This window comes from Campylobacter sp. JMF_11 EL3 (assembly GCF_027736965.1).
In the GTDB taxonomy this organism is placed as follows: Bacteria; Campylobacterota; Campylobacteria; order Campylobacterales; family Campylobacteraceae; genus Campylobacter_B.
The window spans coordinates 1-88,652 of the sequence record NZ_JAOVTJ010000006.1; the positions used below are offsets into that span (position 1 = coordinate 1).

An 88,652-nucleotide genomic window follows, 5' to 3' on the forward strand; every position below is an offset into this window, starting at 1 on the left:
CTTGTAAAACATTGAAATTTAGATTTTCAAAATTTGAAATTTGTCCTGCTTTTCGTGTGCCCCAAGTGCTAGTGCTGTTGCCTAGGATTAGGGTATTTTCTGTTTTTTCTTTATTTCCACCTACGACAGCTCCTCCAACATTGCCGTTTAGGAAATACACGGCGTTGCCTGTCGTGGTTCCCAGAGATGTATCAAATATATATCCGCCATATACATTTTCTGTAACTTTTCCATCGCCAGATAAATCTAAAATGACTAAATTTTTATTTGCGCCTTTTGATATATTAGTTACTCTATCATCTGCCTTAAAGCCTACTGCACCACCATAGATATTTGCGATTTTACTCTCACCCACTGCGACAGCTATATTGCCCTCTGCACCACCTGATTTTGGTCTCCAAGTATCACCACCTACGACATTGGTGGCTATTGCACTATCATCTGCATCTTTATTTAAATCTCTTACATATATGCGGTTATTATTTGCTTCGCCCTGTCTTGCTACACCAGCATGTAAGTATTTAGAAGTAGTTTTTTTAGTTGTACCAGTGTATGTCGTGACTCCATCATAGATAAGTTGATTGTAACTCGCAGTGCCTACTAAGTCAGCTTTATTTTCCGATGTTGGAACATCTTGTGCAAACCCACCTGTTATTTCAAAAGAGTCACCAGAGCCAAACATTGTGCTATTTTTTACATATAGCGTATTATAATCTACTGTGCTTTTAGCTGGATATAATATAGCGCCTCTTAGTTGGGTGTGAGTAATTGTGCTATCTTCGATTATGGTTGTGTTGTAATTAATACTTGCTGGACTGCCATCATTGACCCTAGCCGCCCACATACTGCTATTAATAGTTGAACCACCTGTTATATATATTGAGTTATTATTTGCTAGTCTTGGACCAGTTGTAGTAGTTGATGTTCCTGTGCTAGCAGCAGCTTGTAATGACCTATTATTATGTTTCCATTCTGCTTTATCTCTTATAATTATCTTGTTATTTAAAACATTTTCACCATTTTCTGCGTAACCACCATACACATTGCGATTTGTAAGAGGACTGCCAGTGGCATCATCGGCGCCTGAAATGATAACAGTTCCCTCGCTAGGTTGTGTAGTCGCTTGCCAACGATTTGGGTTTGTTTTTTCTTCTGCTCCATCGATTTTGGTAACTGCGTTTGCAATACTGACTGAGCTCACAGCAAAGAGCATAGCAGCTAAGACGATACTTCCTCTGCTTTTGTTTAATGCTTTCATCTCAAACTCCTTTGAAATTTTATAAATAGCTGAAATTATAACTTAAATTACAGAAAAAAGCGGTAAAATTTAAAGAATTTATGGGAATATTTGCATTTTTTTAAAAATTTGACAAATTAGGCGTTTTTGGGCGCGGATTAAGTGCAAATTCTCGCAATGACAAATTAAACAAATTTTCCTCGCTATTGTCATTGCAAGGAAGTGAAGCACTGAGAACGCAAAATCAAATTTTCTGATTTAAATCCACGCTTTCAATTGCTAAATTTCTAAATTTAGCCAAATTTTCCACTTCGCGCGCAGTATCCTTGGTGCAAGGCAAAACTATATGAAATCCACGCTCAAAGCCCAAAAAATAGTTTTCGCCACTCTTAGCTATGCGGTTTAAATCGCTAGTAGCGAACTTCTCGCTCGCACTCGCTTCACCATTAGCGAAGCTAATCTCACTCTCACTCCACAAAAAATTCATCACCACGCTCGAAGGCTCGATATTTTCGGCGTTTGCGATATGTTTGCGAAGCATTTTGCGATAAAATTTAGGGAAAAACACCAGCCACAACGCGCCCATGATTAGCGAGGCGACGCTTGCAATCGGGGCTGTTTTGAAAAGTCCGTCGATGATGATACCAAAGATCAAAAACTCAAAGGCGATCGCATAGGTGCTGACGATTTTTTGTTTTTTTGCTTTTTTGCTGTGAAGAAGCATAAATTTGTTAAGTGCGCTCACATCGCGCTCAGTGATAGTTACTTGCATAATTTTCCTTGATAAAATTTGGCGCATTTTATCAAATTCGGCTTAAATTTTCTATGTTAAATTTAAAAGGCTAAAATTCGCGCAAATTCAAGGAAAAAATATGAAAAATTTACTCAAAATCAGCGGATTTTTGCCCTTTATGATAATAATGTTTATCAACGCTAGCGTAGATCTCGCGCACAAAATCACTATCCAAAATGTCCTAGTCAAGAGCTTTTCGGGCGACACGCTCATTGCCCTGACCGCGCTAGTAAATATGCTAATCTTGCTTCCATATATTTTTTTATTTAGCACTTCTGGCTTTTTAAATGACAAATTCTCGCGCACGAAAATCACTCGCGCTTGCGCCCTGCTTGGCGTGGCTTTGTGCGCGCTAATCACGCTTGGATACATTTGCGGGTGGTTTTATTTCGCATTTTTTATGACAATTCTTTTAGCTGCGCAAAGCGCGATATACTCGCCCGCGAAGTATGGATTAATCAAAAAAATCGTCGGAGCGAAAAATTTAGGCGCGGCAAACGGCGCAGTGCAGGCTCTAACCATAATCGCGATTTTGCTCTCATCGCTTGTGTTTTCTGTGATTTTCGAAAGTTTCGCAAAGCAAGGCGCAGGTGCTGGCGAGCTTTTGCGCTCGGTGTGGTTTATAGGGCTTTTGCTCGTGGCTGGCTCTATGGTGGAGGCGTATTTTGCCTATAAAATTCCATATTTTGACGCGGCTGAGCCTGAGGCGAAATTTGAGTTTGCAAAATTCGCAAAATTCGAGTATCTAAGGCAAAATTTAAAATTTGTAACCTCGGATAAAAATATCTTGCTCTGCACGCTTGGGCTTTCGATGTTTTGGGCTGTTTCACAGCTCGTGATTGCGACATTTCCGGCGCATTTCAAGGCCATTAGCGGAAATGATAATGTGATGATTATCCAAGTTATCCTAGCTCTAAGTGCGATTGGAATTGCGCTGGGAGCGGTGTTTGCAGGAAGCTACTGCAAAAAACATATCGAGCTAGGAATCGTGCCATTTGGCGCGTTTGGGCTAGGACTTGCGCTGATGATTTTGGCAAACGCAAATTCGGCTTTTACACTATCTTTGGCGTCGCTATTTTTCGGATTTAGCGGTGGAATTTTCATCGTGCCACTTAATGCGAATATTCAGTTTTTTACCCGCGATGAGCGCATGGGGCGCGTGCTAGCGGGGTCAAATTTTATCCAAAATATCTTTATGGTGCTGTTTTTGATAATCGCCATAATTCTAGTAAATTTTGCCGTGTATAGTGGCGAAATCTTTGTAATGTGCGCGCTGTGCGTGCTAATCTGTGGAATTTTTAGCGCCAGATACCTGCCGCACCTTTTCATGCGAATTTTGCTTTTGCCGTTTTTGAAATTTGGATATAAAGTCCGCGTCGATGGGCTAGAAAATATCCCGCAAAGTGGCGGAGTTTTGCTTTTAGGCAATCACATTAGCTGGATTGATTGGGCGGTCGTGCAGCTTGCCTGCCCGCGCGCTGTGCGCTTTGTAATGCACAGAAGCTATTATGAGCTGTGGTATTTGAAGTGGTTTTTGAAAATTTTTGGCGTAATTCCAATCGGCGCAGGGGTCAGCAAAAGTGCGCTTGGCGCGATAAAAGAAGCCCTAAACGCTGGCGAAGTGGTGGGGCTTTTCCCAGAAGGGCACATCAGCTACAACGGCAGAATTGATGAGTTTCAAGCGGGATTTGAGCACGCTGCAAAGGGCGCAAATGCCGTGATAGTGCCGTTTTATATCCGTGGGCTTTGGGGTTCGACATTTTCAAGGGCTAGCGAACATTATAAAAAAACAATCTCCAAGCTTGGCACGCACGCTTTAAGGGTAAGCTTTGGTGCGCCACTAGATATAAATGCCAAAGCGCACGAGGTCAAAAAGGCCGTGCGCGAACTATCGTTTTTTAGCTGGGAAAAATACCTTAGCTCGCTCGATCCACTCGCGTATAACTGGCTAAATCAGGCGAAAATTTCGCCATTTAAAACTATCGCGGTCGATAGCACAGGGGTGAAATTTACAAATTTAGCGATGATGAGCGCGCTAATAATGTTTCAAAAGCGCCTATCACCGCGCATAGGAAATGAAAAAAACATAGGCATAATCCTGCCTAGCTCTGTGATTGCAAGTGCGATAAATTTGACGATTTTAGCCATGGGAAAAATCAGCGTAAATCTCAACTACACTCTAAGCGAAGAAAATCTCGTGTATTGCGCCACAAAGGCGAATCTGCGCACCATAATCAGCTCGAAAAAATTTGTCGAAAAGCTAAAATCGCGCGGATTTGAGCTAGAAAGTAGCCTTGGCGAGAGATTAGTGTATTTAGAGGATATCGGCGCAGATATCACACGCAAAGAGCGCATAAGCACGGCGATAAAGGCTCTTTTGATGCCGAAATTTTTATTTGAGGTTTTGTATATCGCGCCACACGCAATCGACGATGAGGCTACGATTTTATTTAGCAGTGGAAGCGAGGGGCGCCCAAAAGGCGTGGTGCTCACGCACAAAAACATAATGGCAAATGTGCGCCAAATCTCCGAACTCGTAAATGCCACGGGCGAAGACGCGCTTTTGGCGTCCTTGCCGATTTTTCACTGCTTTGGGCTAACCGTTACGACGCTATTTCCGCTAAATGACGGGCTTTTGAGCATACATGTCCCAGACCCGACAGACGCGTTTTGTGTGGGCAAAATGAGCGCGAAATATGGCGCGTCGATTATGTTTGGAACCTCGACATTTTTTAGACTTTATGCCAAAAACAAACGCCTAAATCCGCTAATGTTACGAAATTTGCGCCTTGCAATCGCAGGTGCTGAAAAGCTAAGCGAGAGCGTGAAAAAGGACTTTAAGGTCAAATTTGGCGTGGATATCTACGAGGGATACGGCACCACTGAGACTGCCCCTGTGGTGAGCGTAAATACGCCAAATATTTTAGAGCCAGATTTTTTCAAGGAACTTGCCTTCAACCGCGAAAAAAGCGTGGGTTTGCCACTAGCTGGCACGATAATAAAAATCGTCGATCCTGCGAATTTCGCCGAGCTTGGAAACGGCGAAGCAGGGCTAATCCTAATCGGCGGGGCGCAGGTGATGAAATGCTACTACGATGAGCCAGAGCGCACGGCGCGCGCGATTATCGAAATCGATGGCGTGAGGTATTATAACAGCGGCGATATCGGATACTGCGACGATGACGGGTTTTTGTTTATCACAGACCGCCTTTCGCGCTTCGCAAAAATCGGTGGCGAGATGATAAGTCTGGGCGCAGTAGAGGGGGCGATAGGCGAAATTTTGGGCTCTGCGGTTAGCTTTTCGTGCGTAAATTTGGCTGATGAGAAAAAGGGCGAGAAAATCGCGCTACTATATAGCGCCGAATTTGGCGAAGATGAAATTTCGCAGATTATAAAGGGTGCAAATTTAGCTCCGATAATGCAGCCAAGCGTGGTAAAAAAAGTGGGTGAAATACCGATTTTAGGCAGCGGCAAGGTGGATTTTAAAGCTGTGAAAAAAATGGCAGAGGATATGGGAATTTAAAAAATTTGTTAGGCAAATACCCGCAATGACAGATTAAGCAAATTTACTGCCATTGCGAGTGAAATTTACTTCACCAAAGATAAATCAAGTTTGATTTCGTCGTTTTTGATGACGCAAATACCCTTGTTTAGCACATTTTGTGCGATTTGCTTGGCGCCTTGCAAAGAGTGCATTTCACAGGTGCCACACTGAAATTTATTCAGCTCTGGTATGTCGCTTTGGCATTTTACCGCTAGCACATCGTGCATAGAGCTCTTCCATGCGTGAATTATCTCCTCTTCGCGCGGTTCGCCGATTAAACTCATATAAAATCCAGTCCTGCACCCCATTGGCGAAATGTCGATGATTTCGACATCGGCGCTGTTTAAATGCGCTCTCATAAAGCCCGCAAAAAGGTGTTCGAGCGTGTGTGTGGCGCGCTCGCTCATAATCTCTAAATTTGGCCTGCAAAATCGCAAATCAAAAACGCAAATCCTATCGCCGCCCTTTGTGGTCATTTTTTTGGCGAGTCGCACGCCAGGGGCTTTCATTTTGGTATGATCTACTAAAAAACTATCAAGTAGTGGCATTTTTTCTCCTTTAAAGCCGTTTGATTTCTTTTTTTTTCAAATAAAATTTCGCTAGGGCTTTTCTCGTCAGAGAAAAAGACATTATAAACAAACATCGAAAACACCGCGGTCGTGACGATAGCCATAAAAATCAAAACCGCGAAAATTATCTTGCGAATTATTAGCATGCGCAAAAAGCCCTTAAAACGCCATTAAACGCGCGCCCGCAAGATTATAAATCATCGCAGAGCCCTGCGTGGCGAGTTTATTTAGCATTTTTTCATACGGGCTTGGTTCTAGCCAGATTGGATTTGATACGCCACTTAGCTTTTCGCACGCTGTTTTGGCGCTTTGCAGTGAGCCTACCTCGTCGATTAGGCCTAGTTTTTTGGCCTGCGCGCTTAAAAACACCCTAGCGTTCGCCCAAATTTCGCGCTCGTCGAATTTAAGCTTTCTCGCACTTGCTACTTCGCGCGCAAACAGCTCGTAGCTTTGATTTACTAGGCTTTGCAGACTTTCCCTCTCAGCCTCGCTCCACGGCCTCATCATGGTTCCTGCTTCTTTAAATTCCCCAGCCTTAACGACCTGCTCGCTAATGCCGATTTTTTCGGTTAAATTCGAAACATCAAGCCCTTGCATAATCACGCCGATTGAGCCGATAAACGAGCCCGGGTTTGCGTAAATTTTACTAGCCCACACGCCACTAAGATAGCTTCCGCTCGCCATTGTGCCCTTGGCGTATGCTACGACTGGCTTTTTGGCGTTTAGGGATTTTATCGCTTGCGAGATTTCTACGCTTGGGCTTAGAGCTCCGCCTGGGCTATCAATGATGAGCAAAACGCCCTTGATTGCGCCGTTGTTTTCGATTTCTTTGATTTTTTCTAAAATTTGGCTATCGTCCATAATCGCGCCGGTCAAATTTATCGTGGCTAAATTTGCATTTGGACTTTGCGCACTCTTATCCCCGCTAAAAATCAAAAACACAATGAGTAAAAATATCATTGATTTAAAATATTTATTTATAAAGCCAAGCACCGCTAAAATGGGTGTAAAAAGGTTTTTTAGAAATTGCATTTTTTGCCTTTGATATATAGTGATTTTGCGTTTTTACTCTGTAAAATCAGCTGTAACGCTAGCTGGCTCTCATCGCACTCAAATCCCTCAAATACGGCGATATCTGCGATTTTGCCACTACTTAGCTCGCCTAAATTCAAATCCAGCGATTTTGCCGCGCGGTTTGTCGCACCTAGCAAAAGTTCGCGCGCAAGCTTGCTAAGCTCCAATCCGTCATGCACAAAGAGATTTGCCCTAAGCTCGTCGAGGAAATTTAGGCTGATATTCGAGCTTAGCCCGTCTGTGCCGATAGAAAATAAATAGCCGTTTTTGATAACGCTAGTTAGCTTTAATCTATCCCTGCCTAAAAGGCGGTTTGAGACCGCGCAGTGCGTGATAGAGTGGAGTTTTTTATCAAAAAGTTTGAGATCTGCAAAGACGCAGTGCGTAAAGAGCGTGCGCACGCCCTTGAAATACTCGATATAGCTTTTTGGCGAATAAAATGGTTTTGGGTTTGGCAAAAACGCCCCAAGCCACTCTTTAAACGCGCCCTTACCGTGTTTGAGCCAGTCGCGCTCGTGGTTGCTTTCCATGAAATGCGAACTCATCAAAAGCTCGTTATCGCGGGCAAAATCAGTGGCAAATTTCGTGATTTCTGGGTGCGTGGAGTATGGCGCATGCACGGAGACTGCCGGGATAAACAGATCGCTTACAAGCTCAGCAGACCTTGTGAAGCGCTCGCTAAATTTATCTATATTTGCGTCGATTGTGTTTTTATCTGCGCCTAAAATTTCGTTGAAAAACACGAAGCGCGCAGGTGATTTGGCGCAAATTTGAGCCTCTGTGCCAAAGCTAGAAATTTCGCCAATTGTAGCCACGCCTGATTTCATCATGGTTAAAATTTCTTTTTCGATTATCGTTTCTAAGGCCTGTTTGGAGAGTTCTTCTCTGGCATTTACGATAGAGGCGACCCATTTTACGAAATCGCCGTAGATTAGGTGCGTGCGGTTCGCGCTAAATTCTAAATGCGTGTGTGTGTTGATAAACGCTGGCATTGCGATATCGCTTCCGCAATCGATAAATTCAGCCTCGGGGTATTTTTCCCTAGCTTCATTTGGTTTTAAAATTTCTTCTATTTTTTCGTCGAAAACTACGGCTTTATCGCGGTGAATTTTAAATTTTTCATCGCAGGTTAAAATCCACTTCGCCTTTAAAATTTTCATAATTAATCCTTGTGATTTGTGATGAAATATTTTACAATAAATTAGTAAAAATTTAAGATAGTCAAAAATAAGCAATATTTGGCTATAATGGGCGATTAAATTTTTTTAAAAAGGACAAAAAATGAAAATTATGGTAATCCAAGGACCAAATATCAACCTTCTAGGACTACGCGAGCCAGGAATTTACGGCCGTATGAAAATGGAAGATATCCACAGACAAATGCAAGTCGTAGCAGAGCAAAGTGGCGTAGAAATCGAGTTTTTCCAAAGCAATTTCGAAGGCGAGCTAGTCGATAAAATCCAAGAGTGCTACGGCACATGCGATGGAATCATCATCAACCCAGCCGCTTACACTCACTCATCAATCGCTATGAGAGACGCGCTTATGGCTGTGGCGTTGCCTACGATCGAGGTGCATATCTCAAATATCAACCGCAGAGAGGAATTCCGCGAAAAATCAATGATAGCCCCTGTTACAGCTGGTCAAATCATCGGCTTTGGCCCTGTGGGATACCATTTAGCGATGATTGGTATGCTTCAAATTTTCGAGCAAATCAAGGCTGCAAAAGAGGCGAAAAAAGAGGCGTAATCAAAGCAGATGAACTATATTTTAAGGGATACTAACGCCGTATTTTGGGAGTGTGGATATGCGTGCGATAACTGCATATTTCTAGCCCTTAATGGCGCGCGGTTTTTTATCACAGACGCTAGATACAGCCTCGAAGCTAGCGAGTTAGCCAAAAATGTGCAAATCGTGCAAAGCTCGGATTTAACCCTTTCTGCGCGTAAAATTTTGCGCTCTTACAAGGTGAGGGCTGTGATTTTTGATCCTAATGATTTTAGTTTTGGCGCATTTAACGCACTAAGTAAAAATTTAAAAACGCACTTTATCCCAAAGCCAAATTTTAGCCAAATTCGTCGCACGATAAAAAGCGAAAATGAGCTTGAAATACTGCGCACTGCGGCTAAAATCGGCGCGCAGAAATTTGATGAATTCGCTAAATTTGTGAGCGAAAATGGGCTTGGCATGAGCGAAAAAGAGCTATTTTATAACGCGACTTTGATTTTCAAAGATAGCGGAAATTTAGCCCTTAGCTTCGAGCCGATTGTAGCGATTAACCAAAACGCCGCCAAGGCTCACGCTCTGCCTAGCGATGAGAGGTTAAAAGACGGCGATTTGCTTTTGCTTGATGCTGGGGTGAGGTATAAAAACTACTGCTCGGATCGCACAAGAACGGCGAAATTTAGCGCACAAGCGGGAATAAATTTTAGCAAAAATCAAAATTTTGGCGATACGAAAAAAGATAAAATTTACGCCATTGTCAAAGAAGCCCAAAAACGCGCCATAAACGCCGTAAAACCCGGTGTCGCTGCGCGCGAAATAGATAAAATCGCGCGAGATTATATCGTAAGCGAGGGCTTTGGGGCGCAGTTTTTGCACTCTACGGGGCACGGTGTGGGCGTGGATATCCACGAATTGCCGATTATTAGCCCACGCTCGAAGGCCATTTTAGAGGAAGGCATGATTTTTAGCATAGAGCCTGGGATTTATTTGCAAGGCGAGTTTGGCGTGAGGATCGAAGATACCGTAATCGTGACAAAAAATGGTTGCGAGGTCATGAGCGAATAATGCAAATTCTAGCGCAAAAAAACGGATTTTTAAGGCTAAATGAGGCTGTGAGAGTGATAAAAAGTCGGAATTTCCCGCGCAAATTCCCAAAAAAAGAGAATTTTAAATTTTGCTATATTTTAGGGCTTGGCGGAAACATCGGCGACAGCAGGGCGCGCTTTGAGCGTGTGTATCACCTGCTAAACAAAAATCCGAATTTTTTCGTTTGTGCTTCGTCGCAAATTTTAGAAAACAAGCCGTTTGGGTTTTTAGAGCAGAGCAATTTTTTAAACGCTACGCTGTGCGTGCAAAGCTCGCTCGCACCGAATTTAATGCTAAAAACTATGCAAAAAATCGAGCTTAAATTTGGGCGCAAACGAAGCTTCAAAAACGCCCCGCGCACGCTGGACATTGACATTTTATATTCTAGCGCGAAAATTAGGCGAAACGAGCGCTTAATCGTGCCGCACAGGGGCGTAGCAGAGCGCATAAGCGTGATTTATCCACTTGGAAGTATGATTGAAAAAGGTTTGGTATGAAAAATAAAATTCTAACATTTCTAAGCGCAAAAGGGGGAGTTGGCAAGAGCCAGATTGTGGCGAATTTCGCTCAAATTTTAGCTAACGCAGGATACTCTGTGGCCGTGCTAGAAGTGCCAAATTTCAATAACCAAGAGATAATCTTAAACGCTAAAATCGACAAAAACCAAATTTTTGTTTTCGCAAACTCTCAGGCTAAGGGGCTTAAAATTTTGCCAAATTTGACGCTAATTGCGCCAAATGACGGCGTGTTTTTGAGCGAAGATGGCGCGATAGAGAGCTTTTTGGGTGCAACGCTTGGCGCGGATATGTTTGATTTCATCTTAATCGACGCTTCACTGGATTATGCGAAAAAATTAGTAGAATTTGATACCGAGCCGATTGTGGTGTGCGCGAACGAACCCTGCGCTATCAGCAACACTTACGCGTTTTTGAAATCACTAAATTTGCCACAAAAAGAGATTTTGTTTTTGATGAATTTCGCCTCTTGCGAGGACGAGGCTGTGGGGATATTCGAAAATCTAAAATCCGTGGCGCAAAAGAATTTGGGCGAGGTGAAATTTGGGCTAGTTGGCTTCATGCCTTATGATAAATATGTCTTTATAAACGCCCAAAACAGGGAGCTTTTCAGCATTTCGCGCCCATTTTGCAAGGCTAGTATCGCGCTTCGTGATAGCGTAAGCAGGACGCTGGTGGCACTTGGGCTAGAAGCTTTGCCAAAGCGCGGCGCTTTCGGTGGCTTTCTAGGAAAGCTTAGTAATTTAATCTAAATTTTAATCACACAATGCAAATACGAGAAATTTTACAAGATATCAGAACGGCGAAAAACAGCCTAAATTTCATAGAACCAGGCGTTACGATTTTTGGCTCAGCGAGGCTAAATGCGGGTAATCAATATGTCAAAGACGCAGAAAAACTCTGCGCGGCACTCGCTGATATGGGATATGCGGTCATCACAGGCGGAGGAGGCGGGATAATGCGCGGGGCAAACAAAGGCGCATTTGCTCGCGCAAAAGCCCCAAGCGTGGGCTTTAATATCAAACTTCCTTTCGAGCAAAAAAGTAATGCGTTTTTGACTCACGATGTGCATTTTAAAACCTTTGCCCCTAGAAAAGGCGCGCTCATCGCAAATAGCGAAATTTTCGTCATTTTCCCGGGTGGGTTTGGGACGATGGACGAGCTGTTTGAGGTATTAACCCTCAAACAAACAGGCTTTAAATCAGCCCAAATTTATCTATACGACGCCAAATTTTACGCCCCTTTGGTGGAGTTTTTCAAAACCTCAATGTTGGCTTTGGGGACGATTGATGAGGGTGATTTGGCGGGATTTAGGCTCTGTTCTAGCGTAGAAGAGATAATAGAGCATATCAAAAAGGAGAAAATTTGAAAATCATGGTCGCCCTAAGCGGGGGCGTGGATAGCTCGATGAGCGCGAAGCTTTTAAAGGACGCTGGGCACGAGATCGAGGGCTGCTATATGAAGCTACACGAAAAGCCAGGCTATCACGAGAAAAATATCGAAAAAGTGCGCAAAGTAGGGGAGTTTTTGGGGATAAAAACGCATATTTTGGATTTGCAAGATGAGTTTAGGCGCGAGGTTTATGAGCCCTTCGTGCGCACATACCAAAACGGCCTTACGCCCAATCCCTGCGCGCTGTGTAACCGCACAATCAAACTTGGCAAGCTTTTGGAATTTGCCCATCAAAACGGCTGCGAACGCCTAGCCACTGGGCATTATGTGCGCGTGGAAAATGGACTTTTAAAAAAGGCGCGCGATGAGAGCAAAGATCAAAGCTATTTTTTGGCAAATGTTAATCCAAATGCCTTAAAATCTATGATTTTCCCGCTTGGCGAAATGCTTAAAAGCGAGGTCAAAGCCAAGGCTAGCGCGTATCCAGAGCTCATCGAAATTGCCGCACAAAGCGAGAGTAGCGAGATTTGCTTCGTGGATAAAACATATATCGAAATTTTACAGCGCCACACAAACACCAAAACCCCGGGCGTGGTAAAAAACGCAAATGGCGAAATCATCGGCACTCACGAGGGCTATATGCACTACACAATCGGCAAAAGGCGTGGGTTTCGCATAGACGGTGCGCATGAGCCACATTTCGTGCTCAAAATCGACGCGCAAAATAATGAAATCATCGTCGGCGGGCGTGACGAGCTCGATACTTACGAATTTTCGACGCGAAATTTAAACGCATTTGTGAGCGTAGGTGAAATTTTAAATGCGCCAAATTTGGGCGTGAAACTTAGATATCGAAGCACGAAAATCCATGTAAAAATCGCGCTAAATGAGCGTGGCGGGGTTAATGGCACGCTCTCTCAGCCAGCAAATGGCGTAGCTGGGGGACAGCTGGCGGTTTTTTATGACGAAGAGGACCGCGTGCTAGCCAGCGGGTTTATTGAGTAAAATTTTAAATTTACAACGCTAGCTATTGTCATTGCGAGCAAGCCTTGCTTGCGTGGCAATCTACGATTTAAAAATTCATACCGCCAAATTTGCTGTCATTGCGAGAAAACGAAGTTTTCGAAGCAATCCAGGAAAATTTAAATTCAAATTTCAACCTAAATTTTGCATTGAACGATTTTTGAATTTAACCTGCGCCGTGTTTTTCTCGTAAGGGGGAAGGGGGCTTGAATTACTCTGCTTCGCTTCGCTCGCAAGAAATGCCGGCTCTCGCCGTCGCTACGCTCATTTTGCGAGGTCGCGCCCCCTCCCCCTTACCAATCCCCGCCCCTGTAAAACCTTAGAAGTGGCTAAATTTAGAAAAACTTCGTTTTTCTAAATTTAGCTGGTTTTATTTTACGGAAATGCTTCGCATTTCTTTGCAATTGCAAAGTAAAATTCCGGGGCAGTGTTTGTGGAAATTAAAATTTCAAATTTTATCTATATCAAAGCAAAATAAGGCTAAAATGCTCAGATTAATTTGAAATTTAAAGGAAGCAATAAATGCACTGTCCCATGGCGACTTGATATTGTCAGTGTTTTTCTAGGGCTAATCATTTATTCACGCATATTCATGCCGCGCTAGCGGCGCAAAATTCAGACTTTTTCTCAACACAATTTATAAAATTTTAAAACAAAAAGGATAAGAATGAAAAGTTATATCACAGGTTTTCCGCGCATTGGCGAGCAACGAGAATTAAAAAAAGCATTAGAGAGTTTTTGGGCAGGAAAGTGCGAACTGGGCGCACTAGAAAAGGTAGCAGACGAGCTAAAAGATCGCCACATAAAATACCAGTTAGACGCATGGACTGGCTTAATTAGCGTAAATGATTTCTCGTTTTATGATTTAATGCTCGATAATAGCGTGCTTTTTGGCGCAGTGCCTGAGAGATTTGCATCTTTGAGTGGCGTGGAGCAGTATTTTGCGATGGCGCGTGGAAACAAAGACGCCGTGGCAATGGAAATGACAAAATGGTTTAACACAAACTACCATTACATCGTGCCTGAAATCAGCAAAAACACAAAATTTAGCCTAAATGCAGACAAAATTCTAAACGAATACAAAGCAGCTAAAAACAACGATTTTAAGGATAGTTGCGCGTTAAAGATAAATTTAATCGGACCGATAACCTATCTAGCACTTTCAAAAAGCACGGACGGGAGCGAACCACTAGCCAAACTCGATGAGCTAGTAGAAAAATACGCCGAGCTTCTAGGCAAGATTTCAGCCCTTGATAGTGAAGTCGTCGTTCAAATCGACGAGCCGATTTTTGTAACCGATAGGGGCGTGGAGCTAACGGGAAAAATCGCACCCGTTTATAACAAGCTAAATTCGGTCGCTTCAAACATTAAAATCGTATTTATGACATATTTCGAACACGCCACAGAAGCTTTGAAAGAAGTCGTTAAAACGGACATTTGGGCTGTGGGGTTAGACTTTGTCTATGCGAGTAAAGAAAATATCAAAGCCGAGCTTGAAATCTTAAAAGATGCGAAAACTACGCTATTTGCAGGGGTTATTGATGGACGAAATATTTGGAAAAGCGACATTGATAAAAAGTTAGAATTTTTGGAATTCATCTCCCAGTATGTCAGCAAAGATCGCCTTTATGTGGGAACTTCATGCTCACTTTTGCATGTGCCATTTACCCTAAAATATGAAGAAAAACTAAACCCTGAGATTAAATCTTGGCTAAGTTTTGCGTGTGAAAAACTAGAAGAAGTCTGCATTTTAACCCACCTTTTCTTTAAAATTCCAATCTGCGATAGCGGTATCAAAAAATATGAAGAAAATCAAAAATCTGCCAAAACACGCCTAAATTCGCCGTTAATCCACGATATAGCGGTGCAAAATCGCGTGAAAAATTTAACCAAATTTGAGCGAAGTGATAAATTTGAAGACCGCATTAAAATTCAGCGCGAAGCCCTTGCTTACGGCGATTTGCCGACCACGACGATAGGCTCTTTTCCACAAACAACCGAACTTCGCCAAGTTCGCAACGCCTATAAAAAGGGTTTAATTAGCAAGGAAGCCTACGAAAAAGATATAAAAGCCTATATCGATGAGTGTGTGGCGTTTCAAGAAGAGATTGGGCTTGATATTTTAGTTCATGGCGAGCCTGAGCGAAACGACATGGTTGAGTATTTTGGCGAACAGCTCAAAGGCTACGCATTTAGCGCAAACGGCTGGGTGCAAAGCTACGGCAGTCGCTGCGTAAAACCGCCACTTTTATTTGGCGATGTTAGCCGTCCAAAGGCGATGACCGTAGAGTGGATAAAATACGCGCAAGGCAAAACAAGCAAGATTATGAAGGGTATGCTAACTGGACCAGTTACGATTATGAACTGGTCGTTTGTGCGTGATGATAAGCCTAGAAGCGAGGTTGTCAAGCAACTAGCTTTGGCAATTAGTGATGAAATTTCTGATTTACAAGTTGCAGGGATTAAGATAATCCAAGTCGATGAAGCAGCCTTTAAAGAGGGCTATCCGCTTCGTAAGGAAAATATCAGCCAATACGAAAATTTCTCGGTGGGCGCGTTTAAACTCGCAGTTTCAAGTGCAGATGCTAAGACGCAAATTCACACTCACATGTGCTATTCTGAATTTAACGATATTATCAAAACGATTGAAGCAATGGACGCTGATGTTATCAGCATAGAAACGGCGCGTTCTGGCAACGAGTTACTTAAAATTTTTAAATCGGTCGGCTACAAACAAGAAGTAGGACCTGGCGTGTATGATATACACAGCCCTCGTGTGCCAAGCGTAGAGGAAATGGTAGCGCAAATTAACGCACTTTTAGAAGTTTTGCCAAAATCTCAGCTTTGGATAAATCCTGATTGTGGGCTTAAAACTCGCAAATGGGAAGAGGTAAAACCAAGCCTAAAAAATATGGTAGAAGCTGTGAAAATCGTAAGAGGATAGGAGTAATGCGGCGCGAGCAGGGTGGTGCAAAGCCTTGCGCGCTTCATAATCAATCAAAATGACATTTTTTTCGCCCGAGTTTATTTTGCTTTTTACGCTGTTTTTTGCCCTGTATTGGTCGCAAAAAGACAGCGTCTTTATCCAAAAAATCCTAATTTTGGCTGCAAGTTACGGCTTCGTCTGCTCTGTAAGCCCAAAATTTGGCGCGATTTTGTTTGCTTACTCGTGTTTTGTCTATTTTGCTGGGAAATTTTTGAGGCGAAATTCCAGCAATTCCGCCATTTTATCGGCAGTTTTTGGCTCTATTTGTTTTTTGTGTTTTTTCAAATATTTTAGCCATATTAGAGAATTTTTCGCCATTGTTACAAATTTTTTTGGACTTTCCCCAATCGAGTCAATCGCCCTGCCGCTGGGCATTTCATACTATACTTTTATGTCGATAACCTATCTCGTGGCCGTGAGCAAAAAGCAGTGCGAGGGGGCGGATTTTTTGAGTTTGCTTTGCTATCTGGCGTTTTTCCCAAGCGTGGTAATGGGCCCCATAGGCAGGGCAGCCGCGCATAAAAACTCCAAAGGATACATTAAAATTTATCCAGTTTTGCCACAATTTAACCAAAAAAAGAGCTTTAAAAACGGCGATAAAATTCTCGCGCTTTTTATCATCGGCGCTTTTAAAGTTCTTGTCATTTGCGGTCATCTTACGCCGTTTGTGGGTGAGATTTTTAGCAATATTTACGATTTTAGCGAGGTTAGCGCGCTAAAAATTGTGTTGGCGATTTTGCTTTATTCTTTTGTGATTTATACTAATTTTAGCGGATTTATCGACATTGCGCGCGCCCTAGCACTCGCACTTGGATTTGCTTTGCCACGCAACTTTCACATGCCATATACTGCGCGAAATATCGATCAGTTTTGGGATAGGTGGCATATCAGCCTTTCTACCTTTATCCGCGATTACATCTATATCCCGCTTGGCGGGAATTGTGGCTGGGGCAAAAAACTGCCAGTAAAGCTCAAAATCGGCGCAAAGAAAAAGAAAAAGAAAAAAGCTAAAAAAGAGATAATCGAATTTGTCGAAGTGCGCGGTATGTGGAAGTTTTGGCGTATGAATTTGAATATAATGTTAGCATTTTTGCTCTCTGGAATTTGGCATGGAGTGGGGCTAAATTTCGCCATTTGGGGGGCGTTACATGGCTTAGCGTGCGTGTGGTTAAAATGCCTACGCGCCTGCAAAGTAAAGCCATTAAATTTGCACTTTTCTAGGTTAATTACATTTATCTATGTCAGTTTTGCGTGGGTGTTTTTCGCAAACACTGATTTTAGCGAGATTGGCGCGATTTTCTCGGCTCTTATTTCATCTCCACTTTATCAGAGCAAATTTGAAATTTTGCTAGTTTTGGCTGTTTTGATTTTTGTTTTGATTTATCCTAAATTTTTGGTTACAAACCGCCTAATTGAGGGCTTTTTAAAGAGATTGCCATTTTGGTTAAAAGGGGTAGTTTTGGGCGCGGTTTTTTGCGCGATTTATCTTTTGATGCCAAGTGGAATTCCAAATTTTATTTATGCGAGTTTTTAGATGATTAAATTTTTGTTTTCGTTGGTTGTGGCATTTTTGATTTTGGCTTTTTTTGCGCAAAATTCCTTGATTTATTACGCGAATTCGCGCTTTGGCTCGAATTTCGGTTTGGAAGAGTATTTGGCGAATTCGCCTTTGAGATTTGGGGGCGAATTGCAATCAAACATTAGCCAAAAAATCCAAAATTTCACGCCAAATTTAAAGGCGAAAATAGAGAGCCTCTCCCCGCAAACAGCCACTTACACACTCGCTAGTAACACTGCGCCTATTATCGCTCCAAGCGATAAAGACGCAATCATCGAGCGTGAGCTTAAAAAAATCGAAGCAGTCAAGCTAACCGATACAACTCTGCCTAAAATTGATAACAACAAAAGCGCGAATTTAACCGCGCCAAAGCCTAGCGAGGCGAACGAAACAGCTCCTGCTCTCGCGCCAAAAATTGCAAAAAAATCTAATGAAAAAATCGCGCTTAAAGCCGGTCAAACCGTGCTATTTATCGGCGATAGCCTAATGCAGTATGTGGGTATGAGTGCTAAGAAATTTTTCCCAAAATCAGGGCTAAAAGTGCTTGATCTTAGCAAGCAATCAACCGGCCTAGTCGATAAAAAGGGGCACAACTGGCAGCAGGTTTTATCCGAAAATCTAGCAAATAACGAAAATATCGGGCTAGTGGTGGTGTTTTTGGGTGCGAACGATACTCACCCGCGCAAGATTAATGGAGCTGTGCGAAGCGTAGGAAGCGAGGTTTGGAGCGAATTTTACGCTAGCAGGGTCAGGGAGATTTACGATACTGCTGAAAAATACGGCGCAAAGGTGCTGTGGCTGGGGCTTCCGTGCATGAACGAAGCGAAATTTGAGCAAAAAACCGAGGCGATTAACAAAGTTTATAAAAGTGTGAATAAAGAATTCGGCGAAATTTACATGCCTACAAGCCCATTTGTGTGTGAAAACGGCGCATACAAGGTCTATCTCAAAAACGGCAAACACCAAATTCGCGTTCGCCAAGACGACGGAATCCACATCAGCAAAAAAGGCTGTGAAATCATAACCCAAAAAATTTTAGCAAGGATTAGCGTTGAATAGCATTGCTCGCGCGCTTTTCGCAGTTTTGCTCTGCATTAGTGGCGCGCTAGCGCAGGGCTTTGGGGTGAAGTTTTTGGGCGATTCGCACCTTGGAAGCGACGCGCTAATACAGGCATTTAGAGATGAATTTTTTGGTGGAAGCGACGATAGTGTGGGCTTTATCGCCCCGCTAATGCCTAAATTTCACGCTAGCGAGGCGGTGAGATTTAAAAATGAGGGCTTTGAGATTATCTCGTCGCGCAGGGATACAGACCCGGATTTCCCACTATGCGGGGTCATTGCAAGGGCGAGAAATGGGGCTGGTTTGCAAATAGAGCTTAAAAAGCTAAGTGGCGAATTTGAGGTCGAAGTGCTTCACAGAGTGGGCGGAAATGGCGAAATTTTCGAGATTATCGACGCTAATGGGCGGAAATTTCGCATAAATCATCTTTTGCGAAATTCTTGGGAATACACGCGCTTTACGCTCGCTTTTCCGGTGCAAATCCGCTCTTTGCGCGAGGGCGCGGAGCTTGGTGGGTATAAAATTTACCGCAAAAATGGCAGTTTCGCCGATAGTTGCGCTAGCAATGGCGCGTATTCGAGCGTGTATCAAAAATGGGGTAAAAACGCCTTTATTAGGGATTTGGCGCGACTTGATTACGAGCTTTTTATCATCGCTTATGGCACAAACGACGCCCTTGATAGCAATTTTGACGAGGCGAAATTTTACGCGACTCTGCGGGGGCTGGTGCGCTCGCTTCGCAAAGGCTCGCGCAGAGCAAAAATCCTGCTCATCGCCCCGCCTCGCAGTCCCAAAGTGCCAAACGCCCCTCGCGCAGCAGCCGTGATAAGGCACCTAGCCAGCGATATGGGGCTTATGTTTTATGATTTTGACATGGTGATGAGCGAGGATGGAGGCTGGGAGGGCTGGCGCAAAATGGGGCTAATCCGTCCCGATGAAATCCACTTAGAAGCTGGGGGTTACGAGAGGCTTGGGCGAAATCTAGCCAGGCTTTTGAAACGAAATTTGATAGAATTTTAAATTTAGCATAACCCGCTAGCGCAACCTTTTAAACACTGCCCCGAAATTTGTAAATTTTGTATAATCTGTCATTGCGAGCAAAAGCAAAGCGTCAAGACGCTTTGCCGAAGCAATCCAGTAAAATTTTCAGCACACTTCAAATTAAATTTTACTTTCAATTTGTCATTGCGAGCAAAGCGAAGCAATCTACGACTTTAAATTTAGAGCATGTAAATTCCGTGTCATTGCGAGGAGCAAAGCGACGAAGCAATCCAGTAAATTTAGGGAGTGTTAGAAATTTGAATTGAAATTTATCTGAATTTCCCTGGATTGCTTCGCTACGCTCGCAATGACAGCAAATTTACACGCCTTAAATTTTATGCTCGTTGATTGCTTCGGCGATAAATCGCCTCGCAATGACAATAGCGAGCAAAATTTGGTGCCAATCTATGAATTTAAAATTTCGGGCAGTGTTTTGGGGAAATTTTAAAATTTCATATAAATTATAAAAATCATCAAATGCCCCTTGCAATGGGAAATTAGATAAAAAATTAAGCCTAAATTTGTTACAATTAAATCTATAAATTTACAAGTTAGGGAACGCAAAATGCCATTTGAAACAACAACGATAATAACATACGATGAATATAAGAAATTTAATTATGCTGTCTTACATGAGACCTTAGGATTTAAAATAAAAATTTTATATATCGCTAGTGTTGTGTTAATCATAATTAATGTTATTCTTATTTTTTTACAAGGTTTTGTCGATAGTGATAATATTGCTATGTTTGTATTTGTAATTGTTTGGCTATTTTTATGGCGTTTTATTACATATAGGCAAATTAAAAATTTCTACAACACTACAAAAGCTATACAAGATAAAACCGCCGTTATAACATTTTTTGATGATTATTTTATAGATAAAACAGAAACTTTTACAACTCAACTAAAATACGATGAGTTGTATAAAATCATAGAAACAAATACGCATTTTTATCTTTTACTAAGCAAATACGGTGGCGGTTCTATCATCGTCAAAGAAAACTGCTCTGCTGAGCTGATAGAATTTTTGCAAAAAATCAAAAGAGAATTTGAAAAATAATAGAAATTTGCGAATTTGAGTTACAAGTGGAGATTATTTGAAATTTTTTTGAATTGCCATGTTGGGCTCGCAATGACAGCAAATTTAATGCAAGGAATTTTAAAGTCGTAGATTGCTTCGCTTTCTACGAAAGCTCGCAATGACAAATTGGGCAAAATTCGTGTCAATCTATGAATTTAAAATTTCGGGGCAGTATTTTGCAGAAATTTAAAATTTAAAATTTCACTGCTGTATCAAGCCTGGTGCAGTTCTCTCATGCCTTTTATGCAGATTTCTACGATCTCTTTGATATCCATGCCAAGCATTTCACAACCCTTTAAAATCACGCTTCTATCGCATTTGGCGGCAAATTTTTTATCTTTAAATTTTTTCATTACACTGCTGGCGCCTAAATCCGCAAAGCCGTTTGGGCGCATTTTGGCGCAGGCATCGATTATGCCTGTTAGCTCATCGACGCAAAATAGGCTTTTTTCTAAATTTGAAATCGGCTCGACATCAGTGCAAATGCCGTATCCGTGGCTGAGTATCGCCCGCACGCTAGCTTCATCTACGCCAGCGTCCAAAAGTGGCCCAGCTGTGTGCGCTAGGTGCTCGTCTGGGAATTTTTCGTAGTCGAAATCGTGCAGATAGCCGATTGCTTGCCAGTATTCTTTATCCTCGCCGAAATGCTCCGCCATAGCCCCCATTGCAGCCATTACATTTTCGCAATGCGCGATTAAATTTGGCTGTGAAATTGCGCCTGAGATTAAATCTTTTGCCATTTTCAAATTTAGCACTATTTTTTCTCGCTTTCGTTTCGTGCTTTCATTTTTTCAAATTCGATTGCAATCTCGTTTAAATTCGGCTCATCTGCCATTTTATCTAGCACAGAGTTGTATTTATTGACTAGCATTATGGCAATCATCGAAAATGTAAATCCAGGCAAAAGCGAATAAATATAGCCCGATAAATCGGCAATTATCCAGATTATGACAGTTACGCCACCAACTATCATGCCGCATAGCGCAGATAGCGCACTCATGTGTTTTGAATACAGGCTAAATAAAAGCACCGCGCCAAAACTCGCGCCAAAGCCCGCCCAAGCGTGTCCGACGACATTTAAAACACTATCGTCCCACAAAAACGCCGCAATCGTAGCTAGCACCGCGATGAAAACGACAGCGAGCCGGGAGACTAGGGTTTGCGTGGCTGATGAGACTTCTTTTTTATAAAATGCGAAAATGAAGTCTTTCGTAACCGAGCTAGCACTGACCAAAAGCTGGCTAGAAATCGTGCTCATAATCGCAGCTAGCACGGCTGAGATAATCACGCCAAGGATAAATGGGTGGAAGAAAATTTTGCCAAGTTCTAGGAAAATTTTCTCTGGATCGCTGATAGATAGGGAGTTTTGGTGAAAATACACTAGACCGATTAGTCCGCTAGCCATCGCCCCAAGCAGTCCAAAAACCATCCACGAAATCCCAATTCTGCGCGCAGAACTCATCTCGGCTGAATTTCTAATCGCCATAAATCGCACGATGATATGAGGCTGTCCAAAATAGCCAAACCCCCATGACAAAAGCCCCAAAATTCCAAGAAAAGTTTGCCCCTCAAACAAATCCAAATGCGACGGATTGATTTTTGATACCTCGCCCCAAAAGCTCGAACTATCGGGGATTTGTAGCGCATTAAATGAAAAAGCTGGAATCATAATCAGCACGATAAACATTAACGCGCCTTGGAAAGCGTCTGTTATCGCTACTGCTTTAAATCCGCCAAAAAATGTATAAAACACAACGATACAAATCGTCGCAATCGCGCCATAAGCGAAATTTAGCCCGAAAAATGTCTCAAAGCTCTTTCCGCCTGCGATAATTCCGCTAGAAACATACAGCGTGAAAAATACGATAATCAAAAGTCCAGAGATTATGCGAAGAGATTTTGTTTTATCTTTAAAACGATTTTCCAAAAAATCAGGGATTGTAATGCTATCGCTTGCGACTTCGGTGTAAATTCTAAGCCTTTTTGCGAGAAATTTATACGCGCACCACGCACCAATACAAAGCCCGATTGCAATCCAAACCGTGCTAATTCCAGTAGCAAAAAACGCCCCAGGAAGCCCTAGAAGCATCCAGCCGCTCATATCGCTAGCACCCGCGCTAAGTGCGGTTACAAAGGGATTTAATCTGCGATTGTCGATGAGGTATTCGCTCAGGCTTGCGTTTTTGTCGTAGTAGTGTCTGCCGATGATGACGAGGGCTAGGAAATACATAGCGATCGAGGCATAGATCCAATAACTCATTTTCCACTCCTTAAAAGGTGCGATTTTATCAAAATTTACTTGAAATTTATCAAAATTTTAGTATGCTTTTAGGCTAAATTTTAATTTAAAGGCTGGGGATTGAACGAGAGAATTTTAAAGATTGTTTTTTCGTTGATTATCATCTGCGCAGGAATTTATTTTTGCTATCCAGATAACTTAACAGACGCGCGCAAAATGGCGCTTGTAAATGCTTATGGCGTTACGCTGATACTCACAAGTGGCGGTATCGCGCTTGGTATAGTTTTGGGATTTATTTTGGCGTTTTTGAAATTTTTGGATAATAAAATTTTAAATTTTATTATCGACGAGTATGTCGATATCATCCGTGGCACGCCGATAATCATACAGCTTATGATTTTTGTTTTTGTTGTTTTTGCGACCTGGCAAAACAATATTTTCGCCGCAATCGTAGCGCTAGGTCTTAACAGCTCAGCCTATGTTTGCGAGATCGTCCGCAGTGGAATAAACAGCGTCGATCGCGGTCAAATGGAGGCTGCGCGCGCTATGGGATTATCGTATTCGACAGCGATGAAAGTCATTGTTTTCCCGCAAGCGATAAAAAATATCTTACCAGCTTTGGCAAACGAATTTATCAGCCTTTTTAAAGAAACTTCGGTCGTGGGACTTGTGGCGATTACGGATTTGACATTTTATTCAAAAAGCCTGCAAGCCTCGCTATATACGGTTCAGCCGATACTTTTCGCGGGTGTGATTTATTATGCGAGTGTGAAATTTTTCTCGCTTTTGGTTAAAATTTTAGAATCAAGGCTAAATAGACATGATTGAAATTTCAAATTTAAGCAAAAATTATGGCGAGCTTTGTGTTTTGAAAAACATTTCAAAAACCATAAACAAAGGCGATATTGTCGCAATCATCGGACCTAGCGGGAGTGGAAAATCGACATTTTTGAGATGTTTAAATTTGCTCGAAACCCCAAGCGAGGGCAGTATCAAAATCGGTGGCGCAGACATTACCGATAAAAAAACCGATATCAATAAAATTCGCCAAAAAGTCAGCATGGTTTTTCAGCATTTTAACCTTTTTGCGAATAAAAATGTTTTGCAAAATTTAACCCTAGCCCCAGTAAAAGCTGGAATTTATACCCCAGAAAAAGCCAAAGAAAAGGCTATGGAGCTTTTGCGAAAGGTGGGTTTAGAGAGCAAGGCCCAGTCTTTCCCACACAAACTCTCAGGCGGTCAAAAACAGCGCATCGCAATTGCCAGAAGCCTAGCGATGAACCCAGATGTGATACTTTTCGATGAGCCTACAAGCGCGCTAGATCCTGAGATGATAGGCGAGGTTTTAGCTCTTATGAAAGAGGTTGCCAAAGAGGGCATTACAATGCTTGTCGTAACCCATGAAATGGGCTTTGCGCGCAATGTGGCAAATAGAATATTTTTTATGGACGGCGGAAATATTTTAGTCGATGATACGCCTAAAAATGTTTTTGAAAATCCGCAAAATCCGCGCTTAAAAGACTTTTTAAATAAAATTTTAAACCATTAAAAGGAGCAGAAATGAAAAAATTTCTTAAATTTATGTTGGCAGCTAGCTTGGTTGGCTCAATTGCTTGTGCAAAAGATGTCTATGTAATGGGCACAAACGCCGAATATCCGCCATTTGAGTTCGTAGATGAAAACTCGACTATCACTGGATTTGATATTGATTTGGTAAATGAAATTTCAAAAAGAGCAGATTTGAAAATCGAAATTTTAAATATGAGCTTTGACGGCTTAATCCCAGCGCTAAAAAGCGGTAAAATCGATCTAGCAGGATCAGGTATGAGCGCGACAGCAGAGAGAAGAAACGCTGTGGATTTCACAAACTCATACTATGAGGTCGAAAATTTATATATCAAACACAAAGACGACGATAGCCTAAAAACCAAAGACGACCTTAAAGGCAAACGCCTAACAGCGCAACTTGGCACAATCCAAGAAAACGCAATCCGTGAAATTCCTAGCGCAGATGTCAATCCAGCAGAGACCGTGTTTGCTGGTGTGCTACTAGTAAAAAACAAAAAGGTTGATGCGCTTTGCGTGGATTCATCTGTGGGCGTGGAGTATTTGAAGAAAAACGACGATATCGTGGAGTTTATGAGAGAGTCTGACGGAAGCGACGGATTCGCCTTTGCTTTCGATAAGGGCAAATATCCTGAGCTTGTGGAGAAATTCAACAAAGCAATCGACGAGATGAAAAAAGATGGCTCATACGACAAACTTTTAGAAAAATACAACCTAAAATAATCTAAATTTGGCGCAAAATTTAGCCTTTTAAATTTTGCGCTTTTTTCTATTTAAAGGGCTTTTATGAAAAAACTGATTTTTATATTTTTATCGCTTTTGGTTACGAGTGCATGTGCGAGAAATGACGATTTTATCGTGGCGAAATTCCTAGGCTTCGTCCAAGACGAGGATAGATTGCTTTTTAAACGGGGCAAGACAAGGCTAATGTGCAAATTTAGCGAAGTTACGCTAATTGGCGAAAAGCAAGTCGCTAAATGTATTAAAGACAAAAAAGATTTAAAAACTTTCAAAAAAGATCAAAAAAATATGATCGAAAAATTTCTCGTCCCAACCCAGCGATATTTCATAAAAATCAGAGCCGAGGGCAAAAACGAGCTGATTTGCGATATCAGCACCGAAAAGTCAAATTTGGGGCTAGATTTGGTAAGGGCTGGACTTGCTATGCCTAAAAACGACGATAAAGAGGCGTTTGTGAAGGCTAGCGTTTTGGCGATTGAGGGTGAAAAAGGGTTTTTTGGCAAAAAATATTCAAAGGTAAGTAAATGCGCCTTTGGCATAAAAGATGAGCCAAAATCAAAGCCTTCTGAGCCTAAAAAAGAGCCTAGTGCAGAGCAACCTGAGCCAAAAAACGAAGAGCCAACCCCAAACAAACCAACGATAGAAATGTCAATCAATGAGTGAAATTTACGCCCTTACCGATGATGTTTTGACGCCAAATTCTAGCGTTTTTTCGCAGGTGCGTGAAATTTTAGATAGTGGCGTCAAACTCGTGCAGTATCGCTCCAAACTCCCACGCCAAGATGAAACTCTCATCGCTTCGCTAATCTCGCTTTGCGAGGATTATGGCGCGAAGCTAATCATCAATGACAATGTCGCTTTGGCGAAAAAACTCCGCGCTCATGGCGTGCATATCGGCATAGATGATGCAGATCCCGCCACGGCGCGCGAATTTTTGGGCGCAGGCTCAATCATCGGCGTGACATGTTATAGCGACATAAAAAGGGCTAAAATCGCCCAAAGTTGTGGCGCAAGTTACGCTGCGTTTGGGGCGATGTTTGCAAGCTCCACCAAAAAAGAAGCCCCGCTTTGTCCGCACGAAATCGTGCAAATGGCAAAGCGTGAGCTTGAAATTCCAGTTGCGATAATTGGCGGGATTAGTGAGCAAAATTTAGCTCAAATTTTGGCGTTAAATCCCGATTATATCGCGCTTGTGAGTGCGATTTACAGACCAAATAGCATTTCGCAAAACATAAAAAATTTACAAGGCATAATCAATGGATATAATTAGTGCGATAATTTTAGGCGTTGTCGAGGGGCTGACCGAGTTTTTGCCCGTAAGCTCGACTGGACACATGATTTTGGCTTCACATTTTTTGGGCTTGGAGCAGACAGATACGCTTAAATGCTTTGAAGTCGTAATTCAGCTAGGCTCGATTTTAGCGGTAGTTTTTATGTTTTTCGAGCGCTTGAAGCAGGATTTTTCGCTTTGGGTTAAGCTAATGGTCGGATTTTTCCCCACAGCAATCATCGGATTTTTGATGTATAAGACGATAAAATCGCTATTTTCGCCCGCCACGACAGCGTATATGCTTATCATTTGGGGCGCGATTTTTATCGTGGTTGAGTTACTTCGCAAAAAAAATCCGCCTGTGAGCCAGAGCGAACATTTCAGTGAAATTTCATACAAACAAGCCTTTATAATCGGGCTTTCGCAGTGTTTTGCTATGGTGCCTGGCACTTCTAGATCGGGAGCGACTATTATCGCTGGGCTTCTTTGTGGGCTTAGCCGAAATTTAGCCGCCCGTTTTAGCTTTTTGCTTGCGATTCCTACGATGTTTGCGGCGACTTTGTATGATACTTACAAAAACCTCGACACCTTCGCGCAAAATTCGCAAAATATTTGGATTTTTCTGCTTGGTGGAGCGGTTGCCTTCGTGGTCGCGCTAATCGCAATCAAGCTATTTTTGAGCTTTGTTAGTAAATTTGACTTTATCCCGTTTGGAATTTATCGCATTATCGTAGGAATTTTGTTTTTGGTTGTGATTTTGTGATTTAAATTTCGCCAAATTTCGCTTCGCAAATTTTGGGATACTGCGCCGAAATTTGCTAAATCTGTCATTGCGAGCTGATTTATAAAATTTGCTTGACTTGTCATTGCGAGACGGCAACGCCGTCGAAGCAATCTACGAGTATGAAATTTAAGGTCAGTGTTTTTTGTAGAATTTCATAAAATTCCGCAAATTTAGCGGTTGAAATTTTAAAATGCTAGATTGCTTCGTTCACTTTGCTCACTCGCAATGACAAATTTAAGTGTCATTGCGAGAAGTTGCGAGTAGAATTATAGGCGTTGCTTTAATTCTTCTATAACTTGTTTTAAAATTTTAACATTATTATCATCGTCAAGCATTTCATATATATTTAAAGCTTTTGAACAATAATTTATTGCTGTGCTATAATCTTCAAGAAAGTCATAACAAACCCCTAAATCAGTATAAACAGCAGCAGTATCTAGATGATTTTCTCCAAAGATTTTTTTTCTTATTTCAAGCGCTTTTAAAAAATATTTTATTGCTTTATCGTAATCTCCAAGATAGCCATAAAAAGTTCCTAAATTATTATAAGAACTAGCAGTATCTGGATCATTTTCTCCAAAAATTTCTTCTTTTATTTTAAGTGCTTTTAAGAGATGGTCTTCTGCTTTATAATAATCTCCAAGAGAACCATAGCAAGCTCCTAGATTATTATAAGAAGCAGCAGTACCTGGATGATTTTCTCCAAATTTTTCTTTTGTTATTTCAAGTGCTTTTAAATAATAATTTATCGCTGTATCATAATCTTCAAGAGATTTATAACAATTTCCTAGATTATTATAAGAAGTAGCAATATCTGGATGATTTTCTCCAAAAAATTCTTTAAAAATTTTAAGTGATTGTAAATAATATTCTATTGCTTTATTGTAATCTCCAAGAGATTTATAACATAGTCCTAAATTACCATAAGAACGAGCAGTATCTGGATGATTTTCTCCAAAGATTTCTTTTTTTATTTCAAGTGCTTTTAAATAATATTTTATTGCTTTATCGTAATCATAACAATTTCCTAGATTATTATAAGAACCAGCAGTATCTGGATGATTTTCTCCAAATTTTTCTTTTCTTATTTCAAGTGCTTTTAAATAATAATTTATCGCTGTATCATAATCTTCGAGAGAGTAATAACAAGCTCCTAAATTATTATAAGAAGTAGCGGTATTTGGATGATTTTCTCCAAAGATTTCTTTTCTTATTTCAAGTGCTTTTAAATGATATGTTATTGCTTTATCATAATCTTCAAGAGAGATATAACAATTTCCTAGATTATTATAAGAACTAGCAGTATCTGGATCATTTTCTCCAAAAATTTCTTCTTTTATTTTAAGTGCTTTTAAATGATAATTTATCGCTGTCCTATAATCTCCAAGAGATTCATAACAAACTCCTAAATTATTATAATAAGCAGCAGTATCTGGATGATTTTCTCCAAAAATTCTTTTGTTTATTTCAAGTGCTTTAAAATAATATTTTATTGCCTTAGTGTAGTTGGCTATATTAGTGTATGCAATACCAAGATATGAAAAAATCACTCCCAATCCATAATCAATATTTCTATCCGATAAATTTAATAAAATATCTATGAAATGAAACGAAACACCAGCTTCTAAATAAATTTTAAATTTTTCCAAAAGCCAGTCTATTGCGCTTTCTATGCCATCGATGTTTTCTTTGTGATAAAATGCTTCGTTTATAAATTCCATATAGTAGCCACAAGCTGTTTGGACGCTAAGGTCGCTAAGTTTGGCGTTAAAATAGCCAAAAAGCAATTTATGAACTTCACTTTTTAACTCAGTGTCGCACTGGTTTTTTAGGCACTCCTTCATAAGCCTTTGTATATAGTATCGTCCATCGTCTTGTGAAATAAACGAAAATTTGGCTAGTTCGTTTATCATCGTAGCGGGGTAGCCAGTGGAAAATTTATCTATGATTAATTTAAAAATTTCCTTGTCAAAGTAGTTTGCTACCGATAGTAACTCCAAAGTCGCTCTTTCGCTTCTATCAAGGTAACGCAAAAGCCTTTCTGCGACCTTATTTTGCTTTAAATTTTCAAAATTTTCAGCCCCGTTATTGCTCTCGTAAATTTCAACGCAAATATCTAGATAAAATGGCACTCCACAGCTACATTTTATGATATTATCTTGGATTTTAGTATCTGTGATACCGCAATTATTTAGAAAATATCTACAATCATCACTGCTTAGCTCTTCTAATATATGCTGGTCTAAATATTTATTCCACTCATTGCCATCTTCATCGTCTAAATCCCAGATTAGCCTTTCTCTGCCACCTATTACAAATAAAATTTTTTCATTTTGCGCTATGAAATTTCTAACCCACTCATCTTGTTTTAGCGTGTCGCCGTCATTTTTCTGTTTTTTACATAAAAGCTCGTAAGTATCGAGAAATATAACGACTTTTTTGTCGGGATTTTTATCTTTAAATTGCTCTAAATCATAGGCGAAAAATCTAGGAAGCTCTTGCCCGATTTCGTAGTGTTCTTTGATTTCTAGTTTTTCTAATTCTGTTTTTAGTGTGGGGTTTATAATATCTGCGAATTTTTTATACAAATATCCCACAAGCTTGGTCGCTAGTTCAGCCACGCTACCTGCATTTTCGCTTATAAACATAACTGCGCTTGAAATAATATCGCCCTCTTCTAAAAACGGCAAAGTCTCTTTTTTGAACTCAAAATTTGGATTTTGTTTTTTTAGATAAATCAAATACGCCAAAGAAAAGGCGTTAAATTTGACTTTAAAATTTATGCTAAATCTATCTGCTAGTTTTTTATACACTTCGCTTGGTGTGAAATTTTGGTCTTTTTCAAAATCATAATATGAATAAATTATTTTGTTTTTTAGCTTTTCATCTTTTTGTATCATATCCCAAAAATGCTCTTTTAAGCCAGTTTTACCGATACCACCGACGCCATAAAAGGCTAAAACAGAATAATCTTTTTGGTTTAAATTTTCCAAAGCTTTTAAAAATGCCTCTTTTGGCTCTACCCTGTCTGTGAAAATTCGCTCAGCTCTTGGTTTGGGATTATCGCTTCCGATTTTATTTGATTTTATTGCCATGCTAAATTCCTTATGACTTTTGAAATTCCAAACCAAAATTATATAAAATTTGATTTAACGCTTAAAATTTATCGCTTCGTAAGCGGTGCAGTATTTCTACCTTGCGGGAGCGATTAGCAACGATATTTTCCACTTACGAAATTTATCTTTGTGCGGATTTTGACGATTTCTTTGAGCGCGTGGGCGAGATAGGCGATATCGTCTTCGTCATTGACCCATGAGAAGCTTGCCCGCACCCAGCTTGGTTTGGTCTGATTTACGGGATCTGGCGCAAGCCCCGTCAGATCAAATCCATACGGCGCTGCGCAGTCGCACCCAGAGCGAGTTTGGATTTCGAATTTCGAGCTAAGCACGGAGGCTAGGGCGTCAGAGGCTAAATTTTGCATATTAAACGCAAAAATCGGCACCCTTGGCGCGCTTAAATTTCCGTAAATTTTAATCTCTTTGATTTTTGAAGTTTCATCGATAAATTTCGCATTTAGCGCGCTCTCTCGCTCTTTTATCGCCGCAAAGCCCACCTTACGGCGCAAATCCAGCGCCAAATACGCCCTAATGAGCGCCGTAATGCCTGGCGTGCCTGGCTCTTCTAGCCTTTCTTTGTCGATGACGAAGCTTTGCGAGTTAAAATCAGCGTATTTTACCGCGCCACCGCCCGCAAATGTGGGCTCCACGCCTTCTAAAAACTCTTTTTTCAGCGCCAAAATCCCGCACGCACCCACTCCACCGATTAGTTTATGTGCGCCAAAAAACAGCCCGTCGCAAAAGCCCAAATCCACATTATCATGCGCCACAAGCGCGCTAGCGTCGATGAAAAGTTTCGCGCCGTGCATTTTCAGCGCCAAAAATACCCGCTTATAATCGACTAAAATCCCAGTAGCGTTAGAACACGCGCTAAATACGCCATAAATTTCGCGCCCTTTGTTTGCGCCTAAAATTTCATTTAATTTGCCAAAATCCATAAGCCCGTCCGCACCCAGTGGCACGCGCACGAGTTCGCACAGAGCTTGGCGCAGGCTGATTTCAACTGAGTGGTGCTCGTATGGAGAGATCACGATTAGTGGAAATTTCGCGCGCTCAGTTGTGGCGAAATTTGTCAAATTTAGCCGTTTTTTGGTGTTTGGCGGCAGGTAAATGCCTAAAATTTCCCATAGCTTCTTAATCGCGGCTGTCGCGCCAAATCCGCACGAGATGAGGTAGTATCTGCCGGCGCACCCTAGCATTTCTTTGATTTTGGCGCGCGCATTTTCGTAGTATTCGCTCGTGGTGTGGGCGTTTTCGCCGCCGAGCGAGTGTGTGTTGGCATAAGTGCGCAAAACCCGCTCGATTTCGCGCTCGACGCTATTGCACGCTAGCCCAGACGCGGCGAAATCGAAGTATTTGAGCCCCTCTTTTAGTATTAAATCATTTTTTATTTTTTCGATTTGCATTTTTTACTCCAAAATTTTGTAAATTATACCTAAACTTGCTAAAATTAGCCGTTTTAGGAGGGGTGAAATTCTAGGGTTAAAACACACGGCTAGCAAATTTAGCCATTTGGAACTGAGTGAAATTTTGAAATTCCACTTCGTATTCGATGCTTTTGATATTTGCACGAAATATGACGATGTATTTAGCGCGATAGAGGCTGAAATTTTGCCGAATTTTAGGGAGATTGGCGAGAGGTTTAGTTTCGGTGGCGAGTATGAAAAAGAGCTAAAACAAGCGCTGATGAAATTCGCTAAATCCGATCGCAAAAAAATCGGTGTCGCAAAGATACTGCCCCGCTTCACCGCGCAAAAAATCACACAAATTTTGCTAGAAGCTGGGTTTTTAAATTTAGAAAAATCGCACGAAAAACGCCCTGTAAAACTGCATAAAAATGATAAATTACCACGAATTTTAAGACGCTATCAAATCACAGACAAAGTCCATTTTAACGATAATTTCTCGCGGTTTTGGTTCAGGTTTATCGAGCCAAATTTGCAAATTTTGGCGCAGGGCGAATACGAAAAAGTCGTCGGCGAGATTAGGGAGGATTTCGATAATTACGCGAGTTTTGGCTATGAGATACTCTGTCGCGAACTACTCGCGAACTACCTAAATATCGACATTTCGCAAATTTCGAGTTATTGGGATAAAAATAGCGAGATTGATATTTTTGCGAAATTTGAGGGGTTTTTAATCGTGGGCGAGTGTAAATACAAAGAGCGCAAAATCTCAAAAAATGTCCTAAACGAACTGCTCGCAAAGTGCGAAAATTCCGCGCTTGCGCCCGATATGGTGGCGCTGTTTTCGAAATCTGGGTTCTCAGGCGAGCTAGAAAAAATCAAAAATGATAGAATTTTGCTTTTTGATATAGAGGATTTTAAAATTTTACTTTGATTAAATTTGGCTAAATTTAAAGCTAAATTTAGTATAATCGCAGTTTTATGCAACCAAACTAAGGAGAAAAAATGGCTTATTCAATGGGCGATTTGAAAAAAGGTCTTAAAATCGAAGTTGATGGAATTCCGTTTAAAATCGTAGAGTATCAACATGTAAAACCGGGCAAGGGTGCAGCTTTCGTGCGCGCAAAACTAAAATCCTTCATCGACGGTAAGGTTTTGGAAAAAACTTTCCACGCAGGCGATAAATGCGAGGAGCCAAATTTAGAGCAAAAAGATATGCAATACCTTTATGATGACGGCGAGTATTGCCAATTCATGGACACAGAGAGCTACGAGCAAGTGGCAATCGCTGACGAGGATGTGGGCGAGGCGAAAAAATGGATGCTCGATGGCATGATGGTTAGCATTATGTTTTACAACGGCAAAGCGATCGGCGTGGAAGTTCCGCAAGTAGTCGAGCTAAAAATCGTCGAAACTGCGCCAAATTTCCGTGGCGATACACAAGGAAGCAACAAAAAACCAGCGACCCTTGAAACTGGCGCTGTGGTGCAAATCCCATTTCATGTGCTTGAAGGCGAGGTTATCCGCGTAGATACCGTGCGTGGCGAATATATCGAAAAAGCAAACAAATAATTCTTCCTTCCCTGATTAAATTTGGCGAATTTGCGAAATTTGTTAAATTTGCCGAATTTAGCGGGGAATTTTAAATTTAATCCTTAAAATTTGTTGTTAAATTTTGTTAAATATTCTTGCGCCTTTAAACACTGCGCCGAAATTTGCTTTGGGCTTGATTTTGGTTTGGGCTTGATTTTGGTTTGGGCTTGATTTTGGTTTGGGCTTGATTTTGGTTTGGGCTTGATTTTGGTTTGGGCTTGATTTTGGTTTGGGCTAATACTGCGCCGAAATTTGGGCGATATTTTTAAGCATGGATTGCGTGGATTATACTGCGCCGAAATGCGCGCGGTTCTTGCGTTGTAATGTGTAATGATTTGGCGCCAAAATTTGCGTGCGCGGGTTTAATATGAGTATCGCATGGCAAAAAATTTGGCGTTTGGCGAAATTTTGCGCTTTAACTAAAATTTAAGAAATTTTTTGTAAAATTACAGCTTATCCAATTTATTCAATCGGGCTCATAGCTCAGTTGGTTAGAGCATCCGGCTCATAACCGGATGGTCCCAGGTTCGAGTCCTGGTGAGCCCACCACCGCACAATTTCAGCCTTTTTTAAAAGCTTTCACAAACCACGATTTTAAGAGAGTTTTAAAGCATTTTCGATTACAATCAATTTCAGAGAAAATCAGCGATTTTCACAAAAAAGAATACATAAAAGGTTACATAACAGCACCATAAAAAAAAGTTATGTATCCCTAAAATGCAAAAACGATATTAAGGGACTTTGCTATGAATACATACGAAACAGACAGTCAACTAAAAAATTATAAGCTACCACAAGACAAAAAAGAAATTTGGCTAAAAGACAAAAAGACAGAAAATTTGTATTGCATAGTCAGACAGAACACAAAAAGATTTTATTACAAATATAAGACAAACAAAAAAGAGATAAAAATACCGATAGGCAAATATCCAAGTTTTAGCCTAAATGAAGCAAGGCAAAAAGCCCTAGAATATACGACAGCAAGGGATAGGGGCGAAACGATAAAAAGCGAAAAGGAAAAAGCCCTTACATTTAGCGACATTGCTACCGAGTGGATAGAAAAAGAAAAAGCCAAAGGATTAGCACCTAAAAACATAAGCAAAAGCATAGGGCGAATTGAAAAATACTTATACCCTACTTTGAGAAATAGAAAAATAGGCGAAATTTCAAGGCGTGAGTTAATCGAAGCGATTGAAAAAATCCAAGATTACGAAGCTAAAAAGGGCTTAACTTTTGAAACTTCACGCAGAACATACCAAATTTTGCGAAATATTATGAAGTTAGCAGTTAGCAAAGGCTATATTGATTTTAGTCCGATTAGTGAGATAGAATTTAAAGATAGCTTTAAAACCAAACCACGCAACAACCATTTTAACGCAATTACCGACCCTAAAAGATTGAGCGAATTTGTAAAAGCCCTTTATAGCGATACGACCCTAAATTTAATCACAAAAAACGCTTTAAAATTCGCACTTCACACGGCTTTAAGAACGGCAAATGTAAGGGGCTTAAAATGGAGTTATATCGATTTTAGCAAAGATTTAATCACAATTCCAGCCGATAAAATGAAAATGAATAAAAAAGCTAATGACTTTTTACTTCCGATAAGTAAGCAAGTAAGAGCGATTTTGCAAGAAATGCAAACCCTAAAAAGGGGCGAATTTGTATTTTATAGCGATATTGCACGAAGCAAAATGTTAAGCGAAAATACTATAAATCAAGGAATAAAGCGTTTAGGCTTTGGCGATGAAATGCACGGACACGGATTACGAAGCACATTTTCAACCATAGCAAACGCAAATACAAAGCAACACGGCTTAAATTCTGAAATAATCGAGCTATGCCTAGACCACGCACCACAAAACAGAATAAAAGCCATTTACGACCGAAACGAGTTTTTAAGCGAACGAGCCGAGCTTATGCAGTGGTATAGCGATTATTTAGATAGTTTAATAAAATGATATTGTTAAAAGCTTTTTTAGAAAACAACCTAAATAAAGAACTTGAAAAATTTAATAGTCAAAAAACCAAATTTTTATTAAAAGTTAAGCGAACGCAATTCCACGAAACAAACAAGAAAATAGACAAAAAACTACACGCACAATTTAACAAATTTCGCAATAAATTTTACTCTAAGAATTTGAATTTTAGCGAGGCGCAACTAAGAGCTTTAAGCATATTAAAAGAGCAAACAAATTTTTTATCACTACATAAAATCATAAAAAGCAATTTACCGACAATCGAAAAAGAGACAATTTTTAATCAAAATATGGACTATAAAATTTCATATTATGAAAAACGCCTTTTAACACGAACTAAAACCGACTTATTCCACCAAGAAATAATTTTAAAAGGCATAGATTTTGGCGATTTTGCAGACATAGAAAAAAATATTTATTATTGCTTAGATAATGCAGATTTATTATTAAATGGATTTCTTACGATGCAAGGCAATTACATTTTTTTCATAAATCCAAAATTACAAAAAAAAGATTACAAAGCAGAAATTAAAGGTTTAAATACAAAAATTAACACAGATATTTTAAAGCAATATAACAAACTTCGACCGATACCATTAAACGATTACAAAACAAATACAGCCCTTTTATATGCGCTTATGCACGAACGCAACAAAACAGATAAAGGAGCTAATAAAAAAGGCTATCAATACCGAGATTTCATAATCTCTGTTATCCAAGAATTTATTTATTGCAATTATCGTTTATACGATATACCTATAAAAAATCATAACCAAAACTTAATAAAAAAAAATTTGCTAATAGATAGCTTATTAAGCTTTTTGCATTATAGAAATGCAAAATATTAAAAAAACCACATACGAAATTTTGACCTTTTATTAAATACTCATTTTTAGGCACTTCCAAAATAATAACATTTTTAAAATACCGCTAAAACTATCAAAAATACGATTTTTTTGCAACCCATTTATAACAATTCTCTTAATTTTTCAAACATAGCTATGAACTTGAAAAAAAATTAATTTTTAAGGAGTTTTCATTATGGAAAACAAAAATTTGAATAAATGGCTAAATGCTAAACAATTAAGAGCGTATTTAGGTGGTATCAGTCAAGCCACGCTTTGGCGATACTATAAAAGGGACGGCAAACTTCCACAACCAAAAAGGATAAGTAAATCAATCCTTTTGTGGAATATAAACGAAGTTAATCAAAAATTAGGATTAACTTCCGAAGCTGAAACAGCACAAGGGGACGAAAATGAGCGATAAAAAACAAAATAAAAAAGCCATTTTGGCTATTCGTGGAAGCAAGTATTCTACTACTTTGATTTTAGAAAGCCTAATTCGTGGTGAAAAAATCACAAACCACGAATTAGACAAATTTCACACAAATAGCGTGAAAGATATTATATATAGTTTAAGAAAGAATTATGGGCTAGAAATAGCAGATATTCGTGTAAAAAACGAATTATCAAAAAGCTATCATAAGAGATATTTTCTTGACCCTAAAAACAAAAGAGCAATCAACCGCGCAAAAGGTATTTTAGACTATTTGCGAAAAGCAAAGGGCGCGGTTAATCTTTGCGAGGATTTATTTCGATAAATCCAAATAAAAAGGGCGGTTTGACCGACCGCCCTAAATAAAAATAAAACCTATGGAATTATACCAAAATATGGCGCATAATGCGAGTATTTTCAACAAGATTTTAGATAAAATTTCCGAAGCTGATTTATTTAGCATTTCGCAAAATTTATCTCAATTCGCATCGCCAAATTTTAGCGGTATCGACAGCCTAAGATTTACTGCAACCGACAAATTTATAAGCAAATTTACCAACTTCCTACAATCGCAAGAACTAACCCTAAACGAAACAGCCTTTAAAACCAACCATTTCAGACTATGCGATTTATATGGCTATAAAACGCCAAAGACCGCCCTATTTTGCAAAGTAAGCCAAAAGGTAAGTATTTATATATACTCCACCTCAGAGACGCTAGACAAAGCAAGAAAAGCGCATAGAAACTTAAAGGGATTTCGCTTTTTAGAAATTCACGGATTAAGTCAATACAACAGCCAAGCCAAAGAGCCGCTAAAACTCGACCGAAAAACCAAACGAATTTTAAAATTTTTACTCGAATTTATCGATAATAGAAAAAATCGCCAAAACTTGATTTTAAAGAGCCTTGATTACTCACTCGACTATTTTATCAAAAAAGAAGTTAATGCAGTTTTGGCGCAAAGTATAGCCCCTTATTTAACGAATTTAGATAATTGTAGATTTCATAAGCCAAAAACTCTTAATACTATTTACGCTCAGACCTCGACAAGAAAAGGGGCAAAGCCTATTAATGGAATTTTGCAAAGAGTGAAATTTTATGATAAAAAAATCAAACACGACAGCTCACGGGCGCGCGAGGCTATGCAAAGGCATATTATAAGGGCTGAACTCGTTTTTACTTTTGATAAGACCCCTTAGAAAAGCCCATAAAATCAATATTTGCTGAGGTTATGAAAGCGAAAGACAATAACTTCCGCACTAAATCGCCCTTTTTTAGCCACGCCAAATGCTAAGCAAACCACGCAAGGGGCGCACTCGCAACCGCTTATATAAATAGGCTTTCTAGTAGTGAATTAACATAATAATAAACCCAAAACTATACAAAACTATCAACTATGCTATAATAACAATTATCAAAATATATAAAACAGAAAGGTTAAAATGAGACAAAAAACAAGCGATAAATACAAAGAGCTAACAGCCGAATTTATAAGCGGTAATACCGAAATATCCAAGCTATCTAAAAAATATAAAATCCCTAGAACTTCGATTTATAGCCATTTTGACCGCAACGGATACGACCCAAGCACAGATTTAATCAAGGCTAGACACTTCATAAATCAAGGGCTAGAACACCTAAAACATTTCATTAAATCGAATATTTGCGACAACCCTAACAAACACACAAAAGAGCTAAACGAATTAGCAATTAAAAGCCTAATGGATACGCTAGAAAAAAGAACACGGCACAACAGCCACAGCTATAAACGATTTAATCCTAAATGCAATAATTAAGGCTGATGCTATGCTAGACCAAGCGAACGACCCTAAAAGCCTTTGTGATACTATGCAAGGCATAAAAAAGTTAAGCGAAGCAATAGGGCTACCCCCTAAACTTTCTAAATATGATATAATGCAAGAAATCAAAGAGCTAAACGACAAAGAGCCGTTTAAAATTGAGATTAATTATCTAAATTCATAGCGTAAGCTTAATTAAGTTTTTGGCTAAATTTTGGCTGATTTTTTACAAAGCTTAAAGATTTTTAGCGTGAAACATTGCTTTTAAGCATTGCGAAACTTAAAGCCAAAATTTCGAAATCGTTAAAAGCCCTAAAATAGGGGCTTTTTAAAATTTAGTATTGAAAATAGTTGTTTTCAAAACTAAATAACTACCCCTTTAAAAACTTAAAAATTTCGGTTACATAAAAGAATACATAAAATTAAATTTTCATTTTCAATAAATCCCTTATAATCGAACTTTAAAGGCACTTTTCAACAAGTGGTGAGCCCACCACCGCACAATTTCAACCTTTTTTATAAGCTTTTTAAAAACGATTATATAAAATTAAAAAATAAAATTTAAAGCCCCGAATTTGGGGCTTAGTGGTTATAAATTTATCGAAAATGTAAAATTTCCGTGCAGGTTACAGCGAGAGATTGCTTTTAGGGTTTTGATATCTTTTAGATTTAGTCTTGCGCTCAAAAATCCCCTGCTTGCGACTGGTTCTAACGAGGCTTTGGCTACGAGTTTATCATCTGCGTAAGGCTCAATCGCATAAATCCAGTGATCAGCGTCGCTTGGGTGGATTATTCCGCCCTGTCCGATTTTAAATTCGCCAAATTTATGGTGCAAAATTTAGAAAACAAACGAAATTTTAACCTTTCGTTATAAATTCAGCCCTAATTAAATTAGTTCTATGCAAATTTATTGTAAAATCGTAAGAACATTATATTTAAAAGGGGAAAAAATGTCGCAAAGTGACGCTAATGCGCCTAAAAAGCGCGGTATATTTGCATGGTATTTTGAGTCAAGCCTACTTTGGCGCATAATGATTGCGCTTGTTTTGGGTTCGGTTTTGGGTATAATTTTACCGCAAAATGCCACCGTTGGCGATACCACTTGGGTATCGATTTTAACGCCGTTTGGTGATCTTTTTGTGCGAATGCTCAAAATGATTATGGTGCCTGTAATCGTCTGCTCGCTGATAATTGGCACAAGTTCGATTGATCCAGCTCACCTTGGTAAAGTTGGCGTCAAAACGATAATTTTCTACGCGATTACGACGCTGTTTGCGATCGCGATAGGTTTGGCGTGCGGATTGATTTTCAGCCCTGGTAGTGGGTTGGAGCTAGATGCTGCCAAAGCTGTGGAAAAGAGCGCAAACGCTCCTGCGATGAGCCAAATTCTGCTAAATATTATCCCTACAAATCCGTTTGAAGCTATCGTTAAGGGCGAAATTTTGCCTATTATCGCATTTTGTATTTTTGTGGGAATTGGCCTAGCGTATTGCAAAAGTAGCGACGATGAGCGTATTGCGCGTAGTGCAGAGACTGTGTATGCGTTTTTTGATGGTATGAGCGAGATTATGTTTAAGGTTATTCGCTGGGTTATGCAATACGCACCAATCGGCGTTTTTGCGCTAATGTTCGTTGTATTTAACAAAGCTGGAATTGGCGCGATTAGCTCGCTTTTGACCGTTACGATTGCGCTATATGTAGGGCTTGCGGTGCAGGTTTTTGCAATATACTGCGTGATTTGTATGCTAATTGGTATAAATCCTGCGAAATTCCTCAAAAAAGTCCGCGCGCCTATGCTTACGGCATTTGTTACCAGAAGCTCGAACGGCACACTTCCTATTACAATGAGGACGGCTGATGAGGAAATGGGAATTCCAAAATCAATCTACGGCTTTGTTTTGCCTGTGGGTGCGACTGTGAATATGAACGGAACGACCGTATATTTGGGCGTTTGCACGCTTTTTATCGCTAATGCGTGCGGTATCGACCTAACCGCTCAAAACTACTTTACGATTATTATCACTTCTATGCTAGCAGCTATCGGAACAGCCGGTGTGCCTGGTGCTGGCGCGTTAATGTTACTTTTGATACTAGAATCAGTAGGTATCAGTGTAACTGGAACCGTGGCGGTGGCTTATGGTATGATACTAGGCATTGACGCGATACTAGATATGGGACGAACATCTATGAATGTTACAGGCGATGTCGTGGCTTCGCTATATGTAGCTAAAACAGAGGGCAAACTAGATACCTCAAAATGGGAGAATTAAATGCGTAGAGTCGGAGTAATCGGCGGTATGGGACCGCTAGCAAGTGCTGATTTGTATCTAAAAACGATAGAATTAACGGGGGCTAGAAGCGATCAAGAAAATATCCCGCTTCTAATCGATAGTTATCCGCAAATCGAGGATAGGACGGCGTGCATTTTCGGCGAGGGCGAGGATCCTACGCCAAAGTTAATCGAAAGCGCAACTCGCCTTAAAAATGCAGGTTGCGAGGCGTTTGTCATGGTTTGCAATACAGCGCATTATTTCGCGCCAAGGGTTTTGGAGGCTGTGGATTTGCCACTAATCCATATCGCAAAAAACGCAGTTAGCACGATACAGACCCGCTATCCAAATGCCAAAAAAATCGCAGTTTTGGCTACTTCTGGCACAAAAAAGGCTAGGGTGTATGATGAGCACTTAGAGAATGCTGGATTAATCAGCGTAGAGCTTGGCGAGGAAAATCAAGCTAAGCTAATGGATTGCATTTACAAAGGTGTGAAAGCTGGCAAAACCGCAGAATATGTGGAGACTTTCAAAAGCGTGCTAGATAGCATTGACGCGGATGTTTATATCGCTGGCTGCACGGAGATTCCGCTGTTTTTGCCACTCATTGAGACAGATAAGGTTTTCCTTGACGCTACGCTTGAACTTGCGCGCGCGATTGTGGAATTTGCCCGTTCGTAGCCAAATTTAATCAAATTTAATAAATTTAGCCCAAATTTTGGGCTAAATTTAGATTTTCAAATTCTTAAAATTTCCAAATTTCAGAAATTTCACGCAGCTAAAATTTTGCCCATTTTCTCGCCAAAATCGTCGCCGACGATATATTCGGTAGGATAAATCAAAACCTCGTTTTTAAACCTCACGCGCAAAATTAGCCGTTTGGAGTTTTTCAAATCCCGGTCATTGAAGGCTAGGGAGTAGATTTTTTGAATTTTGTCGCGGTTTAGCTCGCTAGCACTTATTTCAAACTCGAAATCCACGGCCTTTTTTCGCTGTTCCTCGCGCTCTTTTTTGCTTTGTTGCAAGGCTACAAGTGCGGCGTTTTCGCCCTTTTCAAAGCCATTATCGCCAAAATTTCGCCTCTCTTTGCGCGTAGAGCCGCCATAAGCCTTCGCTTCGCTAGGAGCGTAGTTTTCGATATTTCGCGCCTCATCGAGCGATAAAATTTCATCTAGGTAAATTTGATATTTTCCGCCGTAAGTTCCTGTGTTTTTCGCAAGCCTTACCCAAAATGCCAGAGGGCGTTCTAGGTCGCTATCGCTTAGGGCTAGCACGCTTTCGCACACATCGCCAAATGCCGCGACTTCGAAGCTTCCTGATAAATCGAGTATGGTTAAATTTGCCATTTGCGAGCCAGATTTTGTGGTGCGAGAATTTACGCTTTCGATTTTGCCGACACACAAAAGCTTCATTGATGAGCCATCATTTTGCAAAATTTCATCAAATTCACTCGATTTGCTGTGTGCGATAGGCGAAATTTCGCCCTCGAAAACTTTGAGCGGATTTCCTTGTAAAAATACGCCAGAGCGTGGTCTAAACCCAGCGTCTTTGGCGTTTTCTAGGCTTAGCATTGAAAGGAAGGAAACTTGATACGCTCCCTCACCAGCGGCACTTTTGCTGATTTTTATCATAAAAGCGTATGGTTTTTCAAGCTCAGCAGGGCTTAAATTTTCGATAGTTTTTAGCGTGTTGTCAAATACAGCTAGTTCATACGAGCCGTGCAAATCCAAAATGGTTAAAATTCCCATTTTTTTGCCAGTTTTTGTGATACGAGTAGTGATATCCTCGATCCGCCCAACGCTTAAAATTTCGGCATTATCGCCCGTGATCTCGCCAAATTGCGATGAGAGCAGGTAATCTATACCGCTCATTTGCTCTTTATAATCATCGAGCGGGTGGCCAGAGAGATACACGCCCACGGTTTGTTGCTCGAATTTTAAAATTTCACTTTGCGCAAATTCCTCAGCGTTTTCCACGAAGCTTACTCTTATCCCCTCGGTCATCTCCTCATCTTCGCCAAATAGCGAGCTTTGAGCGTCTTTTTTGATTTCTGTGATTTTTTTCATCACATCTAGGATATTTTCCATGTTTTGAATAATCGCAAGCCTAGTTTTACCCAAACAATCCATCGCACCGCCGTAGGTTAGGGACTCGATGACCTTTTTATTGACCTTGAAATTATCCACTCTGGTGGCAAAATCATCGATATTTTCAAAAAGCCTTTCGTTTTGAAGCTCCAAGATATTTTCAATCGCAGCCGAGCCCACGCCCTTAATCGCGCCAAGTCCGTAGATGATAGACTGGCCTGATTCGCTTGCTTCATCGTCGATTACGCTAAATCCGCGCAAACTTTGGTTGATTGAGGGCTGTTTAAGGCCGATTCCTAGGCGTTTGGCTTCGTCTATGTATTTGGCGACTTTCTCTGTGTTTCCCTCCTCAGATGTGAGCAAACCAGCCATAAATTCGGCTGGATAGTAGGTTTTAAGATAGGCTGTTTGAAATGTAATCATCGAATAAGCCGCCGCGTGGGATTTGTTAAATCCATAAGAGGCAAATTTCATAATCATATCAAATAGCTCGTTTGCCTTAGCGACATCAAAGCCGTTTGTCTTAGCCCCCTCTAAATACTGCTCTCTCATGTGAGCTAGCTTTTTTTCGTCCTTTTTACCCATGGCTCTACGCACCAAATCAGCTTCACCAAGCGAAAATCCGCCGATAGTTTGCACTAGCTGCATGACCTGTTCTTGATAGACGATGATTCCATAAGTCGGCTCTAAAATTTCCTTGATTTGCGGGAACATATACGAGGCTTCCTCGCGTCCGTGTTTGATATCTATAAAGCGCGGGATTAGATCCATTGGGCCTGGGCGATATAGCGAAATCATCGCGATGATATCTTCAAATCTATCTGGCTTTAAATTTACGGCTAAATCTTGCATGCCAGCGCCCTCGATTTGGAAAATTCCAAGCGTGTTGCCTGATTGGATTGTTTTATAAGTCGCAGGGTCGTTAAAATCTATTTTTTCCCAGATTATGTCTTTATCATATCGCCTTTTTATGAGTTTTAGTGCGCTGTCGATGACATCGAGAGTTTTAAGCCCCAAAAAGTCAAATTTGATGAGATCCACATCTTCTAGGTAGTTTTTCATATACTGCGTGACGATACGCGCATCATCGCCTTTATCTTGCTTGAAAAGCGGGGCCTTGTGCCACAACTCCTCGTTTGAGATAACAACGCCTGCTGCGTGCATGCCAGCGTTGCGGTTTAAGCCCTCTAATTGAAGCGCGAACTCCCATACCTGCGCGGCTGTGGGATCGCTTTGCAAAAGCTCGGCGATTTTTGGCTCTTGCTCGTAAGCACCCGGTTTGTATTTATCGCTACTTGGATCGCCGACGCCAGTTAGGGTTACGCCAGGGCCTTCCGGGATTAGTTTTGCCATTTTGTCAGCTTGCGAGAGAGGCATATCACATACTCTGGCGACATCGCGGATTACGCCACGAGCTAGCAATTTACCAAAGGTCGCTACTTGGGCGACATTGTATTTGCCATACTGCTTTATGACATAATCAATCACTTCGCCACGCCTTGCTTGACAAAAATCCACATCAATATCTGGCATAGAGATACGAGCAGGGTTTAAGAATCGCTCGAAAAGCAGGTTATAAGGTATCGGATCTAGGTCTGTGATACGAAGCGCATACGCACAAATCGAGCCAGCCGCAGAGCCACGGCCGGGTCCTACTGGGATATCGTGGTCTTTAGCCCAGTTGATGAAGTCTTGCACGATAATCATATAGCCTGAGAAATGCATACTTTTTATGATTTCAAGCTCTTTGTTTAATCTTTCTTCGTAAATTTGGTGTTTTGCCTCATCAATAAATTTTAATCTCTCTTTCAAACCCTCGCGGCATAGATAATCAAATAAAAAATCATCATTGGCAAAGCTATATCTAGCCTCTGGTTCAGGCAGGCTTAGGCCATGTTTGCTAGCGTATTCGAGGGTAAATTTGAAATTTGGCGGTGTGGGCGCGTAGCCCTTTTCCTCGAAAGCAAAGTGCAAATCGCACTTTTCGACGATTTCAGCAGTATTTGTGATGACCTCTGGCATATCGGCAAATAGCCTTTGCATTTCCTCATCTGATTTGACATAAAATTCGCTTACGACATGTTTTAGGCGATCTCCGTCGTTTATGGTTTTGCCCATGGCTATACACTGATACACATCGTGGGCTGTGGCGCGCTCTTTGTAGGCGTAGTGGGCGTCGTTGGTGGCGATGAGTTTGATATCAAGCTCGCGCGCTATGCGGATTAGATCTTTTTCGACATTTAGTTGCTCGCCGATACCGTGTCGCATGATTTCTAGGTAAAAATCATCGCCAAAAATCTCTTTGTATTCTGCGGCGGCCTTTTTGGCGGCTTCGTATCCGCCTGCGCCTCGTCTTAGGTTTCGTTCGCTTAAATTTAGGTGAAACTCAACCTCGCCCGCAAGGCAGGCAGATGAGCAAACAAGCCCCTCGCTATGCTCGCGAAGTAGTTTTTTGTTTATGCGTGGGTAGTAGTAAAATCCGTTTAAAAAGGCTTGCGAGCTAAGATACATTAGGTTTTTGTAACCGATTTCGTTTTTGGCTAGCAAAATTAGGTGGAAGCGATTTTTGTCGCTTTTATCGCCGATATCATCGTGGTTGTGGATATAGGCTTCGATACCGATTATCGGCTTTATGCCGTTTTTGCGCATGGTTTGGTAAAAATCGATCGCCCCAAACATATTGCCGTGATCTGTGATTGCGCAGGCTTTGGCGCCACGCTCGGCTAGGATTTTGGCTAGTTCGCTGACTTTGTTGGCCCCGTCAAGCAATGAGTATTCTGTATGCAGGTGTAAATGTGTGAATTCGCTCATAAAATGTCCTTTGATTTTGCGCTCATTTTAGCAAAAAGGGGTTAAATTTTGGCTTTTTGAAATTTGGAGAATTTGCTTAAATTTGTCATTGCGAGCTTTCGCAGAAAGCGAAGCAATCCAGGGAAATTTAAATTCAAAATTCAACCTAAATTTAGCATTGAACGATTTATAAAATTCTTGCAAAATTTGATAAATTCTGCAAAAATACTGAGCTTAAATTTTATATTCGTAGATTGCCACGAATTTTGCTTACCATTGTCATTGCGAGGAGCAAAGCGACGAAGCAATCTACGAGCCAAAATTACCAAACGCTAAATTTGCTGTCATTGCGAGAAAACGAAGTTTTCGAAGCAATCCAGGGGAATTCAGATAAATTCTAATTCAATTTTCTAACACTCTCTGAATTTTACTGGATTGCCACGGCGACTGCGTCGCCTCGCAATGACAAATCAAGTGTAAATTTTGCCTAATTTGTCATTGCGAGGAGCGAAGCGACGAAGCAATCTACGAGCCAAAATTACCAAACGCTAAATTTGCTGTCATTGCGAGAGCCAAAAGGCTCGAAGCAATCCAGGGAAATTTAAATTCAAAATTCAACCTAAATTTAGCATTGAACGATTTTTTAAATTTTAGGCGAAATTTTGAAATTCTCTGTAAGGGGGAAGGGGGCTTGAATTGCGAGGTCGCGCCCCTTCCCCCTTACAAACCCCCAACCCCCGACGACGCTTTACAAGGTGGCTAAATTTTAAAAAGCGTTGCTTTTTAAAATTTAGCTGGTTTTGTTTAACCGAAATGCTTCGCATTTCCTTGCAATGACAGATTGATGATTAGGGAATTTTACTGGATTGCCACGGCGACTGCGTCGCCTCGCAATGACAAATCAAGCGTAAATTTTGCTCATAATTAGCATTGCGAGATTTGCATTTCTCGCAATGCTAACGAAAGAAAATCAAAATTTAAATTAGTTAAAAAGTAGCTCGGATTTTAGTGTGTTAAAAGCCTGTTCGCCTTTTAGTTCGCGCACGATTGCGAGTGCGAACTCCATTGCAGTGGCAGGTCCAGCAGAGGTAATGATATTTTTATCGATTATGACATTTGCGCTAGCGGTGTAGCCGGCGTGCGCGACCGTGCCCTCGAAGCCTGGGTAGCATGTGTAGCTATCCTTTAAAACACCGGCTGTGCCCAGAGCCCAAGGTGCAGCGCAGATTGCGCCGATTTTTTTGCCAGCTTTGTCAAATTTGCGTAAAATTTCGCCTAGTTTTTCGCTTTTTGCCAAATGCTCGGCACCTGGCAAACCGCCTGGTAAGACTATCATTTCGTATTCGTTAATGTCTAAATTTACGAGTAAATCATCGGCGATGATTTCCACGCCGTGAGAGCCTGTGACGCATTTTTTCTCTAAACCGAGAAATTTAGCGTCGATCCCGGCGCGTCTTAGTAAATCAACCACACTTATTGCTTCGATTTCCTCGAAGCCATTAGCCAAAATGACAGCTACTTTCATTTTTGTCCTTTATTTTAGATATGAGCCTTGCTCGCTTGGAGTGGTCGAAATATCTGTATTGCCACCACGCGCAGAGCCTGAACCGCCAGGCAAAAATGAAGTGTCGCCCTTCAAAAATGCGATGATATAGCCTATCTCTGTCGAGGTTGTAGATAGTGCGATAGGGTTCATCAAATACGCTTTTTTACCGCCAAATTCATGGTCTGTGCCGTAGTTGCTCACAGCCATAGCAATCTCGCCTGCGGATAGATTTTTGATTTTTTTAGAGACGCCGTGAGCGCGCTTTTCGCCTTTTGAGCCGTGGCATGAGGCGCATTTAGCAGCGAAAATCTTAGCTCCCTCTTCTTTGGCAGCGGCAGGGCTATGCTTAATAGTATTTAGCACGCCACCTTTTGAGCCGTCGTTTTTATAGACATTGACTGTGATATTTTCGTCTTTGGAATGCTTTTCGATGAGTGATTTTAGCTCTTTTGCGAACTCGCCTTTTGCCTCAAACACATAGCTTTCTTCTGGCTCATTAGCCCCCAAAAGCGCACCCGCGCAAAAACATGCTAAAAACGAAAGTTTTAAAATCTTCATTTGATACCTTGTCGATAGAATTTAAAAAGGGCGAGGTTTTGCCCTCGCCCTAGGATTATAACTAATCAGAGTAAATGATTAGAAAGCGTATCTAGCTTGGAATCTGATGTGATCTTCTTCGCTATCTTTCACGCCAGCTTTGCCGTCATATTTAACATGTGACCAGAAAGTTGTGAAGCTAAGTTTTTTGTTGTATTTGTAATTAACTCTAACAACATTTTCCCAAGCGTCTTCATCGTTGAATTCACCGCTAACGAAGTCATCGCCGATTGTTAGACCAGTGTCTGCGATAGCATAAGCAGCTGTGATGAACCAAGCGTGGTTGTCGCCTCTGAAATCTCTGTAATTAAGTAGGTCTTCACCTGGGCTGATGAAAGAGCCTTGGTCTTCAAATGATACTCTTGAATGAACTTGTGAATCTGTATCGTATTGAACATAACCAGCTGTTAAATCAAATCCAAATAGGCTTGTGCTAGCTTCTACGCCAAAGAAATCAGCATCATCTGCACCGATTGCAACATATTCATCACTGAAATTTGAGTAAGCGTATTGAGCTGTTAAGCCTAGGTTGATATCTTCTGTAACATCGAAGCTTAGACCAGCTTCAACTGCGAATAAATCAACAACATCCTCTAAGCCAGCATACCATAGTTGGAAAGATACTGGATCATAAGAACCGATAGCAGCTACGCCCCATAGGTCGTGTTGATCTAGTCTTTTGCCATCTGCTGCAAGAGTTGCTGCTGCCGCATTTAAATCGATATCGCCATCGCTCTCTAATGTATCCATATATAGAGCTGCAAGAGTTAAGCCCTCGATATCTTGATTAACGACTTTCAAACCATCACCAAACATATCATCTGTGAAGAATGTGCCTAGTTTTTGGCGACCTAGTTGGAATGTAGTGCCACCAATTTTATATCCTAGGTATCCTTGGTATAAATCAAATTTTGTTGTAACCGCATCAGCTGTTCTGCCCTCTGCCCAGTCATTGTCGTGAGCATAGCGAATACCAGCTACGAAGAAGAAGTTGTCATCGATTTTTACATTTGTATTAACAACGCTTTTGAATCTCCATCTGTGATCGTTTTCTGTTTTTAGACCATCATCTGTTTTTGTAGAATCAATACGCATCCAAGCGAAACCGCTTACATCTACATCTTTGATTGCATCTTCTAATGCAACAGCACTTGCTGATGTAGCAAATGCACCTGCTGCTAATGCAGCTGCTAAACTAAGTTTGAATAATTTCATTTGAACTCCTTGTAAAAGTTATGGTCGTAATAGTAGCACAAAATACTAAATTATTTGCTTAAAACAATCTTAATTTTACTGAAATATAACCATTTTGTTACCGAGTATTAACCAAAATCGCTGAATTTTGCATAAAAAAAGCGAGACGCTCTTGCGCCTCGCAAATATTGAAAGGAGTTTGATTTCGATAGGGTGATTGTAGCTAAATTTGAGTAAATATATGGCAACAAATGAGAATTATTTTTAATAGTGAAAAATTTGTAGTTAAGCTAAATTTGGCTGATAAAATTCATAAAATTTATGCAAAATTTATAATTTTTGGCGCGAAATTTGCCCTTTTTGTTAATTTTGCGTTAAATTTAAAGGGCGAAATTCGGGCGTAAGTTATCAAAAACTGATTTTTTCCTCGGTTGGGGCTTTGATATTTTCGTTTTTGCGGACCTGTTTTTTGATGATTTTGGTCGGTGTGTAGCTCTCTTTCTTGCCCGGGGTGATTTTGCGAGAGAGTATTTGCGCGCTAGAAACACTGCCGTTTGCAACGCTGATAAGTGCGACATCGCCTGGGTTGGCGAAGTATTTATTTGATTTGGCACTGCATTGCTCGCTACCATTTATAAATTTATATGTATATGCGACTTTGCTCTGTCTTGTGTAGCTAGAAATCTGCATTTTGCTGGCGGTGGTGTCTGGGCAAAGTGGCGTGGTGCGTGGCGCGAAAAAGGCGCAACCTGAGAAGCTTAGCGCGATTAGGCAGGGTAGGATTAGGTTTTTCATTTTTTTCCTTTTTTAAATTTTGGTTTTTAATTTTAAAATTTTTTCGGAAAAATTGCAAATTTTGCCTATTTTGTCATTGCAAGGAGCTGTTGTATTACGACGCCGAAGCAATCTACGAGCGAAAAATTTAAATTTTGCAAATTTGCTGTCATTGCGAGAAAACGAAGTTTTCGAAGCAATCCAGTAAAATTTAAAGCAAAATTCTATTTAAATTTTGTATTGAACGATTTTTTAAAATTTAGCTAGTTTTATTTTTCGTTACGGCTTGCTGTGCTGGATTGCTTTGTCGCTGTAAAACAGCTCCTCGCAATGACACGGATTAGAGCGTCTGTGAATTTTATACTTGTAGATTGCCACGCCGTGCAAGCACGGCTCGCAATGACAGATTTAGGATTAGGGAATTTTACTGGATTGCTTCGTCGCTGTAAAACAGCTCCTCGCAATGATATGGATTAGAGTGTCTGTGAATTTTATACTCGTAGATTGCCACGAATTTTGCTACGCAAAATTCTCGCAATGACAGATTAAAGGCAATGGAATTTTTCTGGATTGCTCCGACGGCGTTGCCGTCTCGCAATGACATAAAGAGCAAATTTTGTCTAATTTGTCATTGCGAGGAGCGAAGCGACGAAGCAATCTATGAGTAAAAAATTTAAATTTTGCAAATTTGCTGTCATTGCGAGCGAGTGTAATGAGCGAAGCAATCCAGAGAAATTTAAATTCAAAATTCAATCCAAATTTAGCATTGAACGATTTTTTGAATTTTAGATTGCGCCGTGCTTTTCTCGTAAGGGGGAGGGCGCGCTTTTTAGGAGACGCTACCCTCCCCCTTACCAACCCCCACCCCTGTAAAACCTTAGAAGTGGCTAAATTTAAAGCTTCGCTTTAAATTTAGCTGGTTTTATTTTAACTGAAATGCTTCGCATTTCTCGCAACGACAGATTTAGGATTAGGGAATTTTACTGGATTGCTCCCCTGGCGTTGCCGTCTTACAATGACAAATTTGGCGTGCTCGCTCGCAATGGCAAATTAAAATTTCAAGCGATAGCGGTTTGGAGTTTGTCGCGCAAATCTAAAATTTCATCTCGTTTGATGACAAAGCTGTTTTTGTTGGCGATGAGGTGCGCTGAGCTGTGCATGATAACCTCGGCGACTTTAAGGCCGTTTTGCTTCATCGTAGCGCCTGTTTCGACCACATCGACGATAGCGTCTGATAGCCCTATAATCGGAGCTAGCTCGATTGAGCCATATAGTTTGATGACCTGAGTGGCGACGGCTTTGGTGGCGAAGTATTCGCGCGTGATATTTGGCATTTTGGTTGCGATTTTGATACCTGGGGTGTTGTAATCAAGCTCGGTTTCGTTTGGCACGCCCACACAAACTCTGCATTTGCCGATTTTGAGATCAAGCAGGCGCAAAACATCTGGTTTGTGCTCTTCGAGCACATCTAGCCCCACTACGCCGATATCTGCTGCGCCTCCGACGACATAGGTGGGAATGTCTTGGTTGCGGACATAAAGAAATTTAAAATCACCCTCTTGCATGATTAATTTGCGGTCTTCAAAGGCAAATTCTAGCCCAAAAATGCTTTTGAAAATTTTGAGTGTATCATCGGCAATGCGACCCTTTGGTAGCGCAATCGTAATCATAAAAGTCCTTTTTGTGAGATTAAATTTTTCATAGCGCGGAAAATCAAATCCCTATCATAAACGCCGTTTTTGAAATGTCGCATTAAAAACGCGCCGTCCCCGCCGGTAAAGTGTATGCGCTTATCGCCAGCAATGTCGGCTATGGCTAGGATTGTTGGTTTGAAAATGCCGTAATTCACGGCGTCGCTAGTTTTTTGTGGAAGCGAGTCTAGGGAAATTTTCGTCGAGAGATTGACATCTAAAACAGATGAAATTTCGCCATAAGTGCGAAGCATAGCGTGGATTCCAGGCAGGATAAATCCGCCAAGGTGGGTGCCACCCTCCATGACATCGACCGTGATAGCACTACCTGCATCGACGATGACGCCAGTTTCGACCATACTGCACGCGACGATTCTATCGATTCCTAGCCCTTGGTAGGTGGTGTTTATGTGGAAATGGTGCGTAATGTCGATAAATAGGGGATTGTTTAGCTTGCGTTGCACTCTGGCATTTACATTTATACAATACACTCTCTCGATTGGTTCGTAGTTCAAAAACTCGTCGATACCCATAGCAAATGTTGCGCCGTTATCATAAAATTTGGCATGCGTGTTGCCGATATCACATAAAAGCATAGGTTTTAAATCCGTTTTCTTCTAAAAATTTTTTACTTTTTGAGCAAATTTGGCTGTTGTGAAACAAAACTCGTTTTTTGATAGTTTTGCCTAAATTTGCGCAAATTTGTTCGGTTAAATTTAATAAAAATTCGCTATCTCGCATAATGAAGCGAGATGATGCCTCGCGCATGAAAATCAGGGTATTAAACCCAGATAAATCCACGCCAAAATAGGCGCTGTATGCGCGGGAGCGAGTGAAAATTTTCAAATCTATGGTTTTGAAATTTTTAAGCAAAATTTCATGGCTAACCATGAGATTGGAAATTTTACTTAGCAAAATTTAGCACTTTATCATCGTAGTAAAATGACGAATTTGCGCTAAATGCGCGAGAGTCAATCTCATCATTTAGCTCAAAAATCGCCTCGCTTTGCAGATTTTTATCCGTGCGGATAACAAAACCTGTGCGCTCTACGATATAAAGGTATTCCCCACTAAATACACCCTCTAATAGCTGAGCGAAGGTAAATTTGCGAGATTTTATTAAATTTAGGTTTTTATCCAAAAGCTCGACCGTGCCGTCTTTTAGCAAAAGATAGATTTTATCGCCGTCAAATAGGACATTTCTAATGTCGCGGTTGTAGGTTTTGTTGCCATTTGGGCTGATGAGAACTAGCCTTGTGCCTGTGCCTGCATAAAGGTCGTCGCCACGGGCTTGAAGCGTGGTTATGTTGTTAAAAAATGGTTGATTTGATACGACAAAATCCCTCACAGAGCGGCCACCTGTGCGCTCTACGATATTTACTAAGCCATCAAGTGCTGGGTAGGCTACTAATTGGTTGATAAAAAGTGGAGCGGCTGTGCGTGAATCTATGGCAAATGCGTCGCCGATTTTATCATCTAGCACCATAGCACCCGAGCTTAGGCGAAATAGCATTACGCTATTATCGCTCATTACAAGTGCTAAATCATCGCCGTCAATCGCGCCACTTAGGGCATAGCGTTTGAGATCTCGCTCAAATTTCACACTGCCATCGCTACCCAAAACCCTAGTAGTGCCGTTTGTGTCTGTGGCGATGAAATTTCCATTATACTCGCCTAAAAATCGCTCGTTTTTGTTAAGTTTGATATTTTCATTTACGCCTGATTTGGTGATAACTGCGCCGTTTGATAGTGTGGCACCCTCTTTGGCAGCATAGATAATTTCTGCTGGAAGCGAGCCGTTAAAGGCCATTTCGCCTGTGATATTGTCATCGCCTGGGTCGAAATACTGGCGTTTGGTCGAACAACCGAAAAATAAAAACGAAAGCAGAAGTGTAAATATGATTGATTTTTTCATTATTTATTTCCTTTGTAATGTTTTAAATTTAACGCTAAATTTCGCACTGGCGAATCTATGGCGATTTTGTCAAATTCGGCGTTTGCAGCCTCGATTTGACCTGTTTTCAAAAGCTCGTATCCCTTTACGATAGCGTCATAATCGTTAAGCAAAAGCGGGCTTTGTTTGCCGTTTTGCACGCTGATAATCTCTTTTAGCAAGTAATCGACCTTGCTATCGCTTCCAAGAGCTGTCAAATCATCGGCTGTGCCGTGATTTAGCATATATAACGCATATAGATTGAAATCTTTGTCTTTTAGTTTGGCTAGTTTTGCGTCATCTCGCGCCTCTAAAAGCTCTGAGTATAGTTCGTTTGCGCTGTTTATGCGAGAATTTTGGATAAATTCGTTTGCCCAGTATCCTACGAAAATCACCATTATAAGGGTAGCGAAAAAGATTAAAGGTTTTTTGTATTTTTTAATGAAAATTTCGCTTTTGATAACGCCTTCTAAAAACTGCTCTTCTGTGCCTATTTCTTTTTTAACGCCTTCAATGTCGTCTTTTAAAGCCAAAGTAGTATCCTTTTGTGATTAAATTTGGCGGTAATTGTAGCATAAAAAAATTTAAATATGCCCAAAGACAAGAATTTTTATGATATAATGTCGCATTTATCAGAAAAGGAAAATTTATGATAATAGATGAAATTTTATTATCAAGGCTCGAAAAATTAGCTGCTTTAAAAATCCCTGATGAAAAACGAAATGAGTTTATCGGTCAGTTAAATAAGGTAGTAGATTTTGTCGAAATTTTAAACGAATTAAAATTAGATGGTGAGGAAGTAGCCATAACTACTTTAAAGGGCGGAACTCCGTTTCGCGAGGATGAGCCACGCGCTAGCGATGTTCGCTCTATTATCCTAGGGCATGCACCTTCAAGCGAGGGTGATTATTTTGTAGTGCCTAAAATTATTGATTAGAAAGGAAAAATATGGAAGATCCAAGAAAAAATTTAGTAGATATCGAAACCTTATTAAAGACAGTTGTTTTTAATAAAGCTTCTGACTTGCACCTGGTTTCTCGCTCAGCACCGCAAATCCGAATAGATGGAACACTTCGTCCTTTGGCTATGGATAGCCTTAGCGGAAGTGATATCGAGTATATTTGCTATGCGATGATTACAGATCAACAAAAAAGCGATTTAGAGGAAAACAAAGAGCTTGACTTCGCGATTGAGTTGCCAAATATCGGACGCTTTCGTGGAAACTACTATTACACTATGAACGGCGATTTGGCCGCTGCGTTTCGTATTATTCCTATCGATATCCCTAGCCTTGATGATTTGAAGGCTCCAAGCATTTTTAAAGAGGTTGTAAAACGCGAAAAGGGTATGATTTTAGTCACTGGTCCGACAGGATCTGGTAAATCAACGACTTTGGCAGCTATGCTAAATGAAATCAACGAAAAAGAGCGCAAGCACATTATCACAGTTGAAGACCCAGTCGAGTTCGTGCATCAAAACAAAAAATCTCTATTTTCTCACAGAAATATCGGCACGGATACACACTCTTATGCGCAAGCTTTGAAATTCTCACTTCGTGAAGACCCTGATATTATCCTAGTCGGTGAGATGCGTGATAGGGAGACGATTTCTATCGCGATTACTGCGGCTGAGACAGGACACTTGGTTTTTGGCACACTTCACACAAACTCAGCAATCCAAACAATCAACCGTATCATCGATAGCTTCGACGGTGGCGAGCAACTTCAAGTGCGAAACATGCTTTCAGTTTCACTAACTGCGGTTATTTCGCAATCTTTGCTTCCAAAGCTTGGTGGTGGTCGTATTGCAGTGCATGAAATTTTGATTAACAACAACGCGGTTGCCAACCTAATCCGCGAAAACAAAGTTCATCAAATTTACTCACAAATGCAACTTAACCAACAAAGCACTGGTATGATTACGCAAACACAGGCTATGGTTAAGGCAATCAGAGCAAATCAAATCGCCAAAGAAACAGCATTGCGCTACTCTACAAATTTACAAGAGCTTATCGGCGTTGTGGGTGCGTGATTATGGAAGGTATAAATTGGTTTGACGCCATTGTAGTGGGTCTGATAATCCTTTTTGGACTAAGGGGTCTTACAAATGGCATTATGAAGGAAATTTTTGGAATTTTAGGTTTGATTGGTGGTTTGTGGATCGCTGTGCGCTACAAAGAGATGGCAGGGGCGTGGATAGCTAGCAAAGTCCCTGCATTGCAAAACGCAAATGGGATTTTCTCTGGCGATACTACTCAGACTTTAATCGGATTTTTGGCTGTGCTTTTTGGCGTATGGATAATCTGCTTGATTTTGGGCGAGATTATCTCAAAACTCTTTAAATGGAGTGGGCTAGGATTTGTCGATAGAATCGGTGGATTTGCATTTAGCGTGGCTAAAATTTTCTTAATTTTTGCTGTTATCGTAACCTTTGCAAGAGGTCCTATGATGCTAAACGAGCAGACAAAGAAATTTTTCGAAACTAGCGCAGTCGCTCCGGTGCTACTAAGCGTGGGCAAGTGGATTATGGATTTAAAAGACGACCCAGTAGTCAAAGAAAATTTGCAAAGCTTAGAGCAAAAAGCTAGTGAAATTTTAACCCCAAGCGAAGATAATACGACAGAAATTCAAAATAATATTTCAAACGAGGTTTTTGATATCAATCAAAGCTTGGATTTAAATGTAAGTGAAGGGAGATTGTAATGGACGCTAAAATCGAAAATTTGGAATTTGACGCGCTTTTGCTTGAATTTAAAAAAGCACTTAGCGATAATGGCTTAAAATATACAAAACAGCGCGAGGTTTTGCTAAGAACGCTTTATAATAGCAATACGCACTTTACGCCAGAGGCTTTGCATAGCGAAATCAAGGCGAAAAATCCTGAGCTAAATGTAGGTATCGCCACAGTGTATCGCACGCTAAATTTGCTCGAAGAATCAGGCATGGCGACATCGATTACTTTCGGCGCGCAAGGCAAAAAATTCGAACTTGCAAACAAACCACACCATGATCACCTAATCTGCAAAAGTTGCAATAAAATCGTCGAATTCCGCGACGCTAGTATCGAGAAAAAACAAATCCAAATCGCCAAAGAAAATGGCTTTGTCCTAACTGGCCATATTATGCAGCTTTACGGAATCTGTGCTGATTGCGCGGCAAAAAGGAAATAATTTGTTCGACTCACAATTAGAAATCCAAAGAATAGATAAATCAAACGAATTGCGAAATTTAGGGGTAAATCCATACCCTCATTTTTTAAAACGAGATATGAAAATCGTAGAATTTCGCGAGAAATTCGCTAGTATTGCAAATACAGAGGAAAAAAAATCAGATGAGATTGTCGTTTTAGCAGGGCGTTTGAAACTAAAAAGAGTTGCGGGAAAATCGACATTTGCAAATATCGAAGACGAAAGCGGAAATATTCAAATTTATTATTCGCGCGACAGTATCGGCGAGGAAGATTACGCTAAATTTAAGAAAAATCTTGAAGTAGGCGATATCATTACCGTTACAGGATACGCCTTTATCACGCAAACTGGCGAGTTTTCGATCCATGCTTCAAATATCAAACTAGCTTCAAAAGCGATTTCTCCACTACCTGAGAAATTCCACGGCCTAGTAGATATCGAAATGCGATACCGCCAACGCTACCTCGATATGATAATGAACCCAGAGGTTAGAAGCGATTTTATCAAACGCTCTGTCATAATCCGTGAAATTCGTAACTTTTTCGAGGCGCATGGATTTTTGGAAGTAGAAACCCCAATGATGCACCCAATCGCAGGTGGCGCAAACGCGAAGCCTTTTATCACGCACCACAACGCTCTTGATGTGGATAGATACCTGCGAATCGCACCTGAACTTTATCTAAAACGCCTAATCGTAGGCGGTATGGAAGCTGTTTTTGAAATCAATAGAAATTTCCGCAACGAGGGCATGGATTTAACGCATAATCCTGAATTTACCAGCATTGAGTTTTACTGGGCATGGCATGATTATAATGATGTCATGGATCTGACACAAAATTTAATCTGGGCTGTGATGGATAAGCTAGGACTTGATAAAAAGCTTCAATACGACGAGCTTGAAATCGACTTTACCAAGCCTTTTGCGCGCATAAAATACCTTGATGCGCTGGTTGAAATAGGCGGATTGGATCCTGAGATTATAAATGATAAAGACAAAATTTTAGCAAAGCTTAAAGCTGATAAATTCGAAGTCAATGAAAAGCTCGATTTGGGCCACTTGCAAAGCGAACTTTTCGATAATTATGTCGAAGCCAAGCTCATAGATCCGACCTTTATCGTGGATTTTCCTATCGAGATTAGCCCGCTTGCAAGAAGGAGCGACGAAAATCCAAAAATTGCCGAGAGATTTGAACTATATATCGCTGGCAAGGAGATTGCAAACGCATTTAATGAGCTAAACGATCCACTTGATCAATTTGAGAGATTTAAGGCGCAAATCGACGCTAAAAATGCAGGCGATGACGAAGCGCACGAAATGGACGCTGATTATGTCAAAGCACTAAGCTATGCTATGCCACCTACCGCTGGTTGGGGGCTTGGGATTGATAGATTGGTGATGATTTTATTAAATAAAAAATCTATTCGAGATGTTATTTTGTTTCCAGCTATGAAACCGTTAAATTCAGATAAGGAGTAAAAATGTTGGCAGATTTTGATAAAGAAATTTTTGATTTGATGAGCAAGGAGCTAGCTCGTCAATGCGACCATTTGGAGATGATTGCAAGTGAGAATTTCACTTACCCAGAAGTTATGCAGGTAATGGGCTCAGTGCTATCAAACAAATACGCAGAAGGTTATCCCGGCAAAAGATATTATGGTGGCTGCGAATTTGTCGATGAAATCGAAACTATCGCTATTGAGCGATGTAAAAAACTTTTTGGTTGCGAATTTGCAAATGTTCAGCCAAACTCAGGCTCACAAGCAAATCAAGGCGTTTATGGAGCGTTTTTGAAACCGGGTGATAAAATTTTGGGTATGTCGCTAAGCCACGGCGGACACCTAACGCATGGCGCAAAGGTTTCAAGTAGCGGAAAATATTACGAGAGCTTTGAATACGGCGTCGAGCTTGATGGTCGCATAAACTACGACCGCGTAGCAGACATAGCTGGTATCGTAAAACCAAAAATGATAGTTTGTGGCGCAAGTGCCTATACAAGAGAGATAGATTTCGCTAAATTTAGAGAAATCGCAGATAGCGTGGGTGCGTATCTTTTTGCCGATGTGGCTCATATCGCAGGTCTAGTTGTAGCTGGCGAGCACGCTCATCCGTTCCCGCACTGCCATGTAGTTAGCTCTACCACTCACAAAACACTTCGCGGACCACGCGGCGGTATCATTATGACAAATGATGAAGAATTTGCTAAAAAAATCAATAGCTCGATTTTCCCAGGCATTCAAGGTGGTCCTTTAATGCATGTCATCGCAGGAAAGGCTGTTAGCTTCAAACACAACCTTAGCGATGAATGGAAAGTTTATGCAAAACAGGTCAAAGCAAATGCAAAAATTTTAGGCGAAACTTTGGTAAAAAGGGGATTTGATCTAGTAAGTGGTGGCACGGATAATCACCTAATTTTGGTTAGCTTTTTAAATAAAGAATTTAGCGGAAAAGACGCTGATATAGCCCTAGGAAACGCTGGAATCACCGTAAATAAAAACACAGTCCCGGGCGAGATTCGCAGTCCATTTATCACAAGCGGAATTCGCGTCGGAAGCCCTGCTTTGACATCTCGCGGTATGAAAGAGGCTGAGTTTGAGTTTATCGCAAATAAAATCGCAGATGTGCTTAGCGATATAACAAACACCGAACTTCAAGCAAAAGTTAAAAAAGAGATTGTTGATTTGGCGCATAAATTTATCATTTACGATAAAGCGATGTATTGATTTTAAGGCGCTTCGTGCGCCTTATTACCCTTTTTAAAAGATTTGTTAAATTTTTTAAAAAGGGTAAATAAATTTTTAGGAGATATTATGACAGATAAATTTGATATGAGCGATATCACTATGAACGGAGCGCCAGGAGACGGCACAGCTAGCCTAAAAAAGCTTTTGACTATTGCGGCTGGAATTATAGTTTTGTTTTTGATAGTTCTTATAATAATGAAAGCTATCAACAAAAACGACATTGACACAAACGCAGCCCTAACAATGCCTAGCGAAGAAGAACTTACTAAAAAAGAAGAGGTAAAAAAAGAGCCAGAGATCAATGTGGTTAGCGGTGATACTTCTAACGCGCAGCCTCAAACCCCAGCTCCAAAGGCAGAGCCAGCCCCTGCGCCAAAACCAAGCGAGCTTCAAATTTCAAAGGTCGAAATCAAAAGCGAAGTAAAAGATGAGCCAAAGCCAGTGATGCAAAACACTGCCCCTCAAACAAAAGTAGAGATTAAAAAACCCGAGGTCAAAGAAGAGCCAAAACCAGTAGAGATAAAAAAAGAAGAGCCTAAGCCTGTCGTAGTCCAAAGAATCGAGGTTAAAAAAGAAGAACCAAAACCAGAAGAGGTAAAAACCGTAAAAGAGCAGTTGCAAGTTCCGAAGGTTGAAATCAAAAAAGAAGCTCCAAAAGTCGAAGTCAAAAAAGAGGCTCCAAAAACTGAGCCTAAAAAAGCAGAGGTGAAAAAGGCTGAGGTTAAAAAAGATGAGCCTAAAAAGGTAGAGGCGAAAAAACCTGAACCTAAAAAAGAGGAAATCAAAAAAGCCGAAGTCAAAAAAGAGGCTCCAAAAACTGAGCCCAAAAAAGAACCTGCCAAAGTAGGCACTGCGGCAAAAACTGCAAATTCGAGCGTGGGGCCTGGAAATTATATCCAAGTTTTCGCTTCGAACTCTTACGATCCAAACAGCTCAGATGTGCGCAAAATCACAGCCAAAGGCTATAATCCAGTGGGTTTAAAAACCCAAGTAAATGGCAAAGATGTGGTTAAAATTTTGGTCGGTCCATTTAGCGGAGAAGAGCTAAACAAGGCTATTAGCGACATGCGTGCGGTTAATAGTGGCGCATACATTTACAGAGTGAAATAATGCACAAATTTGCCGTTTTTGGCAATCCGATATCTCACTCCATATCGCCTTTAATGCACAATTTGGCGATTAAAGAGCTAGGCCTTGATGCCTTTTATGGGCGGGTTTTCTTAGAAACAGCTACGGATTTGAAACAAAAATTTCTGAATTTAGGCTTAAATGGCGCGAACATCACCGTGCCTTTTAAGCTGGAAGCTTGCAGGATAAGCGATGAGCTAAGCGAGGCGGCGCGCGAGATCGGCTCAGTGAATACTCTCGTGCGAAAAAACGCCAAATTTTACGGATACAACACTGACGCGCCCGGGTTTTACGAGGCGATTAGGGAATTTGGAAGTTTAAAGCGCGTGCTTGTTTTGGGTGCTGGTGGCACGACGCGGGCGATTGGCTATATTTTGGCGAAAAATGGCGTTAAATTTGACATTTTAAACCGCAGCGAAAAAGAGCCAGAAAATTTTAAATGTGAGAATTTTTATACCTACGAAAATTTCAAATTTCAAAGCTATGATTTGATTGTAAATTCCACAAGTGCGGGGCTTAAAGATGATTTTTTACCAGCCCCAGCCGAAATTTTAGACGCTGTTTTTAAAGAGGCAAAATTCGCATTTGACGCCATTTATGGCAAGATTACGCCGTTTTTAGATTTGGCTAGCACTCAGGGCGTTCGCACAAAAGACGGACGCGAAATGCTAATCAACCAAGGCGCATTAGCGTTTAATCTTTTTTATGATAATAAATTTGATAAAAATTTGATTTTAAGCGCTATGTCTAGGGCAATAAGATTATAAATTTATGCAAAGAGATTACGACAAAGAACCATTAATTATCAAAAGCTATGAGAGATTTTTTGTCTATAATCTATTTGTATTTCCATTTTTATTTGCATTAACTATCGCACTTAGTATTAGAAGCTTATTTGATAAATATGAAACTATAAGCGGTGTTATTTCATTTGGCATTATGATGATATTTATTTTATCGTCCGAATTTATCATTACATATATACTATATGTAGAAAACAGCAAATCAACAATACATTTTAAAAATAATTCCATTGAATTTTACGACGGATTGGAGCTAAAAAGCGTTACATATCTTTCAAATGTAGAAAATTATATTTGTAAGCCGTTTATTACGAATTGGCACTTAAAAGGAGAATTAAAAGTTATTAAGTATTTTTTTATGGCAATTCTTATTTATTTAATGCTAATAAGCAAATATATAGTGGTTTTTATCACACTATTTATTTGTTTTTATCTTGGAATTTTGATTGTAAAAATTTTAGTTTTTTATAAAATTAACGGAAATTTAAAAGGTTTTACGCCATTTTTAAATGTTGTTGTAGATGAACCAAAATCGCCAGATACAAAATCAGCCCTAAATGCAACTATATTTAATTCTGAATTTTACACGATTTATATTTTTAACAAAAATGATTATTTGGAAATTAAAAAATATTTTTTGACAAGAAAAAATATAAATATAGACAAAATTCGTAAAGAATATTTATAAATGTAACCCAAAGCGATATTTAATCGCTTTGGGTTTATTTGAAAATGGTAAATTTAGCCAATTTCGACACTGCGCAAATTGCCGAATTTATGGCACGCGCAGTATTGTTAAAAGGCTAAATTTACTTACTTTTCGGATTTAAAATCGCAATAAACGGCTCTTTTGCGATTAAATTTGCCCCAAATTTCACATCATCGTTGCTAAGGGCGTTTATGCGAGTAGCGTAAATTTCATCATCGTAAAACGGATAGCCGAAAAGCTCGTGCGAAGCGATGTTACTTAGCCAAAAATCGTTGTTTTCGCTGGCTCTTTTCATAGATAAAATTTGCGCTTTTTTGAAATTTTCTAGCTGATCTGCGCTAGTGCCGTTGCGCGCGATATCAGCGATGATTTCTTTGATTCCCTCAATCACCGCTTCCTTGTCCTTTTCGTTGCACGAAAATGAGATATTTAACCCAGATTTTATCTGCGGAAACTGCGCGTATGAGGCACTCACGCTGGCTGAGTAGATTAGCCCTTTGGCCTCTCTGATTTTTTCGGTGATTTGCGTTTTTACGGCACTTTCGAAGGCTTTGAGCTTGTATGAGTTTAAAATGTCAAACTCGCTCAAATCGTAGTTTAGATAAATCATTCTAACCTCGCTTTTATCGCTATCGCCGTAGTTTTCCTCGATTTTTACGGCGTTTGCGCTAAGCTTTGTTTGGGCGATTTCGCCCCTGCCAGCTTTGCCTTTTAAATTTCCTGCGTATTTGGCTAAAATTTCGGTGATTTTATCCTCGTCAAAATCCCCACTTATCACAAACAAATACTCGCCACCATTAGCGAAAATTTTATCTGCTAAGCCCCCAAAATGCGCTAAATTCGCGCTTTTTACATCGCCTATTTCAAGCGGAGTTTTAAAGCGCAAATCCCCGCTAAATAGCGAATTTACGATTTGTTTGTTGAAACGAAAATCTATCGTCTCATCTCTAAGCGCAAGGTTAGAAAGCGCGCTACTTTGGTATTTTTCTAGCGAATTTGCGTGGATTTTTGGCGTGCTCATTTTCACAAACAGCTCCCTCATCATTGCCTCGAAATCCTTGCTAGCGCACTCCCCGCTAAACCCGCTAGAAAGCTCGTTTATACCAAAGCGCAAAGAGTAGTTAAACCCGCTAGTAAGCCTCCTGGCCTCGTATTCGTTAAACTCGCCAATAGTGCCTGAATTTAGCAATGCGCTTAAAATTTCAGCCTCGGCCTTGCTCGCAAAATTCGAAATTCCGCCTAGTTTTTTCACGCTGATTTGTATGCTATTTTTTTTGCCCAAATTTCGCTTTAAAATCGCCTTGACGCCGTTATCGAAATTTAGCGTGGTTATGTTTTTGTCGCTATCGAAATTTTGGCTAAATTTGGCTGGTGAAGGCTCGTTTTCTAAAAGTTTTTTATCGCCCAGGCCGTTTTTGCTAAAATCAAATGGGGTTGCGTTTTGATAAATTTTATCTATTTCCTCTGCGCTTAAATTTAGATCTTTCGTCGAAATTATCTCCGTAAAGTGCGCTCCGCTCGTGATTTGCTTAAAGTATTCATTGACATCGCTAAGCGAAATTTCGCCCAAAATCGCAAGGCTTAAATCGTGTTTGTCCTGCTTGCCAAGCTTAGTGTTGCCGTTTATTACAAAATCCAAAATTTCATAAATTTGCTTGTTTTGCGTGTCGTTTTTGATGAGATTGGTTTGGACGGAGTTTATAAATTCCACCTTTGCACTCTCAAAATCCCCAGCCGAAAATCCATGCTCCCTAGCGCCCTTAATTGCGCTAAATAGGCTAGTCAGCGTGGCATTTGCGTCGAAATCAAAAATGTTTGCGCCAAACGAGTAAAGTCTGCGCTCACCGAATAAATCATCGCTGTCAAATCCCGCTTTTAGGGGGATTTTCGCGCCTATATTTAGGGCATCGTAGCTAAGGCTAAGAAGTTTTGCGATGTAGGTATCAAGCCAGGCTTTTTTCATTTCGCCTACGCTGTTTAAAGGGCTGTGCTCGCCGGCAAACACGATATTTACGGCATTTGTGCCAATCTGAGGCTCTACGATGTTTGCATAACCTGCGCCGAATTTTTGCAGGCTCGTATCGCGCGCGATTTTTTCGCCATGAGGTTTTAAATCGCTAAATTTGGCTTTGATTAAATTTTCGATTTGCGTCGAATTTACATCGCCCACGACGATGACGCTCATCAAATTTGGCGCATAATTTCTATCATAAAACGCCCGCAAACTCTCGCTCGTCGCACCTGCTATGGCTTCGTTTTTGCCTATTGGGAAGCGTCTTTGAAAGATCGAGTTTGGATACAAAGACTTGGCTCTTTGCTCGTAAAATCTGGTTTTATAATCCTTTTTCGCCTCTTCTAAAATCACGCCTTTTTCTTTTTCGACCTCGGCTGGGTCGAATTTCACGCCCTTAGCGTAATCTCTAAATACCGTGAAAATGTCGTTTAAATTTTCATCGCTCACGCTTGCTTGGATATTGTAGGTCGTGTTTTGAAAGCTAGTTTGGGCGTTTAAATCTGCGCCAAATTTCACGCCTAGGCTCTCTAATTTTTTGACTAGTTCGTTTTTATCGAAATTTTCGCTACCGTTGAACGCCATGTGCTCGACAAAGTGCGCAAATCCCTGCTCATCGTCGTTTTCGTCGATACTGCCAGCATTTACATTTAGGTAAAAATATGCACTGTTTTTGGGGACGGGGTTTTGCTGTATGAAGTATTTTAGGCCGTTTTCTAGCGTGCCTGTGGTGACATTGGCGTCAAATTTCAGTGCTAAATTTGGATCAAGTGATACGGCGAAATTTAGGCTAAATGCCGCGCAAAGTGCGAAAAATATTTTTTTCATAAATTATCCTTTTTAAAAAAGCGAGATTTTAACTGAAAATAGTAAATTTTAAATGAAAAAAAGAGAGCTTTTAAAGGCTCTCTTAAAATTTCAATTTTATGGGGATACATAAAGGTGGAGCCTTAGGGGGAAGGCCCCATACGCACGCGTTTGCGTGATAAATTTGGCGCAGGGAGCTGCGCCAAATTTGGAGTTTTATAGTTTGTCTGAGTTTTTGCCTAAATACTCGGCTACGCCTTGTGGGTTAGCCTTCATACCAGCGTCGCCTTTGTTCCAGCCAGCTGGGCAGACCTCGCCGTGCTCGTTAGTAAATAGCATAGTATCTACCATACGAATCATCTCGTCGATATTTCTGCCAAGTGGAAGGTCGTTGATGACAGCGTGGCGGATTGTCCCGTCGCTATCTAGCAAAAATGAGCCTCTTAGCGCAACTGCGTTGCCAAAAAGCACATCGAAGCTTCTAGCGATATCTTTTGTGATATCTGAAACTAGCGGGAATTGGACTTTGCCGATACCGCCTGCATTTACTGGTGTGTTTTTCCATGCAAGATGAACAAACTCGCTATCGCAAGATACGCCGATGACCTCTACGCCTCTATCTTTAAATTCTTTATAGCGTTTGTCAAATGCGATAATCTCGCTAGGGCAAACAAATGTGAAATCTTTTGGATAAAAGAACACAACTGCGCCTTTTGGGCCGATGTTTTTGTAGAGATTGAAATCCTCTACAATGCTGTTGTCGCCAAGAACGGCTTGTGCTGTGAAATCTACTGCTTTTGTAGTTACTAACATGATATTTTCTCCTTAATAATAAAATTTATCATTTGCGAATTATACACATTTTATCTTATAAAAAATTTAAACCAAATTTACACGCAATATAAAATTCAAATCTAATCCAAATTTTTAATGACTTTTTAAAAATAGTGTGTTATTATTTAGGGTATTTTTTTGATAAAGGAGAAAATATGGCAGTAAAAATTACTGATATTTGTATAGCATGCGGTTCTTGTATCGATGAGTGCCCAGTTAGCGCGATTGTTGATGATAGCGATAACCCAACAGGGGCAGACACATACTATGTATATGCTGATAAATGCGTAGAGTGTGTAGGTCATAATGACGAACCAGCCTGTGCAAACGCCTGTCCAACTGACGGCTGTATCGTTTGGAGCGAAGTTGTCGCTGGACAACCAAGCAAAGCTGAAATCGGCGCAGAATTGCGCGGTGGCGATACTCCGGTAGTCGCATAAATACAAATTCAAAATTTTCATGGCTTAAATGCCATGAAAATTTAATTCTTAAATAAATTTTAACCTATTTTAGATATAATCACCCTTTTACAATAAAGGAGTTCGTATGCAACAAACACTATCAATAATTAAGCCAGATGCCGTAAAAAAGGGCGTTATAGGCAAAATCATAGATAGATTTGAAAGCAACGGTTTGCGTATAGCAGCAGCAAAAAAATTGCAATTAAGCGTAGATGACGCAAAAGCGTTTTACGCAGTTCATAAAGATCGTCCATTTTTTGGCGAATTAGTTGATTTTATGGTTAGTGGCCCAGTTGTGGTTATGGTTTTAGAGGGCGAGAACGCAGTAGCTAAAAACCGCGAATTAATGGGTGCAACAAATCCAAAAGAGGCAAAGCCAGGCACAATTCGCGCTGATTTCGCCGAAAGTATCGATGCAAACGCAGTCCATGGTAGCGATAGCCTAGAAAACGCAGCTATCGAGATTGCATTTTTCTTTGCTAAAAAAGAGATTTGCTAAGGTAAAATTTTGAAAATTAGCTTTGTAAAAATCACAAAAGAGCCGATTAAATTTGATATCCAAAGCGGTAATGTCAAATTTAGTGGTGAATTGCATAAATCAGGAGAAAGCCTGTATAAATGCAACGCCCAAATTTGCGGAGCGATACCATATATTTGTGATCGTTGCGGAAGCGAATTTGAGTTAAACTTAGACGAAAATGTCGATTTAACGCTAAGCGACGGGATATATAAAGGCTCTGATAGCTTAGATGTAATCGAGTTTTTCGAGGGCAGTATCGACATAGATGAAATTTTACAAAGCGAAGTAGAAGCGATAAAGAGCGACTACTTTTATTGCGACAAATGTAAAGAATTATAAATTTTATAAAGGAGAAAAAATGGCAGTTCCTAAACGAAGAGTGAGTAAAACTCGCGCAGCAAAAAGAAGAACTCATTACACTGTAACTCTACCTGTGCCAGTCAAAGACAAAGACGGTAGCTGGAAGATTCCTCACAGAGTAAATAAAAATACAGGAGAATACTAATCCCATGACGTCGATTGCTATCGACGCAATGGGTGGCGACTTCGGTTGCGAGCCTATTGTATGCGGAGTTATTGAAGCACTAAGAGAGCAAAAATTCAAAGCTTTCTTAGTAGGCGACGAGGCAAAAATCGCCCCTTTTATCCCGGCAGAATTTCAAAAATACATAGAGTATGTCCAAACTGACGAAGTTTTCGAGATGAAAGAGGGTGCGACGGATGTTTTAAAACGCAAAAATTCCACCATTTATCAAGCAGTAGATTTGGTCAGAAATGGCAGCTGTAAGGCCGTGGTTTCAGCTGGTCATAGTGGGGCTACGCACAGCCTAGCTACGCTTAGAATCGGTAGAATTCCAGGCATTTCGCGCCCAGCCATTGCTACGCTTTTTCCGACTAGTCAGGGTGGTAAAACGCTGGTTTTAGATGTCGGGGCAAATGTGGATTGCAAACCTGAAAATTTATTCGAATTTGCCGTTATGGGCGAGGCTTACGCAAAAGAGATTATGGGGATTAAAGCCCCTAGGATCGGGCTTTTGTCAAATGGCGAAGAGGATAGCAAGGGTAACGAGGTCAATAAAGAAATTTTCCCAAAACTCAAAAAAATGCAAAATTTCGTCGGTAACGCCGAGGGAAATCAGATTTTCGACGGCTCGGTAGATGTCGTCATCACTGACGGATTTATCGGAAATATCGTCCTTAAAACCAGCGAGGGCATAGCCAGCGCTATGAATAAGCTTATCAAAAAAGAGGCGAAAAAATCGCCGATTGCGATAGCTGGTTCGATTTTGATGAGGCGAGTATTTAAGATAATCAAAAAATCGACCGATTACGATGAAACTGGTGGCGCGCCACTTTTGGGCGTGAAAGAGTGCGTGATCATAAGCCACGGCAAAAGCACGCCAAAAGCGATAAAAAACGCAATTTTTCAAGCGCTTAAATTTTCGGATTCAAACATAAACTCAGTTATCCAAACCCAACTTAGCAACTACAACCAAGGATAAAGATGAAGGCTTCGGTGGTATCCATAGGCGCTTACGCCCCAAAGAGAGTTCTAACAAACCACGATTTGGAGGGTATGGTCGATACCAGCGATGAGTGGATTACCCAAAGAACGGGCATTAAAGAGCGACATATCGCAGATGCAAATGAGGCTACCAGCGATATGGGCGCAAAGGCTGCTGCTTTGGCACTTCAAAGAAGTGGGCTAAGAGCAGAGCAAATAGATGCCGTGCTTTGCGCCACAATCACGCCTGATTATTTTTGTATGCCATCAACTGCGGCTTTGATTGCAGATAAGCTAGGGTGTAAATTTGGCGTTATGGCGTTTGATATAAGTGCGGCGTGTAGTGGATTTGTATATTTACTAGACCTAGCAAAATCGCTTATCGAAAGCGGAGCGAAAAAACATATACTAATCGTCGGAAGCGAAAAACTAAGCGCGATTACGGATTATAGCGACAGGAGCACCTGCGTGCTTTTTGGCGACGGTGCTGGCGCAGCAGTAGTGAGTGCTAGCAATGGTGAGGGTATAATCTACACAAATAGTGCGAGCGACGGCGCAAAGGCTGATTATTTGATCACGCCAGCACCTGGGAGCGCAAATCCTATCTCGCAACAAATTTTAGACGATAAGCTTGGATTTATCAAAATGCGCGGTCAAGATGTCTATAAAATCGCGGTTCCAACGCTGATAAAATCGGTCGAAGAGGCCTTAGAAAAAAACAGCCTTAAAGCTAGCGATATTGATCTGTTCGTCCCGCACCAGGCGAATTTGCGCATAATCGAGGCAGTGCGCGAAAAGATAGGCTTTGCGGAAAATCAATGTGTCGTAACCGTGCAAAAATACGGCAACACAAGCTCAGCTTCAATCCCAATGGCGCTAAACGAAGCTTATGAGGCTGGCAGGCTAAAAAATGGCTCGCTAGTCTTGTTAGACGCCTTTGGTGGGGGATTTACTTGGGGTTCTGTGCTATTTAAATTTAACGCTTAAATTTCAAAATTTATCAAATTTAGACATTAATTGTCGAATTCTTATTGTAAAATTCACTAAAATTTTAAAGTAAAGGAAAAATCATGTCTGAGATCAAATGTCCAAACTGCGGCGAAATTTTCGCAATTGATGAGAGTGAATACCAAAAAATCGTAAGCCAAATCAGAAATAGCGAATTTGAGAAAATTTTAAACGAGAGATTGCAAAACGAAAACGCAAAATTCCAAAGCGAATTAGAGCTTGTAAAATCCCAAGAAATCGCTAGGGCAAAAGAATATATCGCAAGTTTAAAAGCGCAAAAAGATAGTGAAATTTCACAACTTAAAGAAAATTTAGCCAAATTCGAAGCCGAACTAAAAGGCAAAGATGAGAATTTGACGCAAAAATTTGAGATTGAAAAAAGCAAAATTTCCCTTGAAAATGAGGCTAAAATCGCCGAGCTAAACCAGAAAATCACAGAGTTAAACGCCAAAATCAGTGCAAGTGAAAATGAGAAAAATTTGGCTGTGAGCAACGCTATTTCGAGCAAAGATAGCGAAATTTCCGAGCTTAAAATCACACTGAGCGAAAAAGAAAAAAATTTCGTCGAAAAAGAGCAAATTTTGCGTGAAAATTTCGAAAAAACAATCAGCGACAAAGACGCGATGATAGATTATTACAAGGATTTAAAGGCGAAATTATCGACAAAAATGGTTGGCGAGAGCTTGGAAACCCATTGTAGCACAGAGTTTGAGAAGCTCCGCACCACCGCATTTGCAAACGCTTATTTTGAAAAAGACAATGAGGTCAAAGAGGGCGGCAAAGGCGATTTTATATTTCGCGATTTCAAAGACGGCGTAGAGTATATTTCGATAATGTTTGAGATGAAAAACGAGGCCGATACGACCGCGTCAAAGCACAAAAACGAGGAATTTTTTGCCAAATTAGACAAGGATAGAAAGGCGAAAAACTGCGAATACGCGGTGCTTGTCTCGCTACTTGAAAGCGATAGTGAGCTTTATAACACAGGTATCGTCGATGTTTCGCATAAATATGAGAAAATGTATGTGATCCGCCCGCAGTTTTTCTTGCCAATAATCTCGCTACTACGCAACGCTGCGCTAAATTCGCTCGAAGATAAAAAGCGTCTAGTAGAGTATCAAAACCAAAATTTGGACATCGAAACCTTTAAAAGCAATATTGACGAATTTAAGGATAAATTTGGCAAAAATTACCGCCTAGCAAGCGAGAAATTTCAAAAGGCAATCGATGAAATCGACAAAACTATAAGCCACCTAGAAAAGGTAAAAAATGAGCTTTTATCTTCTGAAAATAACCTGCGCCTAGCTAATGATAAAGCCGAAAAACTAACTATCAAAAAGCTAACCAACAACGCTCCAAGCGTGCAAAAAATGTTTGATGAAGCAGGGCAGAATTCGGGCGAGTAAATTTGGCGAATTTGGCGCAAAATTTAGCAAAATTTGGGTGAAATTTAAACAAAATTTTGCGCCATAAATCTGCTAAATTTAAGCAAAATTTCATGCTAAATTTAGTCAGAATTTTCTCAAATTTTGGCGAAATCTATTTTTCGCCAATTCCTAAATTTTCCCTTTTTACGATTATTTCTTTGATTTTTTTCAAAAGCTCGATCGAGGCCTCGATTTCAGCGCGTTTGGTGCTGACACTCTCCACATTTGCCCCCACGCTAATGCCCTTTGCAAGCGAGTATTTGTAGATGAAATCAAACAGCTCCACGCACAGGCTCACCGAGCTTTGCAAGATATCGGTGCTGGTTTTTAGGCGATTTTCCAAAAAATCCGGCACGCTAATGCCAAGCCACTTCATAAATTCGAGCGTTTTTTCGCTTCCGCAAGGCGTGAAAGTAAAGATTATAGGCACTTTTTTGCACCCAAGATTAGCATAATCATCTATGAAATTTTTCACACTCTCAGCGTCATAGACGGCTTGGCTGATGAAATACTCGCACCCGCTTATGCTTTTTGACGCGATTTTTAGGTGCTCGGCGCGTGTTTGTTTGTGGCGCTCGGCTATGCAAATTCCGCCCAAATGCAAATCGCTAGCAATCTCTTTTTTTATCTGATACGCCCGTTTTAGCGGGATTTTCATCGTATCGTATTTCGAGGAGGCGCCCACAAATACGCCAAAATTACTCGCTCTTGCATTTAAAATTTCGTTAAATTTGCTCTCATTGTATTTGCCCACGGCGCGGTAGATTATGGCTGGTTTGACCTCGCGCAGGTGTTTGGTGTAATACAGTGCGGGATCTAGCGTTTCGATGAATTCATAAGTGCGCGTCTCGCTCGTCCTTGCGCTCTCATCTTGTAAATCATAAATGACTATGCCGTCGCATGGCATGGAGCTTATGCGCTCTCTCCAAAGCGCGCCAAGTCGCTCGATTTTTTCGGTCTCGAAACTGATTTTTGGCGGAACGATACCATAGAGTAAAATTCCGCTAGCATTGTTTTTAATTTTTTGTTCCAACATTGATAAATTCCTTAAATTTAGGATATTGTAGCAAATTTAAATTTAAAAATTTAAATGATATAATGCGCCAAATTTTACGAAGGAAAATTTATGAAAACTTTGCAAGAAAATTTGAAGCTTTTTTATTTGGGGCTCGAAAATTCTGAGCCGTATTTGTATAAAAACAAAGATCTCACAACCCACGCGCTAATCATCGGTATGACCGGCAGTGGTAAGACAGGGCTTGGAATCACGCTTTTAGAAGAGGCTGCGATTGATAATATCCCGTCTATCATCATCGATCCAAAGGGCGATTTGACAAATTTAGCTCTTACATTTCCAAATATGAGCGCGCAGGATTTTTTGCCTTATATCGACGAAACGGAGGCTGCGAATAAAGGTCTTAGCGTGGAGCAAATGGCGAGCGAGACCGCGCAAATGTGGCGAAATGGCATAGAAAATTCTTACCAAAATTTAGACAGAGTCGAGCTACTTAAAAACAGCGTCGAGTTTAAAATTTACACGCCAAAATCAAGCGCTGGGCTAGGAGTTAGCCTGCTTAGCGACTTTGAAGCACCGAAAAATTTAAACGATGAGGATATGAATAATTATATCTGCGGTATTGCTTCTAGCGTGCTTAGCCTAGCTGGTATTACTAGCGATAATCTAAGCTCGCCAGAATTTTTGCTGATTTCTCAAATTTTTAGTTCAAATTTCAGCGAGGGCAGGGGCGTGAGCGTGGTCGATCTCATCAACCAAATCATCACTCCGCCATTTGATAAAATCGGCGTTTTTGATGTGAATAACTTCTTTCCTAGCGACAAACGCATGGCGCTAGCTATGAAAATTAACGCCCTAATCGCAAGCCCAAGTTTTAAGCTTTGGTGCGAGGGCGAGAGGCTAGATATCGCAAAAATGCTATTTGATGAGAGTGGCAAGGCTAGGGCGAATATCTTTTGTATCTCGCATTTAAATGACGATGAGAGAATGTTTTTCGTAACCTTGCTTTTAAACGAAATGGTTAATTGGATGCGCCAAACGCAAGGCACTAGCGCACTTAGAGCGATTTTGTATATGGACGAGATTTATGGATTTTTCCCGCCAAATGGCAATCCGCCGTCAAAAACCCCTATGCTAACCCTGCTAAAACAAGCGCGCGCTTTTGGGCTAGGCTGCGTTCTTAGCACGCAAAACCCTGTGGATTTGGATTACAAAGGCCTTAGCAATATCGGCACTTGGTTTATCGGTCGTCTCCAAACCGCCCAAGATAAAGAGCGAGTGATCGGCGGGCTTAGCGGAATTGGCTCAAATCCTGTGGATAAATCTGCGCTAATGGAGCAAATCTCAAACCTCAAAAAGCGAAATTTCTTAGTCAAAAATATCAACGAAGATAGCCTAAAAACGATAGAAACTCGCTTTGCACTTAGCTATTTAAAAGGCCCTTTAAGCAACGAGCAAATTTCAAATTTAATGAGCGAAAAAAAGGGCGCACCAGGCGCGAATAGCACTGGAAACAAAGTAAAAAGTGCAAGCAGTGCCAAACCAATCGTATCAAATGAAATTTCGCAAATTTACAGCTACGGCGCCTCTCGCGAGCTAAGTCCGTATTTATACGCCACAGCTAAGGTGCGCTATGCTGACAAAGAGGGCGAATACACGAGGGATTACGCGTATTTGCTTGATATCTCAGATGCTAGCGAGATTAACTGGGACGAGGCGAGCGACCGCGCTATCGATAATATACGAAGCGATGAGTTAGAGGATTCGTCGTATTGCGCTTTGCCAAGCTTTATTGCTAGTGCGAAAAATTTCGCCACTTTTATTCGCAATTTCAAAGACTGGGTTTATCGTAACCAAAGGCTAGAATTATACAGCGCGCTTGATATGCACAGCACGCCAGATGAGAGCAAAGAGGAATTTTATCAAAGACTGCAAGATAAGGCAAATGAAATTTTAGAGCAAAAAACAGATGAAATTCTAGCTAAATTTGAAAAAGAAAAATCTACGCTTCAAACCCGCATAAACCGCGCCGAAGAGAAGCTAGAAAAAGAAAAAAGCGATGTTACTAGCCAAGGAATTAATGCAGCCCTTAGCATAGGAAGCGCGATACTAGGCTCGCTTTTTGGCAGATCGCGCGCTAGTGCGACTACGATTAGCAAAACCGTAAGTGGCGTGCGAAACGCTCACCGCGTGCTAACCCAGCGCAACGAAGCCAAAAATGCAGAAGCTAGCGTAGATGAGCTATACTCGCAAATGCAGGCTCTGCAAGAGAGATTTGATGAGCAAATCGCGCAGTTAAAAGAGAGCTTGGATCTCAAAAATATCGAGCTTGGCGTAGTGTCGCTGGCTCCGAAAAAGACAGATATTTATGATGAAAAAATTTCGATTTTGTGGAAGAGTTAGGGTAAAAAATGATATTAGATGTGGTTTTAGGACTTTTTAAAGCGCCAAATTTTTGGTGCTATTTAATAGCGTATTTACTAGGAGCTGTGCCGTTTGGCTTGCTCATTGGCAAATACTTTGGCAAGGTTGATATTAAATCTGCTGGAAGTGGCTCGATAGGGGCTACAAATGTCTTGCGAGTGCTTAAAGAAACAGACCCCAAAAAGGCTAAAATTTTAGCGATTTTAACCGTGGTTTGCGACGCTTTAAAGGGCGTGGTGCCGATTTTGGTGGCGAGGGCTATGGGTTTTGATGAAAATGTGCTTTGGGGCATGGCTGTGTTTGCTGTGGTGGGGCATTGTTTTTCGCCATACCTTGGATTTAGCGGTGGCAAGGGCGTAGCCACGGGAGCTGGCGTGCTAGCATGCTTCGTGCCAATCGAGCTAATCATCGCGCTTGTTGTTTGGTTTATTGTGGGCAAAGTGCTTAAAATTTCGTCCGTAGCCTCGCTATCAGCGGCACTGGCGTTAATTGTGGCTAGCTACATACTCCACGCAGATATGCCAGCAATCCACACTCACGCGCCGATTTTTATCATAGTTTTTATCGTCTTTTACAAACATATTCCAAATATCGCAAGACTGCTTCGTGGCGAGGAAAAACGGGTAATATGATTCGGGTTTTGATTGAGGATTTGAAATTCGACGCGATTGTTGGAATTTTGGATTTCGAAAGAGAAAAAAAACAAGAAATTTTAGTAAGCGCAAAATTTGGCGCAGATGAATTTATAGACTATGCCAAGGCTTGCGAATTTATAAAATTTAGCTTTGAGAGGGAGAAATTTTTGCTCGTCGAAGACGCGCTAAATTTCTTCGCCCAAAGCTTTAAAACCCAGTATAAAAGCCTGAATTACTTCTATATGAAAATTTACAAAACCCAAATTTTAGCTGACGCAAAAGTCGGCGCGCAAATCGAAATAAATTTTTAAAATTTCTTTAAAAAAACTTGAATTTTGGCTTAAAATATGCTACAATCACGCCAAATTTTATTACGAAGGAAAATCAATGAGAATTTTAATTGTCGAAGATGAAGTTACTCTAAACAAAACTATCGCCGAGGGTTTGGCGGAGTTTGGTTACCAAACAGACAGTTCAGAAAGCTTTAAAGACGCTGAATATTACATAGGCATACGAAATTACGATTTAGTTTTGACAGACTGGATGTTACCAGATGGCAGTGGCGTCGATTTAATCAACATTATAAAACAAAAATTCGCTCGCACAGCAGTCGTCGTGCTATCTGCAAAAGACGATAAAGAAAGCGAGATAAAAGCCCTAAAAGCAGGCGCAGATGATTATATCAAAAAACCATTTGATTTCGATGTTTTGGTTGCCCGCCTTGAAGCTAGACTTAGATTTGGTGGCTCAAATATCATCAAAATCGACGATCTTATCATTGACCCAGATGAGGAAAAAATCACATATCTTGGCCAAGAAATCGAGCTAAAAGGCAAACCTTTCGAGGTGCTAACTCACCTAGCTCGCCACTCAGACCAAATCGTAAGCAAAGAGCAACTACTTGATGCTATTTGGGAAGAGCCAGAGCTAGTAACCCCAAATGTAATCGAGGTCGCAATCAACCAAATCCGCCAAAAAATGGATAAACCACTAAATATTTCTACAATCGAGACAGTTCGTCGTCGCGGATATAGATTTTGCTTTCCACAAAAAGCCTAAGAACCCGTTTCATAATCCAATTAGCATCTGCTTCGGCGATGCTAATTTTGATTTTTTCCGTAATGCTTTATAACTACATAAGGATTACGATTTTCGAAAATTCAGTCCATGGACTTTTAGTAAGGGCTGAAAATATCACAAAACTGCCAAAAATTCCAGTCGAAAAAATCCCAGAGTATCTGCCAGACCCCAAAGGCGAGTTTATCACGAGTTTCGTTTATGGCGAGAAAATCACCAAGCCTAAATTTTACGAGAGCCAAGAGGGTGAAAGCAATTTTTTGACCCTTCAATACCCATATAGCAACGAGGAAATTTTGCAGATCAAAACCGATGTAACGGTCTATGCAAATATCGCAAATCAGATACTTGTGGATATTATTATCCTAAATTTGACAATGATATTTTTGATAATTTTTTACGCTATGTTTCTATCGCGCACGCTTTTGATGCCAATTAAAGTAATCTCGCAAAAGCTAGCCAGTCTTGATGAGAAATTCCTAGCCCCGCTTGATATGGAGAGGTGCGAGAGCGAATTTCGCCCGATTTTGACAAACATAAACCGCCTAATCGATAGAATTCAGACCTTCATAATGTATCAAAAAGAGCTATTTATCGGTATCGCGCACGAGCTAAAAACCCCGCTAGCAGTGATGAAAACCAAAAACGAAGTAACGCTCATAAAGCCAAGAGAGGCGGAAAAATACATCGAGGCGCTCCAAAACAACAACAAATCAATCGACGATATGAACAAAATGATAATCTCGATTTTAGAGATCGGTCGCCAAGAGGGCGCGCAGTTTGAGAGCCCAGAGCAGCTTGATATCGTGCAGTATCTAGGCGAGCTGTGCGTGAATTTTAAAATTTTGGCTAGAAACGAAAAAAAAGATGTCGTAAGCAAAATTTCGCCAAAATCCCTAGAAGTGAGTATCCAAAAAAACCTTTTTATGCACATTATCCAAAATTTCGTCCAAAACGCGATTAAATTTTCCCCAGAGGGCGAAGTAATCGAGGTTTTCAGTGAAATTTCGGGCGATTATTTTATCGTGCGCGTAGAAAATTTGGGCGAGAGTATTGATGAAAGTCAGGACTTTTTCGCGCCGTTTAAACGCAAGGGCGGCAAGCCTGGCGCTGGGCTTGGGCTGTTTTTAGCCAAAAACGCCGCGCAGGCTATGGGCGCATCTGTGAGCCTTAAAAATTCGCCCGCCAAAGATAAGATTGTAGCGACCCTTACAATTCCGCTAAAAAATCTCAAAAAATAGCGCAAATTTGGTAGTTTTTAAAATAAAATTAAAAGTTTTTAGTGTATAAATGCACTAATTTTTTTTGTAAAGGTTAAATTTATGTCTTTGATGATTACAGACGAGTGTATCAGTTGCGATGCGTGTCGCGAAGAGTGCCCAAATGAGGCGATTTTCGAGGACGAGCCGACATATATGATTGATTCAGATAGGTGCTGCGAGTGCGTGGATCAATACTCAGAACCAGCCTGCATCGTAGTCTGCCCTGTCGAGTGTATCACATACGATCCTGATAATATCGAAACCGAGGGTGAGCTTAAATACAAACACGCTCACATGGATTATTAATGCCAAAACGCGTTGGAGTGATTGATTTAGGCTCAAATTCTGCCAGATTAGTGATTTTTGAGCGAACGAGCAGATTTGGGTTTTTTATCCTTGCAGAGCACAAAATCAAAGTCCGCCTAGGCGAGGGCGCGTATGAAAACGGCGGAGTTTTGCAACCAGCGGCTATGCAAAAATGCCTTGACGCGTTTGTGGAATTCAAAGAATTGCTCCAAAAATACGGCGCCAAAAGGGTGCTTTGCGTAGGCACTTCTGCACTGCGCGACGCTCCAAATGGGGGCGAGTTTATCAAGCTAGTTTTTAAAAAAACCAAAATCGCAATCCGCAAAATAGATGGCGAGAGTGAGGCATATTTTGGAGGATACGCCGCACACAACCTCCTTAGCGATTTTAAAGATGGCGTGAGCGTGGATATCGGCGGAGGCTCGACTGAGCTTGCGCGCATTAAAAATGGTAAAATCGAGGCCAAAATTTCGCTAAATTTAGGCACCGTTCGCCTAAAAGAGCTATTTTTTGACAAAGGCGATATGGCCGGGCTATATGGCTATATAAATGAGGCAATCAGCGCGGTTGGCGATGAATTTGCCAGCTCAAATTTAATCGCTATGGGCGGTTCGGCAAGAGCGCTAAGCAATGCCATAATGGCGATTGAGAATTATCCGATTAAAATCGTGCATAATTACTGCTACGATTACGAAAAATACGCGCCGTTTTTTAGCAAATTAATCGGCGCCAAAACCCTAGAACTAGCCAAATTTCCGATAAAAAAAGAGCGTTATGATACGATTAGAGAGGGTGCGATAATTTTTAGCGAGATTGCTAAAAAAATCGGCGCAAAAAGCGTGATTACAAGCGGTGTGGGCGTGCGAGAGGGTGTGTTTTTGGGCTCGATTTTGCACGGGGCAAATTTGCCAAAGAATTTCAACCCAAGCCTAAAAAGTCTGCAAGATAGATTTGCTAGCGAAAGCTCGCACGCAGACAAGTTCGCCAAAGCCCTTTTTAGCGTGCTTTTCTCGCTTCACAAGCTAGAAGATAGATACATTGGCCCGCTTTGCTATGCCGCCAAACTTTGCGAGATTGGCGCAAGGCTCGGCTTTTATGCCAAACACGAAAGCGCAGCTTCCATGGTGCTAAATGGGCTAAACTACCGCACGAGCCACGAGCAAAAAGCCCTAATCGCGGCGATTATCGCAATGCACGGCAAGCCAAATTTAAGCCCAAATTTTGCAAATTTAAGCGAAATTTTACCGGGCGAGCGAACATTAGCGTGGCTTAGCTTTTTGTGCGAATTTGCTAGGATTTTAAACGAAAACGCCCTTAAAAATTTGGAGTTTAAATTCGAAAATTTAACCCTGCAAATCGCGGGCGCAAAAAACAAATTAATGCTTAAAGACAGCCTGCGCAAACTCCCAAAACCAGCTGTTTTTGCGATAAATTTTATATAAATTTAACACCAAATTTAACAAATTTGAAGGTTATAAAACCTTCAAATTTTTCCAAGCGCTTTTTTGACATGATCTTGCGCCATTTCGATATTCCACGCTGGTTCCCACACTAGCTCGATTTGGACATTTTTTACGCCATCTACGCTACTTGCGCCATTTCTTACCCACTCTATCATCATTTCGTGTAACGGGCATGAGCGAGTCGATAGGGTCATTGTGATTGTGGCGTTTTGGTGTTCATCAACGCTAACGCCATAAATTAATCCTAGACTTACCACATCAAATCCAACCTCAGGGTCGATTACAGCGCGAAGTGCAGTGTAGATTTTATCCTTTATCTTTTCCATTTTCTACTCCAAATTTAGTGTATTTAAAGACATTTATTATGTTTATTGCGACAAAAATGATACTTAGTGCTTGAAAAATAAGCGCAAACGCTGTGATTTTAAATACGATAAAAACAAGTGCGATTATGTTTGCAAATATCGCAAAATAGGCCAAATTTTTGATAATCATATCTTCAAGTAGTGGAATTTTGCCTTTGCCCACATAAGGCGATACATAATGATACCAGATCAAAAACGGCGCAATTTTATACAAATGAGCACAGATAAATGCGTATAAAAATCCGTAACATAGGCAAAAAATCGCACTTTGGGTTTTATCAAAATTCCATAAGCAAAATCCCAAAACAAGCGCTACTAGTGACAAAAATATATTTGCGCTCCAATAATCAATTTTACGCCTTACTCGCTTTGATAAAATGTAGATAATTTGCGCCCCAAAAATCGCAAATGCCAAAGCACAAAGATAAATTCCAAAATCAAAATTTACAAAAAATATGCAAATCAAATAGAGCAAACCAGAAATTTTAGCTGGTAAAAAACTCAAATCATGTGCTAAGCTAAACATCGGCAAAAGCACGCACCCAGCGCCAACGATGACGAAAAATACAAATCCACACATAAAGTATATATGATAAGCCAAAACTCTACTAAAATCAGCCTCGCTCGCCCCAGTTACTACAAGAACTAGCAAAAATCCGAGTATTATGCCTATGATAAGGTAGATTGATGAGATTATTAGCGCAATACTTGGTGTTTTGTATGATTTTGCCTTAACAAAGCTAAGCGCATAGTTTGTGCCAAAAAACAGCAAAGATAGCATCGCTATACCGCCACCTGCGTGCAAAAGTGGTAGTTTTTCTAAAAACATGCCAAGAGACAAAATCGCAACCGAGCCAGCAAATACAAAAAGATTTGCAAAGGCAAATTTAGTGCTGAAAAATTTATTTTCTATGATGACAGAGGTTAGCTGATAAAGTGCGCCAATAATGATACTAAGGGCAAAACCTAGTAAAAATATATGAAAAAACGAAGCAGTTTTTAGGCTGGTTAGTCCATAAAAATCGGCGTTATAAAAGCCAAAAATGCTAAGGACTAAAAACACTAGCCCACAAATAAAATATCCACCAACTATGCGAAATGGTGGCGAAAATGTGGTAAAGTTCATATTCTATCCGTGGCAAGAGACATTTGTATCCAAATCACCGCTACTTGCGCCGTCTTTTAGGCTAAATACGATCTTAACGCCACCGCTAGGTAAATCTTGCCTTTCGTAATCAAATTTAGCTTCGATTTTTGGGATTAAGCCTATTGGAAATTTGTGATTTACCATAACTACTTTTGTATTTTTGTCTTTTACTAAATTCAGAGCTACAAGCCCATTTATCATAGGTTCTGGTGGGACACAAGAGCGCGAATCAAAGCCAATAAATTCGCAATTATCTTTGTTTGTGCGATAAAATTTCACACTTGCGCCTTCTGGGTTAAATTCTTCCCAATCTTTGAAAAAATCCATGAAATATCCTTTCTTTGAAAATGATAGATTATATCGATATTTTGAAATTTAGTGATTGAGATAAATCAAGTTTTATTTTAAAATTTGCAAAATTTAGCCAAATTTCACTACACTACGCAAAATCAAAATTTAAGGAAATGTATGAAAACTATCACGATTATCGACACTTTTGGCTTTTTTTTCCGTCTGTATTATGCGATGAGTAGCTTAAAGACCAAAGGTGGCAAGCCAAGTGGCATGGTGAGCGGATTTGCGAATTTTATCGCAAATTTGGAGCGAGAGTTCAAAAGCGATTATATAATTTTCGCCCTTGATAGCAAGGGCAAGACCTTTCGCTCAGATATTGACCCAAACTACAAAACAAACCGCCAAACCCCGCCGGACGCTCTTTTGGCACAGCTTCCGGTTTGCATAGAAATGATAGAGAAAATGGGCTTTTGCACAGCGCAAAAAGAGGGCTATGAGGCCGATGACTTGATAGCAAGCGTGGTCAAAGCCTATCGCGACACGCACAAAATCAATATCGTAACTAGCGACAAAGACCTTTATCAGCTAATCGGTGGTGAGACGCGCATTTATAGCCATGCTAAAAAAATGCTTTATGGCCGCGATGAGTGCTATGAAAAATACGGCGTCTATCCCGAGCAAATCATTGATTTTTTGGCTATTTGTGGCGACAGCGCAGATAATATCCCAGGCGTAAAAGGCATAGGCGAAAAGGGGGCGAAAAAACTGCTTGATGAGTGGGGGAGTTTGGAGAGGATTTACGAAAATATCGAGCTTTTGCCACCAAACAAACAGCGCGAGTATCTCATCGCCTCTAAAAACGAAGCTTTTATGAGCCAAAAGCTTGCCACGCTTTGCGATGAGGTCGAAATTTCGCCACTGCAAAACGCCGTTTTTCCCGAGCAAAATCCGCTTCATAAAATCAAAGAAATTTTGCGCGAATACGAGCTACACAAACTTCTTTCTGCGCTCGAAAACGAGGGCGATAAAAGCGAAGAGAGCCTAGCTTTTAAGCCAGTGTGTGTGAGGGACGAGAGCGAGCTAGCGCGCCTTTGCGATGGCATTAGCGAGGATACTATCGTGGCATTTGATACCGAAACCACTGGGCTAGATAGCAAAAACGCCAAAATCGTGGGCTTTTCGTTTTGTTTCAACGAGCAAAGGGCGTATTATGTGCCACTTACGCATAATTACTTAGGTGTAGGCGAGCAAATTTCGCTAAATTCGGCGAAAATGGTGATTGAGCGGATTTTTTCTGGCTTTGTCGTGGGGCAAAATTTAAAATACGATTTTAATATCATAGAGCAAAATTTCGGCATAAAACCGCCACGCAAATTCGCTGATACGATGATTTTAGCGTGGCTCATAAATCCTAGCGAGAGCGTGGGTATGGATAATTTAGCTAAGCGGTATTTTGACTATGACACGATTAAATTTGAAAATATTGTTGCCAAAGGCGAGACTTTTGCGAGTTTGGAGTTTGATGAGGCCACGAAATACGCAGCCGAAGATGCGTGGATAACTTTGAAATTTTATTTTAAATTTCAAAATTTACTCTCGTCAGAGTTGCTAAATTTGGCAAAAACGCTAGAATTCCCATTTGTGCGTGTTTTGCGCGATATGGAAAATGCAGGAATTAAAATTTCAAAGCCGAATTTAAGCGAGCTGATTTCTCGCAACGAAAGCGCGCTTAGGGTGCTGACAAACGAAATTTACGAGCTTAGTGGCGAGAGTTTTAACATAAACTCCACAAAACAGCTTGGCGTGGTGCTTTTCGAGCATTTGGGTTTGCCGTGCCAAAAAAAGACCAAAACAGGTTACAGCACCGATGAGAGCGTGCTTGCTGGGCTCATCAACGCTCACCCAGTAATCGAAAAAATCCTAGCTTATCGCGAGCTTTACAAGCTTCAAAGCACCTATTGTGAGCCACTTTACGCCCTTGCGAAGAAAAACGAAAATAGCAGAATTTACTCAAATTTCATGCAAACAGGCACCAGCACTGGCAGGCTATCCTCCAAAAACCCAAATTTGCAAAATATCCCCGCGCGTGGGGCTTTGGCGAAGGATATGCGAAACTGCTTCATCGCGCAGGAGGGGTATAGCCTGCTTTCGCTGGATTATTCGCAAATCGAGCTTAGACTTTTGGCGCATTTTAGCAAGGATCCTGCGCTTTTGCAGGCATTTGCGGCGGGCGAGGACATACATTCGCGCACTGCAATCAGCATTTTTGGGGATAGCGAACCCGCACACAGGGCGATTGCAAAGAGTATAAATTTTGGCTTGATTTATGGCATGGGGGCAAGCAAACTAGCGCAAAATTTGCAAATTCCGCGAAATGAGGCCAAGGGCTATATCGAGCGATATTTCGCCTCGTTTGCGACGATTAAGGAGTTTTTGGAGGGGCTAAAAAACAGCGCCAAAAACGACGGATTTATCACTACGCTTTTTGGGCGCAGGCGGTATTTTGATTTCGCCAATGCTTCGCCAATGCTTCTAGCCACTTATGAGCGAGAGGCGGTAAATACGAAGTTTCAAGGCTCGGCAGCGGACATTATCAAAAAGGCTATGGTTGAGATTTCGCCGCATTTAAGCGCGGAGGCAAGGCTAGTTTTGCAAATCCACGATGAGCTGATTTTCGAGGTAAAAAGCGAGTATGCACAGGAATTTGGCGCGAAAATTAGGGAAATCATGCAAAATGTCGTGAATTTAAATGTCCCGCTCGTCACAAGCCTAGATATCGCTACTAGCTGGGGCGAGTTGAAGTAAATTTTCAAATTTTGCAAAATTTTATTTATAAGCGCAATTGCAAAGAATTTTGCGTAAGCAAAATTCCATAAAATAAATGCGTGCATAGCACGCCACAGTATGGGCGTCGGCCTGGTGGGGGGTGCGGGGGCGGGCGGCCCTCGCAACTCTGAGCACCGCCCCCGCATAAAAAGATTAGACTTTAAAAATCCTAGCGGATTGCAATTATTAAAAAATTGAAATTCAAGGAAATTTAAAATTCTGCTATTTACCCTGCCTTTAATTTTAGCTTTGTAGATTGCTTCGGCGTTATCACGCCTCGCAATGACACTTAGTGGCAAAATTTCGGGTGCAGTATCCAAGCTTGCGGACAGCGGAATTTTAAAATTCGGCTAAATTTAGCGTTCTCTTGCGATTAAAATTCCGCTTACGATGACGACCAAAATCCCCAAAAATGCCATTAAATTCGGCAAGCTATCCCCTAGCATGACGCCTAAAATCAGCGTAAAGATAATGTCTGTGTAGCTAATCGCAGCCGCAACGCCGGCCTTTTTGGAGGCTGCGTAAGAGCGCGTCATGTATTTTTGGAAATAAATTCCGCTAATTCCTAGCAATGCGACCAAAACCCAGCCAAAGAGATTTGGCATGTTAAAATAGGCAAATTTGCTTAAATTCGCGCTCGAAATCACGCCTAAAATTTCAATCTCGCCTCCCCTTAGCGCAAATTCAGCGCACATTAGCGCAGAGCTTACAAGCGCAGCACCAAAGACGAAAACTAGGATTATGATATCCGTGGCGTAGTATTTGCGAAGCTCCCTGACGCTGGTGTATGCTAGACCCGCGCACATACCGCCAAAAACGCCGATGATATCAGTCGGCGCAATGCTAATGTGAGGCTGGATAACGAGCAAAATCCCGCCAAAACCGAGCATTATGGCGCACCAGCCTTTAAAGCTCAGCTTTTCGCCTAGGAAAAACGACGAGAAAAGTGCGGTGAAAATCGGGGCTGTTTTTTGGAAGGTAAAAGCCGTGCCAAGCTCGATGTGAGCGATATTATAAAAGGTCGCTATAATCCCGCAACTGCCGATAAATGCACGAAAAAAAAGTAGCCACGGCTTCCCGCCCACGCCGAAATTTTTTAGCCTTTTTAGCGAGATTAGCACAATAGCCAGCCCTACGGCGTTTCTGAAAAACACGATTTCTACGCTACTCATTTGCTCTGCCATGACCTTGGCTAGCGCCCCATTTAGCGCGAAATAAAAGCTAGCGATTAGCATATAATACACGCCTAAATTTTTAAGCCAAAATTTAGAATAACCCAAAATTATCTCCTATTTGCGATCAAAATTCCAGCCGCAATTATCAGCGCGATTCCGCAAAGTGCGGTGAAATTTGGGAGCATATCTCCCAAAGCTAGCCCAAAAATCATCGAAAAAATAATATCCGTGTAGCTTAGTGTGGCGACGATCCCTGCCTTTCTGGTAGCGGCGTAGGCTTTGGTGAGATAGGACTGATAATACAGCCCGCAAATGCCCAAAATCGCGCCAATTCCCCAGCCCATGAGATCTGGCATGACAAATTTGCTAATCATAAAATTTAGCGCAGGAATTTCGATAAATTCGGCAATCACCATGAAAAGTATCGGCATTAGCGTGCCTGCAAGTAGGGCTGAGAGTATGATTACATTTGCGCTGTAATACTTGCGCAGCTCCCTGACAGCCGTGAGCGCAATCGCGGCAAACAGACCGCTTAAAATCCCAAAAATATGTCCAGCGTGAATTCCAAAGTGAGGCTGTATCACTAAAACGATACCCACAAAGCCCAAAAATACGGCAAACCAGCCAAATTTGGATAATTTTTCTTTTAGCGCAAAATATGCAATCACAGCGATAAAAATCGGCGCTGTTTTTTGGAAGGTAAAGGCCTCGCCTAGGCTTAGTTGCGTAAGGTTGTAAAAAAACACGATTAAGCCCAAAATCCCGATAACTCCGCGCGTAGCAAGCATCCACGGATGTCCGCCGCGGCTTGGTTGTGCTTGAATTTTGCGATTTTTGCGCATAATGTATAAAATGATAAAAAGGGCTAATAAATTTCGAAACAGCACGACCTCGATGGCTGGGATTTGCATGGCCAAAATTTTAGCAAATGTCCCTGCAATGGAGTTGTAAAAGCATGCAAGCAACATATAATAAATGCTTAAATGGTGCAATAAAAAGCTGTTGTATTTCAAAATTTGACCCCTCAAAAAAGCCTATAATTATAGCTGTTTTTAAATTTTGATTTACTTAATAAAATTTGGCTATAATGAGAAAAATCAAAGGAAGTATTATGAAAACAGTGATGATAATAGGGCGCCCAAATGTGGGGAAATCAAGCCTTTTTAACCGCTTCGCAAACGCTAGAATTGCCATTACTAGCGAGGTTTCAGGCACCACGAGGGATACGAATAAAATCGCCGTGCAAATTTATGATAGAAATGCGATGATAGTCGATTCTGGCGGACTTGACGATACGAGCGAGCTTTTTGCGCGCGTGCAGGCAAAAACCCTAGCCGAGGCGCAAAATGCGGATATTATTCTTTTTATGGTCGATGGCAAACTGCTCCCGGACGAGCAGGATCGCAAAATTTTCTTTTCTTTGCAAAAGCTAGGCAAACCGATAGTTTTGCTCGTAAATAAAGTAGATAGCAAAAAAGATGAAGAGCGAAGCTGGGAATTTAACGAATTTGGCGCGCAGATGTTTGCGCTATCTGTCAGCCATAATGTCGGTATTGACGAGCTTAGGGATTGGATTTATACTCACTTAGATCCTGCGCCTGTGCGAGGGGACGAGAGCGAGGATTTCGATGATTTTTTAGAAAATTTTGACGATAATGGCGAAATCAAAGAGAGCGATGAGAGCGAGTATTACGAGAATAAAACCATAAATGTAGGTATCATCGGGCGGGTAAATGTGGGCAAATCTAGCCTTTTAAACGCCCTTGTGAAAAACGAACGCTCGGTGGTAAGCAGTGTGGCTGGCACGACGATAGATCCTGTCAATGAAAGCTATGAATTTGAGGGCAGAAGGTTTGAGTTTGTGGATACTGCTGGTATCAGAAAGCGCGGTAAAATCGAGGGAATAGAGAGGTTTGCGCTAAATAGAACGGAGAAAATTTTAGAAAATTCAGACATTGCGCTTTTGGTTTTGGACTCTTCTGAGCCATTTAGCGAGCTAGATGAGCGTATAGCTGGGCTTGCGGCTAAATTTGAGCTAGGCGTGATAATAGTGCTAAATAAATGGGACAAAAGCGAGGCCGAATTTGACGCTATGGTGCGCGATTTGCGCGATAAATTTAAATTTCTAGCTTACGCGCCGGTTATTAGTGTAAGCGCGCTTGGTGGCAAACGCATACACAAGCTCTACCCGCTGATTTTGCAGGTTTATAAAAATTACACGCAAAAGATAAAAACCGCTCATTTAAATGCGCTAATCGAAGAAGCGACCAAAGCTCACCCGCTTCCGCATGATAAGGGTAAGAGCGTAAAAATCTACTATGCGGCGCAGTTTGGTTTCGCTCCGCCTAAAATCGCGCTTGTGATGAATCGTCCGCGCGCGCTACATTTTAGCTATAAACGCTATTTGGCGAACAAACTTAGAGAGAAATTTGATTTAAGCGGGACGCCTTTGGTCATAATCCCTAAAAATCGCGGAAATGACGATGAGGGCGAGGCAAATTTGAAAAAAGGGCAAAAATGAGCGCAAAAAATATAATCTTAATCGGCTTTATGGGCGTTGGCAAGGGGACTTTCGCGCGCGCTTTGGCTGGGGCTAGCGGGCGCTTTGCGATAGATTGCGACGATATGATCGAAAGCTACGCAAACAAAAAAATTCGCAAAATTTTCGAGGAGCAGGGCGAGGTTGAATTTCGCAAAATAGAGAAAAAACTCGCTAAATTTTTGGAAAAAAATGTAAGCGGCGCGATAATTTCGAGCGGTGGCGGGTTTTATGCTGTTAAAAATTTAAACAAAATTGGCACCGTAATCTACCTAAAATCGAGCTTCGATGCGATAATTAAGCGCATAAATTCTAGCCAAAACGCTAGCAAAAAAATCGCAAAACGACCACTTTTAGCTGATTTGAAAAAGGCGCGCGCCCTGCATGAGCAAAGGGATAAAAAATACAGCGCCAAGGCCGATTATATCGTAAATGTAGAGAAAAATTCGCAAAAAGAAGTTATCGAAAAATTATTAAAAATTATCAAAAAAGAGGTTAAAAAATGAGTGAAAAATCTAAAATTTCAAATCCACGCACGCTAACTGGGCTTCAACCCTCAGGCAGGCTACATTTGGGGAATTATTTTGCCAGCATTAAGCAAATGGTAGATGCGCAAAATGCAGGCGAGGAGCTGTTTTTGTTCATCGCAAACTACCACGCGCTCACCTCTGTTAGCGAGGGTGCGAAGCTTAAAGAGAGCACTTATGAGGCGGCTGCGGCGTTTTTGTCTTTGGGAATCGATCCAGAAAAATCGACATTTTGGGTGCAAAGCGATGTGAAAGAGGTTTTGGAGCTTTACTGGATACTTAGCGGATACACGCCAATGGGGCTATTAGAGCGCGCTCACGCTTACAAAGACAAGGTCGCAAAGGGCTTTGAGAGCAAGCACGATTTGTTTTCATACCCTGTGCTAATGGCGGCTGATATTTTGCTATACGACGCTACGAGCGTGCCTGTGGGCAAAGATCAAATTCAGCATGTCGAAATCGCGCGTGATATCGCTTTGAAATTTAACAACGCGCATGGCGAAATTTTAACCCTGCCAAGCGCTAGAATCAGCGAAAATGTCGCAATAGTCCCTGGCACGGACGGCGCAAAAATGAGCAAAAGCTACGGAAATACGATTGATATTTTTTCTTCGCCAAAGGAGCAAAAAAAGCAAATCGGCTCGATTGTTACGACATCTGAGCCGCTCGAAGCGCCAAAACAGTGGCAAAACTGCAATGTTTATAATATAGCAAAACTCTTTTTAGACGAAGCAGGACAAAAAGCCTTGCAAGCTCGATATGAGCGTGGTGGCGAGGGGCACGGACACTTTAAGATGTATCTTGGCGAGCTTATGAGTGAGTATTTCGGACAGGCGCGCGAAAAATACGCTGAGTTGCTAGCTGATAAGAAAAAGCTAGATGAAATTTTGGCTTATGGTGCGCAAAAGGCGCAAAAAATCGCAAGTGAAAAAATGCGCTTAATACGCGAAAGTGTGGGGATTTTTAGATAAATTTTAGTTAAATTTCGCCAAGCAAAATTTGGCGAAATTTATAAATTTTGCAAAATTTTAAATCCTCCCCCTTCATTTAATCTCTTTTTAAGCAACCCTTGAATATAATCCACTTTCCGTTTTTGAAATCTAACTTCTGTTATTT

Annotated in this window: 87 protein-coding genes and 1 tRNA gene; 58 read left to right on the top strand and 30 right to left on the bottom strand. The window is 40.9% G+C overall.

Annotation, left to right across the window (positions count from 1 at the left end):
* Together OFN67_RS07395 and OFN67_RS07400 are read right to left on the bottom strand one after the other, a co-directional pair.
* A partial coding sequence (locus OFN67_RS07395; RefSeq protein ID WP_270868915.1) for a hypothetical protein occupies window positions 1-1,258 on the bottom strand: 1,258 nt, incomplete at its 3' end.
* A gap of 223 nt (window positions 1,259-1,481) precedes the next feature.
* On the bottom strand, window positions 1,482-2,009 hold the full coding sequence (locus OFN67_RS07400; RefSeq protein WP_270868914.1) for a hypothetical protein: 528 nt from the start codon (window positions 2,007-2,009) through the stop codon (window positions 1,482-1,484).
* Between the two features lie 100 nt (window positions 2,010-2,109).
* On the opposite strand from OFN67_RS07400, the gene OFN67_RS07405 reads away from it, so the two are divergent.
* Window positions 2,110-5,553 carry an acyl-[ACP]--phospholipid O-acyltransferase gene (locus OFN67_RS07405; RefSeq protein WP_270868913.1) on the top strand — a complete coding sequence of 1,148 codons (3,444 nt, stop codon included), beginning with the start codon at window positions 2,110-2,112 and terminating at the stop codon, window positions 5,551-5,553.
* A gap of 65 nt (window positions 5,554-5,618) precedes the next feature.
* Here the strand turns inward: OFN67_RS07405 and luxS are convergent, their stop codons facing one another.
* From luxS to mqnF, 4 genes are read right to left on the bottom strand one after another with little or no spacing between them, the layout of a single operon-like run.
* Window positions 5,619-6,122, bottom strand: a complete 504-nt coding sequence (gene luxS / locus OFN67_RS07410) for an S-ribosylhomocysteine lyase (protein WP_270868912.1) — start codon at window positions 6,120-6,122, stop codon at window positions 5,619-5,621.
* Window positions 6,098-6,289, bottom strand: a complete 192-nt coding sequence (locus OFN67_RS07415; protein ID WP_270868911.1) for a hypothetical protein — start codon at window positions 6,287-6,289, stop codon at window positions 6,098-6,100. The genes luxS and OFN67_RS07415 overlap by 25 nt, the downstream gene beginning before the upstream one ends.
* Before the next feature lie 13 nt (window positions 6,290-6,302).
* Window positions 6,303-7,175 (bottom strand): signal peptide peptidase SppA, encoded by an 873-nt coding sequence (gene sppA / locus OFN67_RS07420; RefSeq protein WP_270868910.1) that lies wholly within the window; start codon window positions 7,173-7,175, stop codon window positions 6,303-6,305.
* Window positions 7,163-8,377 (bottom strand): aminofutalosine deaminase family hydrolase, encoded by a 1,215-nt coding sequence (mqnF, locus tag OFN67_RS07425; protein WP_270868909.1) that lies wholly within the window; start codon window positions 8,375-8,377, stop codon window positions 7,163-7,165. Before mqnF ends, sppA begins: the two co-directional genes overlap by 13 nt.
* Window positions 8,378-8,498: 121 nt before the next feature.
* On the opposite strand from mqnF, the gene aroQ reads away from it, so the two are divergent.
* The 11 genes from aroQ (at window position 8,499) to OFN67_RS07480 (ending at window position 20,666) form a co-directional block, all read left to right on the top strand.
* A complete protein-coding gene (gene aroQ, locus OFN67_RS07430; RefSeq protein ID WP_270859780.1) occupies window positions 8,499-8,966 on the top strand; it encodes a type II 3-dehydroquinate dehydratase in 468 nt (155 codons plus the stop codon).
* A 9-nt stretch (window positions 8,967-8,975) separates the two neighbouring features.
* Complete coding sequence (locus OFN67_RS07435) at window positions 8,976-10,007, top strand: M24 family metallopeptidase (RefSeq protein WP_270868908.1); 1,032 nt, start codon at window positions 8,976-8,978, stop codon at window positions 10,005-10,007.
* Entirely contained in the window at window positions 10,007-10,525 is a 519-nt protein-coding gene (gene folK, locus OFN67_RS07440) for a 2-amino-4-hydroxy-6-hydroxymethyldihydropteridine diphosphokinase (RefSeq protein ID WP_270868907.1), read from the top strand. The genes OFN67_RS07435 and folK overlap by 1 nt, the downstream gene beginning before the upstream one ends.
* Window positions 10,522-11,295: a nucleotide-binding protein gene (locus OFN67_RS07445; RefSeq protein ID WP_270868906.1), complete on the top strand. Its 774-nt coding sequence runs from the start codon at window positions 10,522-10,524 to the stop codon at window positions 11,293-11,295. The genes folK and OFN67_RS07445 overlap by 4 nt, the downstream gene beginning before the upstream one ends.
* Before the next feature lie 14 nt (window positions 11,296-11,309).
* Entirely contained in the window at window positions 11,310-11,912 is a 603-nt protein-coding gene (locus OFN67_RS07450; protein WP_270868905.1) for a TIGR00730 family Rossman fold protein, read from the top strand.
* Window positions 11,909-12,940: a tRNA 2-thiouridine(34) synthase MnmA gene (gene mnmA, locus OFN67_RS07455; protein WP_270868904.1), complete on the top strand. Its 1,032-nt coding sequence runs from the start codon at window positions 11,909-11,911 to the stop codon at window positions 12,938-12,940. Before OFN67_RS07450 ends, mnmA begins: the two co-directional genes overlap by 4 nt.
* A gap of 685 nt (window positions 12,941-13,625) precedes the next feature.
* Window positions 13,626-15,902: a 5-methyltetrahydropteroyltriglutamate--homocysteine S-methyltransferase gene (metE, locus tag OFN67_RS07460; protein ID WP_270868903.1), complete on the top strand. Its 2,277-nt coding sequence runs from the start codon at window positions 13,626-13,628 to the stop codon at window positions 15,900-15,902.
* Window positions 15,903-15,960: 58 nt separating this feature from the next.
* Window positions 15,961-17,478 carry an MBOAT family O-acyltransferase gene (locus OFN67_RS07465; protein ID WP_270868902.1) on the top strand — a complete coding sequence of 506 codons (1,518 nt, stop codon included), beginning with the start codon at window positions 15,961-15,963 and terminating at the stop codon, window positions 17,476-17,478.
* On the top strand, window positions 17,479-18,561 hold the full coding sequence (locus OFN67_RS07470; protein ID WP_270868901.1) for an SGNH/GDSL hydrolase family protein: 1,083 nt from the start codon (window positions 17,479-17,481) through the stop codon (window positions 18,559-18,561).
* Window positions 18,554-19,582 (top strand): GDSL-type esterase/lipase family protein, encoded by a 1,029-nt coding sequence (locus OFN67_RS07475; RefSeq protein ID WP_270868900.1) that lies wholly within the window; start codon window positions 18,554-18,556, stop codon window positions 19,580-19,582. Before OFN67_RS07470 ends, OFN67_RS07475 begins: the two co-directional genes overlap by 8 nt.
* A 766-nt stretch (window positions 19,583-20,348) precedes the next feature.
* Window positions 20,349-20,666, top strand: a complete 318-nt coding sequence (locus tag OFN67_RS07480; RefSeq protein ID WP_270874015.1) for a YcxB family protein — start codon at window positions 20,349-20,351, stop codon at window positions 20,664-20,666.
* Window positions 20,667-20,899: 233 nt separating this feature from the next.
* Here OFN67_RS07480 and OFN67_RS07485 read toward each other — a convergent pair whose 3' ends face one another.
* Together OFN67_RS07485 and putP are read right to left on the bottom strand one after the other, a co-directional pair.
* Window positions 20,900-21,442, bottom strand: coding sequence for an HD domain-containing protein (locus tag OFN67_RS07485; RefSeq protein ID WP_270868898.1), 543 nt, complete (start codon window positions 21,440-21,442; stop codon window positions 20,900-20,902).
* A complete protein-coding gene (gene putP, locus OFN67_RS07490; RefSeq protein ID WP_270868897.1) occupies window positions 21,442-22,947 on the bottom strand; it encodes a sodium/proline symporter PutP in 1,506 nt (501 codons plus the stop codon). The genes OFN67_RS07485 and putP overlap by 1 nt, the downstream gene beginning before the upstream one ends.
* 99 nt (window positions 22,948-23,046) lie before the next feature.
* On the opposite strand from putP, the gene OFN67_RS07495 reads away from it, so the two are divergent.
* The 6 genes from OFN67_RS07495 (at window position 23,047) to OFN67_RS07520 (ending at window position 27,266) form a co-directional block, all read left to right on the top strand.
* Window positions 23,047-23,754, top strand: coding sequence for an amino acid ABC transporter permease (locus OFN67_RS07495; protein ID WP_270859767.1), 708 nt, complete (start codon window positions 23,047-23,049; stop codon window positions 23,752-23,754).
* Complete coding sequence (locus tag OFN67_RS07500) at window positions 23,747-24,475, top strand: amino acid ABC transporter ATP-binding protein (RefSeq protein WP_270868896.1); 729 nt, start codon at window positions 23,747-23,749, stop codon at window positions 24,473-24,475. Before OFN67_RS07495 ends, OFN67_RS07500 begins: the two co-directional genes overlap by 8 nt.
* 11 nt (window positions 24,476-24,486) lie before the next feature.
* Window positions 24,487-25,215, top strand: a complete 729-nt coding sequence (locus OFN67_RS07505; RefSeq protein WP_270862778.1) for a basic amino acid ABC transporter substrate-binding protein — start codon at window positions 24,487-24,489, stop codon at window positions 25,213-25,215.
* Between the two features lie 63 nt (window positions 25,216-25,278).
* The gene (locus OFN67_RS07510) at window positions 25,279-25,896 is read left to right on the top strand and encodes a hypothetical protein (RefSeq protein WP_270868895.1); all 618 of its coding nucleotides are present in this window, start codon (window positions 25,279-25,281) and stop codon (window positions 25,894-25,896) included.
* Window positions 25,889-26,503: a thiamine phosphate synthase gene (thiE, locus tag OFN67_RS07515; RefSeq protein WP_270874016.1), complete on the top strand. Its 615-nt coding sequence runs from the start codon at window positions 25,889-25,891 to the stop codon at window positions 26,501-26,503. The genes OFN67_RS07510 and thiE overlap by 8 nt, the downstream gene beginning before the upstream one ends.
* Entirely contained in the window at window positions 26,490-27,266 is a 777-nt protein-coding gene (locus OFN67_RS07520) for an undecaprenyl-diphosphate phosphatase (protein ID WP_270874017.1), read from the top strand. The genes thiE and OFN67_RS07520 overlap by 14 nt, the downstream gene beginning before the upstream one ends.
* Window positions 27,267-27,553: 287 nt before the next feature.
* On the opposite strand, the gene OFN67_RS07525 is transcribed toward OFN67_RS07520, so the two are convergent.
* Complete coding sequence (locus OFN67_RS07525) at window positions 27,554-30,382, bottom strand: tetratricopeptide repeat protein (RefSeq protein WP_270868892.1); 2,829 nt, start codon at window positions 30,380-30,382, stop codon at window positions 27,554-27,556.
* A 113-nt stretch (window positions 30,383-30,495) separates the two neighbouring features.
* The gene (locus OFN67_RS07530; protein WP_270868891.1) at window positions 30,496-31,809 is read right to left on the bottom strand and encodes an aminotransferase class V-fold PLP-dependent enzyme; all 1,314 of its coding nucleotides are present in this window, start codon (window positions 31,807-31,809) and stop codon (window positions 30,496-30,498) included.
* 106 nt (window positions 31,810-31,915) lie between these two features.
* Between OFN67_RS07530 and OFN67_RS07535 the strand changes: the two genes are divergently transcribed.
* The 10 genes from OFN67_RS07535 (at window position 31,916) to OFN67_RS07580 (ending at window position 38,642) form a co-directional block, all read left to right on the top strand.
* Window positions 31,916-32,743 (top strand): DUF234 domain-containing protein, encoded by an 828-nt coding sequence (locus OFN67_RS07535; RefSeq protein ID WP_333720335.1) that lies wholly within the window; start codon window positions 31,916-31,918, stop codon window positions 32,741-32,743.
* 71 nt (window positions 32,744-32,814) lie between these two features.
* Window positions 32,815-33,381 carry an elongation factor P gene (gene efp / locus OFN67_RS07540; protein ID WP_270859759.1) on the top strand — a complete coding sequence of 189 codons (567 nt, stop codon included), beginning with the start codon at window positions 32,815-32,817 and terminating at the stop codon, window positions 33,379-33,381.
* A 493-nt stretch (window positions 33,382-33,874) separates the two neighbouring features.
* Window positions 33,875-33,951 (top strand) — tRNA-Ile (locus OFN67_RS07545).
* Window positions 33,952-34,148: 197 nt separating this feature from the next.
* The gene (locus tag OFN67_RS07550; protein WP_270868890.1) at window positions 34,149-35,363 is read left to right on the top strand and encodes a tyrosine-type recombinase/integrase; all 1,215 of its coding nucleotides are present in this window, start codon (window positions 34,149-34,151) and stop codon (window positions 35,361-35,363) included.
* On the top strand, window positions 35,360-36,229 hold the full coding sequence (locus tag OFN67_RS07555; RefSeq protein ID WP_270868889.1) for a hypothetical protein: 870 nt from the start codon (window positions 35,360-35,362) through the stop codon (window positions 36,227-36,229). The genes OFN67_RS07550 and OFN67_RS07555 overlap by 4 nt, the downstream gene beginning before the upstream one ends.
* A gap of 193 nt (window positions 36,230-36,422) precedes the next feature.
* Window positions 36,423-36,650 (top strand): helix-turn-helix transcriptional regulator, encoded by a 228-nt coding sequence (locus tag OFN67_RS07560; protein ID WP_270868888.1) that lies wholly within the window; start codon window positions 36,423-36,425, stop codon window positions 36,648-36,650.
* Window positions 36,640-36,984, top strand: a complete 345-nt coding sequence (locus OFN67_RS07565) for a hypothetical protein (protein ID WP_270868887.1) — start codon at window positions 36,640-36,642, stop codon at window positions 36,982-36,984. The genes OFN67_RS07560 and OFN67_RS07565 overlap by 11 nt, the downstream gene beginning before the upstream one ends.
* Before the next feature lie 52 nt (window positions 36,985-37,036).
* Window positions 37,037-37,858, top strand: coding sequence for a hypothetical protein (locus tag OFN67_RS07570; protein ID WP_270868886.1), 822 nt, complete (start codon window positions 37,037-37,039; stop codon window positions 37,856-37,858).
* Between the two features lie 243 nt (window positions 37,859-38,101).
* Window positions 38,102-38,455: a hypothetical protein gene (locus OFN67_RS07575; RefSeq protein WP_270868885.1), complete on the top strand. Its 354-nt coding sequence runs from the start codon at window positions 38,102-38,104 to the stop codon at window positions 38,453-38,455.
* A gap of 10 nt (window positions 38,456-38,465) precedes the next feature.
* Entirely contained in the window at window positions 38,466-38,642 is a 177-nt protein-coding gene (locus OFN67_RS07580; protein ID WP_270868884.1) for a hypothetical protein, read from the top strand.
* A 405-nt stretch (window positions 38,643-39,047) separates the two neighbouring features.
* Here the strand turns inward: OFN67_RS07580 and OFN67_RS07585 are convergent, their stop codons facing one another.
* Window positions 39,048-39,293, bottom strand: coding sequence for a desulfoferrodoxin family protein (locus OFN67_RS07585; RefSeq protein WP_270868883.1), 246 nt, complete (start codon window positions 39,291-39,293; stop codon window positions 39,048-39,050).
* A gap of 115 nt (window positions 39,294-39,408) precedes the next feature.
* On the opposite strand from OFN67_RS07585, the gene OFN67_RS07590 reads away from it, so the two are divergent.
* Window positions 39,409-40,728 (top strand): dicarboxylate/amino acid:cation symporter, encoded by a 1,320-nt coding sequence (locus OFN67_RS07590; RefSeq protein WP_270868882.1) that lies wholly within the window; start codon window positions 39,409-39,411, stop codon window positions 40,726-40,728.
* Window positions 40,729-41,409: an aspartate/glutamate racemase family protein gene (locus tag OFN67_RS07595; RefSeq protein WP_270868881.1), complete on the top strand. Its 681-nt coding sequence runs from the start codon at window positions 40,729-40,731 to the stop codon at window positions 41,407-41,409.
* A gap of 89 nt (window positions 41,410-41,498) precedes the next feature.
* Here OFN67_RS07595 and dnaE read toward each other — a convergent pair whose 3' ends face one another.
* The 4 genes from dnaE to OFN67_RS07615 form a co-directional block, all read right to left on the bottom strand.
* Complete coding sequence (gene dnaE / locus OFN67_RS07600; RefSeq protein WP_270868880.1) at window positions 41,499-45,626, bottom strand: DNA polymerase III subunit alpha; 4,128 nt, start codon at window positions 45,624-45,626, stop codon at window positions 41,499-41,501.
* A gap of 961 nt (window positions 45,627-46,587) precedes the next feature.
* Window positions 46,588-47,130: a DJ-1 family glyoxalase III gene (locus tag OFN67_RS07605; RefSeq protein WP_270868879.1), complete on the bottom strand. Its 543-nt coding sequence runs from the start codon at window positions 47,128-47,130 to the stop codon at window positions 46,588-46,590.
* Window positions 47,131-47,139: 9 nt separating this feature from the next.
* The gene (locus tag OFN67_RS07610) at window positions 47,140-47,709 is read right to left on the bottom strand and encodes a cytochrome c (protein WP_270868878.1); all 570 of its coding nucleotides are present in this window, start codon (window positions 47,707-47,709) and stop codon (window positions 47,140-47,142) included.
* Between the two features lie 78 nt (window positions 47,710-47,787).
* Window positions 47,788-48,963, bottom strand: a complete 1,176-nt coding sequence (locus tag OFN67_RS07615; RefSeq protein WP_270865382.1) for an OprD family outer membrane porin — start codon at window positions 48,961-48,963, stop codon at window positions 47,788-47,790.
* A gap of 230 nt (window positions 48,964-49,193) precedes the next feature.
* Between OFN67_RS07615 and OFN67_RS07620 the strand changes: the two genes are divergently transcribed.
* Window positions 49,194-49,346, top strand: coding sequence for a hypothetical protein (locus OFN67_RS07620; RefSeq protein WP_270868877.1), 153 nt, complete (start codon window positions 49,194-49,196; stop codon window positions 49,344-49,346).
* Between the two features lie 4 nt (window positions 49,347-49,350).
* Here OFN67_RS07620 and OFN67_RS07625 read toward each other — a convergent pair whose 3' ends face one another.
* From OFN67_RS07625 to OFN67_RS07655, 7 genes are all read right to left on the bottom strand, one after another.
* Window positions 49,351-49,737: a hypothetical protein gene (locus OFN67_RS07625; RefSeq protein WP_270868876.1), complete on the bottom strand. Its 387-nt coding sequence runs from the start codon at window positions 49,735-49,737 to the stop codon at window positions 49,351-49,353.
* A gap of 403 nt (window positions 49,738-50,140) precedes the next feature.
* Window positions 50,141-50,329 (bottom strand): hypothetical protein, encoded by a 189-nt coding sequence (locus OFN67_RS07630; RefSeq protein ID WP_270874018.1) that lies wholly within the window; start codon window positions 50,327-50,329, stop codon window positions 50,141-50,143.
* A 445-nt stretch (window positions 50,330-50,774) separates the two neighbouring features.
* On the bottom strand, window positions 50,775-51,386 hold the full coding sequence (hisG, locus tag OFN67_RS07635) for an ATP phosphoribosyltransferase (RefSeq protein ID WP_270866573.1): 612 nt from the start codon (window positions 51,384-51,386) through the stop codon (window positions 50,775-50,777).
* The gene (locus OFN67_RS07640; RefSeq protein WP_270866574.1) at window positions 51,383-52,003 is read right to left on the bottom strand and encodes a type III pantothenate kinase; all 621 of its coding nucleotides are present in this window, start codon (window positions 52,001-52,003) and stop codon (window positions 51,383-51,385) included. The genes hisG and OFN67_RS07640 overlap by 4 nt, the downstream gene beginning before the upstream one ends.
* Entirely contained in the window at window positions 51,990-52,322 is a 333-nt protein-coding gene (locus OFN67_RS07645; protein ID WP_270862751.1) for a hypothetical protein, read from the bottom strand. Before OFN67_RS07645 ends, OFN67_RS07640 begins: the two co-directional genes overlap by 14 nt.
* Window positions 52,312-53,322, bottom strand: coding sequence for an L-seryl-tRNA selenium transferase (locus OFN67_RS07650; protein ID WP_270874019.1), 1,011 nt, complete (start codon window positions 53,320-53,322; stop codon window positions 52,312-52,314). The genes OFN67_RS07645 and OFN67_RS07650 overlap by 11 nt, the downstream gene beginning before the upstream one ends.
* Window positions 53,322-53,873: a hypothetical protein gene (locus tag OFN67_RS07655; protein ID WP_270865388.1), complete on the bottom strand. Its 552-nt coding sequence runs from the start codon at window positions 53,871-53,873 to the stop codon at window positions 53,322-53,324. The genes OFN67_RS07650 and OFN67_RS07655 overlap by 1 nt, the downstream gene beginning before the upstream one ends.
* A gap of 116 nt (window positions 53,874-53,989) precedes the next feature.
* On the opposite strand from OFN67_RS07655, the gene gatC reads away from it, so the two are divergent.
* The 9 genes from gatC (at window position 53,990) to OFN67_RS07700 (ending at window position 61,888) form a co-directional block, all read left to right on the top strand.
* Complete coding sequence (gene gatC, locus OFN67_RS07660; protein ID WP_270859743.1) at window positions 53,990-54,277, top strand: Asp-tRNA(Asn)/Glu-tRNA(Gln) amidotransferase subunit GatC; 288 nt, start codon at window positions 53,990-53,992, stop codon at window positions 54,275-54,277.
* Between the two features lie 11 nt (window positions 54,278-54,288).
* Window positions 54,289-55,371, top strand: a complete 1,083-nt coding sequence (locus OFN67_RS07665; protein ID WP_270859742.1) for a type IV pilus twitching motility protein PilT — start codon at window positions 54,289-54,291, stop codon at window positions 55,369-55,371.
* A 2-nt stretch (window positions 55,372-55,373) separates the two neighbouring features.
* Complete coding sequence (locus tag OFN67_RS07670; RefSeq protein WP_270868871.1) at window positions 55,374-56,042, top strand: CvpA family protein; 669 nt, start codon at window positions 55,374-55,376, stop codon at window positions 56,040-56,042.
* Complete coding sequence (locus OFN67_RS07675) at window positions 56,042-56,509, top strand: Fur family transcriptional regulator (RefSeq protein WP_270865390.1); 468 nt, start codon at window positions 56,042-56,044, stop codon at window positions 56,507-56,509. The genes OFN67_RS07670 and OFN67_RS07675 overlap by 1 nt, the downstream gene beginning before the upstream one ends.
* Before the next feature lies 1 nt (window position 56,510).
* A complete protein-coding gene (gene lysS, locus OFN67_RS07680; protein ID WP_270870061.1) occupies window positions 56,511-58,004 on the top strand; it encodes a lysine--tRNA ligase in 1,494 nt (497 codons plus the stop codon).
* A 2-nt stretch (window positions 58,005-58,006) separates the two neighbouring features.
* Entirely contained in the window at window positions 58,007-59,248 is a 1,242-nt protein-coding gene (locus OFN67_RS07685) for a serine hydroxymethyltransferase (RefSeq protein WP_270868869.1), read from the top strand.
* Window positions 59,249-59,335: 87 nt separating this feature from the next.
* Window positions 59,336-60,379 (top strand): SPOR domain-containing protein, encoded by a 1,044-nt coding sequence (locus OFN67_RS07690; RefSeq protein ID WP_270868868.1) that lies wholly within the window; start codon window positions 59,336-59,338, stop codon window positions 60,377-60,379.
* Window positions 60,379-61,164, top strand: a complete 786-nt coding sequence (locus OFN67_RS07695) for a shikimate dehydrogenase (protein ID WP_270868867.1) — start codon at window positions 60,379-60,381, stop codon at window positions 61,162-61,164. The genes OFN67_RS07690 and OFN67_RS07695 overlap by 1 nt, the downstream gene beginning before the upstream one ends.
* A 4-nt stretch (window positions 61,165-61,168) precedes the next feature.
* Window positions 61,169-61,888, top strand: a complete 720-nt coding sequence (locus OFN67_RS07700; RefSeq protein ID WP_270868866.1) for a hypothetical protein — start codon at window positions 61,169-61,171, stop codon at window positions 61,886-61,888.
* A gap of 121 nt (window positions 61,889-62,009) precedes the next feature.
* Here OFN67_RS07700 and OFN67_RS07705 read toward each other — a convergent pair whose 3' ends face one another.
* A complete protein-coding gene (locus OFN67_RS07705; RefSeq protein ID WP_270868865.1) occupies window positions 62,010-64,748 on the bottom strand; it encodes a M16 family metallopeptidase in 2,739 nt (912 codons plus the stop codon).
* 195 nt (window positions 64,749-64,943) lie between these two features.
* On the bottom strand, window positions 64,944-65,540 hold the full coding sequence (locus OFN67_RS07710; RefSeq protein ID WP_270868864.1) for a peroxiredoxin: 597 nt from the start codon (window positions 65,538-65,540) through the stop codon (window positions 64,944-64,946).
* Between the two features lie 176 nt (window positions 65,541-65,716).
* Between OFN67_RS07710 and OFN67_RS07715 the strand changes: the two genes are divergently transcribed.
* The 7 genes from OFN67_RS07715 (at window position 65,717) to OFN67_RS07745 (ending at window position 70,460) form a co-directional block, all read left to right on the top strand.
* Window positions 65,717-66,001, top strand: coding sequence for a DUF362 domain-containing protein (locus OFN67_RS07715; protein ID WP_270859733.1), 285 nt, complete (start codon window positions 65,717-65,719; stop codon window positions 65,999-66,001).
* Between the two features lie 106 nt (window positions 66,002-66,107).
* Window positions 66,108-66,521, top strand: coding sequence for a nucleoside-diphosphate kinase (ndk, locus tag OFN67_RS07720; protein WP_270859732.1), 414 nt, complete (start codon window positions 66,108-66,110; stop codon window positions 66,519-66,521).
* Between the two features lie 9 nt (window positions 66,522-66,530).
* The gene (locus OFN67_RS07725; RefSeq protein ID WP_270868863.1) at window positions 66,531-66,881 is read left to right on the top strand and encodes a YceD family protein; all 351 of its coding nucleotides are present in this window, start codon (window positions 66,531-66,533) and stop codon (window positions 66,879-66,881) included.
* Window positions 66,882-66,900: 19 nt separating this feature from the next.
* A complete protein-coding gene (gene rpmF / locus OFN67_RS07730) occupies window positions 66,901-67,047 on the top strand; it encodes a 50S ribosomal protein L32 (RefSeq protein WP_270859730.1) in 147 nt (48 codons plus the stop codon).
* Between the two features lie 4 nt (window positions 67,048-67,051).
* A complete protein-coding gene (gene plsX, locus OFN67_RS07735; protein ID WP_270868862.1) occupies window positions 67,052-68,044 on the top strand; it encodes a phosphate acyltransferase PlsX in 993 nt (330 codons plus the stop codon).
* 2 nt (window positions 68,045-68,046) lie between these two features.
* Window positions 68,047-69,033: a beta-ketoacyl-ACP synthase III gene (locus OFN67_RS07740; RefSeq protein ID WP_270868861.1), complete on the top strand. Its 987-nt coding sequence runs from the start codon at window positions 68,047-68,049 to the stop codon at window positions 69,031-69,033.
* Window positions 69,034-69,116: 83 nt separating this feature from the next.
* Window positions 69,117-70,460: a DUF2130 domain-containing protein gene (locus OFN67_RS07745; RefSeq protein WP_270868860.1), complete on the top strand. Its 1,344-nt coding sequence runs from the start codon at window positions 69,117-69,119 to the stop codon at window positions 70,458-70,460.
* 133 nt (window positions 70,461-70,593) lie between these two features.
* Here the strand turns inward: OFN67_RS07745 and OFN67_RS07750 are convergent, their stop codons facing one another.
* Window positions 70,594-71,517, bottom strand: a complete 924-nt coding sequence (locus OFN67_RS07750; RefSeq protein ID WP_270868859.1) for a methylenetetrahydrofolate reductase — start codon at window positions 71,515-71,517, stop codon at window positions 70,594-70,596.
* Between the two features lie 90 nt (window positions 71,518-71,607).
* Here OFN67_RS07750 and OFN67_RS07755 point away from each other — a divergent pair, with 90 nt between their 5' ends.
* The 7 genes from OFN67_RS07755 to OFN67_RS07785 all read left to right on the top strand — a co-directional run bounded on the left by OFN67_RS07755 (window position 71,608) and on the right by OFN67_RS07785 (window position 78,642).
* Window positions 71,608-73,899, top strand: a complete 2,292-nt coding sequence (locus OFN67_RS07755) for a helicase HerA domain-containing protein (RefSeq protein ID WP_270868858.1) — start codon at window positions 71,608-71,610, stop codon at window positions 73,897-73,899.
* An 8-nt stretch (window positions 73,900-73,907) separates the two neighbouring features.
* The gene (gene plsY / locus OFN67_RS07760) at window positions 73,908-74,552 is read left to right on the top strand and encodes a glycerol-3-phosphate 1-O-acyltransferase PlsY (RefSeq protein WP_270868857.1); all 645 of its coding nucleotides are present in this window, start codon (window positions 73,908-73,910) and stop codon (window positions 74,550-74,552) included.
* Complete coding sequence (locus tag OFN67_RS07765) at window positions 74,549-74,866, top strand: dihydroneopterin aldolase (RefSeq protein ID WP_270866595.1); 318 nt, start codon at window positions 74,549-74,551, stop codon at window positions 74,864-74,866. The genes plsY and OFN67_RS07765 overlap by 4 nt, the downstream gene beginning before the upstream one ends.
* A 76-nt stretch (window positions 74,867-74,942) precedes the next feature.
* A complete protein-coding gene (gene hsrA, locus OFN67_RS07770; RefSeq protein WP_270859722.1) occupies window positions 74,943-75,614 on the top strand; it encodes a homeostatic response regulator transcription factor HsrA in 672 nt (223 codons plus the stop codon).
* Between the two features lie 38 nt (window positions 75,615-75,652).
* Window positions 75,653-76,873, top strand: a complete 1,221-nt coding sequence (locus tag OFN67_RS07775; protein WP_270859721.1) for a sensor histidine kinase — start codon at window positions 75,653-75,655, stop codon at window positions 76,871-76,873.
* Between the two features lie 81 nt (window positions 76,874-76,954).
* Entirely contained in the window at window positions 76,955-77,200 is a 246-nt protein-coding gene (locus OFN67_RS07780; protein ID WP_270859720.1) for a YfhL family 4Fe-4S dicluster ferredoxin, read from the top strand.
* Window positions 77,200-78,642, top strand: coding sequence for a Ppx/GppA phosphatase family protein (locus tag OFN67_RS07785; RefSeq protein ID WP_270868856.1), 1,443 nt, complete (start codon window positions 77,200-77,202; stop codon window positions 78,640-78,642). The genes OFN67_RS07780 and OFN67_RS07785 overlap by 1 nt, the downstream gene beginning before the upstream one ends.
* A gap of 41 nt (window positions 78,643-78,683) precedes the next feature.
* Here the strand turns inward: OFN67_RS07785 and OFN67_RS07790 are convergent, their stop codons facing one another.
* From OFN67_RS07790 to OFN67_RS07800, 3 genes are read right to left on the bottom strand one after another with little or no spacing between them, the layout of a single operon-like run.
* Complete coding sequence (locus OFN67_RS07790) at window positions 78,684-78,980, bottom strand: metal-sulfur cluster assembly factor (protein WP_270868916.1); 297 nt, start codon at window positions 78,978-78,980, stop codon at window positions 78,684-78,686.
* Window positions 78,970-80,154 carry a peptidase M50 gene (locus tag OFN67_RS07795; protein WP_270868855.1) on the bottom strand — a complete coding sequence of 395 codons (1,185 nt, stop codon included), beginning with the start codon at window positions 80,152-80,154 and terminating at the stop codon, window positions 78,970-78,972. The genes OFN67_RS07790 and OFN67_RS07795 overlap by 11 nt, the downstream gene beginning before the upstream one ends.
* Before the next feature lie 3 nt (window positions 80,155-80,157).
* On the bottom strand, window positions 80,158-80,502 hold the full coding sequence (locus tag OFN67_RS07800) for a hypothetical protein (protein WP_270868854.1): 345 nt from the start codon (window positions 80,500-80,502) through the stop codon (window positions 80,158-80,160).
* Window positions 80,503-80,643: 141 nt separating this feature from the next.
* Here OFN67_RS07800 and polA point away from each other — a divergent pair, with 141 nt between their 5' ends.
* The gene (gene polA, locus OFN67_RS07805) at window positions 80,644-83,274 is read left to right on the top strand and encodes a DNA polymerase I (protein WP_270868853.1); all 2,631 of its coding nucleotides are present in this window, start codon (window positions 80,644-80,646) and stop codon (window positions 83,272-83,274) included.
* A 377-nt stretch (window positions 83,275-83,651) separates the two neighbouring features.
* On the opposite strand, the gene OFN67_RS07810 is transcribed toward polA, so the two are convergent.
* Together OFN67_RS07810 and OFN67_RS07815 are read right to left on the bottom strand one after the other, a co-directional pair.
* Window positions 83,652-84,575: a DMT family transporter gene (locus OFN67_RS07810; protein WP_270868852.1), complete on the bottom strand. Its 924-nt coding sequence runs from the start codon at window positions 84,573-84,575 to the stop codon at window positions 83,652-83,654.
* 2 nt (window positions 84,576-84,577) lie between these two features.
* On the bottom strand, window positions 84,578-85,483 hold the full coding sequence (locus OFN67_RS07815) for a DMT family transporter (RefSeq protein WP_270868851.1): 906 nt from the start codon (window positions 85,481-85,483) through the stop codon (window positions 84,578-84,580).
* Between the two features lie 98 nt (window positions 85,484-85,581).
* On the opposite strand from OFN67_RS07815, the gene der reads away from it, so the two are divergent.
* From der to trpS, 3 genes are read left to right on the top strand one after another with little or no spacing between them, the layout of a single operon-like run.
* Complete coding sequence (der, locus tag OFN67_RS07820) at window positions 85,582-86,991, top strand: ribosome biogenesis GTPase Der (protein WP_270868850.1); 1,410 nt, start codon at window positions 85,582-85,584, stop codon at window positions 86,989-86,991.
* Window positions 86,988-87,515, top strand: a complete 528-nt coding sequence (locus OFN67_RS07825; protein ID WP_270868849.1) for a shikimate kinase — start codon at window positions 86,988-86,990, stop codon at window positions 87,513-87,515. The genes der and OFN67_RS07825 overlap by 4 nt, the downstream gene beginning before the upstream one ends.
* Window positions 87,512-88,507, top strand: coding sequence for a tryptophan--tRNA ligase (trpS, locus tag OFN67_RS07830; RefSeq protein WP_270868848.1), 996 nt, complete (start codon window positions 87,512-87,514; stop codon window positions 88,505-88,507). The genes OFN67_RS07825 and trpS overlap by 4 nt, the downstream gene beginning before the upstream one ends.
* Window positions 88,508-88,652: the final 145 nt, after the last annotated feature.

Coding starts and splice junctions, on each gene's coding strand:
- OFN67_RS07690 (WP_270868868.1), top strand. CDS start 59,336: ATGACAGATAAATTTGATATGAGCGATATCACTATGAACGGAGCGCCA.
- OFN67_RS07450 (WP_270868905.1), top strand. CDS start 11,310: ATGCAAATACGAGAAATTTTACAAGATATCAGAACGGCGAAAAACAGC.
- OFN67_RS07825 (WP_270868849.1), top strand. CDS start 86,988: ATGAGCGCAAAAAATATAATCTTAATCGGCTTTATGGGCGTTGGCAAG.
- OFN67_RS07550 (WP_270868890.1), top strand. CDS start 34,149: ATGAATACATACGAAACAGACAGTCAACTAAAAAATTATAAGCTACCA.
- OFN67_RS07570 (WP_270868886.1), top strand. CDS start 37,037: ATGGAATTATACCAAAATATGGCGCATAATGCGAGTATTTTCAACAAG.
- efp (WP_270859759.1), top strand. CDS start 32,815: ATGGCTTATTCAATGGGCGATTTGAAAAAAGGTCTTAAAATCGAAGTT.
- OFN67_RS07710 (WP_270868864.1), bottom strand. CDS start 65,540: ATGTTAGTAACTACAAAAGCAGTAGATTTCACAGCACAAGCCGTTCTT.
- ndk (WP_270859732.1), top strand. CDS start 66,108: ATGCAACAAACACTATCAATAATTAAGCCAGATGCCGTAAAAAAGGGC.
- OFN67_RS07620 (WP_270868877.1), top strand. CDS start 49,194: ATGAGAATTATTTTTAATAGTGAAAAATTTGTAGTTAAGCTAAATTTG.
- OFN67_RS07445 (WP_270868906.1), top strand. CDS start 10,522: ATGAAAAATAAAATTCTAACATTTCTAAGCGCAAAAGGGGGAGTTGGC.
- sppA (WP_270868910.1), bottom strand. CDS start 7,175: ATGCAATTTCTAAAAAACCTTTTTACACCCATTTTAGCGGTGCTTGGC.
- thiE (WP_270874016.1), top strand. CDS start 25,889: ATGAGTGAAATTTACGCCCTTACCGATGATGTTTTGACGCCAAATTCT.
- OFN67_RS07780 (WP_270859720.1), top strand. CDS start 76,955: ATGTCTTTGATGATTACAGACGAGTGTATCAGTTGCGATGCGTGTCGC.
- rpmF (WP_270859730.1), top strand. CDS start 66,901: ATGGCAGTTCCTAAACGAAGAGTGAGTAAAACTCGCGCAGCAAAAAGA.
- OFN67_RS07595 (WP_270868881.1), top strand. CDS start 40,729: ATGCGTAGAGTCGGAGTAATCGGCGGTATGGGACCGCTAGCAAGTGCT.
- OFN67_RS07575 (WP_270868885.1), top strand. CDS start 38,102: ATGAGACAAAAAACAAGCGATAAATACAAAGAGCTAACAGCCGAATTT.
- OFN67_RS07530 (WP_270868891.1), bottom strand. CDS start 31,809: ATGCAAATCGAAAAAATAAAAAATGATTTAATACTAAAAGAGGGGCTC.
- hisG (WP_270866573.1), bottom strand. CDS start 51,386: ATGATTACGATTGCGCTACCAAAGGGTCGCATTGCCGATGATACACTC.
- OFN67_RS07415 (WP_270868911.1), bottom strand. CDS start 6,289: ATGCTAATAATTCGCAAGATAATTTTCGCGGTTTTGATTTTTATGGCT.
- OFN67_RS07610 (WP_270868878.1), bottom strand. CDS start 47,709: ATGAAGATTTTAAAACTTTCGTTTTTAGCATGTTTTTGCGCGGGTGCG.
- putP (WP_270868897.1), bottom strand. CDS start 22,947: ATGAGTTATTGGATCTATGCCTCGATCGCTATGTATTTCCTAGCCCTC.
- folK (WP_270868907.1), top strand. CDS start 10,007: ATGCAAATTCTAGCGCAAAAAAACGGATTTTTAAGGCTAAATGAGGCT.
- OFN67_RS07480 (WP_270874015.1), top strand. CDS start 20,349: ATGTTTGTATTTGTAATTGTTTGGCTATTTTTATGGCGTTTTATTACA.
- OFN67_RS07775 (WP_270859721.1), top strand. CDS start 75,653: ATGCTAATTTTGATTTTTTCCGTAATGCTTTATAACTACATAAGGATT.
- OFN67_RS07745 (WP_270868860.1), top strand. CDS start 69,117: ATGTCTGAGATCAAATGTCCAAACTGCGGCGAAATTTTCGCAATTGAT.
- OFN67_RS07715 (WP_270859733.1), top strand. CDS start 65,717: ATGGCAGTAAAAATTACTGATATTTGTATAGCATGCGGTTCTTGTATC.
- OFN67_RS07405 (WP_270868913.1), top strand. CDS start 2,110: ATGAAAAATTTACTCAAAATCAGCGGATTTTTGCCCTTTATGATAATA.
- OFN67_RS07640 (WP_270866574.1), bottom strand. CDS start 52,003: ATGCTTTTATGTGATATCGGCAACACGCATGCCAAATTTTATGATAAC.
- luxS (WP_270868912.1), bottom strand. CDS start 6,122: ATGCCACTACTTGATAGTTTTTTAGTAGATCATACCAAAATGAAAGCC.
- dnaE (WP_270868880.1), bottom strand. CDS start 45,626: ATGAGCGAATTCACACATTTACACCTGCATACAGAATACTCATTGCTT.
- OFN67_RS07755 (WP_270868858.1), top strand. CDS start 71,608: ATGAAAACTTTGCAAGAAAATTTGAAGCTTTTTTATTTGGGGCTCGAA.
- OFN67_RS07740 (WP_270868861.1), top strand. CDS start 68,047: ATGAAGGCTTCGGTGGTATCCATAGGCGCTTACGCCCCAAAGAGAGTT.
- aroQ (WP_270859780.1), top strand. CDS start 8,499: ATGAAAATTATGGTAATCCAAGGACCAAATATCAACCTTCTAGGACTA.
- metE (WP_270868903.1), top strand. CDS start 13,626: ATGAAAAGTTATATCACAGGTTTTCCGCGCATTGGCGAGCAACGAGAA.
- OFN67_RS07465 (WP_270868902.1), top strand. CDS start 15,961: ATGACATTTTTTTCGCCCGAGTTTATTTTGCTTTTTACGCTGTTTTTT.
- polA (WP_270868853.1), top strand. CDS start 80,644: ATGAAAACTATCACGATTATCGACACTTTTGGCTTTTTTTTCCGTCTG.
- gatC (WP_270859743.1), top strand. CDS start 53,990: ATGATAATAGATGAAATTTTATTATCAAGGCTCGAAAAATTAGCTGCT.
- plsX (WP_270868862.1), top strand. CDS start 67,052: ATGACGTCGATTGCTATCGACGCAATGGGTGGCGACTTCGGTTGCGAG.
- OFN67_RS07685 (WP_270868869.1), top strand. CDS start 58,007: ATGTTGGCAGATTTTGATAAAGAAATTTTTGATTTGATGAGCAAGGAG.
- OFN67_RS07510 (WP_270868895.1), top strand. CDS start 25,279: ATGAAAAAACTGATTTTTATATTTTTATCGCTTTTGGTTACGAGTGCA.
- OFN67_RS07470 (WP_270868901.1), top strand. CDS start 17,479: ATGATTAAATTTTTGTTTTCGTTGGTTGTGGCATTTTTGATTTTGGCT.
- OFN67_RS07520 (WP_270874017.1), top strand. CDS start 26,490: ATGGATATAATTAGTGCGATAATTTTAGGCGTTGTCGAGGGGCTGACC.
- OFN67_RS07665 (WP_270859742.1), top strand. CDS start 54,289: ATGGAAGATCCAAGAAAAAATTTAGTAGATATCGAAACCTTATTAAAG.
- mqnF (WP_270868909.1), bottom strand. CDS start 8,377: ATGAAAATTTTAAAGGCGAAGTGGATTTTAACCTGCGATGAAAAATTT.
- OFN67_RS07605 (WP_270868879.1), bottom strand. CDS start 47,130: ATGAAAGTAGCTGTCATTTTGGCTAATGGCTTCGAGGAAATCGAAGCA.
- OFN67_RS07525 (WP_270868892.1), bottom strand. CDS start 30,382: ATGGCAATAAAATCAAATAAAATCGGAAGCGATAATCCCAAACCAAGA.
- OFN67_RS07400 (WP_270868914.1), bottom strand. CDS start 2,009: ATGCAAGTAACTATCACTGAGCGCGATGTGAGCGCACTTAACAAATTT.
- OFN67_RS07505 (WP_270862778.1), top strand. CDS start 24,487: ATGAAAAAATTTCTTAAATTTATGTTGGCAGCTAGCTTGGTTGGCTCA.
- OFN67_RS07765 (WP_270866595.1), top strand. CDS start 74,549: ATGATTCGGGTTTTGATTGAGGATTTGAAATTCGACGCGATTGTTGGA.
- OFN67_RS07580 (WP_270868884.1), top strand. CDS start 38,466: ATGCTAGACCAAGCGAACGACCCTAAAAGCCTTTGTGATACTATGCAA.
- OFN67_RS07615 (WP_270865382.1), bottom strand. CDS start 48,963: ATGAAATTATTCAAACTTAGTTTAGCAGCTGCATTAGCAGCAGGTGCA.
- OFN67_RS07555 (WP_270868889.1), top strand. CDS start 35,360: ATGATATTGTTAAAAGCTTTTTTAGAAAACAACCTAAATAAAGAACTT.
- trpS (WP_270868848.1), top strand. CDS start 87,512: ATGAGTGAAAAATCTAAAATTTCAAATCCACGCACGCTAACTGGGCTT.
- OFN67_RS07750 (WP_270868859.1), bottom strand. CDS start 71,517: ATGTTGGAACAAAAAATTAAAAACAATGCTAGCGGAATTTTACTCTAT.
- OFN67_RS07560 (WP_270868888.1), top strand. CDS start 36,423: ATGGAAAACAAAAATTTGAATAAATGGCTAAATGCTAAACAATTAAGA.
- OFN67_RS07625 (WP_270868876.1), bottom strand. CDS start 49,737: ATGAAAAACCTAATCCTACCCTGCCTAATCGCGCTAAGCTTCTCAGGT.
- hsrA (WP_270859722.1), top strand. CDS start 74,943: ATGAGAATTTTAATTGTCGAAGATGAAGTTACTCTAAACAAAACTATC.
- OFN67_RS07675 (WP_270865390.1), top strand. CDS start 56,042: ATGGACGCTAAAATCGAAAATTTGGAATTTGACGCGCTTTTGCTTGAA.
- OFN67_RS07670 (WP_270868871.1), top strand. CDS start 55,374: ATGGAAGGTATAAATTGGTTTGACGCCATTGTAGTGGGTCTGATAATC.
- OFN67_RS07700 (WP_270868866.1), top strand. CDS start 61,169: ATGCAAAGAGATTACGACAAAGAACCATTAATTATCAAAAGCTATGAG.
- OFN67_RS07565 (WP_270868887.1), top strand. CDS start 36,640: ATGAGCGATAAAAAACAAAATAAAAAAGCCATTTTGGCTATTCGTGGA.
- OFN67_RS07705 (WP_270868865.1), bottom strand. CDS start 64,748: ATGAAAAAAATATTTTTCGCACTTTGCGCGGCATTTAGCCTAAATTTC.
- OFN67_RS07800 (WP_270868854.1), bottom strand. CDS start 80,502: ATGGATTTTTTCAAAGATTGGGAAGAATTTAACCCAGAAGGCGCAAGT.
- OFN67_RS07650 (WP_270874019.1), bottom strand. CDS start 53,322: ATGAAAAAATCAATCATATTTACACTTCTGCTTTCGTTTTTATTTTTC.
- OFN67_RS07795 (WP_270868855.1), bottom strand. CDS start 80,154: ATGAACTTTACCACATTTTCGCCACCATTTCGCATAGTTGGTGGATAT.
- OFN67_RS07590 (WP_270868882.1), top strand. CDS start 39,409: ATGTCGCAAAGTGACGCTAATGCGCCTAAAAAGCGCGGTATATTTGCA.
- plsY (WP_270868857.1), top strand. CDS start 73,908: ATGATATTAGATGTGGTTTTAGGACTTTTTAAAGCGCCAAATTTTTGG.
- OFN67_RS07695 (WP_270868867.1), top strand. CDS start 60,379: ATGCACAAATTTGCCGTTTTTGGCAATCCGATATCTCACTCCATATCG.
- OFN67_RS07785 (WP_270868856.1), top strand. CDS start 77,200: ATGCCAAAACGCGTTGGAGTGATTGATTTAGGCTCAAATTCTGCCAGA.
- der (WP_270868850.1), top strand. CDS start 85,582: ATGAAAACAGTGATGATAATAGGGCGCCCAAATGTGGGGAAATCAAGC.
- OFN67_RS07435 (WP_270868908.1), top strand. CDS start 8,976: ATGAACTATATTTTAAGGGATACTAACGCCGTATTTTGGGAGTGTGGA.
- OFN67_RS07500 (WP_270868896.1), top strand. CDS start 23,747: ATGATTGAAATTTCAAATTTAAGCAAAAATTATGGCGAGCTTTGTGTT.